The sequence below is a fragment of the Bradyrhizobium lablabi genome, from assembly GCF_018131005.1.
GTDB classification, from domain to species: domain Bacteria; phylum Pseudomonadota; class Alphaproteobacteria; order Rhizobiales; family Xanthobacteraceae; genus Bradyrhizobium; species Bradyrhizobium lablabi_D.
The window spans coordinates 165786-276408 of the sequence record NZ_JAFCJK010000007.1; the positions used below are offsets into that span (position 1 = coordinate 165786).

Annotated in this window: 119 protein-coding genes and 2 pseudogenes (1 of these 121 running past the window's edge); 45 read left to right on the forward strand and 76 right to left on the reverse strand. The window is 62.7% G+C overall.

Features of this window, described 5'->3' with window-relative positions:
• The 3 genes from JQ553_RS22230 to JQ553_RS22235 form a co-directional block, all read left to right on the forward strand.
• Positions 1 to 41 carry the end of a hypothetical protein gene (locus tag JQ553_RS22230; RefSeq protein WP_212502150.1) on the forward strand. Its footprint begins 175 nt before the window's first position, so only the last 41 of its 216 coding nucleotides appear in the window; its start codon lies beyond the left edge, outside the window; the stop codon is at positions 39 to 41.
• A gap of 190 nt (positions 42 to 231) precedes the next feature.
• Positions 232 to 354 (forward strand): hypothetical protein, encoded by a 123-nt coding sequence (locus JQ553_RS34955; protein ID WP_283817279.1) that lies wholly within the window; start codon positions 232 to 234, stop codon positions 352 to 354.
• Between the two features lie 329 nt (positions 355 to 683).
• A complete protein-coding gene (locus JQ553_RS22235; RefSeq protein WP_212502151.1) occupies positions 684 to 929 on the forward strand; it encodes a hypothetical protein in 246 nt (81 codons plus the stop codon).
• A 69-nt stretch (positions 930 to 998) separates the two neighbouring features.
• Here JQ553_RS22235 and JQ553_RS22240 read toward each other — a convergent pair whose 3' ends face one another.
• From JQ553_RS22240 to JQ553_RS22255, 4 genes are read right to left on the reverse strand one after another with little or no spacing between them, the layout of a single operon-like run.
• Positions 999 to 1376, reverse strand: coding sequence for a DUF1515 domain-containing protein (locus JQ553_RS22240; protein WP_212502152.1), 378 nt, complete (start codon positions 1374 to 1376; stop codon positions 999 to 1001).
• Positions 1373 to 1528 carry a hypothetical protein gene (locus JQ553_RS22245; protein WP_212502153.1) on the reverse strand — a complete coding sequence of 52 codons (156 nt, stop codon included), beginning with the start codon at positions 1526 to 1528 and terminating at the stop codon, positions 1373 to 1375. The genes JQ553_RS22240 and JQ553_RS22245 overlap by 4 nt, the downstream gene beginning before the upstream one ends.
• Positions 1488 to 1973: a protease IV gene (locus JQ553_RS22250; protein WP_212502154.1), complete on the reverse strand. Its 486-nt coding sequence runs from the start codon at positions 1971 to 1973 to the stop codon at positions 1488 to 1490. Before JQ553_RS22250 ends, JQ553_RS22245 begins: the two co-directional genes overlap by 41 nt.
• Complete coding sequence (locus JQ553_RS22255; RefSeq protein ID WP_212502155.1) at positions 1970 to 3190, reverse strand: peptidoglycan-binding protein; 1221 nt, start codon at positions 3188 to 3190, stop codon at positions 1970 to 1972. Before JQ553_RS22255 ends, JQ553_RS22250 begins: the two co-directional genes overlap by 4 nt.
• Positions 3191 to 3388: 198 nt before the next feature.
• On the opposite strand from JQ553_RS22255, the gene JQ553_RS34590 reads away from it, so the two are divergent.
• Together JQ553_RS34590 and JQ553_RS34595 are read left to right on the forward strand one after the other, a co-directional pair.
• Positions 3389 to 3856 carry a hypothetical protein gene (locus JQ553_RS34590; RefSeq protein WP_249144509.1) on the forward strand — a complete coding sequence of 156 codons (468 nt, stop codon included), beginning with the start codon at positions 3389 to 3391 and terminating at the stop codon, positions 3854 to 3856.
• A gap of 160 nt (positions 3857 to 4016) precedes the next feature.
• Entirely contained in the window at positions 4017 to 4277 is a 261-nt protein-coding gene (locus JQ553_RS34595; protein WP_249144510.1) for a hypothetical protein, read from the forward strand.
• Between the two features lie 126 nt (positions 4278 to 4403).
• Here JQ553_RS34595 and JQ553_RS22265 read toward each other — a convergent pair whose 3' ends face one another.
• The 5 genes from JQ553_RS22265 to JQ553_RS22285 form a co-directional block, all read right to left on the reverse strand.
• Positions 4404 to 5072: a hypothetical protein gene (locus JQ553_RS22265; RefSeq protein ID WP_212502156.1), complete on the reverse strand. Its 669-nt coding sequence runs from the start codon at positions 5070 to 5072 to the stop codon at positions 4404 to 4406.
• 426 nt (positions 5073 to 5498) lie between these two features.
• A complete protein-coding gene (locus JQ553_RS22270; RefSeq protein ID WP_212502157.1) occupies positions 5499 to 7703 on the reverse strand; it encodes an SGNH/GDSL hydrolase family protein in 2205 nt (734 codons plus the stop codon).
• A gap of 53 nt (positions 7704 to 7756) precedes the next feature.
• Entirely contained in the window at positions 7757 to 9238 is a 1482-nt protein-coding gene (locus tag JQ553_RS22275) for a hypothetical protein (RefSeq protein WP_212502158.1), read from the reverse strand.
• Positions 9231 to 9671, reverse strand: a complete 441-nt coding sequence (locus JQ553_RS22280; RefSeq protein WP_312015185.1) for a DUF6950 family protein — start codon at positions 9669 to 9671, stop codon at positions 9231 to 9233. Before JQ553_RS22280 ends, JQ553_RS22275 begins: the two co-directional genes overlap by 8 nt.
• On the reverse strand, positions 9653 to 10261 hold the full coding sequence (locus JQ553_RS22285; RefSeq protein WP_212502159.1) for a hypothetical protein: 609 nt from the start codon (positions 10259 to 10261) through the stop codon (positions 9653 to 9655). Before JQ553_RS22285 ends, JQ553_RS22280 begins: the two co-directional genes overlap by 19 nt.
• Positions 10262 to 10452: 191 nt before the next feature.
• Between JQ553_RS22285 and JQ553_RS22290 the strand changes: the two genes are divergently transcribed.
• On the forward strand, positions 10453 to 11703 hold the full coding sequence (locus JQ553_RS22290; RefSeq protein WP_212502160.1) for a hypothetical protein: 1251 nt from the start codon (positions 10453 to 10455) through the stop codon (positions 11701 to 11703).
• A gap of 121 nt (positions 11704 to 11824) precedes the next feature.
• Here JQ553_RS22290 and JQ553_RS22295 read toward each other — a convergent pair whose 3' ends face one another.
• The 11 genes from JQ553_RS22295 to JQ553_RS22345 all read right to left on the reverse strand — a co-directional run bounded on the left by JQ553_RS22295 (position 11825) and on the right by JQ553_RS22345 (position 20651).
• Positions 11825 to 12553, reverse strand: coding sequence for a hypothetical protein (locus JQ553_RS22295; protein ID WP_212502161.1), 729 nt, complete (start codon positions 12551 to 12553; stop codon positions 11825 to 11827).
• Positions 12553 to 14574, reverse strand: a complete 2022-nt coding sequence (locus JQ553_RS34600) for a hypothetical protein (protein ID WP_249144511.1) — start codon at positions 14572 to 14574, stop codon at positions 12553 to 12555. The genes JQ553_RS22295 and JQ553_RS34600 overlap by 1 nt, the downstream gene beginning before the upstream one ends.
• A 106-nt stretch (positions 14575 to 14680) precedes the next feature.
• A complete protein-coding gene (locus JQ553_RS22305) occupies positions 14681 to 15154 on the reverse strand; it encodes a gene transfer agent family protein (protein WP_212502162.1) in 474 nt (157 codons plus the stop codon).
• 3 nt (positions 15155 to 15157) lie between these two features.
• Positions 15158 to 15550, reverse strand: a complete 393-nt coding sequence (locus JQ553_RS22310) for an HK97-gp10 family putative phage morphogenesis protein (RefSeq protein ID WP_212502163.1) — start codon at positions 15548 to 15550, stop codon at positions 15158 to 15160.
• A 20-nt stretch (positions 15551 to 15570) separates the two neighbouring features.
• Complete coding sequence (locus JQ553_RS22315; RefSeq protein ID WP_212502164.1) at positions 15571 to 15993, reverse strand: phage tail tube protein; 423 nt, start codon at positions 15991 to 15993, stop codon at positions 15571 to 15573.
• Between the two features lie 270 nt (positions 15994 to 16263).
• Positions 16264 to 17226, reverse strand: a complete 963-nt coding sequence (locus JQ553_RS22320) for an ABC transporter substrate-binding protein (protein WP_212502165.1) — start codon at positions 17224 to 17226, stop codon at positions 16264 to 16266.
• Positions 17227 to 17378: 152 nt separating this feature from the next.
• Positions 17379 to 17774 (reverse strand): DUF3168 domain-containing protein, encoded by a 396-nt coding sequence (locus JQ553_RS22325; RefSeq protein ID WP_212502166.1) that lies wholly within the window; start codon positions 17772 to 17774, stop codon positions 17379 to 17381.
• Positions 17771 to 18133, reverse strand: coding sequence for a head-tail adaptor protein (locus JQ553_RS22330; protein ID WP_212502167.1), 363 nt, complete (start codon positions 18131 to 18133; stop codon positions 17771 to 17773). The genes JQ553_RS22325 and JQ553_RS22330 overlap by 4 nt, the downstream gene beginning before the upstream one ends.
• Positions 18134 to 18158: 25 nt before the next feature.
• Entirely contained in the window at positions 18159 to 18722 is a 564-nt protein-coding gene (locus JQ553_RS22335; protein WP_212502168.1) for a head-tail connector protein, read from the reverse strand.
• A gap of 64 nt (positions 18723 to 18786) precedes the next feature.
• Positions 18787 to 19236 (reverse strand): hypothetical protein, encoded by a 450-nt coding sequence (locus tag JQ553_RS22340; RefSeq protein WP_212502169.1) that lies wholly within the window; start codon positions 19234 to 19236, stop codon positions 18787 to 18789.
• 104 nt (positions 19237 to 19340) lie between these two features.
• The gene (locus tag JQ553_RS22345; RefSeq protein ID WP_212502170.1) at positions 19341 to 20651 is read right to left on the reverse strand and encodes a phage major capsid protein; all 1311 of its coding nucleotides are present in this window, start codon (positions 20649 to 20651) and stop codon (positions 19341 to 19343) included.
• A gap of 1631 nt (positions 20652 to 22282) precedes the next feature.
• On the opposite strand from JQ553_RS22345, the gene JQ553_RS22350 reads away from it, so the two are divergent.
• Positions 22283 to 22483: a hypothetical protein gene (locus JQ553_RS22350; protein WP_212502423.1), complete on the forward strand. Its 201-nt coding sequence runs from the start codon at positions 22283 to 22285 to the stop codon at positions 22481 to 22483.
• A gap of 36 nt (positions 22484 to 22519) precedes the next feature.
• On the opposite strand, the gene JQ553_RS22355 is transcribed toward JQ553_RS22350, so the two are convergent.
• The 3 genes from JQ553_RS22355 to JQ553_RS22365 are packed head-to-tail and all read right to left on the reverse strand — an operon-like array spanning position 22520 to position 26479.
• The gene (locus tag JQ553_RS22355) at positions 22520 to 23392 is read right to left on the reverse strand and encodes a S49 family peptidase (RefSeq protein ID WP_249144513.1); all 873 of its coding nucleotides are present in this window, start codon (positions 23390 to 23392) and stop codon (positions 22520 to 22522) included.
• Positions 23379 to 24722: a phage portal protein gene (locus JQ553_RS22360; protein ID WP_212502171.1), complete on the reverse strand. Its 1344-nt coding sequence runs from the start codon at positions 24720 to 24722 to the stop codon at positions 23379 to 23381. The genes JQ553_RS22355 and JQ553_RS22360 overlap by 14 nt, the downstream gene beginning before the upstream one ends.
• Complete coding sequence (locus JQ553_RS22365) at positions 24722 to 26479, reverse strand: terminase TerL endonuclease subunit (protein ID WP_212502172.1); 1758 nt, start codon at positions 26477 to 26479, stop codon at positions 24722 to 24724. The genes JQ553_RS22360 and JQ553_RS22365 overlap by 1 nt, the downstream gene beginning before the upstream one ends.
• A 272-nt stretch (positions 26480 to 26751) precedes the next feature.
• Here JQ553_RS22365 and JQ553_RS22370 point away from each other — a divergent pair, with 272 nt between their 5' ends.
• Complete coding sequence (locus JQ553_RS22370; protein ID WP_212502173.1) at positions 26752 to 27015, forward strand: hypothetical protein; 264 nt, start codon at positions 26752 to 26754, stop codon at positions 27013 to 27015.
• Between the two features lie 58 nt (positions 27016 to 27073).
• On the opposite strand, the gene JQ553_RS22375 is transcribed toward JQ553_RS22370, so the two are convergent.
• The gene (locus JQ553_RS22375; protein ID WP_212502174.1) at positions 27074 to 27688 is read right to left on the reverse strand and encodes a hypothetical protein; all 615 of its coding nucleotides are present in this window, start codon (positions 27686 to 27688) and stop codon (positions 27074 to 27076) included.
• 487 nt (positions 27689 to 28175) lie between these two features.
• On the opposite strand from JQ553_RS22375, the gene JQ553_RS22380 reads away from it, so the two are divergent.
• On the forward strand, positions 28176 to 30728 hold the full coding sequence (locus tag JQ553_RS22380; protein ID WP_212502175.1) for an arylsulfatase: 2553 nt from the start codon (positions 28176 to 28178) through the stop codon (positions 30726 to 30728).
• Positions 30729 to 30984: 256 nt separating this feature from the next.
• Here the strand turns inward: JQ553_RS22380 and JQ553_RS22385 are convergent, their stop codons facing one another.
• The 16 genes from JQ553_RS22385 to JQ553_RS22460 form a co-directional block, all read right to left on the reverse strand.
• Positions 30985 to 31482 (reverse strand): hypothetical protein, encoded by a 498-nt coding sequence (locus JQ553_RS22385; protein WP_212502176.1) that lies wholly within the window; start codon positions 31480 to 31482, stop codon positions 30985 to 30987.
• A gap of 99 nt (positions 31483 to 31581) precedes the next feature.
• Positions 31582 to 31869 (reverse strand): HNH endonuclease, encoded by a 288-nt coding sequence (locus tag JQ553_RS22390; protein ID WP_212502177.1) that lies wholly within the window; start codon positions 31867 to 31869, stop codon positions 31582 to 31584.
• Positions 31870 to 31999: 130 nt separating this feature from the next.
• Positions 32000 to 32599, reverse strand: coding sequence for a transcription termination/antitermination protein NusG (locus tag JQ553_RS22395; RefSeq protein WP_212502178.1), 600 nt, complete (start codon positions 32597 to 32599; stop codon positions 32000 to 32002).
• Positions 32596 to 33138 carry a hypothetical protein gene (locus tag JQ553_RS22400; protein WP_212502179.1) on the reverse strand — a complete coding sequence of 181 codons (543 nt, stop codon included), beginning with the start codon at positions 33136 to 33138 and terminating at the stop codon, positions 32596 to 32598. Before JQ553_RS22400 ends, JQ553_RS22395 begins: the two co-directional genes overlap by 4 nt.
• Positions 33099 to 33866: a helix-turn-helix domain-containing protein gene (locus tag JQ553_RS22405; protein ID WP_212502180.1), complete on the reverse strand. Its 768-nt coding sequence runs from the start codon at positions 33864 to 33866 to the stop codon at positions 33099 to 33101. The genes JQ553_RS22400 and JQ553_RS22405 overlap by 40 nt, the downstream gene beginning before the upstream one ends.
• Positions 33867 to 33923: 57 nt before the next feature.
• Positions 33924 to 34220 (reverse strand): hypothetical protein, encoded by a 297-nt coding sequence (locus tag JQ553_RS22410; RefSeq protein ID WP_212502181.1) that lies wholly within the window; start codon positions 34218 to 34220, stop codon positions 33924 to 33926.
• Positions 34207 to 34356, reverse strand: coding sequence for a hypothetical protein (locus tag JQ553_RS22415; protein ID WP_212502182.1), 150 nt, complete (start codon positions 34354 to 34356; stop codon positions 34207 to 34209). The genes JQ553_RS22410 and JQ553_RS22415 overlap by 14 nt, the downstream gene beginning before the upstream one ends.
• A 74-nt stretch (positions 34357 to 34430) precedes the next feature.
• Positions 34431 to 34616 carry a hypothetical protein gene (locus tag JQ553_RS22420; protein ID WP_212502183.1) on the reverse strand — a complete coding sequence of 62 codons (186 nt, stop codon included), beginning with the start codon at positions 34614 to 34616 and terminating at the stop codon, positions 34431 to 34433.
• Positions 34613 to 34987, reverse strand: coding sequence for a hypothetical protein (locus JQ553_RS22425; protein ID WP_212502184.1), 375 nt, complete (start codon positions 34985 to 34987; stop codon positions 34613 to 34615). Before JQ553_RS22425 ends, JQ553_RS22420 begins: the two co-directional genes overlap by 4 nt.
• Entirely contained in the window at positions 34984 to 35175 is a 192-nt protein-coding gene (locus tag JQ553_RS22430; RefSeq protein ID WP_212502185.1) for a hypothetical protein, read from the reverse strand. Before JQ553_RS22430 ends, JQ553_RS22425 begins: the two co-directional genes overlap by 4 nt.
• Positions 35172 to 37112 carry a hypothetical protein gene (locus JQ553_RS22435; RefSeq protein WP_212502186.1) on the reverse strand — a complete coding sequence of 647 codons (1941 nt, stop codon included), beginning with the start codon at positions 37110 to 37112 and terminating at the stop codon, positions 35172 to 35174. Before JQ553_RS22435 ends, JQ553_RS22430 begins: the two co-directional genes overlap by 4 nt.
• Entirely contained in the window at positions 37105 to 37596 is a 492-nt protein-coding gene (locus JQ553_RS22440; RefSeq protein WP_212502187.1) for an HNH endonuclease, read from the reverse strand. The genes JQ553_RS22435 and JQ553_RS22440 overlap by 8 nt, the downstream gene beginning before the upstream one ends.
• On the reverse strand, positions 37596 to 37838 hold the full coding sequence (locus JQ553_RS22445; RefSeq protein WP_212502188.1) for a hypothetical protein: 243 nt from the start codon (positions 37836 to 37838) through the stop codon (positions 37596 to 37598). The genes JQ553_RS22440 and JQ553_RS22445 overlap by 1 nt, the downstream gene beginning before the upstream one ends.
• Positions 37835 to 37999, reverse strand: coding sequence for a hypothetical protein (locus JQ553_RS22450; RefSeq protein WP_212502189.1), 165 nt, complete (start codon positions 37997 to 37999; stop codon positions 37835 to 37837). The genes JQ553_RS22445 and JQ553_RS22450 overlap by 4 nt, the downstream gene beginning before the upstream one ends.
• Before the next feature lie 12 nt (positions 38000 to 38011).
• Entirely contained in the window at positions 38012 to 38413 is a 402-nt protein-coding gene (locus JQ553_RS22455) for a hypothetical protein (protein ID WP_212502190.1), read from the reverse strand.
• Between the two features lie 19 nt (positions 38414 to 38432).
• Complete coding sequence (locus JQ553_RS22460) at positions 38433 to 38627, reverse strand: hypothetical protein (protein WP_212502191.1); 195 nt, start codon at positions 38625 to 38627, stop codon at positions 38433 to 38435.
• Positions 38628 to 38726: 99 nt separating this feature from the next.
• Between JQ553_RS22460 and JQ553_RS22465 the strand changes: the two genes are divergently transcribed.
• Positions 38727 to 39044: a helix-turn-helix domain-containing protein gene (locus JQ553_RS22465; RefSeq protein ID WP_212502192.1), complete on the forward strand. Its 318-nt coding sequence runs from the start codon at positions 38727 to 38729 to the stop codon at positions 39042 to 39044.
• Here the strand turns inward: JQ553_RS22465 and JQ553_RS22470 are convergent.
• Positions 39008 to 39586: a hypothetical protein gene (locus JQ553_RS22470; protein ID WP_212502193.1), complete on the reverse strand. Its 579-nt coding sequence runs from the start codon at positions 39584 to 39586 to the stop codon at positions 39008 to 39010. The genes JQ553_RS22465 and JQ553_RS22470 overlap by 37 nt on opposite strands.
• 473 nt (positions 39587 to 40059) lie before the next feature.
• Between JQ553_RS22470 and JQ553_RS22475 the strand changes: the two genes are divergently transcribed.
• Entirely contained in the window at positions 40060 to 41157 is a 1098-nt protein-coding gene (locus tag JQ553_RS22475) for a site-specific integrase (RefSeq protein WP_312015186.1), read from the forward strand.
• Between the two features lie 180 nt (positions 41158 to 41337).
• Positions 41338 to 41763, forward strand: a complete 426-nt coding sequence (locus JQ553_RS22480) for a hypothetical protein (RefSeq protein ID WP_212502195.1) — start codon at positions 41338 to 41340, stop codon at positions 41761 to 41763.
• Between the two features lie 966 nt (positions 41764 to 42729).
• Here the strand turns inward: JQ553_RS22480 and JQ553_RS22485 are convergent.
• The 11 genes from JQ553_RS22485 to JQ553_RS22535 form a co-directional block, all read right to left on the reverse strand.
• Positions 42730 to 43896, reverse strand: a complete 1167-nt coding sequence (locus tag JQ553_RS22485; RefSeq protein WP_212502196.1) for a hypothetical protein — start codon at positions 43894 to 43896, stop codon at positions 42730 to 42732.
• Entirely contained in the window at positions 43893 to 44921 is a 1029-nt protein-coding gene (locus tag JQ553_RS22490; RefSeq protein ID WP_212502197.1) for a methyltransferase, read from the reverse strand. Before JQ553_RS22490 ends, JQ553_RS22485 begins: the two co-directional genes overlap by 4 nt.
• A complete protein-coding gene (locus JQ553_RS22495; protein ID WP_212502198.1) occupies positions 44912 to 46441 on the reverse strand; it encodes a GMC oxidoreductase in 1530 nt (509 codons plus the stop codon). The genes JQ553_RS22490 and JQ553_RS22495 overlap by 10 nt, the downstream gene beginning before the upstream one ends.
• Before the next feature lie 1041 nt (positions 46442 to 47482).
• On the reverse strand, positions 47483 to 47749 hold the full coding sequence (locus tag JQ553_RS22500; RefSeq protein ID WP_212502199.1) for a hypothetical protein: 267 nt from the start codon (positions 47747 to 47749) through the stop codon (positions 47483 to 47485).
• A 1404-nt stretch (positions 47750 to 49153) separates the two neighbouring features.
• Positions 49154 to 50641, reverse strand: a complete 1488-nt coding sequence (gene gatB, locus JQ553_RS22505; RefSeq protein ID WP_212502200.1) for an Asp-tRNA(Asn)/Glu-tRNA(Gln) amidotransferase subunit GatB — start codon at positions 50639 to 50641, stop codon at positions 49154 to 49156.
• Positions 50642 to 50751: 110 nt separating this feature from the next.
• A complete protein-coding gene (locus JQ553_RS22510; protein ID WP_249144514.1) occupies positions 50752 to 50922 on the reverse strand; it encodes a hypothetical protein in 171 nt (56 codons plus the stop codon).
• Between the two features lie 16 nt (positions 50923 to 50938).
• Complete coding sequence (locus tag JQ553_RS22515; protein ID WP_212502201.1) at positions 50939 to 51223, reverse strand: hypothetical protein; 285 nt, start codon at positions 51221 to 51223, stop codon at positions 50939 to 50941.
• 3 nt (positions 51224 to 51226) lie between these two features.
• Positions 51227 to 52702: an Asp-tRNA(Asn)/Glu-tRNA(Gln) amidotransferase subunit GatA gene (gene gatA, locus JQ553_RS22520; protein WP_212502202.1), complete on the reverse strand. Its 1476-nt coding sequence runs from the start codon at positions 52700 to 52702 to the stop codon at positions 51227 to 51229.
• A complete protein-coding gene (locus tag JQ553_RS22525) occupies positions 52699 to 52911 on the reverse strand; it encodes a hypothetical protein (protein WP_212502203.1) in 213 nt (70 codons plus the stop codon). Before JQ553_RS22525 ends, gatA begins: the two co-directional genes overlap by 4 nt.
• A 23-nt stretch (positions 52912 to 52934) precedes the next feature.
• A complete protein-coding gene (gene gatC, locus JQ553_RS22530; RefSeq protein ID WP_212502204.1) occupies positions 52935 to 53222 on the reverse strand; it encodes an Asp-tRNA(Asn)/Glu-tRNA(Gln) amidotransferase subunit GatC in 288 nt (95 codons plus the stop codon).
• Positions 53223 to 53344: 122 nt separating this feature from the next.
• Positions 53345 to 54421 carry a nitronate monooxygenase family protein gene (locus JQ553_RS22535; protein ID WP_212502205.1) on the reverse strand — a complete coding sequence of 359 codons (1077 nt, stop codon included), beginning with the start codon at positions 54419 to 54421 and terminating at the stop codon, positions 53345 to 53347.
• A gap of 217 nt (positions 54422 to 54638) precedes the next feature.
• Here JQ553_RS22535 and JQ553_RS22540 point away from each other — a divergent pair, with 217 nt between their 5' ends.
• Positions 54639 to 55529, forward strand: coding sequence for a LysR family transcriptional regulator (locus JQ553_RS22540; protein ID WP_212502406.1), 891 nt, complete (start codon positions 54639 to 54641; stop codon positions 55527 to 55529).
• Positions 55530 to 55538: 9 nt separating this feature from the next.
• Here the strand turns inward: JQ553_RS22540 and JQ553_RS22545 are convergent, their stop codons facing one another.
• Positions 55539 to 57704, reverse strand: a complete 2166-nt coding sequence (locus JQ553_RS22545; protein ID WP_212502206.1) for a DNA/RNA non-specific endonuclease — start codon at positions 57702 to 57704, stop codon at positions 55539 to 55541.
• A gap of 515 nt (positions 57705 to 58219) precedes the next feature.
• Here JQ553_RS22545 and JQ553_RS22550 point away from each other — a divergent pair.
• From JQ553_RS22550 to JQ553_RS22560, 3 genes are all read left to right on the forward strand, one after another.
• On the forward strand, positions 58220 to 59155 hold the full coding sequence (locus tag JQ553_RS22550) for a cyclase family protein (RefSeq protein ID WP_212502207.1): 936 nt from the start codon (positions 58220 to 58222) through the stop codon (positions 59153 to 59155).
• 92 nt (positions 59156 to 59247) lie between these two features.
• Positions 59248 to 59730: a Holliday junction resolvase RuvX gene (gene ruvX / locus JQ553_RS22555; RefSeq protein ID WP_212502208.1), complete on the forward strand. Its 483-nt coding sequence runs from the start codon at positions 59248 to 59250 to the stop codon at positions 59728 to 59730.
• 2 nt (positions 59731 to 59732) lie between these two features.
• On the forward strand, positions 59733 to 60656 hold the full coding sequence (locus JQ553_RS22560) for an AEC family transporter (RefSeq protein ID WP_212502209.1): 924 nt from the start codon (positions 59733 to 59735) through the stop codon (positions 60654 to 60656).
• Between the two features lie 93 nt (positions 60657 to 60749).
• On the opposite strand, the gene JQ553_RS22565 is transcribed toward JQ553_RS22560, so the two are convergent.
• The 3 genes and pseudogenes from JQ553_RS22565 to JQ553_RS22575 form a co-directional block, all read right to left on the reverse strand.
• Complete coding sequence (locus JQ553_RS22565) at positions 60750 to 61523, reverse strand: CPBP family intramembrane glutamic endopeptidase (protein WP_212502210.1); 774 nt, start codon at positions 61521 to 61523, stop codon at positions 60750 to 60752.
• A gap of 10 nt (positions 61524 to 61533) precedes the next feature.
• A complete protein-coding gene (locus JQ553_RS22570; protein WP_212502211.1) occupies positions 61534 to 63177 on the reverse strand; it encodes an acyl-CoA dehydrogenase family protein in 1644 nt (547 codons plus the stop codon).
• A gap of 23 nt (positions 63178 to 63200) precedes the next feature.
• A pseudogene (locus JQ553_RS22575) lies at positions 63201 to 63320 on the reverse strand (M15 family metallopeptidase); the annotation flags it as partial.
• 252 nt (positions 63321 to 63572) lie between these two features.
• Here JQ553_RS22575 and JQ553_RS22580 point away from each other — a divergent pair.
• From JQ553_RS22580 to plsY, 3 genes are read left to right on the forward strand one after another with little or no spacing between them, the layout of a single operon-like run.
• A complete protein-coding gene (locus JQ553_RS22580; protein WP_212502212.1) occupies positions 63573 to 64526 on the forward strand; it encodes an aspartate carbamoyltransferase catalytic subunit in 954 nt (317 codons plus the stop codon).
• A gap of 4 nt (positions 64527 to 64530) precedes the next feature.
• Positions 64531 to 65832, forward strand: coding sequence for a dihydroorotase (locus JQ553_RS22585; RefSeq protein ID WP_212502213.1), 1302 nt, complete (start codon positions 64531 to 64533; stop codon positions 65830 to 65832).
• Between the two features lie 29 nt (positions 65833 to 65861).
• Positions 65862 to 66458, forward strand: a complete 597-nt coding sequence (gene plsY, locus JQ553_RS22590; RefSeq protein ID WP_212502214.1) for a glycerol-3-phosphate 1-O-acyltransferase PlsY — start codon at positions 65862 to 65864, stop codon at positions 66456 to 66458.
• A 9-nt stretch (positions 66459 to 66467) separates the two neighbouring features.
• Here the strand turns inward: plsY and JQ553_RS22595 are convergent, their stop codons facing one another.
• Positions 66468 to 67709 carry an amidase gene (locus tag JQ553_RS22595; RefSeq protein WP_212502215.1) on the reverse strand — a complete coding sequence of 414 codons (1242 nt, stop codon included), beginning with the start codon at positions 67707 to 67709 and terminating at the stop codon, positions 66468 to 66470.
• A 575-nt stretch (positions 67710 to 68284) separates the two neighbouring features.
• On the opposite strand from JQ553_RS22595, the gene JQ553_RS22600 reads away from it, so the two are divergent.
• A complete protein-coding gene (locus JQ553_RS22600) occupies positions 68285 to 68734 on the forward strand; it encodes a hypothetical protein (RefSeq protein WP_212502216.1) in 450 nt (149 codons plus the stop codon).
• Positions 68735 to 68964: 230 nt separating this feature from the next.
• The gene (locus JQ553_RS22605) at positions 68965 to 69351 is read left to right on the forward strand and encodes a DUF4440 domain-containing protein (RefSeq protein ID WP_249144515.1); all 387 of its coding nucleotides are present in this window, start codon (positions 68965 to 68967) and stop codon (positions 69349 to 69351) included.
• Between the two features lie 136 nt (positions 69352 to 69487).
• Here the strand turns inward: JQ553_RS22605 and JQ553_RS22610 are convergent, their stop codons facing one another.
• The gene (locus tag JQ553_RS22610) at positions 69488 to 69916 is read right to left on the reverse strand and encodes a universal stress protein (protein ID WP_212502218.1); all 429 of its coding nucleotides are present in this window, start codon (positions 69914 to 69916) and stop codon (positions 69488 to 69490) included.
• Between the two features lie 671 nt (positions 69917 to 70587).
• Here JQ553_RS22610 and JQ553_RS22615 point away from each other — a divergent pair.
• Positions 70588 to 71409 carry a phosphotransferase gene (locus JQ553_RS22615; RefSeq protein WP_212502219.1) on the forward strand — a complete coding sequence of 274 codons (822 nt, stop codon included), beginning with the start codon at positions 70588 to 70590 and terminating at the stop codon, positions 71407 to 71409.
• Between the two features lie 265 nt (positions 71410 to 71674).
• On the opposite strand, the gene JQ553_RS22620 is transcribed toward JQ553_RS22615, so the two are convergent.
• Positions 71675 to 72037 (reverse strand): ABC transporter substrate binding protein, encoded by a 363-nt coding sequence (locus JQ553_RS22620; RefSeq protein WP_212502220.1) that lies wholly within the window; start codon positions 72035 to 72037, stop codon positions 71675 to 71677.
• Between the two features lie 558 nt (positions 72038 to 72595).
• Between JQ553_RS22620 and JQ553_RS22625 the strand changes: the two genes are divergently transcribed.
• On the forward strand, positions 72596 to 73831 hold the full coding sequence (locus JQ553_RS22625; RefSeq protein WP_212502221.1) for a peptidoglycan-binding protein: 1236 nt from the start codon (positions 72596 to 72598) through the stop codon (positions 73829 to 73831).
• A 39-nt stretch (positions 73832 to 73870) separates the two neighbouring features.
• On the opposite strand, the gene JQ553_RS35335 is transcribed toward JQ553_RS22625, so the two are convergent.
• A complete protein-coding gene (locus JQ553_RS35335; RefSeq protein WP_409363086.1) occupies positions 73871 to 74140 on the reverse strand; it encodes a transposase in 270 nt (89 codons plus the stop codon).
• A gap of 32 nt (positions 74141 to 74172) precedes the next feature.
• Between JQ553_RS35335 and JQ553_RS22635 the strand changes: the two genes are divergently transcribed.
• Positions 74173 to 74436 (forward strand): hypothetical protein, encoded by a 264-nt coding sequence (locus JQ553_RS22635; protein ID WP_212502222.1) that lies wholly within the window; start codon positions 74173 to 74175, stop codon positions 74434 to 74436.
• A gap of 73 nt (positions 74437 to 74509) precedes the next feature.
• Positions 74510 to 75625: a DNA-processing protein DprA gene (gene dprA, locus JQ553_RS22640; protein ID WP_212502223.1), complete on the forward strand. Its 1116-nt coding sequence runs from the start codon at positions 74510 to 74512 to the stop codon at positions 75623 to 75625.
• Here dprA and JQ553_RS22645 read toward each other — a convergent pair whose 3' ends face one another.
• Positions 75626 to 76027, reverse strand: a complete 402-nt coding sequence (locus JQ553_RS22645; RefSeq protein ID WP_212502224.1) for a helix-turn-helix domain-containing protein — start codon at positions 76025 to 76027, stop codon at positions 75626 to 75628. It abuts the gene before it with no gap.
• Between the two features lie 118 nt (positions 76028 to 76145).
• On the opposite strand from JQ553_RS22645, the gene JQ553_RS22650 reads away from it, so the two are divergent.
• A complete protein-coding gene (locus tag JQ553_RS22650) occupies positions 76146 to 76754 on the forward strand; it encodes an FMN-dependent NADH-azoreductase (RefSeq protein WP_212502225.1) in 609 nt (202 codons plus the stop codon).
• 56 nt (positions 76755 to 76810) lie between these two features.
• On the opposite strand, the gene JQ553_RS22655 is transcribed toward JQ553_RS22650, so the two are convergent.
• Positions 76811 to 76969: a hypothetical protein gene (locus tag JQ553_RS22655; RefSeq protein WP_212502226.1), complete on the reverse strand. Its 159-nt coding sequence runs from the start codon at positions 76967 to 76969 to the stop codon at positions 76811 to 76813.
• A gap of 273 nt (positions 76970 to 77242) precedes the next feature.
• Positions 77243 to 77455 carry a hypothetical protein gene (locus JQ553_RS22660; RefSeq protein WP_212502227.1) on the reverse strand — a complete coding sequence of 71 codons (213 nt, stop codon included), beginning with the start codon at positions 77453 to 77455 and terminating at the stop codon, positions 77243 to 77245.
• A gap of 359 nt (positions 77456 to 77814) precedes the next feature.
• Here JQ553_RS22660 and JQ553_RS22665 point away from each other — a divergent pair.
• Positions 77815 to 78084: pseudogene (locus JQ553_RS22665) on the forward strand (DUF2200 family protein); the annotation flags it as partial.
• Between the two features lie 193 nt (positions 78085 to 78277).
• On the opposite strand, the gene JQ553_RS22670 reads toward JQ553_RS22665, so the two are convergent.
• Positions 78278 to 79774, reverse strand: a complete 1497-nt coding sequence (locus tag JQ553_RS22670; RefSeq protein ID WP_249144516.1) for an outer membrane protein — start codon at positions 79772 to 79774, stop codon at positions 78278 to 78280.
• A gap of 362 nt (positions 79775 to 80136) precedes the next feature.
• Here JQ553_RS22670 and JQ553_RS22675 point away from each other — a divergent pair, with 362 nt between their 5' ends.
• The 6 genes from JQ553_RS22675 to JQ553_RS22700 all read left to right on the forward strand — a co-directional run bounded on the left by JQ553_RS22675 (position 80137) and on the right by JQ553_RS22700 (position 83787).
• On the forward strand, positions 80137 to 80586 hold the full coding sequence (locus tag JQ553_RS22675; RefSeq protein WP_212502228.1) for an ester cyclase: 450 nt from the start codon (positions 80137 to 80139) through the stop codon (positions 80584 to 80586).
• Between the two features lie 202 nt (positions 80587 to 80788).
• The gene (gene ada, locus JQ553_RS22680; RefSeq protein WP_212502409.1) at positions 80789 to 81901 is read left to right on the forward strand and encodes a bifunctional DNA-binding transcriptional regulator/O6-methylguanine-DNA methyltransferase Ada; all 1113 of its coding nucleotides are present in this window, start codon (positions 80789 to 80791) and stop codon (positions 81899 to 81901) included.
• 11 nt (positions 81902 to 81912) lie between these two features.
• Positions 81913 to 82158, forward strand: a complete 246-nt coding sequence (locus tag JQ553_RS22685; RefSeq protein ID WP_212502229.1) for a hypothetical protein — start codon at positions 81913 to 81915, stop codon at positions 82156 to 82158.
• A 162-nt stretch (positions 82159 to 82320) separates the two neighbouring features.
• The gene (locus JQ553_RS22690; RefSeq protein ID WP_212502230.1) at positions 82321 to 82854 is read left to right on the forward strand and encodes a methylated-DNA--[protein]-cysteine S-methyltransferase; all 534 of its coding nucleotides are present in this window, start codon (positions 82321 to 82323) and stop codon (positions 82852 to 82854) included.
• A gap of 70 nt (positions 82855 to 82924) precedes the next feature.
• Positions 82925 to 83416 carry a hypothetical protein gene (locus tag JQ553_RS22695; RefSeq protein WP_212502231.1) on the forward strand — a complete coding sequence of 164 codons (492 nt, stop codon included), beginning with the start codon at positions 82925 to 82927 and terminating at the stop codon, positions 83414 to 83416.
• A gap of 74 nt (positions 83417 to 83490) precedes the next feature.
• A complete protein-coding gene (locus JQ553_RS22700) occupies positions 83491 to 83787 on the forward strand; it encodes a nuclear transport factor 2 family protein (protein WP_212502232.1) in 297 nt (98 codons plus the stop codon).
• 143 nt (positions 83788 to 83930) lie between these two features.
• Here JQ553_RS22700 and JQ553_RS22705 read toward each other — a convergent pair whose 3' ends face one another.
• Positions 83931 to 84704 carry a glucose 1-dehydrogenase gene (locus tag JQ553_RS22705; protein WP_212502233.1) on the reverse strand — a complete coding sequence of 258 codons (774 nt, stop codon included), beginning with the start codon at positions 84702 to 84704 and terminating at the stop codon, positions 83931 to 83933.
• 109 nt (positions 84705 to 84813) lie between these two features.
• Here JQ553_RS22705 and JQ553_RS22710 point away from each other — a divergent pair, with 109 nt between their 5' ends.
• From JQ553_RS22710 to JQ553_RS22720, 3 genes are all read left to right on the forward strand, one after another.
• Positions 84814 to 85290, forward strand: a complete 477-nt coding sequence (locus JQ553_RS22710) for a helix-turn-helix domain-containing protein (RefSeq protein WP_212502234.1) — start codon at positions 84814 to 84816, stop codon at positions 85288 to 85290.
• Between the two features lie 628 nt (positions 85291 to 85918).
• Entirely contained in the window at positions 85919 to 87067 is a 1149-nt protein-coding gene (gene rnd, locus JQ553_RS22715; protein ID WP_212502235.1) for a ribonuclease D, read from the forward strand.
• A gap of 300 nt (positions 87068 to 87367) precedes the next feature.
• Positions 87368 to 87571 carry a cold-shock protein gene (locus JQ553_RS22720; protein WP_212502236.1) on the forward strand — a complete coding sequence of 68 codons (204 nt, stop codon included), beginning with the start codon at positions 87368 to 87370 and terminating at the stop codon, positions 87569 to 87571.
• A 93-nt stretch (positions 87572 to 87664) separates the two neighbouring features.
• On the opposite strand, the gene purN is transcribed toward JQ553_RS22720, so the two are convergent.
• Together purN and purM are read right to left on the reverse strand one after the other, a co-directional pair.
• Entirely contained in the window at positions 87665 to 88318 is a 654-nt protein-coding gene (gene purN, locus JQ553_RS22725; protein ID WP_212502237.1) for a phosphoribosylglycinamide formyltransferase, read from the reverse strand.
• Positions 88315 to 89388: a phosphoribosylformylglycinamidine cyclo-ligase gene (purM, locus tag JQ553_RS22730; protein ID WP_212502238.1), complete on the reverse strand. Its 1074-nt coding sequence runs from the start codon at positions 89386 to 89388 to the stop codon at positions 88315 to 88317. Before purM ends, purN begins: the two co-directional genes overlap by 4 nt.
• A gap of 161 nt (positions 89389 to 89549) precedes the next feature.
• On the opposite strand from purM, the gene JQ553_RS22735 reads away from it, so the two are divergent.
• The 4 genes from JQ553_RS22735 to ppx all read left to right on the forward strand — a co-directional run bounded on the left by JQ553_RS22735 (position 89550) and on the right by ppx (position 94635).
• Positions 89550 to 90092, forward strand: coding sequence for a CDP-alcohol phosphatidyltransferase family protein (locus tag JQ553_RS22735; RefSeq protein ID WP_212502239.1), 543 nt, complete (start codon positions 89550 to 89552; stop codon positions 90090 to 90092).
• A gap of 18 nt (positions 90093 to 90110) precedes the next feature.
• On the forward strand, positions 90111 to 90806 hold the full coding sequence (locus JQ553_RS22740; protein WP_212502240.1) for a DnaA/Hda family protein: 696 nt from the start codon (positions 90111 to 90113) through the stop codon (positions 90804 to 90806).
• A gap of 112 nt (positions 90807 to 90918) precedes the next feature.
• Positions 90919 to 93120: an RNA degradosome polyphosphate kinase gene (locus JQ553_RS22745; RefSeq protein WP_212502241.1), complete on the forward strand. Its 2202-nt coding sequence runs from the start codon at positions 90919 to 90921 to the stop codon at positions 93118 to 93120.
• 12 nt (positions 93121 to 93132) lie between these two features.
• On the forward strand, positions 93133 to 94635 hold the full coding sequence (ppx, locus tag JQ553_RS22750; protein WP_212502242.1) for an exopolyphosphatase: 1503 nt from the start codon (positions 93133 to 93135) through the stop codon (positions 94633 to 94635).
• A 143-nt stretch (positions 94636 to 94778) separates the two neighbouring features.
• Here the strand turns inward: ppx and JQ553_RS22755 are convergent, their stop codons facing one another.
• From JQ553_RS22755 to ndk, 6 genes are all read right to left on the reverse strand, one after another.
• Positions 94779 to 96173, reverse strand: coding sequence for a hypothetical protein (locus JQ553_RS22755; protein WP_212502243.1), 1395 nt, complete (start codon positions 96171 to 96173; stop codon positions 94779 to 94781).
• Entirely contained in the window at positions 96170 to 96886 is a 717-nt protein-coding gene (locus tag JQ553_RS22760) for a hypothetical protein (protein ID WP_212502244.1), read from the reverse strand. The genes JQ553_RS22755 and JQ553_RS22760 overlap by 4 nt, the downstream gene beginning before the upstream one ends.
• A gap of 4 nt (positions 96887 to 96890) precedes the next feature.
• The gene (locus JQ553_RS22765; RefSeq protein WP_212502245.1) at positions 96891 to 97910 is read right to left on the reverse strand and encodes a catalase; all 1020 of its coding nucleotides are present in this window, start codon (positions 97908 to 97910) and stop codon (positions 96891 to 96893) included.
• 51 nt (positions 97911 to 97961) lie between these two features.
• Positions 97962 to 100697: an adenylate/guanylate cyclase domain-containing protein gene (locus JQ553_RS22770; RefSeq protein ID WP_212502246.1), complete on the reverse strand. Its 2736-nt coding sequence runs from the start codon at positions 100695 to 100697 to the stop codon at positions 97962 to 97964.
• Positions 100698 to 101043: 346 nt separating this feature from the next.
• Complete coding sequence (locus JQ553_RS22775; RefSeq protein WP_212502247.1) at positions 101044 to 101883, reverse strand: TerC family protein; 840 nt, start codon at positions 101881 to 101883, stop codon at positions 101044 to 101046.
• Positions 101884 to 101948: 65 nt separating this feature from the next.
• On the reverse strand, positions 101949 to 102371 hold the full coding sequence (ndk, locus tag JQ553_RS22780; protein ID WP_212502248.1) for a nucleoside-diphosphate kinase: 423 nt from the start codon (positions 102369 to 102371) through the stop codon (positions 101949 to 101951).
• A gap of 340 nt (positions 102372 to 102711) precedes the next feature.
• On the opposite strand from ndk, the gene JQ553_RS22785 reads away from it, so the two are divergent.
• From JQ553_RS22785 to JQ553_RS22795, 3 genes are all read left to right on the forward strand, one after another.
• Positions 102712 to 102975, forward strand: a complete 264-nt coding sequence (locus tag JQ553_RS22785) for a sulfur globule protein precursor (protein ID WP_212502249.1) — start codon at positions 102712 to 102714, stop codon at positions 102973 to 102975.
• Positions 102976 to 103180: 205 nt separating this feature from the next.
• Complete coding sequence (locus JQ553_RS22790; RefSeq protein WP_212502250.1) at positions 103181 to 103357, forward strand: hypothetical protein; 177 nt, start codon at positions 103181 to 103183, stop codon at positions 103355 to 103357.
• 96 nt (positions 103358 to 103453) lie between these two features.
• Positions 103454 to 105316, forward strand: coding sequence for an ABC-F family ATP-binding cassette domain-containing protein (locus JQ553_RS22795; RefSeq protein ID WP_212502251.1), 1863 nt, complete (start codon positions 103454 to 103456; stop codon positions 105314 to 105316).
• Between the two features lies 1 nt (position 105317).
• On the opposite strand, the gene JQ553_RS22800 is transcribed toward JQ553_RS22795, so the two are convergent.
• The 3 genes from JQ553_RS22800 to JQ553_RS22810 form a co-directional block, all read right to left on the reverse strand.
• A complete protein-coding gene (locus tag JQ553_RS22800; RefSeq protein WP_249144517.1) occupies positions 105318 to 105881 on the reverse strand; it encodes a hypothetical protein in 564 nt (187 codons plus the stop codon).
• 103 nt (positions 105882 to 105984) lie between these two features.
• Positions 105985 to 106437 carry a DNA polymerase III subunit chi gene (locus JQ553_RS22805; protein ID WP_212502252.1) on the reverse strand — a complete coding sequence of 151 codons (453 nt, stop codon included), beginning with the start codon at positions 106435 to 106437 and terminating at the stop codon, positions 105985 to 105987.
• A 16-nt stretch (positions 106438 to 106453) separates the two neighbouring features.
• A complete protein-coding gene (locus tag JQ553_RS22810; RefSeq protein WP_212502253.1) occupies positions 106454 to 107953 on the reverse strand; it encodes a leucyl aminopeptidase in 1500 nt (499 codons plus the stop codon).
• Positions 107954 to 108309: 356 nt separating this feature from the next.
• On the opposite strand from JQ553_RS22810, the gene lptF reads away from it, so the two are divergent.
• Together lptF and lptG are read left to right on the forward strand one after the other, a co-directional pair.
• A complete protein-coding gene (gene lptF, locus JQ553_RS22815; protein WP_212502254.1) occupies positions 108310 to 109476 on the forward strand; it encodes an LPS export ABC transporter permease LptF in 1167 nt (388 codons plus the stop codon).
• Entirely contained in the window at positions 109473 to 110570 is a 1098-nt protein-coding gene (gene lptG, locus JQ553_RS22820; RefSeq protein WP_212502255.1) for an LPS export ABC transporter permease LptG, read from the forward strand. The genes lptF and lptG overlap by 4 nt, the downstream gene beginning before the upstream one ends.
• Positions 110571 to 110623: the final 53 nt, after the last annotated feature.

Here is a 110623-nt window from a genome sequence, read left to right on the forward strand (position 1 = left end):
ACGAAGAGCGTGAGCGCATTTTGATGGAGTTGAAAAAGTAGACCCCCTTAGTTGGCGGCCTCACCGCGGCCCTTCAGCCGGTCCTGTCGTCTTCGGCACGACGAGCCTATGGCCAGAAGAACCAACACCCGCCCGAAGAAACAGAAAGGCTAGAGGCCCCTCCGTATCTCCGTGAACGGAGCGCTTGATCTGGGTCAAGGCCACCGGACCTTACAGGATCACCGTTGCGGCATGACCACAAGCCGCCACAACTGGATCGCCATCGCGAGCTATATCTCGATCGCCCTAACCCTGCTGGCGCTCGTCGTGCTTTTCACGGCTTGGACAGAGCCGCCGCTGGCACTGTCAGGTTAACTGGCACAAACTGCACTGGCGCCCGGAACGCCCTAAACCTAGGTTAGGTCGTGTACCGGGAGTTGCATGATGGGGAACGACCTACTCTATACCGCGTCGATCATCGTGCTCGGGCTTAGCTCCATGGCAATAACAGCTATCGCCGTCTTCCTGTAGAGGGGCCGCTCAGTCCGGCGGCTTCAGCGCCTGTGCGGCAGAGTCGTTGGCTTTTCAAACCAGTCACCCGCTTGCACCCTGGACCTTGGCCATTATCAACTCGGCGCAGCACCGGCGCTAGGAACGATTGTCTCTCAAGAACGTCGACCTTTGCGGTCCATGGAGAACCCCAGATGATCGGCGAAGGCGAGCCGCTGCAACAGAGCGATGGGCCACGCAAACTCGACGAGGCCAAGGAGGCCGTTCACGTGGCTACGGAGACGGTCAAGGCCGCGGCGCAGAACGTGGCTGACGCCATCGAGGCAGGCAGGCAACCCGGCGCGCCTCTTGATCGCCTGGTTCGCTGGACGCGCGAGGCGCCCCTGCACGCGATCACTGTTGCGTTCCTGATCGGTGTTGTGATCGGTCGCCGTCGCTAAGTGTTGATAACGCTCAAGCTAAGCATGCGCCAGGAGCACCCCCACTCGTAGCGCCTCACGGTCATTGCGCTAGCGCTTGAGATGGATGTCGACCAGGTTGGTCACGATCCAGACGACGCCACCGCTCAAGGCCATACCGATCACGTAAACCCACTTGCCGGCCCAACGCGCGCCGGCGGCGCGTTCCTTGACGCGATCGAACGCCTCGACGGAGGGTTTCATCTCGGCAATGTCTTTCATCGCCGAGGCGAGCTGCGCGCTCATGACCTGGAGCTCATTGCGAAGTGTTTCGACCTTTTGATGGAGATCGCGGCGGCCCTGCGTCGCCAACGCCTCTTGCGACTGCCAGGTCGACACCATGGTTTTGACTGATGACTCGAGACCGCCGATCTTGCCGGCCATTTGCAGCAAGGCGGCGTTGATGCTGCCGATTTCGTCACCGCTCATTGCGCGCCCTGATAGCTCTCGCGGACAGCCTCGTACCAGGCACGGCCGCCGTTGATGCGGCGGTTCGCCTCGCGCAGGGCATCGCGCGTCTCGGCAAGCCTGGCCTTGGGATCATCGTCCCTTGCGAGCGGAGGCGCGCCAACCGGCTGCATGAGATTGTCCGGCGCCGGCGGCAACTCCCGTTGCACGGCGATCGGCTCCGGCTTGAGCGCGCAACCCGCGCAGATCATCGTCAGTGATAGCGCAAGCAGCCTGAAACCGTTTCTTGAGATCCTCGACATAGTCCGCAGTCCCCTGTTTGTCCTCGGCGGATTGTTTTTCGATCGCGGCGACCTTGAGCCGCGCATCGGCGAGCGCACGGCGCGCAGCATCCTGGTCGACTTCCAAAGCGTCGATCCGCGCCTGCAGGTTCTTCGCCCGCCAGGCGCTATCGGCCGCGCGATAGCCGGCGTTGTAGAGCTCGAGGCCGCCGGCCAGGCCGGCGCCGCCGATGACGATCGCGAGCGCGCCGGCGAACAGCGCGCCGGCGGCAAACGGCGAGAGAGTGATGCCGGCGAGGCCCGCCAGGCGAACGACGATCGCAACGATCCAGCTCATGCGTGTTTCCCCGCGCGATAGTCGGCCACGCGCCGCTGCTCGAGCTCATGCGCAACGAACCAGACGAGCACGCCGGCGCCGGCGACGACGACGAGCGCGGCGACGGCGATCGCGATCGCCTCGATCGCCGCCGGCGTCAGCCCGAGGCCGCCGACCGCGTCCTTTGCCGCCGAGAGCTGCGTCGCGCGGTCCGTGAACCAGGCGAGCACGCCGGCGCCGCCGAGGCCGGTCGAGCCGCCGAACAGGTTGCCGGCCCAGCGCTTGGCGCGATCGGTCAGCGCGATCGTCTGCGATCCGCCGGCGCGCAGGTCGTCGACGGTCGCGTATGCCCGTGCCTCCGCCACCTGGCGCGGCGCGGCCTTGCCGAGCTCGGTCAAGAGCTGGTCGTCGATCGCGGTCGTCAACGGCAGACCGTGCTCGTTCCGAAACGCCAAGATCGCCGCCTCGGTCCGGCCGCCGGCCGTCGGCTCGCCGTCGACCTGGCCGACCTCGAAGTAGCCGAGCTCGCGCAGCCGCGCCTGGACGTGCGCGACGACGTCGGGATCATCAGGCGCCGGCGTTGTCGGGAGCTTCGCATGCTCGTGCGGATGCGAGGCCGCCAGGCCATGCTCGAACAGCGCCGCCTCGTCGTCGCGGCGCACCCGAAGGCCTTTGCTGTTTGGCCAAAGCCGCTTCATCGACCGGATCAGGCCGGGAATCCTGGCGAGCTCCCCGGCGGCGACCGCGGCCTTGATCTGGCGCATTTCCGCGTAGCGTGGCGCCGACGAGTTGAAGCCGCCGGCGCCACGGTTGAAGACGATCGACAAGAGGACGCCGACGCAATCCGGCGCCAGCTCGCGCGCGCCGGGGCAGGCACGAAACAGCATGCCGAGGTAGCGCGGCACATCATGGTTCGCGAACACATCGAGCGCCGCATCCCAGGGAACGTCGACGACGTCGCGCAGGCCGCGCGCCAGCGGGGCCGCCGCCGCGCCGGTGACGCCGGCGCATTTCGCCAGCGCCTTGACCATCGCATCCGGGATCTTGCCGGACCAGTCGGCCAGGATCTGCGCCCGCGACTGCTGGCCGAAATCGTAACCGATGCCGCCGGTCACGCCGGACTGCTCGCCCGGCCATTCCGGATGGCGGTAATGCTTGACGTAAAACGCTTCGCTCGTGACCTCCGAGGCCACGATCAGGTCGAAAGTCGCGCGCGAAATCCCATGCAGCTCGAGCATGCCGCTGGCTCCTAAGTTGAGTGTTTGTCAGGGTTTGTGATGGGCCCAATGGCTGCCGAGCCGTGTGTCAGGCCGGCCAACGCCTATTCAACCGACGATTGCCACGGAACCCAAGCCCCACCCCCGGAAGCCGCTAAAACCTTGCCCGGGAGGGTTGTGGCGGGTAAGGTACACACCGGCTGGGAATTGGAATGCGGAATGCCTAATCCTAATCGCTTGATGGACTTCGACGTCGATCTTACGCCGGCATCAACCTTTGACTTGTCGCTGGCCTGCGCAAAGGACATCACTCGCAGCCTTCTCCGCATGGCGCTAAAGAATGTGAAGCGGACGGACAACGTTGTTGATGCCGAGTACAATTCAGGAGCGTGGGACCGATTGCTCAACGAGCGCACATGGCTCCGCAGTCCTTCCCTTGACGCATTTCTGACCGGCCAGAACACCACCATGCGGCTTGCGAAGGTGGATAATCGCTTCGTTCGGGTTTCGGCCAAGGATTATTATCGGTACCGCAATCAATCGTTCTCGGAATTGATAACGCAGCATGCCGGTGATGCTACATCCCTTCTCGAGCTAGCCGCAGGGGCCGGACACAACCTATTTTCACTGAGTCTCAACTCGCGCTGGACACGGCTTCGCGGCCTCGACATTTCAGCCACGCCTTGAAGCAGGCCGAAAGATTGCGGCCCATTCCGATTTAAGTGATCGGATCAGCTTTGACCGAATTGACCTCACGGATCCCGCAGATCCCCATTTTTCTGAACTCGAAGGAGCTACCGTCCTCACGCACTTCTGCATCGAGCAGATACCCTATGCGGTAGATCAAGTGATCGAGAACATCATCAGATCGCGACCGGCGCGGGTCATTCACATTGAGCCCGCTATTGACATGCTAAGGCTTTCGGACCCGCGGGATCTTGCCAGCCTGGTTTACCTCAAATCAGTCGACTACCAGACACGGCTTTTCAAGCTGCTGGAGGAGTTAGACCGATCCGGTCGAATCGACATCTTCGCCCGCGAACGCATGAAGTATGCCCCATCATTGCACAATGATGGCCGCCTCTACGGCTGGAAGCCTCGACAATGATGATTGTATCAGGCTTCGCCTGTTGACCTCGGCCGCGACGATCAATTCGAACGAGGCCTGCGAGATTCCATGCAGGTTGATCATTTGCCTTGCCCCATGTGTGAAACGGAAAGGGAAGCGCGCCGATCAATCGATCAGCTTGCCCGCGTCGAGCTCGGTGAAAACCCGCTTCAGCCAGCTCCGGACATAGCCGCGCATCACGGCCGACCTGCCCTCATCCAGGGCGAAATCGGTGAATGAGGCGCCGGCGCCGTCGACGAGCTCGGCGGCGCGATCATTCAGCTTGCCGACATTGATGACCGGCATGGCCTTCGCGTCGGCCGGCAACCCGAGGAAATCGGCATCGGTCACGCGATTGATGACGAGCACATGCCGCGCGCCCTCCACCAGGCGACCGACCGCGCGGATCTCGTCAAACGAGGCCTGCGTCGAGCCGATCACGTGCAGGATCGAAATGCGCAGCTTGCCTGCCTTGACGTTGTCGAGGAAACCGATCTCGCCGAGGAGCTCGAGCGTCGGCGTCAGCTGGCCGGCGCGGACGTCCAGGACCGTGACCTGGTCCGCCTTGAGCGTATCGAAGACCCGCATCTGGCCGTCCGACCTGGTCAGGTCGACGATCTCGGCGAACTGCGGAAAGAACCGCTTGAGGATGCCGACTGGCGCCTCGGTGTCGAAGGCGCGCGCATCCTGCACCTGGCCGGGACGATCGCGTAAGTAATCGAGCAGCGCACGCGACAAAAAGGTCTTGCCGACGCCGCCCTTGTCGGCGCCGACGATGATGACATGCGGAATCATGGTGGTTTGCCTTCTGGAAAGGCCCGGTCGCGACGTGCTCCGGGCAAACGTCAGGGGCGAGCTGCAGCCCTGGACGGCCTCCGCTCAGCCCCGCATCACGAGGTTTTGTGTTTCTTCCGCTCTTCGTAGCGAATAGCCGGAATCGCTCGATACGAGCGCTGGTAGACGTCTTCAGCCGAAAGGTGTAGGAGGACCCGCTGCCGCCGGGGCGGCGACGTGTCGGATTTGCCGCTCGGCACGGTTGAACAGGCGGCAGATCAGGACGCGCGATATGGCCCCCCCAGACCCCGACGAGGGCACCCCGGAATGGCACGCTCGCCAGCCGACGGATGATGAGGCGATGGAGGGCACGGCGCGATGGCTGATTGTAACTACAGGCCTGGCCGCGCTAGCCTTAACGCTAGTACTGCACGGACAATTTTTCGGCTAATTCGGTCGGAAGCGCCATTCCAGTATCTGCACGTTGGTGCGTCCCGGAACGTAGGGATGGCCGCGAAACTGAAGGAAAGCCGCTTTTGTGAACTCTGACGGGTACTGCCGCTGGTATGACCCCCAAGATCCATCGATCGCGGTAATGAACAAATCGCGCAACTTCGCGTGGCCTCCGTCGTTTGGATGAACGCCATCCGATGGACAATCGACCGCTGCGTTTATCCCGCCGTAGATCTCGACCGGAACGACGTTCAAGCCGAGTTTCTGGCAGATCGCTATATTGGAGATGATCAGGCTATTGAAGCGTTCGTTACGTCCGAAGCTGACGCCTTGGGCGGTGTTTCCCGCGTCGGTAAACTCGTGAAGATTTCCGACAGCCACCAGCGGGTTGGTGTGATCGACCGTACCGCTCAATCCAGCGACAAAGCTGATGCGCACGACATTATTCGCTCCCGTGGCCGACGAAACGGCGATGCGGATTGTGTGTTTTCCGATAGCAAGATCGGAAAACACCAACGCGAACGGCCCGAAATCAAGTCCGATAGACAGGTTTTCGCTGCCGAACGGAAGAGCACTGAAACTTCCGATGTTCCTTTTATCGATGCTGACGTCGAACTGGCCGGGCTGAACTCGATTCCACCAACCGACCAAGACGACATGAGTGCCTGTAACAACGGCCTCAAGTACGGAGCCGTTTGTTGAGGAAAACACGCCATGAGCGTCGATTGAAGGTCCAATGGACGACCAACTGCCGGCGAGAACAGTCATCGCATCGCCGCGAATTTTGTTGCTGTCTTGCTTGGTCGCAAGTTGAAGAAGCAAGGCAAGGTGTCCGCCGCCGGTATTTGCTTCCCGATTCGCGCTCTCGGAAGAATTTTCGATCTTATCATTGGTACCGAGAAACACGGTGTATACGCTTCCGGAACCAGGCGTCACCGCAAAGCACTCATCGGCCTGATCGGCGACGGCATTACCGGAACGGCCGACGTTGTTGATCGACCAGCCGTAGTGCGCAGCCAGCAACGGCGCGAACCCTTTTGCGGGGCTGATCGTGCCGTTGAAATCGCTTGCACCACTCCCAGCAGTGATGCTGTCCCCGATAGTCGTGATTGTGTATGTATCTAGAATGATACTGCCGCCCCGCATGTCCATCGTGACAGTTGGATCCATCGTCGGCATGGATGTGACGCGATACTGCTGTGACGGCTTACCCGTAACTGACCCGCCGCCATTGGCTTTCACAAAATCAATTGCGTCCTGAATTGCGGCGAGGTTGTTAGCGGCGCTGACTCCAGTCACCCCAAACTGTTCGAACTGATGGGAGCCGCTCGGCAGCATTTGCCACCACGAGCTGTCAACTGCATTCTGGAAGTGCCACGATCGCACCGGACCCGGCGCGCCGCCGAGCCGAATATAGGAGGTTCGCTGGCTGTCACCGAGACTTCCCCGGCCATACAGTTGCAACATGCCGACGCCGGCCGGAATGGCTGCCGCCATTGCCTGCGCGCGCGTGTCGTACTGATGCGCTTGGTTGCCGAGCGCCGCTGCGTCAGCAGCCGCCGCGGTCGCAGAGCCTTGCGCCGCCGCCTCCGCCGCGAGTGCAGCAGCCAGGATGCTATCTGCATCGACCTGCGCCGAAACCAGGAGCTGGTAGTGATCAACCGACCACGCCATCAGGACCTGCGACCCACTAACCAGCGCGGTTGCGCTGAGGTCGAGGCCGAACGCGTTCTTGATCGGCATTGCACCGCCGCCGTTGACGGCGAGCGTGACCGCGCCCGTATTGTTCGCCGCCGGCGTCAGCAGGTAGAGCTTGCGCGCCGGCTGGCTCGGTGTCTCAGGCGCGACTGCCGTGATCGCGTTCCCGGTGCCGCCAGTCACCGTCAACGGCACGACGCTGGTCGGAAGATCCCCGACGCGGGTCCATGCGCCAGAACCTGACGTTCCGGCCTTCACATAGAGGCCATTTTTGGACGGAAGCAAGTCGGCGTAGACCAACGCGGCCGTGTTGGCAGGATGAGCCAGATCGTTGTTGATCGCGGCAACATCGGGATAGGCCAACCCCGGATTCCCGCCGCTTGTCAGCGCCTCGAGCATCGCACCCCAGGCGCGAATATCCGACTTCTGGGGCCGATGCGGCCCGCTCGCCGGAACGGATGGAATCTCATTGTCGCGCCAGACCTCTGCCGCTGTCAGCATGGTTTGTCCTTGTGATGATGTGCGTTGGAAAGGAAAAATGGGGGAACAAGGCGCTATTGCAGCGCCGTCAGCTTCGCCGGATCGACCAGGATCCAATTGAATGTCACGCGGCCGCCGAGCAGATCGACCCGCGCCTTGTCCTGGATTTCGATCACGCAGGTGCGTCCCGCCAGGCGCTTCGCGTAGGACGGAAACTGGACCTTGACCCAGCGGCGGCCGAGATAGCGCATGCCGTAACGCGTCGTCACGAGTGTGCCCGATGCTTCCGGATTGAGGCGCAACAGCGCGCGCCTGGCCAATATCAGCGCCTGGCCGGGGTCCTGCACCCAGGTCAGGTCAAGCGGCTTTGCCCGCACGATACCGGCGCGCGAAATTGCGTCTTCGTCGCGCACGGAATCGATCTGGTCGGAGACGTAGGCGGCCAGCGGATTGGTAAAACTGACGTCGAGCTGGCTGACCTGCTCCTCGTCGGGCACGCCGAACCGAACGCTGCAGCCGAGAATGTGTGCCGGCGCGATCGGCGGCTCGGTCGGCTCGCGATAGACGCCGACCGTCAGCCCCAATGTGCCGTCCCCCGCCTCGGCCAACCAGCCGTCGCAGGTCGACAGGATCTTGCCGATGACACTCTCGGGCGAGTTGTCGAACTGATACCAGCCGGCCGAAGCATAGCGAAGCCGTCCACCAACGTCCTGGCTGCAGAGGTTAGCCTCGGCCATCCATTGCTCGACCACCGCCGAGGGGAAGAGGATGTCACGGTCCTCGCCCATGCCGCCATCTGCAAGCGTCAGATAGTCCATCAGCTGCAGCACCGGGTTGGGCGACGCCTTCCATGTGAGCGGATTGCCTGCCGACTGGGTCCCGTCACGCGGGTCGAACACGGGCGCGCATTTCGCGACGACCGATGGCAGTGGCAGGCCTTGCCGGAAACGCTTGGTGAAGGTCTCAGGGTCTGGCGCTTGCGCGCAATACATCGCGAGGCAGGCGATGCCTCGGCCCGCATAAGCCGACGTCCATGTGCCGCTGGTATTGACCGCATTGAGCATGTCGGAGGAATTCTGCGAATCCAGACCGTAGAAGATCTGGATTTGAACGCCGCGGAACTGGTCCGCACCGACCGTGGCAACAGTCGTAACCGCGCCATGGGTCGGCGCCGGCGAAACCGCCACCGGCTGGTCGTGCAGATAAATCTGCAGGACCTCCTCGATCCGCCCGCTGTGAAACGCCAGCATATCCTGCGAGTCGGCGCCGGCGGCCAGGAACAGGACATAGCATCCGGCCAGGCGATTGATCCAATAGCCGCGAACGCGCGGCGGGATCGCCTGCTTGATCGGAACGGCGCCGTTCTCCGCCTTCGGCACCTCCGGATTATTCAGCGCATGTTGCAAGCCGATCGCCGCGCCCAGGATCGCGGCGCCGCCGATCACGGTAATGCCTGATACGCCGAGATAGGTGGCTTCGGCGAACGCCGCCACGCCCTCGCCCTCGCCCGTCGCGACGATCGCAGTCACGATGAGCTCGCCCACCACGTCAGGCATGCCCAGCACTCCAGGCGCGCAGAACCTTCAGGTCAGCCATCACCAATCCCGAATCCGAAGTCACCACCGTACGCAAGGCCGTCGACAGATAGATCGCGCCGGTCGGGCCGACGACAGCCCTCCCCTTGCGCACGGTCAGCGGAGCGAGCACCAGGCAGACATCGCCCGGTAGTGGCTCGGCGGTTTCGGCAAGACCGATTGCAGCGAAACGAGTCGCGCAGGACCGGACGAGGCCCCCCTCGCGCCTGATGGCGCTGCGGTACTGCCGGAAGGTCGCATAGGTGCCGCGTCGGTCCGCCATTGGATCGGGCCATCCGAGCCGCACCAGCCAATCGGCCATCAGTGTGCAGCAATCCAGCGTCCCAAAGGCAAACCGCCGCGCCGCTACATCGTCGAGGTAGTCGGCGAGTGCGGTCAGGAGAAGATCGGCCACTGCTTGTTGAACCCGTGGGCGTATTGCTTGGTGAGGCTGCAGAACAGATCGCCCGGAAAGCGCCTCTGTTGATCCTGGTCGGAGAAGTAGGACAGAGACGGCCGCCGGCGGCCGGTGAAGCGCGAACCGCAGGAGAGCGAGACGGTGCGAACGATCTGCTGCGTGGCGTCTGAGGGCTGCTGCGCCAGTTCGAGGTAATCGGCCACGTAGAACGCGCACCAATGGACCTGGCCGAGCAGCGACCAATCCGTGGCCATCAGAGCGAAACCAACGGTCGCCCTCCTGCCTTTCACCCGCTCCACGTCGTCATCTGATACCAGCGACAGGATGTCGGCATCGGTGCCGCTCAGCGCGAATTCGACGCGCTCGGCCGACCCGTTGAGCAGCTGGTTGATCGTCGGGATGTCGCGAAGCGCGCCAAATCCGGCATAGACCGCGCCCTCGGGATCGAGGACGTTGATACCAGGCGCAATGTTGCCAAAGCCAAGCCAGAGCCGAACCGGCGGAACAGTATCGAGCCGGAAGAATATCCCGATGCTGGTGATGCCGGATTCCAGGACCGACAGCTCGGTATTATTGAAGGAGAACATGATCTAGGTGTGCACTCTTAAATCCGCGATGTCCGCTTAGCCCCCCAAAAGCGGCGCAGAAGCAGGACGTTCCATGAGGTCCGAGAAGGGCCATGTGTGGACGTGCCGTCGCGCCGTCCGGGCAGCTATGTGCCTTATTTCACAGTCTTGGGCGATGCGCAGTGCTAGTCTCGTCTACGAGGACCGGCAGAATGCTTGTGGAGGATCAAGCCATGCAAAGCAAAAGCGTCGGTGAACACGATCCGGAGGTGGTCTACCGCGATGGCGTTGCATATTTCCGCTACGTTTCTTCTGCGCAAGAAAGTACTTCGATGCCCCGGGATCTCATCCGAGACCCACCGGAATGGGTGCAGGCACTTGTTGGCAAGTCTGCCTCGGTCTCGGAGTTTCTGGCGGTTCTGGGCGCTCGGGCGCGAGACGCCCGTACCATGGATCAGCGTAAAGAACTCTTCACGGTATTCGAGCAGTTCGCTCTGTGGCGAGAAGGTCGGGACGCCGCTGACCTCATTCTCGGCCCAGACTTCGCCTACAAACTGACGCTCGACTACGAACCGCATGTCGCCGCGCCCGCCGGGTTAAGGGATCCGGCCATCATTGTTTCGCCCGCCGACGTTAAAGTAATATTTCCGGGCGCCAATCCGGGCGTCTGGCTGAATCCCTGGCAAGATGAATTCGTGTGGCCCGAAAAAGAGCTGCAGTCGCGCCATATCGATCGTCGGATATCCCAAGTGTGGCTTAACAATTGGCGTCCCTTCGTCGAGCTGTTCCTGTTCGACGGCCCCGACCTGCAAGGCCGGATGGCGCGCTTCGCCCGGGTGTGGACTCCGAACGCCGATTTGCCGATCGAACTCGACGAGCAGTCGTTGCGGGGTCAAGCACGCAGCCTGCTCGGCCGCGAGTTCAACACGTCGGGCCGGCGCTTCAGCGCATCCGCGCGGCTCACTCAAGCAGCAGAGCAGTGCTTCGCAAGCGCGGTGGCAGCTTCTGCTTACGGCACGGCGACGTTGACGCGCGCCCCCCAATTCTCTTGGGGCGGCTACGAGAGAACCGCATTGCGCGTTCGATGGGATTACCAAATCGACGACATCGAATACGGAAGCACGGTTGGAACAATCACTGCCGAAAACTCGTTTTGGTGCCCTGGCAAGTTGCGTCCCATCCAATGGGCCGGACTCTCGATCACGACCGATATTCCAGATCCTTGGGCAGGCGGCCTTCATGACCTCCCACCGCCACACCGCTGGAGACAGCTCCTGATTTACTCTGTCGGTCTCAAGTTTGCTAGGCAACTCGAGGGCCTTCTTCTTGACCTTGCCGGTTCACCCCCGAATTCGATGCTCGTCTTGCCCGGCCAATCGACGGCAATTCCTCAGGCACCTCAGCATGACCTCAGAGAGGTCGGGCAGACCACCGACGACGCGACAATCGTGTTCTTTCCTTAGGGCATGATGTAAGCGACGGCACAAGATGATGACGGGCTATGTCCGGTTCGGGTCAAAACCGGCAATACTCTGATTGACCGTAGAATTTCTGCTTAGACCCCAAAAGCCGACGTCTAACGCGCTAGGGCGACTCGATGAAGTCGACGCTGGCCGAGTTGAACGTCCAGGGCGCGACGGTAAGGTCCATTGCATTCGGTGTCGCAAGCCGCATCTTGCAACGCGGCCGGTCGAACTCGAGCTGCGTGTCGTCAACGATTGCTTCGCGAAGCGGCGGATTGAAAGTGATCGTTGCTCCGGTTTCCGACGTCATGTCGACGGTCGCGATCTCATAGAGCCGCCAGTCCATCATCGGATGGTGGATCGAGAACGACTCGCCGCCCATCAACTGGCCTGCAAACTTGATCAGGATCTCGATGGACGTGGCGCGCAGAGGCGCCGCCGCCGCCCTTACGTCGATAATCGGCTGGTAGTATCCGGACCCGTCATCGAAAATCGTATCGTCGCCATGTGGAACGTCGACACCAACCGATTGCAGAAAGCCCGGCGGCCACGGACGGAATGGAGCATCGTTGCGTGGCACGATGACCGGATTGACGCCGCCATTGCAGATCTGCCGCATCGCGCGCCAGAGCAGCGTCGATACGCGCTGACGCTGCCGACCGGCCAACCCTGACCGCGCTTGCCCGGACAGGGATACGTCGGTCATGCGGCAGGTCCAGAATCCACCGCCGTCCGTCCTGTCATACGTTGCAACCGACTGCGCGCTGATGCCGGGCGAGGCAGCCACGCCGGCCAGGTTCCAGCCGTGGCTCTTCTCGCGCAGCAGCGCGCGCGGAAACTCTGACGTCATCAGCCGACCCCCGTGGCGGAAAGCCGCTGCGTCGAGCTCACGGACCTCGCCAGCCCGTCGACCTTGCGATGCGCAGCAACGACGGCCGCCTGCAGGCGTTCGATGGTGCCGGGCGTGACATCCCCCGCGACCATGAAGGTGTTTTGAATGGTGTCGCCGCCCTGAATGCTCCTGGCGAGCGCGTTCGGGATGACCTGCGCGCCCTTCGGCAAGTTGACGAGCTCCGGACCTCGCTCGCCAACCCAGGCGAGACCGCCAGGCGCGGAGTCGGTGCCGTCGGCAAAGCCCGGAATGATACCACCGAGAAGCGAGGCAAACGGAGACAGGCCGCCGGACGACGGCGCGTTGAAGAACGAGGAAAACACCGAGTTGATCCCGGCCTTCTCCAGCGTCTTGACCAGGCTCGACAGCACGTCATTGAGGCTTTTGCCCTCGACGACCGCGTCGGCAAATGCCGTCGATAGCGCGCCGCCCAGGGTTGCGCTGGCGCTGTTGATCTTGGTCAAGGAGTCGCGCGCCGTATCATAGGCCTGCGCCGCCTGCCTGATGCCGTTGGATGCGGCCAGGAACGCCGCCTCATGCTCCCTTGTGAGCGAGATGCCGGCCGCCTCGAGCGCCTGCTGCGCCGACATGCTGGCGCGCAGTTTCTCGTAAGCGTCGATCTGCTGCTGCGTCACCTCGCCATCGTCGCGCATGATCGCCGTCAGCGCCTGAAATTCCGCGCGGAGCTGCTGTCGCGCGGCATTGTTCTGGAACACGGCCGCCGTGTCGGCATTCAATGTCGCAATGTGCTTGTTGATCTGGTCGATCGCGATCTCGAACTGATCTCGGCTGTCGTCCTCCTCCTTCGGCTGCGCCTTCGACGTGTCGCCGCGGACGGCGGTCTGCACGTCGATCGCCTGCTGCATGGCGCGCCGGACATTGTTCGGATTGCGCAGCGCGCCGGCGAGCGCATCATTTGTCGCAAAGCCGGCTTCACCCGGCAGGGTCAGGCCGAGGCTGTGCGGGTCGGAGTTGAGCCCGAGCCGGCCGGAGATCTCGGTCAGCGTTTTCCAAGCCGACGAATTGCCGAGATCGGCGAAGATCTCGGGAATGCGCTTCAAGGCCGCATACAGATCGTTCGCATAGGTGACGGCCTGCGCCAGCACCTGGACGATATCCACCCAGCTCGCCTGATAGTTGACGCCGAGCTGCGCGAGATCGTCCTGGATCGGCTTGAACTTCTCCGCCAGGACCTTCTGCGCCTCGTCCAGCCGGTCTTTCAGCTCGATCGCCTGGCCGATCTGTTCCTGCGAGATGATGTCCTGCTGCCTGATCCTGTCGGCAGTCGCCAGCATCTCCGTCAGGAAACCGGAGTCCTGGCGCAGATTCTCCGCGATCCCCGGCCCGAACGCCTTCTCCGCCAGGTCGAGCGCGGCCAGGCGCTGGCCGCTGTCCAGCGCCTGGTTGATGAGGTCTACGGTCGCTCGCAGCTTGGCCTCGGTATCGGACGCGCCGGCAACAGCGCCAACGCCGCTGTTTCCCTTGAGATTGCCAAAGTCCGACAGCTGCTCGATCCGCCGCGACAGGTCGCTGCCGCCGAGCTTGTCCTTTGAGGCATCATTGAACCGCGACAGCGCATCCGTGACGTCGTCGACGTCGACCTTGAGCTGCTCGGCCGCCTTCGAGACGCGTTGGAAGAAGTCGGTCGAGACATTCGCGCTGGCGGCGCTTTTCGCGAGCTCGTTGAACTCCTCGATCTTCTGCTTGGCGAGCTCGGTCGCGTAGCCCATCACCTGGAACACGGCTGCGACGCCGGTGACCGCGAGCGACAGCGGACCGAGCACGCCGAGCAGCGCGCGATAGCCCAGCACCGCCTGGCCGGCGGCGCCGCCCGAGGCAATAACGGTCGCGTTCATGTCAATGAACTTCTTGACGATAAACTGCGTCGCGTCGGATGTGAGCGATTTCGCGCTTTGGATGTTCTTCTCGAAATCATCCATCGACAGCGAAAGCGGGATGCGGAGTGCAGGCGCGGGCATCAGTGCAGGCTTTGTTCGAGCAATTCGTCGAATTCTTCGTCGGTCGGCGGTTTCAGCCTCTCAGCCTCGCCGCCCTGGACGCGGTTATGGCCATCGATCGCGGCCACTAGCTCCCAGAGAGAGCATTCTTCCGTGACGCGCGGCGGCCAGCCGAGGCCGGCGCCGATGCCGATGATTTCGGAGCGGCGGAGGCGTCCGTCGTCGTGATAGAGCTGCCGGCCGTCTTGTCCGCCGCCGGCTTCGCTTTTCCCACAGGATCGTCGGGCACCCCGACCAGGACCGCCTCGAGCACCGCATAGGCGACGAGCGCGGACGGAGCCAGGCCGTGCGGGTTTTCGTCGACGTGCAGGTTGACGGCGGCGATCGCCTCTTTCGGCGTCATGCCGCCGCCGATCAGGCCGAGCCGGATCGTCTCCCGCAGATCGTTGAGATAGAAATCCTTATTGGCGATCCGCTTGAAAATGACGGCGATCGCCGCCTCGCATTTGGCCTCGAGGTCGAGGATCAAACCGACCTTTGACAGGCAGAATTGATCCTCGCCGTTGGCCCAGATGATCGACCTGGTGCCTGGTGCGCTCATGTCTCAACCCCTGGAAATCGCATCGGCGACAGCGTCCTCGATCTGCTGCCGGACGTCCTCGCGACGCGCGCGATAGGTGGAATAGAACCACGGTTGCGCCGGCTCATGCGCCGTACCGAACTCGCTCGCCAGCGCATAGTCGTATTGCACGCCGGACCCGGCGCGCAGCTCTTTGGTGGTCGCATCGCCGCCGGCGACGACCTCGAGGTCGAGATCATTCCGCTTGCGCCGAACCGTGATGGTCGACTTGAGCTTGCCGGACTTCTCCGGCGCAGCACTGTCAATGTCCTGGCGGAGGCCCTCCGCGATATCCTTGAGATCGCGCACGAGCTGCCTCTTGGTCTTGTAGGACAGGCCGTCGAACCAGCTCTGGACGCCGTCGTCAGGACCAGCCATCGTGAATAATTGCCCGCTGTTTATGACTGCAGGACCGTTTCGCCGTCGCTGTCGAGCGATACGTCGAAAGTAACGCGGCTGCCGCGATTGCCCGTTACGTTGAGCTTGGTGCACTTGAACGGCCCGATCCAACCGCGAGTCCCGAGCTTGATGCGGATATTCCTGGTGGAGGCCGCCTCGAACCACGCATTCCACTTGTCGAAATCCTCGTCCGCGACGACGCCGGCGCCGGCGATCGACGAGGACAGCGAGACGACATCGCGTTCCAGCCACGACGGCGCATCGGGATCGTCGCAATCCGGCACGTTGGTTTCGTTGGTCGCAGCCGTGCGGTTGAAGCTGCGCGAGTTGAGGCCGCACGGCGCCATGAACACTTCCGGCGTCGCGCCGTCGCCGATTTCCACCAGGAACTGAGAAAAACGCAGGGTCGAGGCCTTGCTCATAGCCGCTCCTTCTTTCGAGAGATTGTGGGGGATCAGAAACCGCGCACTATGGCGGGTACGCATAAACCGGCGACGTGCCTCAGGGCGCGTCTGAGGTCATATCCGCCGCATCACGGGATCGCGGCGCGATCGCGAATCTCACCAGAGGGTCTAAAAATTGGGGTCAAAGGGCCGGCGTTACGGACTTTCCTAGCCATGGTCTGGTTTACACCTACTAGCGGACACATTCGGCCTCAGTCGCCATTTCGGCTAGGGGCCAATCGGAGACTATCAGTCGATGGCTTCGGCGCTCACGAGGACTGACGGCGGGATCGTGACGCCAAGCGCTTTGGCGGTCTTCATATTGATGACAAAGTCAAAGCGAGTGGGTCCTTGAAACGGTAACTCGCCAGCGGCGGCACCATTGAATATGCGCTCCACATAGCTTGCCGCCTGCCGGCCCAGTTCGCCGAGACTTGGACCATAGCCAATCATCAGGCCGCGTTCGGCACTTTCTCGGAACCCTCCAATGGTCGGCAATCCGGCTTTTGCGGCGAGCGCAGCGAGCACTTCGCTATCACGGTGCAACTCGGGGAGAGGCACGATAACGAGGGCTTCTGCGCCATGGTCCCGCATCGCTTTAAACGCGTCTGCATACTGGTTCGGGTTCTCTACCCAGATTTCGATTAGTTCCAGCCCAGCCTCGGCAGCAGCCTTGCGCAAGGGTGGAAACCCAGCTTCCACGATTTTGCGATGAGCGGCCATCACCGCTACGCGACGCACTGATGGCAAGGCTTCATGAAGCAAGGCCAGACGTTTGGCCTCGAGCCGCGGCGCAATTAGACAAACCCCGGTAACGTTGCCGCCCGGACGCGCCCAACTCTCGGCAACACCGGCGACCACTGGGTCCGTCCCCATCGGTGCGGCGACAATCGGAATTGTTTTCGTTACTGAGAGAGCAGCGTGGAGCGGCCAATCGGAAGAGGCAACAATGACATCGGGTTTGTCGCCAACCAGCGCCTGCGCCAGCGCCGGCATTTGCCCCTCCGGACCCGCGCGAAAATCAACAATGAGATTGCGGCCTTCGACGAAGCCGCGGGTCGCCAAGTAGGGCAGCATGATGGAAGCGAAAGCGTTACTGCCAGCAGTCCCGGGAAGCGTGAGCAGACCCAAGCGCCAAACCCGTTCCGCGGCCTCTGCGCACGAGGCTGAAAGCACCATAAGCACCGCGCAAATTAACGACGCCAGCCTCATAGCGGAATTCTCCTTTGCGGCTTTGCTCCCATCTTAGCACTCCGTACAAAGACACGGGAATGTCCGCCATGGGTCACAAGCGGTAAAGCTCTGACTAATTGTAAGATTTCCGCCTTCCCGTCAGAAGTCGACATCATCCACGCCGACCCGCCCTAGTCGGTCAGAATATGAAACGTCAGGACGGCATGGCGCGTCTTGCCATCCGGGTCGTCGAGATAGACCGTGCTCTCGAGCAGGCAGGAATTAACGGTGACCTGTCCATCCGAGAGGTCCGCATCGTCGAGCGCTGCCGTGATCTGCGCGCCGAGCTGGTGGATCTCGAGCTTTGAATTCTCGCGCGACCAGCCGTCGAGGGTCAGGAAGATCTCGGCACCCTCGAGACATTCCACCTTTTCGCTGATGATCTGAATGTTTCCGACCGAGACATAGGGAAATTTCGGGTTCGACGGCACCGGGGAAAAGATGCGGTCGCCAGCGACCGTGCCCGCCTGCTTGAGCAGGTTAACCACGCGCGCCTGTAGCAAGGCAGAGGGATCAACGATTGTCATGGCGCCTTGCCGGTCTGCAGCAGGAATTCGAGGTAGCGGTTCTTGCCCTGCTCGACGTCGATCGTCCCGGACAGGATTGCGTAAACGACCTGCTTGTCGGGATCTGCGGCACTCCTGATGTCACGCGCGCGCCAGTCCGGCGTCACCCGGCGGGACATGCTCGAGGCGCGCAGACGCAAGGTGAAGGTAGATTGACCGACCAGGCGCGCCGCCTGGACGCTCTCGCCGGCGAACCTCGGCACGAGCTCCGCCGCCAAGCGGAACTGCTCCACGAACTCGCCCTCGACCGCGCCGGCGCCATCGTCGACGTCCGCACGCTTGTCGAAGGCAAGCCGATAGCGCAGAACACCCGCGGTCATGAGCCTGTTTCCTGCAAGGTTAGTGTCACCAGACCTCGCTCAGCAGCAGCGCCTGTGCGCCCTGCGGCAATTCGACGGCTGGATCGACCACGACGTTTTCGCGGTTCTCATAGAGATGGCCGAGAATGAGCTTGATCGCGGTTTTGACATTCGCCGGGACCTCGTCGGCCCCCTGGCCGACCGTGAAGCGGATGACGATCGGTTCCGGCGCGTCGTGCTTGACGAGCGGCCAGATCGCGCCGATCGGCGGAATGATGCGGACCGACTCGCCCGCGGTCTGGACCACGTATTGAGCGGAAGGCAGCGTCTGCTCGACGCCGGCCGGATCGATGAATTTGATCGAAATTACGCCGTTCTTAGCGACCGGCGCGATTGGCAGGAGGATTCGGCCGCGGCACCAATGCTGCAGCACCCACTCGACGGTCTGCGTCACGAAACGGCGCTGGACGTTATTCTGCGCGGCAAGCGTCGTAGCGGCAATGAAACCCTTGATCGTGTCGTCATCGTCGTCGTGATCGACGCGCAAATGCGCCTTGGCCTCGTCGAGCGTGACAGGATATTCCGTTGCGGCTTCCACGGTTCGCAGCATCGTCAGGCGCTCATCTTATGGGAAAGGAAGACGCCGGCCAGGCGCTGGCCGGCCGGCGCGGATCTCAGCCGACGGCTTCCTTGACGGTCGCCGCGTCGTTGTCGGTTGCGAAGCCATAACGAGCGTCGAACCCGAGCACCGTGCAGCCGATCAGGCTCGCCGCAACGGCCGGCGTCATCGACACCTGGAAAAAGCCGAAGTTGTTGGCGATGTCGAGATCCTCCTGCTTGAGGTTGATCAGGACCTGCTTGTTATCGTCGGCGCCGGTTTTTGTGAGCTGCGTGATCGCCTTGCCGGCGATGTCCTTTGCGCCGGCGCCGGCGGCCGAGGTCGCCTGCTGGATCTTGGCGTCGACGGTCGCCGCGGCGCCGAGCGCGCCGACCATCAGGACGGCCATATAGTTGTGAAACTTGCCCGCATCGATCCAGCCGGTGGTTTGCACGGCGGCCGCCGACTGCGGGTTGATCGAGTCGACAACGCTGACGCGCTGCGACGGCTTGAGATTGGCGTGCATGCTGCACTCCTCTTGCTTTCGAGAAAGGGAAAACGCTGGCTTACCTCGCGCCGGCCGGATCGTTATGCCGGCGCGCCATCGGTGTCGGACGAGCTCGCGCGCGATCAGCGCGCCTCGAGTGCGACGAAATGCGACTTGGTGTTGGCGCCCTTGGCCGGCGCGACCGGCGCCGACAGATAGGGCTGACCGCCGATCCGGAAGATCCAGCGGAAGGCCGCGAGGTTGTAGTCAAAGAACAGATGGATCGACGCCGCGAAATCGATGCCGCCGCCGGCCTTGGTCGCGAGCGCATAGCCGGTGAGATCGACCGCGACCAGGTCGCCGGGATCGCCGAGCGTGGCGCTGTGCTCGTTGAAGATCAGCGGCCGGCCGAGGAACACGCCACCATCCGGCGTGCCGAGGAGCGGCTGATTCAGCGGCAGCCAGGCCGGCACGTTGCCGATCGTCAGCTGGCCGAGCTGCGGCAGCGTGTCGGAGTTGGCAAGCCACATCGGCCGGCCGCCCATGCGCAACAGGCGCGAGTACATTTTCAGGACGTTGGCGACGGTGATCGTGTCGGCCGCCTGCCCGTTTTCCTTGCCGACCGTCACCAGCGACGGAGCATTCATGAAACCGAGCGGCTTGCCCTTGCCGTCGCCGGTCATGACCGCTTCAAACGCTTTCCAGCGGATCGCGTTCGCCGCCTGGTTAAAGATGCGGTTCTGCAGCCGCGGCGCATCGTCGAGCACCTCCTGCGACGCCAGCACGAACGCATAGAGCTCATGCAGCTGGATGATCTCGCCGGTCGCCGCCGCCTTGCTGGCGATCAGCTGGGTGCCCTCGGCGCGCCAGGCCGCCTGGACGCCGGACGCGCCCCAAGGCGTCGTTTCGTCCTTGGCGATCGCGATCGTATTGCCCTGCGTCGGCTCCGGGTTGCAGAAGCCGAGCAGGTTCTGGTCGTCGAACACCAGCGCCCAGATCTGTTCGCGATACTCGGTCGGCACCAGGAAGCCCTCGCCGGCGCCACCCTGGTTCTGCTGGAAACTGGTCGGCGCCGCACCGAGCCGCGGATCGAGGCCGCCGCCCATCGAGGCGTTGCGGACCGCAACCGCAAATTCCGCGACGCTGCGGAAACCGGCGGTCCGCTCCGGATTGACATCGTTGACGACGGTCGCAAGCGCCGGACCGCCGAGCGAGGCCGCACCGAACAACGCGGCGCGGCGGATCTTCTTTTCCTCAGCCGCGACCTGCTGGTCGAGCTCGGCGACCTCTTTCTCGAGACCGTCGACCTTGGCCTCGAGCTGCGCGAGCTGGGTCGACTCGGCCTCGGTCAAGCCGTCTTTGCCGAGCAGCGCGTTCAGCTGCTCGAGCGCGGTTTTGCCGTCCTTTGCCTTGTCGGCGCGGGCCTGGCGCAGCTTCTTGATGTCCACTCGCATGGATCAAAAACTCCTGGTTGGTTGGTGGGATTTTGCCTGGACGGAGAAAGAGCCCGCGTTCCCGCTGTCCAGGCGACGGCGCGGGTCGAGCAACTCAAAAACTGGAACGGGAACGGCTTTCGGCCGAACGCGCCCTACTCGCGATCAACCGCCAGAAATTCGGTTCGACTGTGATGTCCGCCTTCGGGGGTTAATGCGGAAGCGGCCACGATGCTGGCTGATGCCGCCTTTTGACCCAAACCGGTCATCGCGGCCGGTGGCCTGGTTTGATTTTAGCCCTTCAACTTTTGTGCTGGCGCCGCCCTGCTTCCTGATGCACACTGAACCCGTCACCGCCCAGCCCATGGCATCTATCGGTGATGAGACCGCCGGTCGCGCTCCCGCCCCCTTGAACGTGGAGCAGCCCCATGCAACGGCACAGTTCCCAGCAAACCGCCCCCGAAAGAAAGCATCCTGGCGATGAAGCGAAGCGCTTGCGCAAGGAAGCCCGAGGCACCCCGCCTGGCGTTGAGCGGGAACGACTGCTCCGCAGAGCCAGCCAAGCCGAGACGGCTGCTCACATCACTGAGTGGCTATCGTCACGGGGATTGAAGCCGCCGAGGTAAAGCCGCCTCAGTTGGAGGCTGGCGCCCGCACAGCAAGGGATCTCCCAATGAACTATCGCGGCATAGATTTTATGGTGGTCCAGTCGCTCTCACCCAGGGGTTGGAGGTGGTCTGTCAACCTAGGTCACAAGGAGGCAAGCGGCACCCAGCCTGATCGGGAGGGCGCGCTCAGCAAGGCAAAAAGAAGCATCGACGATTTGATCAGGAAGCGAAAGCGCGCCGAAGAACAAGCCTGCGTGCGGCCGTCACCAGACGATTTGACTCGTAGTGTCGGGATGATTCCAAAGCAGCCAAAGCACGATGGCAAAAGTGAATGCCCAAACTAAACCCATCTGAAGATCCCGTCTCAAAGTTTGTGCCCACGACTCTCGTGCTTCAGATCGGGCCAGAGACTTGTTCCGTTGGAGTTGCTCGTGAAGTGTGCTGATCTCTTTGAAGCGCGGCAAAGCGATCAAGCTGGCCCGCCAGGCCTCGAAAGGTTCTCGCGATATTCTTGAGGACAGAAGCGCACTCATTCGAAACGCCGGGCTGAGCAGCGCGACGAAGGTACTCAGTCGCATACTCTTCGCATTTTGCTGCACTCAACATGAACCATCTCCGAAATTGCCATCTTGGTACTATTCGTTGCGGCCGAGGTCGGCGCGCCGCGCTTCGGGAGATGATGGATGAAGAACAGACTGCCGATCAGCATGACGGCAGCCAGGACAACTGCCAGCATACGCTGACCAGCGATGGTTCTTCCATTGCAGCCCCCGTAGCCGCGAGACAGCAACCATCAAACTCCGTTGGTCGATTTGCGTTCCTACCTCGGAAAAAATAGGCAGGCTCGATGCAGCAAAGGAAAAACCCGGTCCAACAGGACCGGGCCCTTCAGGATTCAGTGCCTATGGATGATCAAGCTGTCGTGGCTACTTAGCATCGCCGAATGCCGCAAATGTTCGCTATGGAACTGAATCCCGGGAGTCTGCGTATTAAGATCGCACTTGCAAAACCCTGCGGTTAGGACCCGCATGCAGGAGACATGTCATGAAGCGTCGCCGGTCTGCTCCCCATTCATTTGAAGAAATTCTCGCCGCCGAGATGGCCAAGCTGGAAGCCCAAGTTGCCCAGCTCAAACCTGGTCCCCAAAGGGACGGGCTGCTCAGGAAAATCCGCCAGCTGGAGACTGCTTCTCACATGAACGAGTGGCTCACCTCTCCGGGGCTTCGACCACCAGAACCGGCGTAGAGGACCGGACACGACGTCCTCGCTTCCGGCTGATCCTTATTCGAACGCCAGCGCCGATCGCCGGCGCGAGCTCGGCCGCGTCGAGCGCTGCTGCATCATGCCGCCGATGATCTGGTCGAGCGTCGCGATGCGGTCGGCCATGCCGCGCGTCACCGCCTCGCGCGCGCCGACCATGCGGCCCTGACCGAACTCCTCGCGGACCTTGGTCTGCGTCACGCGCCGGCCGCTCGCGACCGTCTTGATGAAATCGGCACCGGCCTCGTTTGCGCGGCCCTGCAGATAGGCGCGCGCCTCGTCCGACAGGGGCGCAAACGGATGCGCCTCGTTTTTCATCGGCGACTGCTCGGAGCGGACGATCGTCATCTTGACGCCGAGCTGCTCGAGGTACCCGGAAATGTCCTGGTGCATGATCATCGCGCCGATCGAGCCGACGTCCGCAGAGGGCGTCATGACGAGCTCGGTGCCCTGCGATGCGATCCAGTAGGCTGCAGATGCGGCGAGCGTGTTTGCAATCGCGACGACCGGCTTTTTAGCTGCTGCCGCGGCAACCGCGCTTGCAGCCTCGACCGTGCCGGAGACGGTGCCGCCGGGACTGTCGACGTCGAGGATGATGCCGGCGACGTCGGGATCATCAGCTGCGCGCGCGACCTGCGACGCGATGCCCGAGAGGCTCGAGCCGAACCAGCTGCCGCGTGGCGTCAGTCCGCCGGCGATCGAGACAAGCGCGATCTTGCTCGGCGCCGAGCTCGAGGCCGCGGCCGGCGCCGCAGCGATCGCCGCCTGGCGCTGTCCGGCGCGCGCCAGGCAATCGGCGAGCGCGGCGACCTCGAGCGCGACCAGCGCGTCGATCGCCGTGATCTGCGCGAGCACCTGGCGCAGATCCGGCGCCGCGGTTTCAATCTTGATCATCGTTGCCGTCCTCGTTTGGAGAGCTGCCGCTCTGGTCGCCGGCCTCGTCGTCGCCCCGCGCGCCGCCGGCGGAATCCTTTGTCAGCGGATTTTTGTACTCGTCGCCGCCTGGATCGGTCCGCGGCGACATGTTCTCCCAGCGGAGAATATCGTTTGCGGAGAGCCATTCGCCTTGGCGGCCGATGAGATAGGCGCGGTAACGGTTGAGCAAATCGCCGCGCAGCAGGCCGGCGAAATTGAATTCAAAGAACAGCGCGCCGTTTTCATTGTCGAGCAGCAGGTCGCGCTCGATCGCCTGCTCGATCTCGATCGCGAGCGGCGCCAGGCAACCGACAACGAACTCGAGCGACTGCTGCTCGATATTGTTGTTGGTCGCGCGCTTGAGGCGCGAGGCGCGATGCGGCGGATAACTCCATAAGCCAAACACCGCCGTGTCGGCCGCGTCCTCGGTCTCGAGCAGCTGCGCCTCGGAATTCGTCACTTTGATCGGATTATATTTGACGCCATGCGTCAAAAGCCGATCCTTGTGCCGGTTGCGACCAGTGCCGGCCGCGCGCCAGTTCTCCAGGAATTCCTGGCGATCGGCCTTGTCCTTGAACGTGCCGGGATGCTCGATCGTGCCGCCGGACTGGCCATTGTTCGCAAACCAGATATCGCCGTATTCATGCACGGCGATCGCGCGGGCAAACACGTTGCGTGCGCTGTGAAAGATCGGCTCGCCGAGCAGGCCGTCCTCGCGCAGCGGATTGCTCCTGATGTGCCAAAGCTCGTCCTCGCGGTACGTTGTCTGCTTGAGCTGCGCGCCCTGGACGATCGTCGCCGGCGGATTGAACGTGTAATAGAGCCGGCCGTCGAGGCCGCGCTCGACCAGCGCCAGGCGCCGCGGATGCAGCCAATCGAGACCGCCGACAGCGTAGAACTCCGAGGCGCGCGGATCTCCTGGCGGTAGGATCGCGCAATAGGAATTCCGGTAGAAGGACACATTCCAGGCGAGCTCGCCGATCAGCTCGGCCGGCGTCTGTCGATCGTTCGGCCGGCCGGCAATCAGTCTCGTGACGGGATGATCCGGCAGCGCCTGGCGCGCGCCGTTGGCGCCGCGGCGATAGACCGAGGCCGGCAGCGATTTCATCGCCGAGGTCAGGCCATGCCGCACGGCCTGGACGGCGCCGAGCTGGCTTGCGTTGCTGTCATTCACCTCGACGCCGGCGAGCGACATGCGGCCGCCAAAATCCGCCCAGTATTTCGGATCGCTCATGTCGCGCGGCGCACCAGGATCGACCGCGTTGGCGACAGCGCGAAACGCCGAACCGAGCCCGCTCAAAATTCCCATCAGATCACCGTCAGGATATCAGCGCCGGTCACCAACCTGCCGGCCGAGGGATTCCAGCTCATGAGGATCGCGGCCTGGAACAGCGCGATCAGCGGATCGATTTTCGCGCGCCCGGAGACGGCTTTCGTCACCATCACCGAATTGCCGCGCTGTTCGACCTTGGCGTTTCCGAGCACAAACGCCATCAGCAACATGCCGCCGTGCCAGAACGTGCCATCCGACAGCTTGCGCTCGAGGCCGTACATCGCCGGCGCGAGCGCCGGTCCCTGCAGCAACCGGCGCAGCATGCCGTCGGTGACGCCGACGCCGGTCAACGCCTCAATGATCGCTGCCGCATTGTTCGGATCGATGCCGATCGCGTTTTTCTCCGGCAGCAGGCCTGAGGCGATGATCTGCGCGACGATCGCGCCGAGCTCCTCGACGTCCTGCGGCACCGGGCAGATCGAGATCTCCTGCGCGTCGGAAAAATCCAGCAGCTGCTGCGCGATGTCCTTGCGGACCTCGAGCACCTTCGGATTGGCCCAGGCGCGATACCAGGACAGCCATTCGCGCGTCTTGCGATCGCGGCCGATGACGGCCAGGCCGAGCAGGTCGTCAAGGCCGCCGCCGTCGATTCCGATCGTGACGACCTCGGAGCGCTCGAGCAGCGTCTCGAGCGTCAGGGTTTCGTCAACCGCGCCTTCCCAGAAATCGGCGCCGCGCCATCCCTCGTTGTTGATGCCAACGCCAATCTCGATATTGAGATGCTGCGAGGCCCAGACCTTGATTGCGTCGTCGCCTTTCTCGCGCTCGCTTTCCCAATCGGCGCGCAGGCTCGGCAGATGGATCGAGCGGCCGAGGTTCGGCATCACCATCGGCCAGGTCGCCGGGTCCTTCCAGCGCTCCTCGACGCCGGCAGCGCGCTCCTCGCGCGTCAGCGTCGCGATATCCTTCGGGAATTCGTAGAGCACCGGCAGCATTGGCCGAATGATCCGGCCGCGGTACTTCCCGTCGCGCACGTTGCGCGCAAATTTCAATTCCGATTTGAAAATGCCGGCCGGGATGTCGTCGCTTTGCGTCGTCGTCATGACGAGAAGGCCCTCCGGCGTCTTGTCGAGACCGCCGCGGATCTGCCGCAGCACCTTGCCGGCTTTCGCGTCCTTGCCGAGGATGTGGATCTCGTCGAGCAGCACGAAAAACAGACCCATCGCGCCGGTCAGGATGCGCAGATCGAAGGTTTTGACCTGCGCCTCGGCCTTCGTCACCAGGTCCTCGATCATCATCTCATGATCGTGGGTGCGGAAACGCCGCTTGAGATCAGCCGACTCCTCGATCATGCCGACCGCCTGGTCATAGGCGCGCACGGAAATCGCCTGCGTCGGTCCGACAAACAGCGCCTTGCCGCGCGGCCGATGGTTCATCAGCATGGCGACGAGCAGCAGCGCGGCCGAGTTGGTCGTCTTGGAGGAGCCTTTCGGCACCAGCGCCAGGATATCGCGGATATGGCGGACCTGGCCGACCGGGTCCCAGCTGCCGAACGAGGCGCGGACGATGTCGCGGAACCATTGCCCCGACGCCGTCCGCATCTTCGGCTTGCCTGGAACGTCGGGCAGCTGCAGCTCGTCATAAAACGCCTGCGCCATGTCGGCCTCATCGGCAAACAGTGGCAGATTCGGCACCAGCGATTGGCCTTGGCGGATGCGCTCCTCCCAATCGATGCAGGACAGATCCCACACGTGCGAGGTCGCGGGCGCAGCTTCGTCGATCGGCGTGAGCATTGATCTGGGGCTTGTGCTGATAGAAGGCGCGGAGATTGTCGGCTTTCGGGAGCTAAGCCGAACTCTTCTGCTCAGTCAGAGCATTACCGGTTTTGACCCAAAGCTGGCATTCCTTGACACCACCGAAGTCTAAAACCTCATTCAGCCTCACCGCTCCGGCCATGGAAAAAAATCACTTTCCGCTGCGAAGCCTTGAGCCAGATCAAAGGTGATTTTCTGGGCCCTCAGAACCTGCGAGCAGGACCATCCTTTTGCGAGGGACTAGACTGTTCATGGAGACTGCGATCTGGGCTTTTGTGATGGGGGGGCTGGTCGGTCTCATACTTTGGGGGTTCTCGAAATTTGCAATTTCGGCCGCACGTGGAGTGGAACGACGAACCGCCTTGGGCTTGCTCAGCGGAATTGCCATAGGCGCCGGAATTGTTCTCTTCGTTCAAGACTTTCTGATGCCGTTTGACACGCTGGGTACGGGCTTTGTGCTTGCCGTAATCGGCTCGTTAATCCTGCGGGCCCTTGCACAAGGCATCAGCCGTTGATCTCGTCCCGTTTGCTCGTGACCTTGGAGCGGACCTTTATGCGACCGAGCCGCATGCCCTAGTCAGGGATAACCGGCATGCTGGCCACCAGATCAATCATGGGTCGCACGTCCTCCCTCAGGAATCCGCCACGTGGGGAATCCAGATCAACTATTACAAATATGACGAAAGCGATCAGCGTTGCTGTGATGAGGCTAGGCAAGCGAGACCGAAGCGGGTCAAGCCTGTTCGCGTAGCCTGAAAAGCCGCAGGCAGCAGCGCAAATCGCAAAGAGCGCGATCATTATTTCTTCCGGAATTTGGTTTCGCAGTTCTCCAAGACGCTTCGCTTGGTTGTCGATCATCTCGTTAAGCGACTGGATGTAGAGCAGACTGGGCACGATGTTGTCTTTGGTGGAAAGGGTCTTCACCTGCTGCCATAATTTCTCATGGATTTCGGCCGTACGAGCGTAAAACACCACCCGCGCTTTCTCGGTCGTGGTAAGGGCCGCCGTCCTCATCTGGGCATATTCCCGGAGCAACTTCAGTGCCTCTGTCCGGGTGGGCTCTGGCAGCAATTGCGCACGTAAGGCCGTGGTGCCTATTGCGTTGGCCAAAGCGACTGTCGCTTCGCGTCGCGCCTCGAAACGCGTGAGCGCCATCAGAAAGCTAAAACCAACCATCAAGGCGACCATTCCGAGAAGCACTTGCTCCAGCGCGGCGATATGGTTGCTTACGCCTTTACCTTCATTCCGCTTGCCAAGGTGCTATCCGATTTCGTGCGCCAATAAGACAACGCCGACGCCACCAAGAAAAAGGAAGAGAAGGGAGTAGCCGCAAAGTTCCGCCATGACCGCTCAACCCCAAGCCAACAGTTGCTATGTTGCTTTCATCGACGCGGCAACGTCCGTCGTTGCTATTCTATCGCAATCATCAACGCTTGGCACCGGGTGCCACGATGTCGCCTTCTGGTCCTGAACCGAAGTGTCCGTTGACTGCCGCCACGTCGGCTGTCGGGGGTAGACCGGACGAAAAGTCGCGCTGGCCTCGACCGCCGCTGTTGACCCGAAGCCGACGTTTCGGGGCCGTGGGCGGAAGCTTGATCTGGATCAACAGAAGCGCTGCGGCTTTGTGTCCGTGTAAGCGCCCACAAGGTTCTGACTCCTCCAAGAGGAGCTTCCAATGACCCGTACCCGTCAGGATGACGATAGCGCAGAGCCAGAAAGCCGCTTACTAAACCGCCGCAACTTGCTGCTTTGCGGCACCACACTCACCGCCGCTTATTTGCTGTGCGCACTGGGAACAACCAGCCTCGCGCAGCAAACCACCGGCACGCCGGGTTCACCCAGTGCCACGACCACAATAGACGGTAAGTATCTTCCGCCTCCGCCCGCGCCGTTTGGCGGAACGATCAATTTGGATTCCAAAGATTCCAAGCCGTATTGGCCACCAACGGTGGTACCGCCCAAAGGTGCCCCCAACGTCTTGTTGATTATGACCGATGACCAGGGTTACGGCGTGACCAGTACCTTTGGCGGCGTCATCCCAACGCCTGCAATGGACCGCATCGCGAAGGCCGGACTGCGTTACACCCAGTTTCACTCAACTGCACTTTGCTCGCCGACGCGAGCTGCGCTGATCACGGGCCGCAACCATCACTCGGTGGGCTTCGGTGTGATCACCGAAATGTCCACCGGATATCCGGGGTACGATTCCGTCATCGGGCCGGAGAGCGCCACGGTCGGTACGATCCTGAGGCAGAATGGCTACGCGACGTCGTGGTTCGGCAAGAACCACAACACGCCCAGCTATCAATTAAGTTCGGCGGGGCCCTTTGACCAATGGCCGAACGGGATGGGGTTCGATTACTTCTATGGCTTCAATGGGGGCGAGACTGATCAGTGGACGCCGTTCCTCTTCCGCGACAAGACACAAGTCTTCCCGTGGATAGGACACCCCGGCTACAACCTCATCACCGACATGGCCGACGACGCGATCACTTACTTAAAGGGGCTCAATAACGCCGCGCCAGACAAGCCATTCTTCCTCTATTATGTGCCCGGCGGCACCCATGCACCACACCAGCCCACACCAGAGTGGATCAAGAAAATCAGCGACATGCACCTGTTCGATCAGGGCTGGGAAAAGCTGCGCGAGACGATCTTCGCCAACCAGAAACGGCTCGGTGTAATCCCTGCGAATGCCCAGCTCACGCCGTGGCCGGATGGCCAGCCCGAATACGGCGGAGCGAAGCTTCAGAAATGGGACACGCTCAGTCCCGACGAAAAGAAACTCTTCATTCGTCAGGCGGACGTTTTTGCAGCCTACGCGGCCTACACCGACTATGAAATCGGCCGTGTGATTCAGGCTGTGGAAGACATCGGCAAGCTCGACAACACACTTATCATCTATATCAGTGGCGACAACGGCAACAGCGCCGAAGGATCCATCCTCGGCACCCCGACCGATATGGCCGCGATCCAAGGCGTCAACATTCCAGTCGCAGAGCAGTTGAAGTTCTACGACGTTTGGGGTTCGGCCCAGACCACGCCGCACATGGCGGTGGCCTGGACTTGGGCCTTTGATACACCATTCAAATGGACCAAGCAGGTTGCGTCGCACTTCGGCGGCACCCGTCAAGGCATGACCATCTCATGGCCTGGCCACATCAACGACGCTGGCGGTATCCGCACGCAATTTCATCACATCATCGACATCGTGCCGACGATCCTCGAAGCCACCAGCATTCCAGCGCCGGTGATGGTCAACGGCGTTGCTCAGAAGCCGATCGAAGGCGTGAGCATGTCCTACACCTTCGACAAAGCCAACGCCAACGCCCCGTCAACGCGGACGACGCAATATTTCGAGATGGTCGGCAACCGGGCGATCTACCAAGACGGTTGGCTCGCCGCCACCACGCCGCCCGAGCCGCCTTGGGATTTGGGATTGGGGAAATTTCCCAACGTGGTCAACGGCTACAAATGGGAGCTTTACAACATCGCCGAGGACTATTCGGAGAGCACCGACCTCGCCGCCAAGATGCCGGACAGGCTGCGCGACATGAAGGAACTGTTTCTGGTCACGGCGCAGAAATACAACGTGTTCCCGCTGGATAACAGCTTCAGCGCTCGCGCAGCCACGCCGAGACCGAGCGCGACCGCCGGACGGACCGTCTTTACCTACTCGGGTGAATCGTCCGGTCTTCCCTACAGCGATGCTCCCGACATTACGGCCAAATCTTACTCCATCACCGCCGAGGTCGAAATTCCGCAAGGAGGTGCAGAAGGCATGATCAATACCCTCGGCGGCCGCGCTGGAGGCCATGGTCTCTATTTGCTCAAGGGCAAGCCGGTCTTTGTGTACAACTTTTTTAACTTGGAGCGCTTCCGCTGGGAAGGCCAGGCGGCGCTCACGCCCGGGAAGCACACCGTCGTGTTTGATTTTAAGTATGACGGTCCCGGGTTCGGCAAGGGCGGCACCGGCGTGCTGTCGGTGGATGGCAAGGAAGTCGCCAGCAAGACGATCCCGCACACCATCCCGTTCGTCGAGACGATCGACGAGACCTTCGATGTCGGGTTGGATACGCGCACGGGCGTGGACGACAAGGACTACCAGCCGCCGTTCCGTTTCACCGGCAAGATTGACAAGCTAACGGTCAAGCTGGTCCCGCTGAAAGCTGCGGAGGAAAAGCTCCGCCAGCAAAAGGTCCAAGAAACGATAAACAAGGCACAGTAGATCACTCCGCCCTTGGTTGCTTGGCACTTGGCTTTGAACTCGAAATTGCGACGGTCAAGTAAAAGGGATGACTTCCGCTGTTGGCCCAACTCGGACCTCCGGCGATGTTCGCTTGCGTACCGCTATCAAGGGCATAGCAGACATCAGACCCCATTCGCGCGACGACCTCATTTTATGACAACACGTCCCAAGTAACGACCGGAGCGAGACGTAGCGCTTGAGCTGTTCGCGCGAGACGCCGCTCGCTCGATCCCAGTTAATGCTGCGTCGAGGCCTGCTGCCGGCGCATCATGAGCTCGCCGAGCGGCGTGCCCGTGTCAGGCTGATGCGCCGCAGCAAGCGCCGCCGCCTTCTTGCCGAGCTTCTCAGGCTTGGCGGGCTTGTCGACCGGCGCTGGCTTCTGCGGCTGTTGCGTCTGGCCGTAGAGCATGAGGTCGTTGCGCTCGAGATACTTCTGGAATTCCCGGATCGCAGACACGTTGCCGGCGTTGACGCCGTCGAGCAGTTTGACGCCGAGCTGCGCGACCAGCCGATCGCGCGCGACGTCGCGGTATTTGAGCTCTGAAAAATAATGCTTTCGAAGCGTCGGCTGCGTGATGAACAACGCCGCCGCGATCCGCGCATTGCTCCAGCCGAGCGCGACTAAGAGGCTGACGCGATTCCGGTTTTGCTGCGAAGCGACATGCTCCGGCCGACCGCGCCCGCCCCAATTGGCCGGCACCGGATCGCCGAACAGGTCAAAAACTTCAGCCATGATGAAAAAAATCCGCCAATGAGTGAGGGGCCGGTCCGCAGAGCAGGACCTCGCGAAGGAATTGCCCACCCCCCACCCCGAACATTGCTTTGTCAGCACTCAGTCCCAGACGCCGCGCATGTGCAGGCTTGCCTGCTCCTCGCGCTGCTTGTCTCGATCGTGGCAAGCCTTGCAAAGCGTCTGCAGGTTACCGTCATCCCAGAACAGCGCCTCATTGCCACGATGCGGCTTGACGTGATCGCAGACCAGCAGCGCCGTGTTGCCCTCGACCTTGCCGCACGCCTTGCGCTGGCACGTGTAGAGATCGCGCAGAAAGATGCGCAGACGCAGCTCGCGCCAACGCGCCAGCTTGTACCAGGCTTTCCAAGGCGGCGAGGCTTGCGGCATTCAATCAAAGGAAAGGCCGACCATCTTGCGATGGCCGGCCATTGGGTGCGCTTCGCGCGTCGACCTGGAATCAGGTGCTGCGCTTTCGGGCCAGTGCCCGTTCGTCGAACCGTCCTAGTCGCGTGGCGATCTAGACTGCCGGCTCGACCTGCGTCTCGCTAATCTGGACAGAGACGCCGCGCGTGATGGCGTCGATAAACACTTTGAGTCGGCCCTTTGAGTCAAGGCGCTCGATCTTGCCGACAAATTGCGCCATTGGCCCGTCGACGATGCGAACGAGCTCGCCGATCGCAAATTTGCGCCGAGCTCGCGGCACGTTGAGTGCAGCGACGATCAGCCGTAGCTTGCGCATCTCGTCCGCTGACATCGTCGGAATGAACTCGCCGACCTTGAGCAAGTCATCAACGTCGTCGATCGCCCTGATTGCGAGGTACGACTGATCGACCTCAAAATCAGGAACGAACAGCAGGCCTGGGAGAAACGCCCTGGTGACGAGCCTGCCGAGATGTGACTTGCGAACCTCGCCGCCTCGACCGCGATCGATCGTCCTGACAATCGCCGGCGAATAACCGGAGAGATTCATTCGCGCAAATGCCTGCATGACCTTTGCGTCACGGCCCGGCGTGATCCGCCACAGGTACCAACGCGACGGCACGGCAGGTACCGCGATCGGCTCGACATCAACCGGCACATAGCCAACTATCTGCCCCTTGTAGTACCCCATGTTCATTCGCTCTCCCCTGCGACTTGCCACGTTCCATCGCGGCGCGGCGGCCACAGCGCCGGCACGCGGAAACCCTGTTTTGCTTTGCGCAATCTGAAATTCGGATTCGACGACGAGACGCCGTGAACGTTCGGATCGAAAGGCTCGAGGAAAATCCGCTCCGCCTGCGGCGGGGCGCCGAGCCAGAGCTGCAGCCGATCGCGCCAGGCGGCAAACTGCGGCGTCCCCACGTCGACGACTTGCCAGGCCTCGCGATCGATGCCGGCATGCACAGCCAGCGCGACGAGGTCAGGTTGCGGAGGCAGCGACGTCCAGACGCCCTCACCGATCGGCGGCTCGCGGATAACCGGCAGCTTTCGCCGCTCGGCGATCTGCGTCGCCACGGCCAAGCCCTTGAGCTCGTTGCCCTGGACGAACCGCCGAGGTGGAGGCGCAGGCCTCGCGGGCGCGGCGCCAGGCGCCGGGAATTCCTTGAAGCCGCGCGTCCGCACCCAGAGGTGAAAATTCATCGGCCGGCGCTGCTTGAGCTCGCGCAATTTCGCCATGCAGAGCGGCACCGCGTGGCGACACCAGGCGCGCTCGTCCGGCGACAGCAGCCGGAATTCCTCGAGCGCCGGTCCCGTCGCATGACCTCATGGCCGACATAGGCGTCGAAGGTCGGCCCGAACTCCTCCGGCTCGGCTTCCTCGACCTGCTTGCGATCGCCCGGTAATCCCCCGGAGGGGGACTTAGGGGGAAGTTCAGGTTCAGGTTCAGAGATTAGGCCCTCGCACGATTGCGAGGGTCGGCCGAGTCCCAGCCGAGGGTCTGACCCTCGCAAGTTGCCAGGGTCAGCGTCGTCGTCTGACCCTCGCAAATTGCTAGGGTCAGATGGGGTTGAATTTGCTTCTCTTTCGTCTGCGACCGCGCGGCCAGCCGCCCTCGCCTCGATCGCATCGATGTCGGCCTCGAACAGGAGGCGGATCTTGTCGGTGGTGCGCCGGCCGCGGCTGTCGCTATTGCGGTTGCCATACTCGTCGATCCATTGCGGCTGGCGTAAGATCGCGCCGATCTCCTCGAGCCAGGAAAGACGGCGGCGGATTGTGTCAGCCGACATTTCCAGGTCTTCGGCAAGCGAGGGGATTCCGACCCAGCAGAAGCCCTCGCCGTCGACATAGAGCGTCAGGTTTGTCAGCACGGCTTTGGCCGAGACGTTGCGCAGTCGGAGGTTGCGCGCCCAGCTATGCGCCTCGTCGGCAGCGATGCGGCGCGGACGCCGTTTCGCGGTCGTCATGGTTTCACGTCCTAAGTAAGGATTTCGGGAGACGCTGACGCAACAAACACTGAAAATTCACGGCCGCGGCTGCAGCAAGCGCTCGACGATCCTGCCGGCCGACAGCCGCGAAATCGCGCCGAGCGAGATTGCGTCGCCGAGCCGATCGAGCCATTCGCGCCGGAAACGCCGCCGCTTGAGCAACGGCGGATCGACAACGCCGGCGGCGATCGCCGCGCGGTCCGGGATCTCGGATTCCTCGAGCTCGCCGAGCTCGGCGCCTTGCAGCACGAGTTGGCAGATGACGTCTGCCAGGTTGACCGCCTGCGGCCCACCAGCCGCTAGGCAACGCAGGACGGCGTCAGCTCCAGGCATTGATGCCGGGTCTGACCTCGAGACGCGCATCGCACAGCGGCGTCGCGTTGGTTCCGAGCCGCTCTTCGTCGCGCCAGAATTCGATCCAGTAGCGATCGCGTCCGCCTTCCTGCTCATGGCGGCCGACCTTGACCATTTCGCAGCGACTGCATTGCTGTTCGGTTTTGAAGGGAAAGCGGACCTTTTCGCCCCATCTGTGCCGCGTCGCGCTCACCGCTGCGACCGCCGAACGGCCGCCTCGAGGTCGGCACGCATGCCGTCGATCGCCTCCTGCGAGGCAACCTCGAGGACAACGCAACCGAGCCGCGCCGCGCGATGCATCCAGCCGAGCGAATATCCGAACATGAATAGACCGAACGCCAGGACGGCGAGGCCTGCGATCTCGACCTGCGTCATGGTACAGCCTTTCCGAGCAGCGAGCGGCGCTCGATCGGAATGCCGTTAAAGCGCGCAAGGTTCATGCCGGCCTGCATGCCGGCAGAGATCCCACGGTCGACATAGACGACGACGGCATCGGCAAGATGCATCCAGGCATGGCCGGCGTTGATACCGTGCGCGCGCTCGTTGCGGTCGTTGTCGTTGAGGATTCCCGGCTGCGTGTAGAGCAGATGCGATGCCAGCGGCGCCTCGCCGCGCAGCAGCGCGTCACGGATACAGGCGCGTGCATAGGCGACATTGGCGTCGATCTCGCCGGCAAAGGGCGATTCCAGGATGACTCGCCGCATCGCGCGCGGCGAAATGGTGTGGTGCGCCTCGATCTTCGTCATTGCTCCAGTGCCCCCTTGATGCGCGCCTCGTTGTCCTGCAGCCAGCGCAGCGTTGCTGCGGCCGCCTCGAGGCGCTTGGTGTGAAATTCCGCAACCGAGCGGCTCATCTTGGCGCGCGTGCCGCTGCGCCGTTCCCGGAGCTCGGTCTCGACCGCATCGATCTGTTGAGAGAGCGAGACTTTGCTCATGCGCGCGCCTCGAGCTCGACCGACGCCGGCGGCGTCACCAGCTGCGCCAGGAATTCGCGGCCCACGTCCGTCACCTTGACGTCGTTCGCCGTGCAGTGTGCGAAGCCGGCGCCGACCAGATGCCGCACCATGCCGCCGTCGATCGTTTGGCCCGCGTCGATCGCGAGCAGCGCGGCCTGCATGTCGAGCTCGTCCTCGGTCAACGGCAGCCGCGTCTGCAGCTTGTTGTCGACGACCTCGGCGGGCAGCAGATCGCGGCGCGAGAGATCCAGCTCGCGCTGCGCGGCGAACTCGCGCAGAACAGCTTTCGTCACCGGCTCGCGCGACTGCCGGCGCAGGAACGCCGGGATCTCGAGGTCGTCGTCGGGAATGTCGCGTCCAGGTCGGTTCGCCGGCGGCGCGGCTGCATCGGCGCGGCCGTTCGTCGACGACCTGTCGGTCGCGACGTCGACGGCGACGCGCGAAACGACTGTCCCGATCGGCGCCGAGGCAACATCGGCCGAAAGGGCTGGACGTTCGCCGGCTTGAGGTCCGGCGTCCGCAAACTGTGAGGCCGCAGCGCTATGGCTACCCGCTACGGCCTCGTCCGATGACCGGCCATCGGCAGCCCGATCCGCGGGCGGTTCTATACCCGCCGGCGCCGCACCTGGCGCCGAGCTCTCGCCCGCGATCGCTTGGGAATCGTTAGAATCGCCGCCCTCCTCGAGCAGCTGTCGGAGACGCTTGCGCGGCGGTGGCGACGAGCTATCGCTCGCGCCGGCCACGGTCGCGACAACGGCTTGCGGCGTTGCGCTGGCCTGGTTGCCCCAGGCATCCCATCCGGCCGGCAGCGGATGCTCGGCATCGACGCGCGCGAACAGCTCGAGCGCCGGCACGCCGCCGCTCATGGCGGAGATCATACGCCGGTAATGCTCCGGCTTGCGCGAGTGACCGAGCGGCCGCGAGCGCTCGCGATGATTGGAGCCGAACTTTTCGCCGCCGGCCGGCTTCGGCAGGCCACGCCCCCGCTTGAACAGCAAGAGCAGCTCGTCCTGGTCGCGCACCAGGACGGCACCGCCGGCCTCGTCCGGATGCTCGTCATCGTTCTTGGTCCAGACGAACGCGGTCGAATATTCCTCAAAGCCCCACGACAGCGCGACGGCCGAGGCGAGCGGCATCGGCGCGCGGACCTTGAGGCTCTCGCCGGTCCTGGCGTCGGTCGCCTCGACCTCGGCCTCATGCCAGGCGAGCAGATGCGCGCGCGGAATCCACAGAAACAGCCAGGCATCCGGCAGCACCATGTCGCGGATCGGCAGCGCGCAGGTTTCCGACCAGGACATGGTCGGATAATGGTTTTCATAGGAACGGCCTGTGACGCCCTGATTTCGATGCCACGGCGGATCGGCATAGATCACCGGATATTTCCGCCCGGTCGGCTGCAGCGCCGCGGCATCCGACAGCGCCTGCGCCAGATTGCGGCGATGCTCGCGGCCCTTTTCCTCGGCGCCGACCTTTGCGAGATCCATCGCGACGCGGCCGGCGCCGGCGCGCATCTCCTGCTCGTGCCGGCCGAGCGCCGCCTCGAATTCGGCCGCATCCATCGCGGCCAGGCGCTGCGCCTTCGACGACAGCTTGCGGTCGATCCCGGCCTCGGCCAGCGTCGGCCGCTCGTCGGGTTTAGGCTGTTCCTGCTCGGAACTGCCTAAACGCGGCCGGCCGGCGCCAGCTCGGCCGCGATTGAGACCCACGGTTTCCTTTTGCGCCTTGACGAGCTCGCCGAGGCGCCGCTCCGCCCGAAACCGGAGCTGCGCCGCCTGGATCTCCAGATCGAGATTTTTCGCGACCCTGGCGGCCAGCCGCAGCGCCTCGCCCTGGTCGCGGATGGTGAGGACCTCGTCGACCGCGACGGCCTCGGCCAGCGCGCGACAGGCAGCCTCATATCGGACTAGCTCAGTCAAATGGGATCTCCGCCAGTTGAGGCCGCACGCCGAGGCCGGCGACGAGCTCGCGGACGGTGTCCTCGAGTCCTGGCGCCCGGCCGCGCCCGCGGCGGTTGATTGCGTTTTCGGACTTGGTGGCCCAGCGCAGGTTTGCGCGGCGGTTGTCGAGCGTCTGGCCGTTGATGTGGTCGACCACACGCGAGGCGATAAACGCCTCGTCGCGCGGGTCGGCCGCGATCTGAATCTCGCGATGCATGCGCACGGTCGCGCGCGACACATCAACGTTGCGCTTTGCATAGCGCATCCAGTCACCGCGGCCGGCGTGCCAGACGTTCCAAATGTTCTCCGACAGCCACGGGAAATCGATCGCGTCGACCAGCGTCCAGATCGGCTCGCGCGTCGACAGCCAGATCCGCCGCCACGGCGTATCAGAAAGGTCGATGAGGTCGTCGGCCTGGACGATCTCGAGCTGCCTGCGGGCCGCGGCAAACGTGCCGTGCATCACACAGCCTCGATCAGGCCGCCGTCGACGCGGAACGGTCGCGTCTGCGCGTAGCAGAACACGTCGCGGCTTTCCCATTGCGCCGGCGCCGGCATCTTGAGGAACGGCTCGCCGTCGAGCATGACGAGCTCCGGCACCTCGTCATTGCCGACAATCGCAAGCCGCACCGCGCCAATGATCCGGTTGCGCTCGAGGCCGAACAGGACGGCGCGCACCGCGCGGACTTTGCCCTTGCCGCTCATCGCCGCGCCCACCGATAGCCGGCGCCACGATCGCGCTCAGAGCGAAACGGCATCATCGCGACGCCGACCGCGGCGAACGCGCCGACGACCAGGACGCAAGCCATCGTCACGAAAAATTGCAGATCGTCGACATCGATCCCCCCGAGCACGCTTTCCCCCATTGTCGCCCCCGCTCAATCCGCCATGCCGCGCTGCATGGTTTCGATCTGCTTGCGCAGCTCGGCCTCGGCCTTGACCAGCTTTGACAGCTCGAGCTGCTTTTTGAATCCGATCCACCAGGCCGGCCGCGCTTCCCCCATGATCGCCTCGAGGATCTTGTCGCCGACGTCGGACTGCAGCAGCTTGGCCTGGAAGCCCGAGCCGAGGTCGCGATAACCACCGAGACAACGCTCGCAATGGCGGATGTCAGCGCCGGTCCGGATCGCGAGCTCGGCCGCCGTCTGCTGTGGGAAAAGGTCGCGGAAAACTTCCATCGCCGGCGCGATCGTCCGGCCATCTGGCCGGCTTCGCCCGGCCAAATGGCCGGTGCCTTTCTTTGCTTTCCTGGCCGAAACCCGATTAGCTTCCTGCCCCATGTGTAATGTCCCAGTATGCTTAGCGTTGCCGCTTCAGCGGCTTGATCCCCCAGAGCCTCGGGTCGGCGCTCTTTTCGAGCGCCGCGAGCGCATCCAGAAAAATCAGGAAGGTCGGGTAAGGCAGCCGGTTGCGCGTCCGCGCGTTCGTCATTTGCTGCGGCGTCGTTTCGCCGAGCCTGGCTGCCGCGGTAGTCCCGCCGAGCGCGTCGATCACGCCCGCCGCCGTGCGGATCGGACTTTTCAGCTGCGAATCATTCATGAGGCCAAAATGTATACACGATCTGCTTATATTGAAAACGAAAGCAAACCGTTTATGGCCGACCCGGAGCATTTCGGCGACCTTGGCCGCATGTCCAGGGACGTCAAGGCCATCGCCGAGCGCTTGAAACTGACCAGGGAGGCCCTCGGCCTCCACCAGGCCGCCTTTGGCCGCCTGGTCGGGATCGAACCGCAGGCGATCAACAACTACGAAACCGGGTTGCGGCGCATCTCGGTCGACCAAGCGATCAAGATTTGCGCCGCAACGGGCGTCTCGCTGGATTGGATCTATCGCGGCCTGGCGTCAGGCCTGCCGGTCAACCTGGCTACCGCCCTTCAGCAGAAAAGACACCAGGAGCGGCCGAAGCGCTGACACATTTCGCGCAGCGGTGACGCGCATGCCGCCGCCGTCGGCAGCACCAGCACCAACGCGAGCAGGCCGGCCAGCCGAAGGAACTCGGGGAATGTCGGCGCACTGAATTCTAGGACCGGTGGCACCACGAGCAGATTGTGGCTGACGACCCCGAGTAGCGCGAACAGCGCCCCGCTGCGGCGCCCAAGCACCAGCGTCGCCAGCACGACGCCAACAGCCAGAACAAAGCTCGATCCCATTTCCTGGCCGGAGGCATAGGCCGCAAGCGCTGCAAGCAGACCGAATATGCCAGCGCCGGGAACCGTCAGCAGCAAGATTCGCGCTACCGATAGTGGCCGCGACGCTCGCGGCTGCAGCTGGATCGGCGGCGGCTGCACAACCTCCCGTGGCCCAATAATCAGGAAATTTTCGAGCAGGTATCGGGTATCGTGCAGAACGCCGCGCGCCTCCTCGATATTTTCGGGTAGCTGAAACGCCAGTTGTAGTGCCGCCCGGCGCGACGCATCCGTGGCCTGCAGGGCCATGATTTTAGATAGTGCCATTTTCCTTCCCCAAATCTCACATCGATAAGCATTGCGTGTATACATTTTCCAATGTATCCACGATTTGCTAATGCTTGCGCTTCTAGAATCGCCGAACCTATCCGCCGGTTCGCGCTTGCAGCCATTCATTCAAGCAGGCTCAGCGCTGACAATACAACTCTTCGAAACCACGTCAGTTAACCAACGCGGCAGAGGAAAACGGGGACACGAACACGATGAAGTTGACCTCGCTAGCGGACGCTCCCGGTGATTGTGCAAACGCGGCCGACGTCTAAGATGCCCCGTCAAGTCCTTGTCAGCGGACAGGAACGAATCAAGATGGCGCGGGCCATTGAGATCTCCGGAGAGACCGCACGCACGTTGCAGGCCGCGGCCGCGCGGGGCGATATCCCCGGCGCGTCCAAGCCGTGCAAGTGCTGGACCTTCGACGAGGCGAAGTTTCGTGCCTGGATTGCCAATGGAGAGCGGCAGCCGTGTCAAAGCGATCGCGAGGAGACGAGGGGCGAACGGCAACAAACACGTTCCTCCGCGGCAAGATCTATTGGGCGCGGTTTCAAGTCGGCGGCAAAGAGTTCCGCGGAAGCCTATCAACGAGCCATGGCCCAACTGCTCGGAAAAGAGCCCGCGAGTGGCGCGAGCGCGAAATAGGCGCCGCCAAGTTCGGCGAGGACCGCAAGACCTATCAGGACGCCGTTGCCGCCTGGACGCCCCATATCATCACACAGGTCGGCCCATCGACGGCCGAGCGCTATGCCGTCTCGCTGAAGCAGCTCGAGCCCAACCTCCTCCCCCTCTTCATCGACGAGATCGACAAGACCGTGATCGGCGAGATCGTCCGCGACCGCCGCGCGGCCGGTGCGACTACGGCGACCATCCGGCGGGACCTCACGGCGCTTTCCAGCGTGATCGAGTTTGCGATCGATGAAGGCTGGCGCGGCGAGGACGAGAGCAACCCCGCCCTGCGGCGGCTGAAGAAGCTGAAGGAACGGCGCGACCCGATCATCCTACCGCTCGCCGAGGATATTGCGTATGTCATCGCCCGCGCGCCCGGCAACTTCGCCAGGATGATCGAGGCGGCCCGGGATTCCGGTTGCCGGCAGGACGAGCTGGTCAAGTCCGAGCGGCGGCTGCTCGATCGCGAGCGCAGGCAGCTCACGATCCGCCGCAAGGGCAACCAGTTCCGCACCATCCAGCTATCGGATCAGGCCTTCGCCGGCATGGCGTCGATCCCGGCTCACCTGACGGGCAAATGGCTGTTCTGGCATGGCAACGGGGAACCGTACCGGAACGCCTCGGCGCGCTTCAACGAGCTCGTCAAGTCGGCACAAAAGGCGGCACAGGCGGAAGCGCGCGAATTCCGCCCGATGACTTTCCATCACCTGCGCCACTTCTACTCGGTCTGGTATCTGAAAAATGGCGGCAATATCTACACGTTACAGCAGCATTTGAACCACAAGAGCATCACCACCACCGAGCTTTATCTGGAATTCCTGACGCCGGAAGAAGCCGCCCGAGCCAAAGGCGGGCCGTCACAAAACCCGGCACAGCTAGAGCGGTTTGACACCGCATAAATTAGTCAATAACCGAGACTTTCTAATCGCTTAGGTGAGATTTTTCAGGTCTCGCCTTCTCGATTTGCTAAACCGTTATAGGCTTGTAAAGGCCTATCGAGGGTTCGAATCCCTCCGTCTCCGCCATATTCTATGTAAAATCAAATACTTGGATCAGTAAATACGTCCGACGCGCCAACCATGTTTGCCCGCGTCGGGGTCAAGCGGGTGCTGAACCGCGGCAAGTCCAAGCCAGAGCTGGAGCGGGAGACAGAAGCTTTGCGCGGCAAGCCTCTTCGTCTTGACAGGCGGCTGGCCGTTCGGGCTGCTGCTTTTTGCCGGACCATCATGGGCGACATTGCACCCTCCGTCGGGCTGCCATCCGTTTTGTTCGCTGAGGCGGGCAGCCGCGCGGACACAACCCGAAAATGCAGAGATAACAAATACAGCGATAGCTTCCAACAGCGTCTTGAGCCGCTCCAATTCTGCCTATCGAAAGAACGACTTCGTAAAATGGAGTTTCAGGCGACGGGAGGCCTCGTGCCGAGCAGAGCACGACACACGCTAAGCCTGAACAATCCGTCGATTTCGGGAGGTGCCACACCACGAAAGATCAGCCTAAAGTAGCGCCAGTGATTTCCCGGATATTTCGCGACCCCTGCACAGCGTAAGACGTAGAGAATGTTTGCCGCGCGGATAGGAATTGGGGAAATGAGACAGAAGGTCCGAATTTCTGAGAAACGACGATTACTATTGGAACAATTCTCACCTGATCTACTCGAACAACTTGTCGAGTTGGAGTGGTTGAGAGAGCAGGTTAGACAAGCGGAAACGTTGGATCCTCAACAACTCTTGGTTCAATTCAAAGCTTACCGGCAACGGAAAACGACCAAAGCCAAGCGGAGACAGCACTAGTCCTTCCCACCGACGCGGGCGGCGCGCCACCGCGCCGGAATGCGCCAATGCACCCTCGCCGATGCACGCAGTGGTCCGGCCGATCTCCGCCGGGCAGCCCCGCTGATGAGATCGCTGACACGTCGATGGTGCGCTTGTCGTTGGCCGCACCACGGCCCGACTATCCTCCTCGGCCGACATTCGCCGAAGCGTCATCGAGCCATCGCCGCGTCGCCTCATCGCTCCAGCCAGGCACCGCGAAGCGGTTCGGCGATGTCACGCTTTCGCCCGAACGAACAATCGGCGGTTGGCGCGCGCGGTGGTGACGCACCGTCGCGGCGTTCGCAGAAGCGCAAAGGATGATCAACAGGCCCATGGTCAAGGCAGAACGCATAGCATTTGCTCTCAGCGACCGACCGCCAGTTCTCATGTGATGCACCGACCGTGTCGCCCCAATCTGGTAGCGGCTTCACCGTCAAGCAAGAGGAGTTTCCCTCGCAGACAAGCACCCGCGGCGTGCCTGCCGTGCATTCGCGCCAATGGCCCGAGCAGAGACCGAGCTTACCCGCTGCCATAGTTGGTGTTCTTACGGAGGAATAGGCCTGTATCCAGCAACCTGTCCCACGCGCCGCCACGGCATCCCCACCTCCCGCAACGGGATTAGCCACCTGCGTTGCGGCGCGCCCCAAGCCGCGCACCTCAGCCAGTCTCCTCATACTCCAGCAGGACGGCTCCGGCCAAACGGCGCGCACGATTGAGCAGGTTGACACATTCGATCGCCGTTTCGACGTTGCAAGGATTTGGAGCACCATCGCAGAGGTGTCGGACCGCGCGAATGAGGTGAAGCCTCATCGTGTCGTCGGCAAAAGGCCCAACAAAGCGCATAGGGCGGCCGTCGCTGAGAATTGCGACTGCACCTTCACCACGCAAAAGGCCAACGATGGGCTCGTAGAACCCCGCGACCGAGAGTTCTCGTCCGGTACGATCGACTCCCTGCACGCTGACCATGCGGTATCGGACATCATCGCCAGATCGCAACAGCCTTACGGTTTCGTCGGTGTAGGGCGGTACGAGGTGCCGGGGAACTCCGAGCAGCGAGGTGTACAGTTCCACCGCGATACCTTCGCGGCTGACAAGCCGTATCGTGCCACCGCCCTGCCCCTGGAATTTCTGCGGACCTCCCTCATCGATGACGGCAGTGTCCTCGAGCGAGGCACCTACAACATCGTCCTCCGATAGCGACGGTATGAACTGCCTGGCGATCGCCACGAGATGCGGGCCTTCGTATCCAAAAGCCCCGAGCGCATGATCCATGAACCGGCCACTCAACGCATCGCGCAGCCGATGCTTGGTCATCTCGACCAGCAAACGTTTCGGCCGCAGTCCGAGTTCCTCGAATGCGATCCGGCGCACGCGTTCGGTTACTTCGGACGAGAAGTAGTTCTCATTGACGACGATCTGCAAGCTGTTTCTAGCGAGCGTCATCCGCAAGCGCTGGATGTCCGCAAAATCACAGACAGGCTTTTCGATCAGGATCCGTGCGGCCGGATTGACGCGTGCGATGCCATCAATGAGCCGGGCATGACTTGCGGTTGACGCGCAGACATCCCAGAAGGTCGGGCTCAGCTCGGAGGCTTCGTTGAGGCTTCCGACAACGCGATATCCGTCACCGACAGCGGCAGCCCGGCGTTCGGCCTCGTCGTCCAGAACGGCGAGTGTCGCAACGCCGGCGCCGCGCAGGAATTGCTCGTGAATGGCCGCAACCTTGCCGTAGCCGATGCGGACGCATGTGATTCCGTCAAGCGGCCTGACTGCATACCGCGTGTCTTCACGCCGATCAGGCGTAGATACTCGCGATGTGGTCACGAGACGACCGCTTCGATAATGCTGACGAACGTACTGGTTCGGGCGATGCGCGTGAGTTTCAATCCCGCCTTGATCAGCAACGCGCGGTACTCATCGGAAGTGCGCTCGCGCCCGGGGTAGCTGACGAGCATCTCGATATCGAGCAGCTTGCCGTAGAACGGACCATTCCCTGATGGGATCACGGTTTCGATGATGAGCAAGCGGCCCTGTTCGGTCAGGGCTTGGCGGCACTGCCGGAGGATGGCGATCGACCGTTCATCGTCCCAATCGTGAAGGATTTGCTTGAGAAGGTAAGCATCGGCGCCGCAAGGTACACCACTGAAGAAGTCGCCGGCGATCAATTCGCAGCGCCCCTGCAGTCGCGCCTCCTCAATGAGCGGATGCGCCCGCGCGATAACATCGCGCTGGTCGAACAGTATGCCGCTTGCGCCAGGATGAGCCTGCAGTAACGACGCTATCAGGCGACCGGTCCCACCGCCTATGTCGGCTATCCTGCGAAAAGCGCTAAAGTCGTACGCATCGAGGATTGCCGGATTGACAACCTCTGTGAGCCCTTTGAGGGCCGCTTGGAATATCTGCTCGGCGTCGGGATGCTCACGGTAGTACTGGAACGGACCCTTGCCGAATACGTGCTCGAAGGCCGGCGTGCCATTGTGCACGGTGTCGATCAAACGACCCCATGGATCCCAGTGATGCTCTCCTCCGACCATCATCGCCCAAGCTCGCATCGAGCCCGAGACGTCGCTTCGCAACGATTGACCAAGCCTGGTGAGAGCGAACACTCGTGATTTGCCCTCGCGCACAATGCCCAGACCAGCAAGGGCGCGCAGCACCCGATAAAGCGAAGATGCGTGCGTCCTCGTACGTTCGGCGAGGTATTCTATGTCTCTATCGCCGTCGGTAAGCAGGTCGGCGACGCCGAGGCGCGCCGCGACGTGAATGACTTGGGTGACGCGGTAACTCGTGATCAGCGAGAGCATGTCGAGGGCTTCGGCGGGGCGCGGGGAATCAAGAATCACTGCCATTTCTCCAGAATGTGATCACCTACGCGGAGCGCATTAGCGGCAATGGTCAGCGATGGGTTGGTCGAGCCACTTGATGGGAAGAAGCTGCTGTCAACGACATAAAGGTTGTCGAGCTCGTGGGCCTTGCAGTTGATATCGAGCGCCGAGGTGCGCGGATCGGTGCCGAACCGCACCGTGCCACACTGATGGTTGACGCCGCCGACCGAGTTGGACCGGTCGCAGTAAGATGGCGTCTCAATCAGGTACGGAGCACAACCGATGTGTTCGAGCGTATCGGTGAGCTTTGAGATGAGTCGCAGATGGCCACGCATATTGTTTTCGCTGTAACGCATTGTGATGGAGCCATCGGCGGCAAGGGTGAGGCGGTTGTCCGGGTTCGGTAGATCCTCGGACATGACGCACAGGTCGATTCCCCGTTTCAGCAGATCGTCGACGCTGACATCCGGTGGCAAGGTGAGCGGACCGGCCGCGAGCGACTCCGGCGAGGCGCGCCCGAGCAGCTGCACATTGCCCATGGGATATGGAAAGTCGTGTTCGCCGAAGTAGAAGTCGTTGAACGCGAGGGTCTTCTGGAAGATTGTATCGTTTGGAACATGTGATACTGCGACGAAGCAGCTGTTGATGTGACGCATGTAGAAGCGGCCAACCACGCCCGAGCCGTTGGCCAGGCCACCGGGATGATGCGAGTTAGCTGAGCGCAACAGCAAGGCCGCCGAGTTCAATGCGCCGCAGGAGACGACCACGATGTCGGCTTCGTAGCGTTCGCGTTCGTCTCCATGCATCACTTCGACAGCCGTAACCACGCAGCCGGAGGCATCGGTATGAAGACGCACGGCGCGAGCGCCGGTTAATATCGTAACGTTCGGAAACTTCAGGGCGGGGTCGACGCATGCAATTTGCGCATCGGCTTTGGCGTGCAGAAAGCAGGCAAACCCGCCGCACGTGGCGCAAGGGACACAGCGCTCGGGGCCCGCCTGGTGTGTCAGGAGCCCGAGCGGTACATGAAAGGGATGGTAGCCGAGTTCGCGCAAGTCGCTCTCGAGCTGAGCAATGCGCGGGGCATGCTCGATGCGCGGATGAGGATACGGCGCACTAGCCGCGGGCTCGGTGGGGTCAATGCCGCGCTCACCGTGAACGTCGTAGAGCCACTCGGCTCGGGTGTAGTAGGGCTCGAAATCGCTATAGTTGAGCGGCCACGCGGGCGAAATTCCCTCGGCGTGCACCACCTTGTCGAAATCCTGCCGTCGGAAGCGCAGGAGGGCCGAGCCATAGAACTTAGTATTGCCGCCGACACAGTAGTGAGTGGGCGCGCGGTACGTCCGTCCGATCTCGTCGTACCAAATCTCGTTCGAGCGATAGCGGCGCTGACGGATCACCGCCCCGGCCGACCAGTTCTCGGGTTCGCGAGAAATGTATTCGCCACGCTCCAGCATAAGGATACGCTTACCTGACTGCGCGAGTGCCCAGGCGAGCGTGCCGCCGCCGGCACCGGTGCCGACGATGATGATGTCGTATCTCATCCCTCAACTCACGGTCCACAGAGGCACACCGGGGCTGGCAGATACCAAGTCTGCGCACTCGATTTGCAGGTTCTGTTGTTGATTGCCCTGTGATAGCCGCGGTCGCCACCGCGGTTATGTACTGGCGGACAATGAGCCTTCCCTTGGCCCAGCGAGACCATCGGCCGCGTCAATTACAGAATTGTTGCGGCGTTCTAAAATCGGATTGCAACTGAAACGCGAGATAAGAACGTTTCACACCGGGCTCGGCGGGACCCCACGTCGCAAAAATTCAGAAGGCGTTGAACATCCTCGACGGTGCCCATCTCCAGGAAGACCGGTGTGTGCGATTGCAGCCCGGAGCACATCGCACGCGCTCCAAACGACCGTCTGCCGGCGCTTATGCAGCGCGCGGGCCGCATCTCCCCAATCGGGGAACCGCTTACCTTCGGGCCGCGGCGGTTTTCGTCGGGGACAAGACTGGACGGTGCGCTTGCCGCGCCTTCGCATCGTGACTTGGTGTCACGACCGCTAACCGCTGCCGTAGTTGGACGGATCTAGATTTCTGTTCTCTTCCGGAGGAATAGGCTTGTAGCCTGGAAACGAGTACCACCGGGGAGCTATCATCTCCTGGGAGGGATGAACGATTATATGGTGATGCCGCGCATGCGGGCGACGCACCGTTGCGGCCTCGGCGGAAGCGCACAATAGCGTGACCAAAAGGCCCACGATCAAAGCAGGGCGCATCGCAATCGGCTCCAACTCGCCCTTTAGGTGATGCGGTGATGGCCGAGCGCAACCCGTCGCGGCCTCACGACCGGTCAAATCGACGGGACCATGGCGACGACCTGCAAGCTGGCGGCAGTCCAGGCGTTGCCGACGCCTATCCGTTGCTGGTGTCGTGAGAAGCCGAGCGGGGCGCGAGCGCAGTCCCCAACGTCGTTGTCATGCGCCGTCATCGCCGAGGCGGCAACACGAGCCCGCGTCGGAAGCGCCGGCACAAGGGCACCTCTATGCATGCGGAGGCCGCCGGGCGTCCGCGGACTGCCCGATCGCGAAAAGTCAGTTCGTCGCCATCCAGGCACGGGCCTCGCGTTGGGCCATGGCGACATCGATATCCGACATCTGCTCAGCGACCTCCCGACGCATGGCGAGCGCATCGGTTCGGCCCTTCAACGCCGCCAGATTGAACCATTTGTGCGCCGCGACGAGATTGACCACGCCGGAGCGGCCGCTCGCCCAGTACAGGCCGCGCTCGAACAGCACGTCCTGGATCGCGGTCGCCGCAACCGGAATAGCGGCGTCCTGATCGATGAAGCCCTGAAACATGTCGCAACTCCCCTTTTTCTTGTTGGCCGCCCTCCCCCGAGCGCGGCCCCCGTCCACTGTTTAACGCCTTGCTTTCCCCGTGCTGATCGCCACCGCTCGCGCGCCGACCGATCATGCGCTCGCCGTTTACCGGCTTGTTGGCTGATCATGGCGCATCAAGTTTGAAGAGCGGCTTAAGTATCGCGATGAACGGGGTGTAAATTCCGGCGGCATCCCGCGTTTCCAGGAATCGCAAAAATGCCTGTGGCGCAGGCACTTCTCTTAGTTCGTGAACGCCGATTTACCCTGCTGTTTCGGATAAAGATAACCATCGCCGGCAAAGGGCAGCCGCCGTCGACACAGATGCGCCGGGTGCCGTCGGCGGCGGCACCCTGCCACCGATCGTAAAGGGCCAGCCTTCCGTGGCTACGGACGGTTCTTCGAGTGGCTTGTGATGGGATATGGAAAAAGGCGCCGGGGGCGCAGACCGCGCGGACTGCCGGAACGAGGGCGTCGGCGAACACGTCAGGACCAGACTTCACTTGGGCATTCGCGCCGGTGAAATTGCGGAACAGCGGATCCGCACCGAACGAAGAAATCTCTGTTTCTTCTGCCGGACCGGTTTGGGAAGGGCGAACCCGTTCCGAAATACGATCCAGCCGTTTGACCTGATGTCTCGCCGACACCCTCTCTCGTCGACCAGAGCCTTGAGGTGGATTTGCCTGCTGGCAGTCCGACCGATGGCTCTTGTGACGTGCCGGCTTCAAGCTACCGGCGAACCTCTCAAGGCGAGAGGCTTACTTCTTCTTCTTGGCGACCTTGCGGGTCTTCTTCGCAGTCTTCTTCACTGCGCTCTTCGCCTTCTTCGCCTTCTTTGCCTTCTTAGCCATGTTGCCCTCCAGTATGTGAGATGGCTTGCTTTTCGCTGCGTGCACTCGGGAATCGAAATGCACTGCATCCCGAATACACCAACCCGTCGAAAAAAACAGCGTCCCGCTTAAGGAAGTGTTGACGCGGCGATGCTTGGGCGTGCAGCGAGCGTCGGCCGAAAAATCGAAGATGCGTTCGCGCGAGTGATGCAAAAAACGCAACAGTCGTCGACATCGGCATTTGTGAACGTTGCAGGAAACGCCTGTATTGCAGGCATTTCTTGAATTCGCATTTTCATTGCGCAACGCGCGATAGTCATCGTCGCGAGTCGAAGCCGTCGCCGAAAAGCGCGTCGTCACCCAGCCTGAGTCGCAATTTTGGGCGATGAAAAATTTTTCGTGGGTAAGCCCACTTTTGCCTCATCGGCGGTCGCTAAGACCGGATTTCCGGACGAATCCTCGTTTCGGCGATTCGGCCGTGACGGGCGTCACATGGCCGCGTGTGAGGCAAAATGGCACGCCGCGCTCGCGCGTGCGGCTCCGCCTCGCCGTTCGCTCAGATGCCGAGCTTGGACTTGAGCAGGTCGTTCACGGCCTGCGGGTTCGCCTTGCCGCCCGACGACTTCATCACCTGACCGACGAACCAGCCCACCAGTTGCGGCTTCGCCTTGGCTTGCGCAACCTTGTCCGGATTTGCCGTGATGATGTCGTCCACCACCTTTTCGATCGCGCCGAGATCGGTGACCTGCTTCATGCCGCGCTCCTCGACGAGCGCGCGCGGATCACCGCCTTCCTGCCAGACGATCTCGAACAAGTCCTTGGCGATCTTGCCGGAAATCGTTCCCTCGCCGATCAGATCGACGATCGCTGCGAGCTGCGCGGCCGACACCGGCGACGCGGCGATGTCACGGTTTTCCTTGTTCAGTCGTCCGAACAGCTCGTTGATCACCCAGTTGGCGGCGAGTTTGCCGTCGCGCGCCTTGTCGGCGAGGCCGCCGAGCACCGTCTCGTAGAAGTCGGCGCTCTCGCGCTCAGCCACAAGCACGCCTGCATCATAGGGCGACAGGCCGAAGCCCGCAATAAACCGGGACTTCTTCTGATCCGGCAGTTCCGGCAGATGCGCCTTGAGATCGTCGACGAAGCCTTGGCCGAATTCGAGCGGCAGCAGGTCGGGATCGGGGAAGTAACGGTAGTCGTGCGCCTCTTCCTTTGAGCGCATCGAGCGCGTCTCGCCCTTGTTCGGGTCGAACAGGCGGGTCTCCTGGTCGATGGTGCCGCCATCCTCGATGATGTCGATCTGCCGACGCGCCTCATACTCGATCGCCTGGCCGATGAAGTTGACCGAGTTCATGTTCTTGATTTCGCATCGGGTGCCAAGCGCGGTCTCGCCAAAGCGGCGCACCGAGACGTTGACGTCCGCGCGCAGATTGCCCTTCTCCATGTCGCCGTCGCAGGTGCCGAGATAGCGCAGGATCGAGCGAAGCTTGGTCACATAGGCCTTGGCCTGCTCGGCGTCGCGGATGTCGGGCTTGGAGACGATCTCCATCAGTGCGACGCCGGAGCGATTGAGATCGACATAGGACATCGTCGGCGACTGGTCGTGCAGCAATTTGCCGGCGTCCTGTTCCAGGTGCAGCCGCTCGATCCCGACCGCCACGCTGCGTCCGCCGTCGAGTTCGACCAGCACTTCGCCCTCGCCCACGATCGGCGACTTGTACTGGCTGATCTGGTAGCCTTGCGGCAGGTCCGGATAGAAATAGTTCTTGCGGTCGAACACCGAGCGCAGGTTGATCTTCGCGTTCAGGCCAAGCCCGGTGCGCACCGCCTGGCGGACGCACTCCTCGTTGATCACGGGCAGCATGCCCGGCATCGCCGCATCGACCAGCGAGACATGGCAATTTGGCTCACCGCCGAACGCCGTCGATGCGCCCGAGAACAGCTTTGCATTCGAGGTGACCTGGGCATGGATCTCCATGCCGATCACGACTTCCCAGTCGCCGGTCGCGCCTTTGATCAGTCTATGGGGTGCGGCAGGTGCATTCATGGCTCTGGTTTTCCGGACAAATTGATATCTGGGATGGTTTGGGCTTCGCGCAACCGACCGCTCCAGTCAAGCGGGCTTCGAGGGTACGGGGCGTCCATGACGCGGGCGGATTACAGGCCGTGGCGGAACGACTGGTAGGCCTTGCTGGTGCGCAGCGCATCGGCGCCGCCCGAGATCAACTGATCGACCTGCTCCGGCGGCAACGCGAACCGCGTCGGGATGGCGTTGAGTATGCCGGCGCGGTCGGATCCCAGCCGGTCGAACTCGAGCCATTGCGGCACCGGCGCGGTTGCGCCTTCACGGCGTCAGGAGAGCGGAGACGATCCGCTCCCATTCGGCATCGAGCGAATCCTTGGCCACTGGCTGGCGGGCTTGACGGTACCAGTAGCCCGCGTTGCCGAGGTCGCCTTCGACGCGATGCAGATAGGCGTGCACCCGGGCGGAGTTGGCGTCACCCTCATCCTGCACGATCCTGTGCGCCCGGTCCCAATCGCCCTTGGCGGCCCACCACAGCGCCGCGAGCGGCGGCGACAGCGTCGGCGCGGGCGCTGCGTCAGCGAGGCTCTGGCGGAAATCCGCCATCGCTCACCACCATTTCGCCGGCGTGAAGCGGCCGGCGGCCTGCTCGATCACCTCGCCGAGGGAGAACAAGGTCTCCTCGTCGAACGGACGCCCGATCAGTTGCAGACCGAGCGGCAGGTCCTGCACATCCTTGCCCGCGGGAACGGCAATGCCGGGCAGGCCCGCCATGTTCACGGTTACCGTGAAGATGTCGTTGAGATACATCTCGACCGGATCGGCGCCGCCCTTCTCGCCAACGCCAAACGCCGCCGACGGCGTGGCCGGTGTCAGGATCGCGTTCACCCCTTTGGCGAAGCAGTCCTCGAAGTCCTTCTTGATCAGCGTCCGCACTTTCTGCGCGCGCAGGTAATAGGCATCATAGTAGCCGGCCGACAGCACATAGGTGCCGATCATCACGCGGCGGCGCACCTCGTCGCCAAAGCCTTCGGCGCGGGTGTTCTCGTACATCTCTCCGATCGAGCGGCCCGGCATGCGCAATCCGTAGCGCACGCCGTCGTAGCGCGCGAGGTTGGACGAAGCCTCCGCCGGCGCCACGATATAATAAGCCGGCAGTGCGTATTTGGTGTGCGGCAGCGAGATCTCGACGAGCTCGGCGCCGGCCGCCTTCAGCCATGCCGCCCCCTCGCTCCAGAGTTTCTCGATCTCCGCCGGCATGCCGTCGAGTCGATACTCCTTGGGGATGCCGATCCTCATGCCCTTCACGGATTTGCCGATCGCAGCCTCGTAGTCGGGCACGCCGATCTCGGCCGACGTCGTGTCCTTGGGATCATGGCCGGCCATCGAGCGCATCAGGATTGCCGCGTCACGCACGCTGCGCGCGATCGGGCCGGCCTGATCGAGCGAGGACGCGAACGCCACGATACCCCAGCGCGAGCAGCGGCCATAGGTGGGCTTGACGCCGACGGTCGCGGTGAAGGCGGCCGGCTGACGGATCGAGCCGCCGGTGTCGGTCGCGGTCGCGCCCATGCACAAGAGCGCCGCCACCGCCGACGCCGAACCACCCGACGAACCGCCCGGCACCAGATCGGTGTTGGAGCCTTCGCGCCGCCAAGGATTGATCACCGGGCCAAAGCAGGATGTCTCGTTCGACGAGCCCATCGCAAATTCGTCGTTGTTGAGCTTGCCAAGCAGCACAGCGCCGTCACGCCAGAGCTGCGAGGTCACGGTCGACTCGTAGGGCGGGATGAAATTGCCGAGGATCTTCGAGCATGCCGTCGTGCGGATGTCGCGGGTCGCGAACAGATCCTTGATGCCGAGCGGTATGCCGGCGAGCGGGCCGCCCTCGCCCTTTGCAATCTTCGCGTCCGCGGCCTTCGCCATCTCGCGCGCACGGTCCGGCGTCTCCAGCACGTACGCGTTGAGCACACGCGCGGCTTCGATCGCGGTGAGATGCGCATCGGTCAATTCGAGCGCAGTGAAGGACTTGTTCGCGAGGCCGGCCTTGGCCTCGGCGATGGTCATCGATGTCAAATCAGTCATTTATTGATCGGGCTGCAGAAGAACGGAGACAGGGTCTTGTCGTTGGCGGGATCATCCTGCCTGGCAAAGGCCTTGTCGGCGGCCTCAAGCTGGTCGAGGACGGCATCGATCGCCTTGTTTGGATCGGCGGTCTTGCCCTGCCGCTCCATCGCGTCGAGATAGTTCATGTAGGCCTGATAGGCCTTTTCGTCGTCGCAAAGCAGGCACATCGAATTGTCGTCCCTTAAGCGAGTTATTCAACCACCTTGGGCACCAGGAAGAAATGGTTTTGCGCGTCGGGCGCATTCCTGACGATATCGTCGGCGATGTCGCCATCTTTGACCACATCGGCGCGCTTCTTCATCTCCATCGGCGTCACCGAGGTCATAGGCTCGACGCCGTCGATCTTCACTTCCGACAACTGCTCGACAAAGGCCAAAATCGCGTTCAGTTCGCCCTGGAGATGGGGAACTTCGGCGTCACTGACTGCAATTCGCGCCAGATGCGCGATGCGGCGAACGGTCGTGGCGTCAACGGACATTATATAGGGCCTCAGGCTGGAACTGCAGCCCGCCGTATAGCAGAGGCCGGTTTTGCGCCGCAACCGCGGCGGCCAGCCGCCGGAGGAGTCTTACCTCTCGTTAGGGGGGACTGCGAAACAGCTCAGCCCGCCATCCGGCTCATTCGTGCCAGCGCGGCGCCCGCCAGCGCCCGGGTCAGCTCGGCGGCGGGCATTTCACGCCCCATTCTGATCGCCTGGCCGGCCCACAGATTGGTGAAATCGACCCTGCCCTGCTTCTCGGCGGCCGCCTTCAACGGTGCGAGGGCGGTCGCGGCGTGGGGGAACGCCGGCGCGTCGTGCGAGATCGGACCGACCTCGCGCATGACGCGGTTGGCGACGCCGCGCGCGGGCCGGCCAGTCATGACATTGGTGATGACGGTCGACTCGTCTCCCGCTTGTGCCAACGCAGTACGCTGCGGCGCGCTCAGTTTGGACTCCGGGCAGCGCAGATAGGCCGAGCCGATCTGCACGCCGGATGCACCCAGCGCGAACGCGGCTGCGATCCCTCGTCCATCGGCAATGCCGCCGGCTGCGATGACAGGCACCTTCGCCGCATCGACCACCTGCGGCACCAATGCGAACGTGCCGGGCTGCTCGGCGATATTGTCGGTCAGGAACATGCCGCGATGGCCGCCCGCCTCGGCGCCCTGCGCGATGATGACGTCGGCACCGTTCTCCTCGAGCCAGATCGCCTCCTTCACAGTGGTGGCGGACGACACCACGAGGCAGCCCGCCGCCTTCACGCGCTGGACCAATTTCGGCTCCGGCAGACCGAAATGGAAACTGACCACCTCGGGCTTCAGCTCCTCGACCACTTCGCAGAACGCGGCGTCGAACGGCGCACGGTTCGCGGCGTTGACGGGCGCGTTGGGGTCGAGCCCATGCTCGCGATAATACGGCGCAAGCCGCTGCCGCCACGCCGCCTCGCGCGCCAGATCGGTCTCGACCGCCTTGTGGGAGAAGAAATTCAGGTTGACCGGAGCGGCAACGCGCTGGCGAACGATGTTGACCTGCTCACGCGCCTTGTCCGCCGACAGCAGCGCGCATGGCAGAGAGCCGAGCCCGCCGCCCTCAGCCACGGCAATCGCCAGCTCCGCGTCCATTGCACCCGCCATCGGCGCCAGCACAATCGGGAACTCGGTCTTGAAGAGATCGATTATTCGGCGGTCCGGCCACATGATTTGCCTCGCGGATTATCAGACGACAGAAGGAAGCCAGATTGTGTCCATCGGCGCCAGCAGGATCGGGTGCCGCATGCCCAGAAGCGCCGTCAATTCAGTGCTGATCGGCATACGTTTGCTCCCTCTACTGGACAGCAAGTCTAAGCCGGCTTAGCATTCTCGGAAAATGAATACTAAAGAACGCTGCTATCTCCGAAATGAAACGGGCTATGAGATGGAGTTGACCGATCTCCTCACTTTCTCAACTGTCGCAAGGCTCGGGGGCATTACCCGTGCCGCTGACGAGCTCAACACCGTTCAGTCGAATGTCACCCAGCGGATCAAGGCTCTCGAAGCCGAGATCGGCACAGCGCTTTTCGAGCGCCACAGTCGCGGCATGACGCTGACCGGCGCCGGCCGCAGGCTCTTGCCTTACGCGCAACGCATGGCGGCGCTGTCACGAGAAGCGGTGCTCGCGGCGCGCGACGACGGAGAGCCGAAAGGACCGTTGTCGATCGGCTCAATGGAGACGACGGCCGCGGTGCGCCTGCCAATGCTGCTCGCCGAATTTCACCGCCGCTTCCCCGCGGTGCGCCTGACGCTGAGTACGGCGACGACCGCCGACCTCGTCGCCGCCGTGCTCGATGGCTCGCTCGACGGCGCGTTCGTTGCCGGGCCGATCGAACACGCCGAACTCATCTCGACCGTCGCCTTCCGCGAAGAACTGGTGCTGGTCTCCGCGCAGCGCTGGAAGACCCTCGCCGCGTTGCGCGCCGGCACGTCGGAATCCGGGCCGACCGCGCTCGTCTTCCGCACCGGCTGCACTTATCGGCAGCGCCTTGAACAGGTCTTCGCCGAGTTCGGCTGGCCGTCGGCGGCTCGTTTCGAACTCGGAACGCTCGACGGCATGATCGGCTGCGTCGCCGCCGACATGGGCGTGACGATGCTGCCGCGCGCCGTCGTCGAGCGCGACTACGTCAGGGGTGACGTCAACATCCACAAGCTCAGCCCGCAGCATACGCGGGTCGAGACGCTGTTCATCCAGCGCCGCACCGCGCATCAGTATAGCGCGCTGCAGGGCTTTGTGGCCTGCCTCGACGGCGACGATCGCGTGGTCGCGGCGTGAGGAAACGCGTCAGATCCGGATGTCGTCGAACGACTCGATCCGGCGCGGCCCGATTGCGGTCGCCTCATGGGTGTCGGCGGCATCGAGATTGCCGAAATCGAGCTTCGTCAGTTTCGTCAGGTCCGCGATCGAGACCTGGAAGACCTTGACGTCGGCCTCCGACAGCCTCTCCAGCATATCCGCCTCGTGAATGCGGTCGATGTCCATGATCAGGTCGCGCTGGCTCATGAGGAATGCCGCGGCCTTCAGGCCGTCATCACCCTTGGTGATCAGAATCTTCCAAAAATATTTGGGAATCTGGACGCCGCCGAAGGTCGGATCCTTGTGCGGCCTTCCGGACGGGTTGGGTAGATCGGAGCCGTCGGCGTCGGGCCCATCGAACACCGGCCCGTTCATTACGATGCCCTTCTGCTCGTCCTTCAGCAGCACGTCGCGCGTATAGTCCTCGAGCCCGGCCCACAATTGCTTGCCCTGGTTGAAGGAGAAGAACTGCGGCGTGGCGTTGGTGAAGTGGAAGGAATCGTCGCCGTGCTCCTTGGCCTCCGCGACAGTGTCGCCCCAGGTGGCATCGAGGCGGCGAACCAGATGACCGCGGTCGAACGGATTGGCGCTACGGTCCGCCTCGAACGTCGATTGCTTCTTGTAGAACTCGTCGCCCACCTGGAGGCCCTCATCGAGGCGCGTGTCCTTGAACCAGCGGTCACCCTCGCGCTTGCCGACATCCTGCTGCTTGCCACCGTCGATATTGACGCAACTGAAGAACGCGAGCTTGCGTTCCTTGTTCATCACCACGCTGTAGTTGAAGTATTTCAACTCGGACTGTCCGGAACGGCCTGTCAGCGTCGCCACCTTCGATTTGAGCGCAGCCGGCAGCTTCGGCAGCGGGACCGACAGCTTGCCGGCGCCGATGAAGTTGGGCTTGTAGCCGGGACGCGAGCCCAATGTCGTCTGGTCGATGTGCACCGCCTCGATCACCATACCGGTCGCGGCGCCCACGCGCGGCCCCGCGGGCGTGACGGGAGGCACCGGAGCGGCGGCCGCCGGCGCAGCCGGGACAACGATGACCTGCCGCTTGATCACCGGAAGCGGGACACGAATGGGTACGACCAGCGAGGTGGCGTCGCCGGATTGTTCAAGCCACGCATTGTTGCCGTACAGCACCGGCTCGAGCGCAGCCGACGCCTTTTCTATCGCAACCACAGGCGCAGGGGGCGCGACTTGATCCAGCACTGGCCGGATCACCTGGTTCGAGCCAACCGCCACCTTGAGGTCTGCGACGATCGCGCTGACGCGCGCGCCCTCGTTGGCGATCCAGTCGATCAGCGACTCGTCCATCGAGGCGTCCCAGACCTTGCCATCCTTGGTCAGGATCCGGTTTTGCGAGTCCTTCTTCGGGACGCCGCTGTGATGCAGCGCGATCACCTGCCAGAACCGGTTGAAGGCCGGCGAGCCCGAGGAGCCGGCGGTGGTGTCGGTCAGGTACCACACGAAATCGCCGGCATATTTGAGCAGCTTGTTCTCGCGCACGCAGACCTGCTTGGTTTGGCCGCCTGGATGCTGAATGATGGTGAGATACTCGCCGGGATCGCCCTTGCCGGGCTCGCCGCTCAGCGGCAACCATCCCCACTCGACGAGGTCGCGCCCCCCCGATTGCGACGTCGGCGCGACCGCCACGATCGAGTAATCCAGCCGGTCATTGGTGTAGAAGAATTTCTCGGGCTGAAAGCCGAACCGGACGGGCGTGCGCTCTGCTCCGGCAATATCAAGCTCGTAGTCGAAATCGGCGATCGAGTTGGTGGCGTCGGCGGGATTGCCGAACACGTGATGATTGGTCATCAACAGGCCGGGGCCGATCATGAAGCCTGACGCATAGCCGATCAGGTTGGCGCGCGCATCCTTGAGCTGAATGCGGCAGATCGAGTGCGAGGCCTGCGTCCCTTTGGCCAGGTAGTTGATGCTGTCGAGGTCGTTGCCCTGGATGATCCGCTCGAGCCCGATCTGGACCAGCTGCGGATCGTCGGTCTGCTCCAGCAGTTGACGCTGGCGCAGTTGCTTCTTCTGAACCGACATCTTGATCGGGCCATCACCCAGCTTGCGATTGAGCTCCCGCGGCGAAAAATCCGCCTGCTTGAAGCGCTGCTCCGACTTGGCGATGAGGTTCGGTTTGATCAGCATCATTTCCTCCCGGTCAAAGACAAACCAATCCATGCTCCAGGAAACCCGGATCGGGCCGACCCGTGGGGAGCATGAAATTCGAAGGGCCGGCTGTCGCACAGTTGCGTAGGTGTTTCACAATCGAACCGTCCTGACTGTTATCAGGATCACAGCTTGAAAATAAAGGTTGTGGCATGTCGCCATGCAACGTGTCGACGAGGCGCTGTTTTTGTGAAAGCTGCGCGACGGTTCGATTGAAATATTGTGGCAGCCTTGGAAATCAGCGTGAGCGCGCGCGACGCCTCGGCGCGATAGCCTGCCGGTGCACCACGCCCTTCGCCCTAACGGAAGCTTCCAGCCTGCACGCGCTTCCGCCGGGCGGAATTCTGTTTTCATGGTTCGACAAGGCGCGCAGCGATCGATCCGGCGTCCTGGATTGTCGCGTATTCCAGATTTCTTTGGAGCGGTATGCGCGACTGCGGTAGGATGACGTACTGTCTACCCACAACCATAACGTCAATCTGGGAGGAACGGCGATGCGCAACGCATTCGTATTCTGCTGCTCTGTTGCCTTATTGGGGATGTCAGCAACGGCCAGCGCGCAGGACTGGACGAAATCGAAATGGGGACCGAACGACGAGATCGGGTCTGCCAACTACATGACGCCGGAGCTGGTCGTCAAAGCGGCATCGCTGGTCAAGACCGGCAAGACCTATCCGCTTGGCATTCCCGTCGACACCAAGACCCCGGCCTATCCGCCACGCACGTTCAAGATCACCATCGTGCAGCCGGGACAGGCCGGCAGCGCCGGCCTCGGCCCGAACAAGGCGACCTACAATGACGACATCCTCGACACCTGGGTTGGTATCGGCAGCCAGCTCGACGGTCTCGGGCATCTCGGCGTCGAGCACGTCTATTACAACGGCAACAAGCTTGCCGACTTCGCCGATCCAACCGGGCTAAAGAAGCTCGGCATCGAGAAGGTCCCGCCGATGGTGACCCGCGGCGTGCTGCTCGACATGGCGGCCTATTACAACACCGATGTGGTCAAGGAAGGCACGGCCTTCAACGTCAAGGAGATCGAGGAGGCCGCCAAGAAGCAAGGCGTCGAAATCCGCCAGGGCGATGTCGTGATCTTCCACACCGGCTGGCTCAGCCTGATCGGCAAGGACGACAAGCGCTACTCGGCCGGCGAACCCGGGCTCGGCGTCGAAGGGGCGAAATACCTGACCGGCAAGGGCGTCGTCGCGGTCGGCGCCGACACCTGGGGGCTCGAGGTGCTGCCGTTCGAGTCAAAGAACGTGTTCGAGGTACACCAGATCCTGCTCGCGATGAACGGGACCTATATCCTGGAGAACATGGACACCGCCGAACTCGCCAAGGACAAGGGTTATGAGTTCCTGTTCGTGCTCGGACAGCCGCGCTGGAGAGGCGGCGTGCAGAGCATGATCAATCCCGTCGCGATCCGATAACTGGATACTTGGTTGACGCTGCACCTCGCCCCGTTCGGGAGAGGTGCAGCAAGTGTTTTGCCTGCGCATAGCCCTCGTGTTATGCGCAACCCATGCCCGCTCCCGTCCTTCCCCTGATCGACGCTGCATCGCACTGGCCCGACCGGGGCGCCCTGATCGGCCTCGATCTCGGCACCAAGACCATCGGCGTCGCGGTCTCCGATCCCGATCGGCGGCTCGCGACCGGCGTCGAGACGATCCAGCGCAAGGCCTTCAAGGCGGACGCGGCGAAGTTGCTCGCGATCGCGACCACGCGGAACGCGGTCGGTTTCGTGCTCGGCCTGCCGATCAACATGGACGGCAGCGAGGGTCCGCGCGCGCAATCGACCCGCGCCTTCGCGCGCAACTTCTCAGGCCTCACCCCGCTTGCGATCGCGCTGTGGGACGAGCGGCTGTCGACGGCCGCCGTCGAGCGCGAATTGATCGGCATGGATGTCAGCCGTAGCAGGCGCGCCGAGGTGATCGACGAGCACGCAGCAATCTTCATCCTGCAGGGGGCGCTCGACCGCCTCACGAAGCTGCGTGAGGACCGCTGACCATGGCGGTGGTGGTGGCGGCGCTAATGCCGGTGTTCCTGTTGATCGTGCTGGGCTTCGTTCTGAAGCGCACGCTGATGCAGCTCGATACGCATTGGCATGGGCTGGAACAGCTCACCTACTACGTGCTGTTCCCGGTCCTGCTGGTGCAGACGCTGGTGAAGGCCGACCTGACGAACGTGCCTATCGCGGGCGTCGGCGGCGCGCTGCTGCTCGCGTCGCTCGTGATGTCGCTGCTCTGTCTCGCGCTACGTGCGCCGCTCGCCCGCGCCGGCATCGATGGCCCGGCTTTCACCTCGATCTTCCAGGGCGCGACCCGCTGGCAGACCTATGTCGCGCTGTCGGTGTCAAGTAATCTGTTTGGCAGCGTCGGGCTTGCGCTCGCTTCCGTCGCGATGGTGGCAATCATTCCGCTGGTGAACGTCTTTAGTGTTGCCGTGCTGGCGCGCTACGCCACGTCCGAGAAGCGATCGACGCGGGCGATCATCATGACGGTCGTGAGGAACCCGCTGATCTGGGCCTGCGTGATCGGGCTCGCCATCAACCTGACGCACATCCCACTGCCGCAGATCTGGCATCAGGTCGCCGATGCGCTGGGCGGCTCGTCGCTGGCGATCGGCCTGCTCGTGACCGGCGCCGGCTTGCAACTGAAAGGCATATTCCGCCCGAGCCTCGCCGCCACCGTCGCACTGGTCCTGAAGCTGGTCCTGATGCCTGCGCTTGTGGTCGCGCTTGCCTTGTGGTTCGGCCTCACCGGCTCCAGCCTCGCCATCGTCACGGCATGCGCGGCGGTGCCGACGTCGCCGTCAGCCTATGTGCTGGCGCGTCAGATGGGGGGCGACGCCCCGCTGCTCGCCCAGATCATCACGCTGCAGACGGTCCTGGCCGCGATCACGATGCCGATCGCAATCGCTGCGGTGGCGTGAGCGGCCCGGCCACCCGCCGTCATTGCGATCCATCTCACGGCAAGTGGCGCAGTGGACTGCTTCGCCCAGGCTCGCAACAGCGCGCGCGGTCACTCACTGTCCCGCCAGCCACCAGGTCTGGATCGTTGCCGCCAGATTGTTCAGCCCGTGCAGCACAATGGTCAGCCAGGTCGAGCCGGTGCGAAACCGCAAGTAGCCGAACAGGAGGCCGATCGACAGCACCTCGCAGAGGAAGAACCAGTCGTATTGCAGGTGCATCACCGCCCATATGATCGAGGACAGCAGGATCGCGCCGTAAGGACCAAGAAACGATTCCGACCATCCGCGAAACAGCCAGCCGCGCGCGAACAGTTCTTCCCAGATCGGCGCGGCGCCGGCGAAGGCCACTACCAGCAGCCACAGCGCGCCTTCCGCCTGTGCCGATTTCAGTACATCGCCCATGAAGCCGGGGGAGACCTCGCGGCCGGCGGCGCGGGACACCACGTCCCAGCCCCCGATCAGGACGGCGAGTGCGATGACGCCGACGATCACGTTTTTCCACGACGTCCAGTGCAGCCCGAGATAATCGGAAAACCGCATCCGGGTCGGGAGGATCGCGATCCACAGCGCCAGCAGCACCATGGGCAGACCTGCGACGACCGAGAGCGAAATGGTCAGGCCGCTCGCGGCCACATGGGTGATGCTCTCGATGGACACCGCCTCGCCATGCCACATCACAAAGAAGATGATGACCCCGACCTGACCGAGGAATGTCGCGCCGAAGATGGCCACGCCCCAAAGCGCCGTGCCCCAGAACTTCCAGACTCGGGGTGGGCGCGGCGCGGGATCGATGGCCGCGGGCGGCAGTTCTGGATTGAGTGCGTCCATCAGCAGACCTTCATGGCAGCGCTCGCGCGAGCAGCGCGCGACTGTCGTCGTTGGATAGTTCGACCGCGCCGTACATGCCGGCATGGTTTCCGGCAAGTCGCGTGGCCGCGAACAATTCGGCGCCTCTCGGCGAGACCTGATTGAGCGCCGCAGCCGCGGCGAGCATGGCAAGCTTCTCGACCGCAAGCCGCGCCACCCGCTCGCTGTCGCCACGGCGGAACGATGCCCCGATTGATGCGACGGCCTCGGCCGCGCCGTTCAGGCCCTGCGTTTCCTCCGCAAGCTGACGCAGCACCGCGAGCGCCGCGTCGGCCTCGCGGCCGAGCGCGCGCAACACGTCGAGGCACATCACATTGCCGGAACCTTCCCAGATCGCATTGACCGGCGACTCGCGGTAGTGGCGGGCCAGAATGCCCTCCTCGACATAGCCATTGCCGCCGAGGCACTCCATCGCTTCGTAGAGGAAGCCGGGCGCGCTCTTGCAGACCCAGTATTTGATCGCAGGCGTCAGCAGCCGCATGTAGGCGGACTCGCCGGCATCGACGCCTGCGCGGTCGAAGGCGCGGCAGAGCCGCATCACCAGCGCCACCGAGGCCTCGACATGCAGCGCCATGTCCGCGAGCACAGCCTGCATCAGCGGCTGGTCGGCGAGATGCTTCTGGAACACGCTACGATGGCGCGCATGATGCAGTGCATGCGCAAGCCCCGAGCGCATCAGCCCGGCGGAGGCGATCGCACAGTCCTGTCGCGTGAGCTGCACCATCTGGATGATGGTGCGGATGCCCTTGCCCTCCTCGCCGACCCGTTCGGCGTAGGCGCCGTGAAATTCCACCTCCGACGAGGCGTTGGAGCGGTTGCCGAGCTTGTCCTTCAGCCGCTGGAAGTGGATGGCGTTGACCGAGCCGTCGGGCGCAAAGCGCGGCATGAAGAAGCAGGTCAGGCCTTGTTCGGCCTGCGCCAGCACGAGGAATGCGTCACACATCGGCGCCGACATGAACCATTTGTGGCCGACCACCCGGTAGGCGCCGCCGTCACGATCCGCCCGCGTCATGTTCGCGCGCACATCGGTGCCGCCCTGCTTCTCGGTCATGCCCATGCCGAGCGTCATGCCGCGCTTCTCCCACCACGGCGCAAAGCTCGGGTCATAGGCGCGCGTGCCGATCACCGGCATCGTCTTGGCGAGCAGATCCGGCTGTGAGGCGAGCGCCGCGACCGAAGCCCGCGTCATCGTGATCGGGCAGAGATGGCCGGTCTCGACCTGCGCGGCGATGTAGAACCTGGCCGCCCGCACCACTTCGGCCGCGCCGCCGGCCGGCTTGCCGTCCGCGCTCCAGGTCGAATTGTGCACGCCGGCATGCGCAGAGTGCGCCATCAGCTCGTGATAGGCCGGATGAAATTCGACCTCGTCCCGGCGACGACCCTTGGAATCGAACAGCCGCAGCTTCGGCGTGTTCTCGTTGGCGAGGCGGCCGCGCTCCGCCATGACGGCGGAACCCCAATGTGTGCCGAACTCCGACAGTTCGGTGGCTGCCGCCGCCCCGCCATTGGCCGCGACCGCCGCGACCAGCGGGACATCCGATGCGAACAGGTCGACGTTCTCGAACGGCGGCGACTGGTTCAGCACGTCATGTGTGGCAAAGGAAGCCTGCGTCATGGCCTTGTCTCACGGATCGGGGATCAATTGCGGCGCGCAGATATCAGGAAATCATAGGCTTGTCCGCCCGCTCCCGGCAGCGAAAAGTGCCACCATTCCTTCGAATAGTTCACAAATCCCTGCCGCGACATTGCCGCCATCAGGGTGGTCGGATCGATGTCCCGCAGGAACACGAAGCCGGCCGGCAGGCCCTGCGCATGGGCAGACGTAACGGACACCACGACGGTGAATGGGATGACGACAGCTTTCACAGGTTGTTCGCTCCATCGTCACGGCCCGGCTACGCTCCAGCCGTGACGGCGGGAAAGCCGGCTGCATCTTACCTGGGGGATAACCCGGATGGCCCCTATTCGCGCTTGCCCCTCGGCTCTTCCGCGCCTATAGCTCTCGCTTTAATGACCCCATCGTTAAAATCCACTTTCGTCCTCGGCCACCGGCATCTGCTGGGTATTGAGGGCCTTTCCGCCGACGACATCACCGGCCTGCTCGACCTCTCCGAGGAGTATGTCGAGCTCAACCGCCAGGTCGACAAGAAGCGCGCCTCGCTGCGCGGCCGCACCCAGGTCAACCTGTTCTTCGAGGCTTCGACGCGGACCCAGTCCTCGTTCGAGATCGCCGGAAAACGGCTGGGCGCCGACGTCATGAACATGTCGGTGTCATCGATGTCGACCCGCAAGGGCGAGACACTGATGGACACCGCGGTGACGTTGAACGCGATGCACCCCGACATCCTCGTGGTGCGGCACCACGCCTCCGGCGCAGTCGAGCTGCTCGCGCGCAAGGTTGACGGTTCCGTCATCAATGCCGGCGACGGCGCCCACGAGCATCCGACCCAGGCGCTGCTGGACGCGCTGACCATCCGCCGCAACAAGGGCCGGCTCGAAGGGCTCGTGATCGCAATCTGCGGTGACGTGCTGCATTCGCGCGTGGCGCGCTCCAACATTCTCCTGCTCAACACCATGGGCGCCCGCGTCCGCGTCGTGGCGCCCTCCACGCTTCTGCCGCGCGGCATCGAGCGGATGGGCGTCGAGGTCGCGCGCGACATGCGCGAAGGGCTGAACGGCGCCGACATCGTGATGATGCTGCGGCTGCAGCGCGAGCGAATGAACGGCTCCTTCGTGCCATCGTCAGGCGAGTATTTCCATTATTTTGGCCTCGACCAGAAAAAGCTCGCTTACGCAAAGCCCGATGCGCTGGTGATGCATCCCGGCCCGATGAACCGCGGCGTCGAGATCGACACCTTCGTCGCCGACGGCGCGCAGTCGCTGATCCGCGAACAGGTGGAAATGGGAGTGGCGGTGCGCATGGCGGTGCTGGAGGCACTTGCCCGCAACCTGCCCAACGCGTGACGCCATGCTGACCGACCGCAGACCGATCCTGCTCGCCAACGCCCGCGTCATCGACCCGTCGCGCGATTTCGACGGCCCCGGCGACGTGCTGATCGCCGATGGCATGATACGCGACGCCAGGCGCGGAATCGGCGCCGCCGGCGTCCCCGAAGGTACCGACATCGTCAATTGCGCCGGCAGGATCGTCGCCCCTGGCCTGATCGACATGCGCGCTTTCGTGGGCGAGCCCGGCGCGAGCCACCGCGAGACCTTTGCTTCCGCAAGTCAGGCCGCTGCCGCCGGCGGCATCACCACCATCATCTGCCAGCCCGATACCTCGCCGGTCATCGACAATTCGGCCACCGTGGACTTCGTGCTGCGCCGCGCGCGCGACACCGCGATCGTCAACATCCATCCGATGGCGGCCCTGACAAAGGGCCTGCAGGGCCGGGAGATGACCGAGATCGGCCTGTTGAAGGCGGCCGGCGCGGTTGCCTTCACCGATGGCGACAGGAGCGTCACCAACGCGCAGGTGATGCGCCGTGCCCTCACCTACGCCCGCGATTTCGACGCGCTGATCGTGCACCACACCGAGGACCCGCATTTGGTCGGCGAAGGCGTGATGAACGAGGGCGAGTTTGCCACGCGGCTTGGGCTTGCCGGCATTCCCACCGCCGCCGAGTCGATCATGCTCGAGCGCGACATGCGGCTCGCGGCGCTGACCGGCGGCCGCTACCACGCAGCCTCCCTGACCTCGACGGAGTCGCTGGAAATTCTCAAGCGCGCGCGCGATGACGGCATCGACGTATCGGCCTCGGTCTCAATCAACCATGTGACGTTGAATGAGAACGACATCGGCCCCTACCGCACCTTCCTGAAGCTGTCGCCGCCGCTGCGCACCGAGAGCGACCGCCAGGCGCTGGTGGCCGCGCTCGCCTCCGGGCTGATCGACGTCGTGATGAGCGACCACAATCCGCAGGACGTCGAGGTCAAGCGGCTGCCGTTCGCGGAAGCGGCGAGCGGCGCGGTCGGCCTACAGACCATGCTGCCGGCGGCGTTGCGGCTGATCCACAATGGTGAACTGGAGTTCAGGACGCTGATCCGCGCGATGTCGACCCGGCCGGCGGAACTTTTGGGGTTACCCGGCGGAACGCTGCGCGCCGGCGCCCCGGCCGACGTCATCGTGATCGACGCCGATACGCCGTGGGTGCTTGATCGCGACGATCTCAAATCGCTGTGCAAGAACACGCCGTTCGACGACGCCCGCTTCTCTGGCCGTGTGGTGCGGACTATTGTCGGCGGACGGACGGTTTACGAACATGTCTAATCCGCGGCAATCTTGCGGGGACCGCAGCAATGTCGGATGACGTCTTCCTCGTTGTCGCGTTCCTGATCGGCTACCTGCTCGGCTCGATCCCGTTTGGCCTTGTGCTGACCAGGTTTGCCGGCACGCAGGATCTGCGCTCGATCGGATCAGGCAACATCGGGGCCACCAATGTGCTGCGCACCGGGCGCAAGGGCCTCGCGGCGGCGACGCTGATCGGCGACATGCTCAAGGGCACCGTCGCGGTCGTGATCGCGGGGTACCTTGACGGCCCGAACGCGGCGATGCTGGCCGCGCTCGGCGCCTTCCTCGGCCACCTGTTCCCGATCTGGCTGAAATTCAGGGGCGGCAAGGGCGTGGCGACCTATATCGGCGTGCTGCTTGGCCTGTTCTGGCCGGCAGCGCTGATCTTTGCCGTGATCTGGCTCGCCACCGCCTACACCACCCGCTACTCGTCACTGGCGGCGCTGGTCGCGGCCTTTGTGACGCCGCTGTTCCTGTGGTGGTTCGGCCACGCCGCGCTTGCCTCGCTGTTTGCGGTGCTGACGCTCATGCTGTTCTACATGCACCGCGAGAACATCAAGCGCCTGCAGGACGGCACCGAGGGCAAAATCGGCGAGAAGAGGTAGCGTCTGACGCTACGGCCGCTTCAACGCGTCCTCGATAAAGCCTGCTGCCGTCAGCGCCTGCGCATCGCCGCCGAACCGCGCGATGACGGTCACGCCAACGGGCAATCCGCCCTCGGCGATGTGCGCCGGCACGTTGACGCAGGGAACGCCCATCAACGTCCAGAGCCGGTTGTAGCGGGGATCGCCGGTTGACGATAAGCCCTTTGGCGCAGCGCCGGCTGCCGAGAGCGTCAGCAGCACGTCGACCTCGTCGAAGACTGCGCCAAGAGCCTGCCGCGCGCGCGCCGCAACATCGATCGCCGCGTCATAGTCGAAGGGCGTGAAGCCCTTGCTCTCGTCGAGGCGGCCGCGCAGCAGCGGTGGCATCGCGTCGTAGTTCTGCCGGTACTCCCAGGCGAACGACTGGTGCGCCTCGAACTCCTGCACGATGGGATGGATCCGCCACGCCTCCGCGACGATCTCCGGCATCGCGAGCTCGCGCACCGACGAGCCCGCCTGCTTAGCGGCGCGCGCCGCCGTCTGCAGCGCCGCCGCCCCCGAGGCATCCGGCGCGCCGGCAAAGCCTTGCGTCACCACGCCGATGCGTGGCGCCGCGACGCCCGCCGGCACCGCAAGCTCCGGCCGATTGGTTATCGCCGCGAGCCCGCGCGCGACGTCGCGTACCTTGGCGCCGAACAACCCGACGGTGTCCAGTGTCCAGGAAAAGCATTTCACGCCGACGGTCGGCAACAGCCGATAGCTTGGCTTGATCGCGGCGACACCGCAGAACGAGGCCGGCCGGATCACCGAGCCGCCGGTCTGCGTCCCCAGCGCCAGCGGGATCATCCCCGCCGCGACCGCAGCAGCCGAGCCCGAGGACGACCCGCCGGGGGTATGGGCGTGGTTGCGCGGATTGAGCGTCGCGGTCGGATCGTTCGCCGCGAACGCCGTCGTCGTGGTCTTTCCGATGATGGTCGCGCCCGCCTGCCTCAGCGCCATCACGACCGGCGCATCGCCACGCGGGCGATGTCCGCGATAGATCTGTGAACCCATCTCGGTCGGGAAATCGGCGGTGTCGATGATGTCCTTGACGCCAACCGCGACGCCCCGCAGCGGACCGGCGCCTTGCGCGCGGGCGTTCTCGTCATGGCAGACGAAGGCGCCGATGGTCTTGTCATGCGCCCGGATCGCCTCGAGCGACTGGCCGACGGCAGCCTCAGTGGTGAGCGTCCCCCGATCAACAGACTCCTGCAACTCAACGAGCGAGATCATCGGCTGAATACCTCCGGTTTCCATCGCGGTTTGTACGAAGCCTGGCGTGATCGGGCAAGCCGGCGCCGGAACGAGTTGGTCGCAGCCTCCGTTGAGGCGCCGCCAGCTCTCGTCGGCATGAGTTCATCGGCCAAGAATGTCGTGCACCTGGATGCGCTCACCTCCGAGCCATATCCGTCCCGCTTTCCGTGGCGGAGCCCTCCACCAATATTTCTTAGCAATTCAATCTCAGGCCCGTCGGTCGCGGTGCATGGATACAGGTCAATCCGTGGCCAAACGACTGCGGCCGGTTAGGGTATGTATTCATAAAGGCCTGGATGTCAGCTCCCGACAACCTCAAGCGGAAAATCCTACAATCACGTCATCTCAAGCCGATCAATTCGGCCGTTACCGACGAGGCTCGTGGCAGGCGCGGCCGCTGCAGATGTCCGCTATGGACCAAAGCGCGTCTTGATCTAAATCAAGCACCGATTCAACCTTTCGTCGAAAGGTCCTATAAGTTCGCACAAGGACTGTGTCTTGAGCGGACCGGGACTTCACTAACCCTAGCGAACCCTGAACAAAGGACAGATGCCATGACAAAGTGGGTCACTGTTGAAGCAATCGGGATCGAGAACCGCATGACGGGCGACGATCCGGGCGACGATCTCGAGATTTACGGGCATCTTGGAGCATGGGTGATTTTCATCAATCCGGCGGGCCACGAACAGCATAGAATTCAGCATTTACTAATGGACCGCATGAATCCATCGATGCGACAAAGCATCACGGAACACGCAACGCTTCACATCGGGAAGACGACACCCCCTATGGACGTCAGACCCAATGAGTTTCTCTGGATCGGCGGACACCTGAAGGAGCAAGATGACACCAGTGCAAACGATAGCTTGGGCGACAACCATCTTAAGTTCAGGTATGATATTCTTGAGGGCCATGTAAACGAAGAAAAAAGAGTGATGTTCACTGAAAGTGGTCAAGTCGTCGAGGCTATTTTTCGTATCAGATTTGTGCCGCCGCCTGCGTAATGGCTAACGTTCTGCCGTCCGCATCTTTGAATATTCGAAAGACCATCCCAACCGGCAGCACGCCTTCGGGTTAAGCGACGGCGAAACGGTGAAGGGCGCGGATGCGCTGGCCCAAGTCGAACTTCTGGTGAGGTCCGCTATCGCGCCGCAGCGGACTTCAAAGCGGATCAAGACAAATGGAGCTCATTGTCATGCGCAGAGTTGCTTTTGCGATTGCAGGAGTCGTTGGAATGAGCCTGCCGGCGTTTGCGCAGAAAGCAGAGATTGAGGCGGCGAACGCAAAGTGGATCGAATGTTTCAACAAGGGCGATTTCGCTGGCCTTGGATCGCTCTACACCGCTGATGCGACCGCATTTCCGCCCGGCTCCGCGATGGTGCGTGGCGATGCCGCCATTGGGGCAATGTTCAAAAGATTTGCCGAAGAAGTCGGTGATCCGAAGCTGATGACGCTTGACGTCAAGCCGCTTGGTCCCTCCGCGGCACGGGAGATCGGGACCTTTAGCATGAAGACCAAAGGCCCGAACCCAAAGGATGTGACCGGCAAATATCTTGTGGTTTGGGAGAAAGTCGGAAATGACTGGAAGCTGGCGGCCGACATCTGGAACGACGGTCAGTGAGCGTCGGCTCCGGCGAACCGCTGGAGCCGCAGGCCCTCATGCTCAAGCGTCTTGGCGTTTTCACACAGCCAAGACCCAAAGCGGACTTATCTCAATCTCTCGGCGCGTCTATTGACCCATCGAGCGGTCTGCGCATTCACTGACAGACCAGTACGGGGGTTTTCGCGTGCGTCAGCACCTTGTTTGTCACACTGCCGATGAGAAGCATGGAAAGCCCGCTGCGTCCATGCGATGACATAACAATGAGATCGCAGCCTTTGTCCTCGGCTGCCGCGATGATGGCTTGATGGGGTTGCCCGTGCTCCACTTGAATCGTCTCGCAGGAAACACCAGCCTCCTTGGCCGCTTTTGCCGCGCTATCCAACGTGGTCGCGGCCTGTTCCTTGCGCAGCTCAGCATATGTTGCGAGTGCTTCAAGGAGCCGGCCTGTCACTTCTGAAAGCGGTTCCACAACGAAGATTACAGATACCTTGGCTCCCACGAATTTCGCCAGCGCCAACCCCTGCGCCAACCCATGCTCCGCTAGCTTCGACCCATCTGTCGGAATGAGAATATGCCGGTACATGCTTCACCTCCTGTCTGGACGTATCGCTGTCTTCCGAATGTAAGCTGAACCCCGCGTTTCGGATACTTCTTGAGCTATATCAATCTATCGGCCCATCGCGACCCAGATGGCCCGCAAGTGACTTTCACACTGAGCGGGGGTCATGGACCTCCAGCTCGACGGCTTTAGCATCCAAAACGTGATTGAGGGCTGGTTCTGCACGCGCACCTTATCGCCCGGAGCGCCGAGGGCCACCTAGCCCTCGATCCGCAAGACGTCGAGATCGAGCTTCAGCCCTGCTGTGGAGCGTGCAGTATCCGTTACCTTCGAGCCGGGTAAACCCAACCCTCAGGACGATTGAAGTCGGCTTATGGCCCAACTCGCGCAATGTCCACATCTAGCCGCGATTGGGCTCCAAGCGGCGATCATCAAGGTCGCATACCTATAAAACCCGGCGACGTCATGTGAGGTGACTACGTCCGCTTTGCTCCTATAGCGACCAAGTTTGCGCAGCGGGGCAATATGTCGCGAAAGGCCAGAACCGGACTTGTCTCAAACCTCGCGTCGCTTCGCGATTCTGGCAAACGCTGCGGCCGGGGACAAGCCACGATCATGGCTGGCAGCCAAGATCGCGGGAGCGTTCTCTTTTGGCCGCCGCTGGTGTTTGGTCGCGACCGGCGGGAGGACGGGCGATGCGGGGATCCCTCGGGGAGAAGATCAACCAGGGCGGCACGGCGGACATTCACGCCTGGGCGCCAGGTCAGGTCGTAAAACTGTTCAAGGACGGTTTCCCGCCGCGGCTCGGCCAGCAAGAGGCGCGGATGACCCAGGCGGTCTTCGCCGCCGGCGTGCCAGCGCCGGAGGTGTTCGGCGAGGTGACGCTCGACGGACGCTTCGGCATCGTGCTCGGCCGCCTCGACGGACCGACACTGCTGCACGTCACGCGCAGCGGCGCCGTGACGTTCGCTCAGGCGGGTGCGATCCTTGCGTCCCTCGGCTTGTCCGTTCACAGGATGTCGCCGCCGCCGGAGGCCTTCCATCTGCGCGGCTGGATGGACACCGCCTTCAGGCTCTCGGGCGACATCGTGCCCAAGCACATCGCCTCCGGCATCCTCGCGCTGATCGACCGCCTGCAGCAGCCGGGGGACGGGCTGTGCCATGGCGACATCCATCCTGAAAACGTGATCATGACGGCTGAGGGTCCGCGGCTGATCGACTGGACCTTTTCGATCCGCGCGCCTGCGGCCTTCGATCATGGACACTTTCACATCAACCTGACTGAGCTCGCCCTCGACGTCACCGACAATCCGCAGCGGCCGCTTGCGGTCTATGCGGCCGCGCAATCCGAATACGCGCGGCAGTCCGGCAAGCCGGTAGCAGCGCTGAGGCAAGCGATGGAGACCTGGCTGCCGGTCGCGATCGTCCGCTACTTCCTGCTCATGGGCGGGCCGACAAGCGAGCGATGGCGGCGGATGATGCAGCGCGCCGAAGCGGCCCTGCGCCCGAAGGACTGAATCCTTGACCACGCGCGTGGCCGTCGATGCGGCTGCTCAGTGTCGGCTTCCGGGTCATTCGCAGGCATTCGCGACAGCCACAAGCACGTCCGCTAGAGTTGATCCGCTACGCGGCTGTACGCGGGGTGCGCCCGGTTCTTCACCTTGATCTGCGATGTCCGCTTGAATTCAAGCAGCGGCGTGGTGCAGACATTGCACGACGTCCGGGTAGGGCCAGAGGCGACAACCGCGGAGGCGCGGCGCTTCGTCGAAGACCGTCCCTGCTTCAATCGATGACCTCGTTCGCCGACACCAAAAGTGCATGCGGCACGATCAGCCCCAGCGCCCTCGCGGTCTGAAGGTTGACGACGAGATTTATGTTGTCTGATTGCTCGACGGGAATATCGGCCGGACTCGCTCCCTTAAAAATCTTGTCGACGGGTATCGCGGCATACCGCCAAGTTTTCTTGCTGTCCGGACCATACGACAAAAAACCACCAGCCCGAGCGAAGTCGGTAAAACCGGAAATCGCAGGAATTTGTTGCTCTGTCGTCATCCGTGCGAATTCCGCAAGATGGACAAAAAATTTCGGCGACGGGAACAGGATGAGCGCCTCGACCCGTGCGGCGAACATGGTACGCCCGATCATGTGATGACGACAAGGGCGAAGCGTCAATTAGGCACCCTGCGAGCATCTACGTTGCCTAGCGCCATCGCGCTGCACGGGGAGGCGCGCATCTGGCGCTTGGTCCGCTCGGGGCCGCATTCTCCGACAGGTCGGGCTGACAGAACACTGATCTTCAAACCGCAAACGAGTCACCGGCCTAATACCGCCAACGTCCGCAACGGGCCAAACGGTGGCATCAGTCAGGATGATGGCTATGTCCGCTTTAGCCCTCGATGGCGGAGATCACGGACGTCAAATCGAATGTCCGGGAGCGGCCATTTCCGGACTCATGCGTTGCAGCGAAGATGCGGCCGATTCGATCACTTCGCCGGCGACCATCCCGGGGCCTCGTCCCGGGGTCTTTGCTTCAGGAAGATGTCCTGCGCCGCTTCAGTCTCTCAATCCATTCCGTGCCATGAAGCCGTCGAAGCTGAGTTCGGCGAACTGGTACCATTCGGTAGCGTTCGGCGCTACGCTCGGATTAGAATGTCCTATTCCCGGATGACGCAGTCGATTATGAAAGGCACGAGGTAGACTCCCATGGCCCTTCAATCAAAACTGTTTCGCGGCGATGCTAAACTCGAGGCGGCCCTCGTTTCGGATTCCGCTCACATCGTCCAAGGTGCGATCGGTTCGCACGTCAGCAAGATTCAGCAGGCGTTGAATGAACTAGATGGGGCTGGCCTCAACCCGGACGAAAATTATGGTCCGGCCACCGCGAGCGCGGTACTCGCCTACAAGCAGAAGCGGAACATTATCAACCGCAGCTATCAGACACGCGCCGACAACATTGTCGGCAAGATGACGATGGCCGCGCTCGACGCGGAAATGCGCGAGAAAGAGCGCAAAACTGAGCCGGGGCCGGACACGGACGCGATTACAGCCACCCTGAAAAAAGATCATCCCGCATCCTTTGCGGTCACTCAGCGTGTCGCGGCCCCGACATTTACGATACCTAAAGCCGTCCGTCCCCCAGTCATATTCAGCCCAAACAAGCAGTTTCGATTCAATGAGTTTAAGCCCGAGGCCGACTTTCACGACTTGCTATTCGAAGTGAAGAAAGGCGGACGAGTCTTTTGGATCGGCGCCGCAGTCCCCAAGAGGATTACCGACTTCAGTCGCGCCCAAATGTACTTCACCCCCTCCACCGTCAAGCCCGGACCCAACGGGGTACCCATCGTCCTTGCCGACGACAAGGACTATCAGGCATTCACGGGGGGGTGGGCGACTCGGATGCGGAATTTCATCCCGATGATGGGAGTTCAGGCAGCCGCCGCCGAGAAGCCAGTGACGTTGCTCATCACGTTCATGAAAGCGACGGCGTTCAGCGCTCTCAACGATGATAATGTGTTCAAGGACAGACCGGTGCAGACCCTGAATGTAGTGATGAACGCGATCAAGCGACACGTCGGTGCCGCCCCCTTCTCATCCGTGATCGATAAACTGGGCGTCAGTTCCTTCAGCTCGGGGGTCACACCGATGAAGCTCTGCATAGGGGCACTTGCGCCGTCAGGTCTCGTCAAAGAGGTATTCAATTTTGACGGGCCATTTCTTGCCGCCCATCGCAAGGAGCTGACTCATGTTCCGAAAGGCGTTGTGTCCAGGATCTTCACCCAGCATCAGCTTTCTCCACCACCGCCCGGATGGGTCAATCTTCTCCCGGATCACTTCCGGTTCGTCACGGAGACTTTCGGCCAATTGCAGCCAGAAAACATTATGCACCAGCGCATTGGAAAGATGATGTACCATCAAGCGCTCGCGAATAGCATCGTCTAGCTGTGCACTACCGGGCGGCCCGTGAGGTCCACCCGCGGTTCAATGCGAGCGCGGCATCCGATTCACCGGCCTTCCATTCGAGACGCCGCGCTTGTCCTCGCGCCATGAGGGCTCCGGCGCGCACCGGAGGAGATGCGCACCGGCGATGTGGTGGTGAATTCCGAACTCGTCACGGCGCGGTCGGGAAAAGTATTCCTTAGCCATGTGAGCGCACGCGCCATCGAGGCTGTATGCCTCCTGATGGTTGATTCCCTTGATCTCGAAACGCTCATGCAGAATATCCCATGATGCCGCTCCGTCGGCATGCACAACCGTTTCCTTCGCGATGCGAGCGCGAATGAATGAAGCAGCTTGCTTTCCGAATTGAAACTGTTGGGACCGAGCTTGCCACTGCGCTCCCGGACTATGACAACAACCTTACGCTTGCCGCTTTGGTTCCTGATCAATCGACGATCACGGCGATGTGTTTTGACATTGGCGGGCCCGATTTACCGGGCGGAAACGGCCGATCATCGAGCCTCCTTGCCCTTGTCAGCGATCTCGAGAGCGGCGCTGGCGCGGGTAGTCTACCTTTCCTCCGCCTTGGGCATGACCGGCGAGAATGAGCATCCCTTCGCTAGCAACTCCGCGTTCGACCCGGTTGATCACAGTCTCCGGTTGAGCGAAGCTGCAACCGCAATGCACGACCATACGGCCAGCGCGCCAAAACTCTCCGACACCGAGCGGCTCAACCGTCTCAGGCTGATCCGCTCCGACAATGTCGGGCCACGCACATTCGCTTCCCTGCTCCGCCATTTCGGCAACGCGGCAACCGCGCTCGAACGGCTGCCCGATCTTATCCGCCGCGGCGGCGCGTCGGGATCGAGGCGCATCTGCAGCGAACCGGACGCAGCGGCGGAGCTTGCCGCATGCGCCCGGATCGGCATCCGTCTCGTCGCGCCTGACGAGGCGCACTACCCGCCCCGCCTTGCCAGCATCGACGACGCCCCGCCGCTGCTCGCCGTCCGTGGCTTGCTCGATGCGCTCGCGCGGCCAATGATCGCGATCGTCGGCTCGCGCAATGCCTCCGGCGCCGGGCTGAAGTTCGCGAGCCAGCTCGCGCGCGATCTCGGCGAGGCCGGCTTTGTCGTGATCTCCGGTCTTGCCCGCGGCATCGATCAGGCCGCGCATCGCGCCACGCTTGCGAGCGGCACGATTGCCGTGCTCGCCGGCGGTCACGACAAGATCTATCCGCCCGAGCATGTGGACCTGCTCGCCGCGCTGCTCGATCAGGGCGCGGCGATCTCGGAAATGCCGCTCGGCCACGTGCCGCGGGCGCGCGATTTCCCTCGCCGCAACCGGCTGATCTCCGGTGCCTCGCTCGCCGTGGTCGTGGTGGAGGCCGCGCATCGTTCGGGATCGCTGATCACGGCGCGGATGGCAGCCGAACAGGGCCGCGAGGTGTTCGCGGTGCCGGGCTCGCCGATCGATCCACGCGCCGCCGGCGCCAACGACCTGATCAAGCAAGGCGCGACGCTGGTCACCGACGCGGCCGACATCATCGATGCGGTTCAGCCGATCATGGAGCGGCCGGTCAGGTTCGGCGTGCGCGAGGACGACGAGCCGCTGGACTTTGCTACCGACGCCGGCGACCGCGCCCGCATCGTCAATTTGCTCGGCCCGAGCCCGATCAGTATGGACGATCTGATCAGGATGGCTGATGTGTCGGCTTCAGTGGTGCGCGCGGTGCTGCTCGAGCTGGAGCTCGCCGGCAGGCTCGAGCGTCACGGCGGCGGTCTGATGTCGCTGGTCTGATCAGTCGGCGTTGCGCACGTCAAAATCCCTCCGCGCGCCCTCGATCTCCGGCAGATGCTCAAACGCCCATTGGCCGAGCGCCCTCACCGGCTCGGCCAGTCCGCGGCCGAGATCTGTCAGTTCGTAGTCGACCCGCGGCGGGATGGTTGGGAATACCGTGCGTGTCACGAGGCCGTCGCGCTCCAGTCCGCGCAAGGTGAGCGTCAGCATCCGCTGCGAGATGCCGGCGATCGTGCGCTTCAATTCGTTGAAGCGCCGCGGCCCGTCGATCAGCATCATGATCACGAACACACTCCATTTGTCGCCGACCCGCGCCAGCACGGAGGCGACGGCGCGGCAATCGCTGTGATCGGTCCCGGGTTGGGGCGGCAGGGCAGGCACACGAATGTTCGCTGGTCTCATGGTTGTGATCGGGTTTCACGGTTGTGATCGGGTTTCAAGAATGTGCGTTCTTGCGAACCATTAGGACGGTGACTCATATAGCGCCAGTTACAAACCTATACCAAAGGTGACATCTCCCATGAAACTCCTGCATCTTGATTCCTCGGTCCTCGGCGCTAACTCCGTTAGCCGCCAGGTTTCGGCCGCTGTCGTCGACCGGCTGCGCCAGACCGATCCCGGTCTGACCGTCAGTTACCGTGATCTGACGCAGACCCCGCTCGCTCACCTATCCGGCTCCCACATCGCCGCGGGACAGGGCGCCACTCCGGAGCCGTCGCTGCGTGACGACATTGCCACAGGACAGGCCGTTCTTGAGGAGTTTCTGGCTGCCAACATCGTCGTGCTCGGCGCGCCCATGTATAATTTCACGATCCCTTCCCAGCTCAAGGCCTGGATCGACCGCATCGTGGTCGCGGGCAAGACCTTCAAGTACGGCGCGCAGGGCGCCGAGGGATTGGCCGGCGACAAGCGCGTCATCGTCACGATCTCGCGCGGCGGCTTTTACGGCGCGGACACGCCGATGGCGGCAGCCGAGCATCTCGAGACCTATCTGCGCTCTGTGTTTGGCTTCATCGGCGTAAAGAACCTGGAGTTCATCGCCGCCGATGGATTGCTGATCGGTCCAGACCATCGCCAAAAGGCGGTCACTGGAGCTTTGCAGGCAGCCAGCAGCCTGAACGCTGCCTGACGATTAACGACGCCTGCCGTCGCCCGCGCCGGCAGGCCAATTCCCATCAAGGGATTTTAGTACCAGACGCCCTGAACGCCGAGGATGACGGCGACGAGGGAGATCAGAAGACCGATCCCCGAGAACAACGCGATCGAAACGAGTTGCGAGCTATCCGATTTCTCGGACGCGGACGAAACGGGGACTGATGTCGGGATGCGGGCTGCTTTCGGCATGGCTGCACTCCAAATGAACCAGTGAAAAATTCGCGGCGCATGGAGGTGTCTTTGCAACCGCGACGAAGGTTCAATGCATGTCGCGCGTTTCCGAAAAGCGTCATCAAAGCGATCAGATAATCAGCGCGCGTCACGCCGACTGGAAACAATTCGAAACAAATGCTTCCGCGTCGGCATCATGGGCGCCAAGCAAGGACGCTCATGACCATTGCCCACGCGCCCGCTCGTCGTAAGCGAACGAAGCGATTGTAAAGGGAGCAATCACTCTCGCGTTTAGCGCTTCGCCTCGCCAGGAAAGATCAGTGACCGATCCTCAATCTCCTGGTTTGGGAGCTTATTTGCGTTAGCGGTGGTGTGGAGCTCGTGCAACGACGGCATAGCGGCCGTTCCGTCAGACAGCTTGGATGTCGGCGTATGCGACCAGAGTACGGTGGTTGCGGCGAGCAGGACGACAACTGCAATTGCAAAAATCATCGGATGCTTCACGAGAAACCTCCTGTTCGATTTCGATAGGCCAGCTTTGCAGTACTCTTGATTAGGTCGAACCACGACGCGCGAACGTGAACCACCTCACATCTCACTCAGTCGTGTTTTCCGCAAAATTCTGGACTATCGTCTTCCGAGCGCACGGCCTGCCGCAAGCAGGTGTGAAGCCCCGCGCCACGACGGATACGGGCAAGTATGTTGGGCGCGCTCTCGCGCCTTTTCCGTCGTGTTCTGATGCGAAGCAATTCGACTGCCTTCGGTACCGGCGCAGCCTTGGCACCTTCGGCGGCCTTATAGAGTTAGGTGGTGCAGAATTTCGTCTGCGACGCCCAGAAGCGGGCTGCCGATGAACACAGCGAAGGCGAAACGCGGAGGTTGATCAGATAATCTATTGGTTGACTGGCTACGGTCAGAAGGAGTTGGACGCAGCTGGAAAAACAAGCCGACTTTGAGACGTTCTTTGCAATGGCTCCTAAGATCAATCCTTCGCGGGCCCCGATCACGGGCGTGATTTGTGGTGTCCGAGTGGAGGATATCAAGGAGCGAACTATGCTGGAATTCGCTGCCTGGATAAACTAATCGACGAGTCAGCTCGTGGAAAAGCAATGGACCAAATTCTGCGAAGGTAATGATCTTGAGCGACCGAGCCTCCGTCAACTCGGCTCGGCGTAGCCGCCAATGTCAGCTTGTAGCCCCGAGCCGCCTTTCGGCGATATCCGCTGTTCCGCCGCTCTCAGGGGATAAGCCGACATCCGGCGAACGGTCAAAGACGACGCGAGTGACCTCGTCTGTTTTTACACGGCCAAGACCCTGGCCGATCTCCTACCTCTCGGGGAATAGCAGGGACAATTCGGCTCGCAATTGCCAATTGGGCGTGCCGGTTGGACGAACGACGTTGTAATAGCCGGATATGTATGCGCTCACCGGCTGGTCGCCGAGCCTGAAGATTCGACCAATGCCGCCACCGATCGGTACCGTCCACTGCTGCCCTGGAGCGGCGAGCCAGTTCGACGTGATTACCGGCGAACTTGTCAGGAACCAGCCGTGCGCCATGTTGTAGTTGACAAACGGCTGCGCGAGAAATTCGTTCACGTTCTGGCGCAACGGATTGCCGCCAACCGACCACTGATTGTTGACCAACACGCCGATCACCCAATGTCCCGGCGTTGTCAGGAAGACGGCCGTGGGACCGACCAGCACCCTTCCCTGTCCAAGAATAGGATCGGTCGCAGACGGGACCGTGAAGACGGGACCGAGGCCCCAGATCAGAGCGCCTGGATGGGTGGGGGTGAAAAAGAACTGCTGAGTGATGTCGCCAATTCCATTCGTGTTGCTGTTAAAGAGCGGGCTAGGCTGACTGATCACGGGCATGATGGTGCGCGAGATTAGGTTCCAGTCCGCATTGAGGCGCAGCGGCACGACCGGCTGAATGTTGAGTACTTCCTGGGTCCGGTTGAACGGCCCGGTGTTGAAATTCGTGTTGCTTTGGAACGGAACGCTGACGAGATCGGCGATAGGGTTCTGCGATTTTTTGGCCAGATCTTCGTCTTCGGAGGGGTCGGCTGAATGGCCGGTTCTTGTGGGCGCGGCCGTATCGGCAAGGCCGCTCTCGAACTTGTAGTTCGCACCGAGCTTGACCATTTGAAGATCGCGGTTCAGCTGGATTGGTGGGGCCGTGGCGGAAGTCCAGTTTCCGAGGAAAATCTGATCGTATTCGAGTTTCAGGGTCCAGTGCGGTTTGAAGCCGTACTCGACGCCCACTCCAGCCAGCCAGCCAGAACTGGTGTTGGACCCCTGCCAGGTGACGCCGGGAAAGTTCAACGACGCATTGCTCTGCACCCAGCCACCGCCAAACTTGCCGTAGACAAGCCAATTATCCTCTACGAGGCCGACCCGGCCTGCAATCGTTCCAATCCAGTTCTGGCTCACGGAGCCGAGCGTAGGAGTAGGAAGCGCGGGATGACCAAATGTCGCCCCATCGAACTCACCCTCCACGCCAAATAGAAGATGGCCCGCCTGGAAATTGTAGCCGGCTTGAACACCACCGATGAATTCGGTGAGGCCGCCATAGAAATTATTGCCTGGAATGTTCAGGCTGCCGTTGGTCCACGCGCCACCGAGATTTGCGCCGAGATAAAATCCGGACCAGTTGTACGGCGGCAAAGGGGGCGGCGGAGCTTTCACCGGCATATCTGCAGCACGCGCCGTAACACTCGCGCAGATTGCACATAGGGCAGCGCTTGCAAGGAACGACTTCATGACGCCCCAGGTAGGGTAACGATGATGCCAAATCTTCCAAATGCCGGGATATTCAACCATGAGGCGTGGCTTTTGGGTGTAACTTGGTAGGCACACCTGCAAGGAATCCGATGGATGCCTGACCCGAATTCTTGCTGCGCCGCCGGCCGCTGATGCCTGAACCTGGACGATCAGCGACGCATGCCTTCCGCTGACGGGGGCAGACCGATCGCCGCCATGAAGATAAGCCGACATCGGGCGAACGGACAAAGACGACGCTCATGATCCCAAAGCCGACATGGAGCAGTGTTTCACCGACCGCAACAGATTTGGAATTCGACGATAAGAAGCGGAGTTTGGCCGACCAGATTCAGACGTAGATCCTCTCCCTGTCGCTGGCGACGCCAGCGATCTTCTACCAATCTGACCAAGGAGCCATATGAATGAGCAAGGAAGAAGATAATAAAGCGGTTGTCGGCCGCTGGTTCACGGAGTTTTGGGGCAAGACCGTCAACCTCGGCGTTATCGACGAGATCGCCGCGCCGGACATGCTATTGAAATATTCGCTGCACGAGCCCCGCCGCGGACGCGACGACATTCGGGCGTTCATGACGGATTTCCGGGCTGCATTCCCCAATCTCAATTTCTGGGGAACGGCCGATCTCATCGCCGAGGGTGACTATGTGGTCGGTCAGTGGGAAGGCGGCGGCACGCACACGGGGCCCGCTTTCAAAGACTTCCTGATCGGCGATCTGCCGGCCGCTACCGGACGCAAGATGCACTTCACCGGCACCACCGTGCTGAAGGTGGTCGACGGCAAGATCGTCGAGGAGGTCGGCCTCGACGATGGTGTCACCGCGCTGACTCAACTTGGGTTACTGAAGGCCGCGTAATCGGCAAGATCGAGCACTGCCGGCACAGTGGAGCGAGGCCCGCACCGATTTGCGGGCCTCATTTGTGTGATCAGCTTGGAAGGGCATTGAATCCCGGCTTTGCTTTGGGCCCGTCGTGCCGTCCGGATTTGAAAGCAAGGATCGGAGTGTATTCTCGGAAAGCGGGTGGCAGTGTTGGCCGTCCTGTGACGTCATGCAATCGATGGACGCGAATCTCAAAAAGACCGGGAAGACGACACAGCTCCCCGTTGCGGCAGACCCGCGATGGGCGCGGGTTCTTGCACGAGACAGGACGGCCGATGGCGAATTCTGGTATTCGGTTGCGACGACCGGAGTCTACTGCCGGCCTTCGTGTCCTTCGCGCACCGCGAACCCTAAGAATGTTCAGTTGCATGACACTCTGGAGAGCGCCAAGGCGACCGGCTTTCGGCCGTGCCTGCGCTGCAATCCGGACGGGCTATCGATCGAGGCAGAGAACGCCGCACTCGTTGTCAAAGCATGCCGTCTTATCGAAGAGAGGCAAGAAGAGCCGTCGCTCGAAGAGTTGGCTGATGCGGTTTGCTTGAGCCCCAGCTACTTCCACCGCACGTTCAAAGCGGCGACCGGCCTGACGCCCAAAGACTATGCCGTTGCCTATCGCGCCCACAAGGTTCGCGAAGGTCTCGTCTCGGGAAACAGCGTCACGGAGGCGATCTATGACGCTGGGTTCAATTCAAGCGGCCGGTTCTACGAAAAATCCACTTGCATGCTCGGCATGACACCATCGCAATACCGCGCAGGTGGCGCGAACGAGGAGATCAAGTTTGCGGTGGGCCAGACGTTCTTGGGTGCCATTCTTGTTGCGTCCAGCACGAAGGGCGTTGCCGCGATCCTTTTGGGCGATGATGCGGAGGCGCTGCTCCGCGATCTGCAGGACCGCTTCCCAAAAGCCTGCCTGATCGGTGCCGATCAGGAATATGAGGCTATGGTCGCGCGCGTTGTCGGCTTCGTGGAAGCACCGAAACTCGGCCTCGATCTGCCGCTCGATGTCCGAGGCACCGCCTTTCAACAGCGTGTTTGGCAGGCGCTCCAGGAAATACCCGTCGGTGCGACTGTCACCTATGCTGATCTCGCGCAACGCATAGGTTCCTCCAAGTCAGTGCGCGCGGTCGCCGGCGCTTGCGCCGCAAACAAGCTCGCTGTCGCAATTCCCTGCCACCGCGTGATTCGCACCGATGGTTCGGTTTCGGGCTACGCGTGGGGAGTTGAGCGAAAGCGCGCCCTGCTCGACCGGGAGGCGTCGCAGGAAGTCCACGTGCCCGCCCGAAACTTCTGAGATCCGGCCCGATGGATCCTCGCACCACACCGAACGGCAGGCTCGATAAACGTGTGCGTGTCGAGGCGACGTCCGATGCGAGCCCGGCCCTGATGCAGTCCGATACCGCCAAGGTCACAGTGATGCGTCATTTGCGCAAACTCGTCGCGGACGGGTTCGCCGAATGGCAAACGCTGGACGACGGGACCATCCACCTGCGGCTAATTACGGGCGAGACGTATCTCCTTGAACAGGCCACGATCACGCGCATCGCGTGATTGGTGAGACGTATCTCTCCTCCTCTTTCGCCAAGCCGTGCGCTCGGCTTTTTGCTTCGTCAGCGGCCTGAAACCCTTCTCGATTTGAAAGCAAGCATCGGAGTTTGGCGTAGAGCGCTTTTGCGTACGTTCAGTCACGAGAACAGATGAAGGAGACGATCCATGAATCTCGCGACATACGCTGACCTTTCGGCTGACCCGACCACCACCCCCTCCGACGTTCTCTTCTACGCGACCGGCGGCTGCGCGTTCGGCACGGTTCTGATCGCCCGCAGTGTCAAGGGTGTTTGCGCGATCCTCCTCGGTGAGGACGCCCGCGCACTGGAAGATGATCTTGCGAGACGCTTCCCGCACTCCACGTTCGTTCCGAACGAGGCGATGATTCGTGACGCCCTGGCGAAAGTGACGCGCTATGCCGACAAGCCCTCCGAAGGACTCGATCTCACGCTCGATATGCGCGGCACTCCCGTCCAGCGCCGCGTGTGGAACGCGATTCGTTCAATCCCGCTCGGCAAGACAAAGAGCTATATGGAGGTGGCTCGCCTGATCAACTCCGCCTATCCCCAGGTCACCGCCCGCATCGTCGCGAATGCCTGCGCTGCCAATCCGCTCGCGCTCGTCATCCCATGTCATCGCGTCATTCGCGGCGACGGCGAACTTGCCGGTGGTTGCCAAGGTCTCGAGCGCGAGCGCTGATTTCTCGAGAAACAAGCCAGCGCATGAAGCGCGTGGACGAATGGCCTCGTCGCGAAAAGGCAGGACGTTAATGAAACTCGCCAAGATAACAGATGAGACAATCGGGCTCGTCGTGACCCTTCCCAATGGACCGCATATCGTCGACATCGCCAAAAGTGTGGGCGTCTTTGCGCCGCACGACCCCCTGTCGAACGGCATCTTGAACGGAACGTTCAAGGATGGCGGCGACTGGCCATCGATCGTCAAGCACTGGGCGCGATTGCAGTGGTCACTCAATCGGCTTGCTCTCGTCGCCGAAACCTGCCCGGATCACCCCTGCCTCGTCCTTCAATCTCTTGCCGATCGGAATTTGAAGGGTGAGCCTTCCAATTCGATTGTGGCGATCGAGATCACGGACATGCAGCCGCGCGAACAACGGGATCCGACTGGCCGGCGTGCCATGGAACAGCAATTCGTGGCGCCGCTTCAGGATGCGACCGAAGCGGACTCGGCTGCCGCGCCAGAGACAGCTCAAATCATCGGCTTCGTGCGTCCCAACAGTGACGAGTTCTCGAAACGGTGACGCATCGTTTTCGCGTTTGAAAGCAAGCACCGGATCGGGACGCGGGATCAGTTCGAAAGCATGAAAACACAGAGGTGATCGCCTCGATCAGTGCGGAAGAGCTCAGCTACAGCCACTCTAACGCCAAGATTGACACCAAGGCGTCTCTCCTCAACGGCATTGCCACCGCAAATTACAAATGGACCTCGCTCGAATACAAGGACCCCACGATCCGCGTCGTAGGCCCGGCGGCCATCGTGCGCTTCAACTTTGTCGGCGAGCAGGAATTTACCGACGGCAAGAAAACCCCGCAGAACCTGCACATCCTGATGAACTGGCAGAAGCAGGGCAACGACTGGAAGCTCCTGTCACGGGCGGCGACCAAGCTCTGAGCGCGGCGCAGCATTGGGTCGAGACCTCTCCGAGCAGGGGTTGCGAATCGAGAGGCCCAGCGCACATTCACAGGACGGCGAGGTACATCACTCTCGCCGGGATCGGCACGCATAACGAGGCCAGTCGCTCAACCTTGACGTGCTCAACCGCGATAGATCGGTGCACCCGCAGGTGAGGCTGTCGCGCCGCCATCGACGAACAGTTCCTGCCCCTGCACATGCGCCGCATCATCTGAGGCCAGAAACAATACCGTTTTCGAGATGTGATCCGGCTCGCCCATCCGCCCGAGCGGCGTGGTCTTCGCGATGCGTGCTTCGAACGCCTTCTCGGCTTCGGGCGTGGCGGTCGCAGCGCCCCAGATCGGCGTGCGAGCCGCGCCCGGCGCCACCACATTGACGCGGATCCCCCGCGGCGACAGTTCTGATGCCATCACTCGCGCCATCGCGCGCACGCCGGCCTTGCTCGCCGCGTAGGCCGAGTAACCTGGATTGCCGAGCACCGAGATCACCGAACCGTTGAGGATGATGGAGGCGCCATCGTTGAGATACGGCGCAACCGCCTGCACGGTGAAGAACACGCCGGTCAGATTGGTCCGGATCACGGACTCAAATGCCGCGAGCGTGGTGCCGCCGACCGGCGTGTGACCGGGAATACCGGCATTGGCGAACACGATGTCGTACTTGCCGAACTTCTCTGCGCCCTGCTTCACCGCAGCTTCAAGCGCCGCAACGTCGGTGGCATCGGCCACCACGGCGAACGCATTCGGTCCGAGTTCCTTCGCCGCAGCTGCGAGCGTCTCCTTGTTGCGTCCGGTGATGACGACCTTGGCGCCCTCGGCCACGAACAGTTTCGCGGTCGCCAGCCCGATGCCGCTGTTGCCGCCGGTGATCAACGCCGTCTTGTTTGCCAATCTCATGCCCACCTCCATTCGGTTGCATTATTAAACTATGTTGCCTGATTATGGTATCTGGTTTAATATTGCAACTACACAAGATCGTGATCGCGTGCCTGTTCGGGAGAATATTGTGGTGAAACGAACCAGCCTTGCGGGCAATGAATGCCCGATCGCGCGCGCGCTCGATGTTTTCGGCGACTGGTGGTCGCTCCTGATCATCCGTGATGCGCTGATCGGCCGGCGCCGCTTCGGTGAATTCCAGGCCAGTCTTGGGCTGGCGAAAAACATCCTTGCCACCCGGCTCCGCTCCCTCGTCGAGCGCGGCATCCTGAAGATGGTCCCCGCCTCCGATGGCAGCGCCTACCAGGAATACGTGCCGACGCCGAAGGGCCACGGCATCTTCCCGATCCTCGTCGCGCTCCGGCAGTGGAGCGAAGAGTTCGACGAGGACCCGGACGAGATTGCGACCACCCTGGTCGACCGCGAAAAGGGCAAGCCGGTGAAGAAGCTCGCGCTCTACTCGCAGGATGGGCGGATGTTGAGCGCGGTGGATACTGCGTTGAAGTTCCGGCCGACAGCGAAACGCACGCGGCGCGCGTCAGCGTAACTGCGCCTTGCCCATCGTCATCGAATGACGATCACTGATTTGCCCGACAGGGCAAGACCTCACGCGCAAAACATTCCGCTTCGCGTTTCACCCAAATCAGTCGTTTAATCCGCCCGTCTCACCCGATCGAGGGGCGCTTCGCGATCGTCACGGGTGTTGGGTTGAGATGCGGTGGACGCCGCGCGTGTGACTGACGAGCGCATGCGATGCGGACGGCGAAATCGTGTGGTCCTGACGCCCCAGTGGCTGGTGTTAAGTCCGCGGGAGGCCAGCGCCTCTTGCCGACGACGGTGGCAACAAAGCCCGGTCTCGCCGAGGAGATCACGTATAAGCCGTAAACCATCGCGCAGGGAAAGCCGGGTTGTTTCCGGTTACACCTGTGGTCCTACCCCCGTGCTTTTTGTTGCACGGGACCCATGGGTGCGATCGGCACCCGGCTTTCCCTGCGCCCTCATTTCTTCATGGGGGTGGAAAGTGACGCAAACCTCGGGCGCATCTGCGCCGCGAGACCGCGCAGGCGCGCAAAAAACTCAATTCTGGGCCGTGTGCAACGCCAAATTCGCAGCAAGACCCTTGACATAGCAGCCCTTTCGGCCGAACGCGTGTTCTTAAGCGCTATGGACTGTTCATGGACCTGATTACCACCACCTCCGAACTTGCGGCAGCCTGTTCCCGCCTCGCTCAGCACAAGGTCATCACTGTTGATACCGAGTTCCTGCGGGAGACGACCTATTACCCGTTGCTCTGCGTCATTCAGATGGCAAGCGCGGACGAAGCCGTCGTGATCGATGCGCTGGCGGATGGCATCGACCTGAAGCCGTTCTTCGAATTGATGTCTGATGAAGCCGTGCTGAAAGTGTTCCACGCCGCACGGCAGGACATCGAGATCGTCTGGCACCTCTCCAACACCATTCCGCACCCGATCTTCGACACACAGGTCGCCGCCATGGTGCTCGGCTATGGCGACAGTATCGCCTACGACCAGCTGGTCGACCGCGTCACCGGCCATCGGCCGGACAAGACCCACCGCTTCACCGACTGGTCGCGCCGGCCGCTGAGCGAAGAACAACTCCACTACGCCGTCTCCGACGTTACCCATCTGCGCGACGTCTTCATCGCACTCGACGCAGACCTGAAGAAGCGCGCCCGCAGCGACTGGGTCAGCGAAGAGATGGAGGTCCTGACCTCGCCGAAGACCTACGATTTCCATCCCGAGCGCGCCTGGGAGCGGCTCAAGACCCGCGTGCGCAAACCGCGGGAGCTTGCCGTGCTGATCGAGGTCGCGGCCTGGCGCGAGCAGGAAGCTCAAAGCCGCGACGTGCCGCGCTCACGCGTGCTGAAGGACGACACGGTCGGCGATATCGCGACCCATGCGCCGACTTCGCTGGAGAAACTCGCCAATCTCCGTTCGCTGCCGAAGGGCTTCGACCGCTCCAAATGGGGCACCGACATCGTCGCCGCCGTGCAGCGCGGGCTCGCGCGCGATCAAGCGACACTGCCGAAGCTCGAAAAGCCGCGCAACAATTCCAACGGTGCCGCGATCGTCGAGCTGTTGAAGGTCCTGCTGCGGATGACGTCGGAGCGTCACGCGGTCGCAAGCAAGGTGATCGCAACCGTCGACGATCTCGAGCAGATCGCGGCCGATGATCACGCCGATGTCGGCGCCCTGCACGGCTGGCGGCGCGAATTGTTCGGCGAGGCGGCGCTCAAGCTGAAGCGCGGCGAGCTCGCGCTCGCGATCGACAAGGGCCGCGTGGTGCGGGTCGATCGCAGCTAAGCTGCCGCTCCTCTCGGCCAATGGCCGAGCCGCGCCACGTTGTTGTCGGTCTGCCACAGGCTGTTGCCATGCTGCACCGGATTGCGGAAGCCGGCCAAAAGCTTGCTAACGCGCGACTTTCGTGGTGCAATCGGTGCACAATCGGATTGCGGCCGTTTGACTGTGCGTTTCGCGACGTTGAAAACCAAGACTTCGACCTTGACGGCTCGGACATCGACCAAACTACCCGAAGCCCGTTTGTGGCGTGGCACGCGGAAACCGCGGCCGCGTCTTTTTTGTATCTAAACTGGGAGAGAGGCGATGCCGAAGGGTACCGTCAAGTGGTTCAACCCGACCAAGGGTTACGGGTTCATCAAGCCGGCCGTCGGAGAGAAGGACGTCTTCGTTCACATCTCGGCCGTCGAGCGTGCTGGGCTCACCACACTCAACGAGAACCAAACCATCGAGTACGAGTTGGTGGAGAACCGCGGCAAGGCGTCGGCGGAAAATCTCAAGGTTCATTGAAGGCCGGCGCTGTCAGCGCAGGCCAACTTGATACCTCCCCCGGCTGCATCACCCCGGGGGGATTTTTTGTTGCGAGCCGCGCCTGCTGGCATCCTATGCCGTGGTCGGCGCGACCAGAGTGCTGTCGGAAGCATCGCTTCCCAGCGTCCTGCAGCGATTCCCTTCGAGCTTGAGCCGGCCGCTCGCCAACAGCCGCAGCGCTTCCGGATAGATGCGGTGCTCGATCTTGATGACACGCGCGGCCAGCGTCTCCGGCGTGTCGTCATCGGCCACGGTGACCGCGCCCTGCATCACGATCGGGCCGGCATCGGTTTCCGGGATCACGAAATGCACCGTCGCGCCGGACAGCTTCACACCAGCCCGCAGCGCCTGGCCGTGCGGATCGAGCCCGGGGAAGGAAGGCAGCAGCGAGGGATGGATGTTGAGCATCCGACCGTACCAGCGCTGCACGAATTCCGCCGTGAACAGTCGCATGAAGCCGCCGAGGCAGATCAGTTCGACGTCGTTGTCGTCGAGCGCCTGCTGCAACACCGCCTCGAAGCCCGCGCGATCCTTTCCGAACGGCTTGCTCTCGATGACGACGGTCGGGATGCCGCTTGCGGCCGCCCTCTCAAGCCCGCCGGCGTCGGCGCGGTTGGAGATCACGACGACGATCTCGGCCGAGAAATCCGGCGTCCTTGCGGCCTCGATCAGCGCGGCCATGTTGGAGCCGCGGCCGGAGATCAGAATGGCGACCCGGCGCTTCATCGCGAGAGGTCGAGATGGCCGTTATAGACCACGCGATGGCCGGTCTTGGCCTCGATCACCTCGCCGAGCGTCGCCACGGTCTCTCCGCTTGCGGTGAAGACCTCGGTCACCTGGTCGACGGCGTCCGGCTTCACGATCGCGATCATGCCGATGCCGCAGTTGAAGGTGCGCAGCAGTTCGAGTTCAGCGATGCCGCCCTGCTCCGCCAGCCACTTGAACACCGGCAACACCGGCAGCCGCGCGAGATCGATGCCGACGCCGAGATGCCTCGGCAGCACGCGCGGAATGTTGTCGGTGAAGCCGCCGCCCGTGATGTGGGCGAACCCCTTGACCGCGCCTGTCTCGCGGATCGCATTCAGGCAGGACTTCACATAGAGCCGCGTTGGCGTCAGCAATGCCGCGCCGAGCGTCATGACCGGCGAGAACGGCGCCGGCGCACTGAAAGCAAAACCCGAACGCTCGACGATCTTGCGCACCAGCGAGTAACCGTTGGAGTGCACGCCCGAGGAAGCGAGACCGATCACGGCATCGCCCGGCGCGATATCGGCGCTCGGCAACAGCGTGCCGCGCTCGGCGGCGCCGACCGCAAAGCCGCCGAGGTCGTAGTCGCCTTCCTTGTAGAGGCCCGGCATCTCCGCAGTCTCGCCGCCGATCAGCGCGCAGCCGGATTCGCGGCAGCCTTCGGCGATGCCGGCGACGATCGCGGCGGTGGCCTCGGGATCGAGCTTGCCGCACGCGAAGTAGTCGAGGAAGAACAGCGGTTCCGCGCCCTGCACGACGATGTCGTTGACCGACATCGCCACGAGATCGATGCCGATGCCGCCATGAATGCCGGTCTCGATCGCGATCTTGAGTTTAGTGCCGACACCGTCGGTCGCCGCCACCAGAACCGGATCCTTGAAGCCCGCGGCCTTGAGGTCGAACAACCCGCCGAAGCCGCCGATCTCGGCATCGGCGCCGGGGCGCGCGGTGGCCCGCACCATCGGCCTAATGATGTCAACCAGTCGATTCCCGGCGTCGATGTCGACCCCCGAATCCGCGTAGGTGAGCCCGTTTTTGCACTCGGTCATGGCCAATTCCAGTTGATCGAACCGCTGGTTACGAGGAATTCCCGCCTCGCGCAATGGCTCGCGGGCCGCGCTTCGCTATACTATGTAGATAACACCCGGCCAGACGCTGAAACGAGCCGGATCATGAGTAAAATCAGGCCGGTAGCCGGGAAGCGACCGAGTTGAGCATTCCGAACATCATCACCCTAGGCCGCATCATCCTGGTGCCGATCATCATCTGGGCGATTGTGTCCAGTCAGATGGAGATCGCCTTCGCGATCTTCGTGGTCGCTGGCGTCAGCGATGCGGTCGACGGCTTCCTTGCCAAGCGTTTCAACATGACGAGCGAGCTTGGCGCCCTGCTCGATCCCCTGGCCGACAAGGCGCTCCTGGTCTCGATCTATGTGGCGCTCGGGATCTGGGGGGCGATGCCGCGCTGGCTCGTCATCCTGGTGGTGTCGCGCGACATCATGATCGTTTCCGCCGTAATTGTGTCCTGGCTGTTCGACAAGCCCGTCGAAATGAAGCCTCTGATGGTATCGAAGCTCAATACGGTGGCGCAGGTCGCGTTTGCGGCGCTGGTCCTCGCCTCGCTCGGCTTCGGCTTCGAGCCGCGTCCGTATGACCTGATCCTGATGGGCTTGGTGACGGTCTTTACTTTGGTTTCCGTCTCCCTCTATCTCGTCGAGTGGTTGCGACACATGAGCACACTCGAAGTTCGATGAACCCAATCGGAGACTTGCGTGGCAGGGATCGTTCAACCTCGTCAGCTGACGTTAGCGCTGTCGCACGAGGAGAGATTGACCCGCGACGACTTCCTCGAAGGACCGGCCAACGAGGCCGCGCTGTCGCTGATCGATCGCTGGCCCGACTGGCCGAACCGGATCATGTTGCTGATCGGACCGGAGGGATCGGGCAAGAGCCATCTCGGCGTGATCTGGGCCGAGCAATCCGGCGCGCGCTCGACCTCGGCGCACGTCCTGACACTTGAGGCCGTGCCCGGCACGCTTGCGACCGGCGCGCTGGTGGTTGAGGACCTGAGACCGTCGGGATTCGACGAGCGCGCGATGTTCCATCTGATGAACCTCGCGCGCCAGGACGAAGCCTTTGTGTTGATGACGGCGCGCATCCCGCCATCTGCCTTCGACATCGAATTGCGCGACCTGCGCTCGCGGTTGCGCGCGGTACCGACGGTGACGCTGTTGCCGCCCGACGACATGGTTTTTCGCGGCCTGATTCTCAAATTCTGCGCCGACCGCCAAATGACCGTGGACGAATCCGTGGTGACCTACCTGACCAACCGGATCGAGCGCTCCTATGCTGCGGTCCGGCAGGCGGTGGAATTGCTTGATATGGAGGCGCTACGGCTCGGCCGACCGGTCACGAGGGCGCTTGCGGCGGAGCTTTTGCGTGATGCCTCATCCGACCCTGCGGCTTGACGGCGCGGATTGCGGGACCATCAATGTCATCGAAACGTCATTCCGATATCACATGGTTTGTGCGCCCTCGCAAAATGCCCGATACCGTACGCTCCGATTGGATCAAAACTTGATGGACTCCACGCAAACCATTGAAACCAAAGAGAAAGAAGCGGATGCTTCGGACCTGCCGGCGATTGCGACCAGTCCCGAGCGGTTCATCAATCGCGAGCTTTCCTGGCTCCATTTCAATCGCCGGGTGCTCGAGGAATCCGTCAATCCCGGCCATCCTGCGCTGGAGCGCGTTCGGTTCCTGTCGATCTCCGCCAATAACCTTGACGAGTTCTTTATGGTCCGCGTCGCCGGTATCAAGGCGCAGGTCCGCGAAGGCATTCCGGAGCGGAGCCCCGATGGGCTGTTGCCGGTCGAACAACTCATCATGATCAACAAGATGGTGTCGCAGCTCGCCTCCGACCAGCAAGCGATCTGGAGCGACCTGCGCACCATGCTGTCAGAGGTCGGCATCCAGCTTGTCGATGGGCGGGACGTCACCAAGGCCGAGCGGAACTGGATCGAGGACCACTTCCTCCACAATATTTTCCCATTGCTGACGCCGCTGGCGATTGATCCGGCACACCCCTTCCCGTTCATCCCGAACCTCGGCTTCACCGTCGCGTTGCAATTGGCGCGGGTGTCTGACGGCAAGCCGATGAATGCGCTGATCCGCATGCCCGGCAAGATCGACCGCTTCATCCGCTTCCCTGCGAAAGACGGCGGGCCGGTGCGCCTGATCACGCTAGAACAGGCGACCGGCCTGTTCATCGGCCGCTTGTTCCCGGGCTACACCGTCAAAGGCCAGGGCGCGTTTCGGATCATCCGCGACTCCGAACTCGAAATCGAGGAAGAGGCTGAGGACCTGGTCCGCCTGTTCGAGACCGCGCTGAAGCGCCGCCGCCGCGGATCGGTGATCCGGCTCGAACTGGAAGCCAAGATGCCGGAAGAGCTGCGCAGCTTCGTGCAGCACGCCCTATCCGCCGCCGACGACGAGGTGTTCCTGGTCGACGGCGTGCTCGCCATGAACGAGCTGTCGCAACTCACCCGGCTCGATCGTCCCGATCTCGAATTTCTGCCCTATGTGCCGCGCCATCCCGAGCGCGTCCGCGATCACGGTGGCGACATCTTTGCCGCCATCCGGCAGAAAGACCTCATCGTCCATCATCCCTACGAGTCCTTCGACGTCGTCGTGCAGTTCCTGCAACAGGCGGCGCGCGATCCCGATGTGGTCGCGATCAAGCAGACGCTCTATCGCACTTCGAACAACTCGCCGATCGTCCGCGCGCTGGCGGAGGCCGCCGAAGCTGGCAAGTCGGTCACCGCGCTGATCGAATTGAAGGCGCGTTTCGATGAGGAAGCAAATATCCGCTGGGCGCGCGACCTCGAACGCGCCGGTGTTCAGGTCGTCTATGGCTTCATCGAACTGAAGACTCACGCCAAGCTCTCGATGGTCGTGCGCCGCGAAGGCGGCAACCTCACGACCTATGTGCACACCGGCACCGGCAACTATCACCCGGTGACCGCGCGCATCTACACCGACCTCTCCTACTTTACGTCGGATCCGATCATCGGGCGCGACGTCGCCCGCGTGTTCAACTACATCACCGGTTATGCCGAGCCGAGCGACATCGAGAAGATGGCGGTGTCGCCACTGACATTGCGCAAGCGCATCATCGAGCACATCCATGGCGAGATCGCCCATGTCCGTCATGGCCGGCCCGGCGCGATCTGGATGAAGATGAACGCTCTCGTCGACCCGGACATCATCGACGCGCTATATGAGGCCTCGCAGGCGGGCGTCTCGATCGAGCTCGTGGTGCGCGGCATCTGCTGCCTGCGTCCCGGCCTGCCCGGATTGTCAGAGAACATCCGCGTCAAGTCGGTGATCGGACGCTTCCTGGAACACGGCCGAATCTACTGCTTCGGCATGGGGCAAGGCCTACCGAGCACAAAGGCTGCTGTGTATATCTCGTCCGCCGACATGATGCCGAGGAACCTCGACCGTCGTGTTGAAGTCCTCTGTCCGCTGCAAAATCCGACGGTGCATCAGCAGGTTCTCGAACAGATCATGGTCGCGAACCTGAAGGATACCGAGCAGAGCTGGCAATTGTTGCCGGATGGATCGTCAACGCGTATGAAGGCTGCGAAAGGCGAGGAGCCGTTCAACCTGCACAACTACTTCATGACCAATCCGAGCCTTTCCGGCCGTGGTAAGTCGCTCAAGGAATCTTCGCCGCGCCGGCTCACCCGTCGTACCGAGCGCCAGCAGCCGTCATCATAAGGGGGGCCCACGGTGAAGCGGCCGCGGAAGCGCGCTTCCAGCGTCGCTGTCATCGATATCGGCTCGAACTCGGTTCGTCTCGTCGTCTACGAGGCGATGTCGCGTAGCCTTGTCACCATCTTCAACGAGAAGGCGCTCTGCGGGCTCGGCCGCGAGGTGCAGAGCACTGGCCTGCTCGCGACCGACGCTGTCAACAGGGCGCTGACCGCGCTCCGCCGCTTTCGCGCGTTGTGCCGGATCCAGCGCGTCGGCCGCGTCCACGCGATCGCGACCGCTGCCTGTCGCGATGCCAAGAACGGTCCCGATTTCATTGCCCAGGCCGAACGCATCTGCGGCGCCAAGATCGAGATTCTGTCAGGGCCGAGCGAGGCAAGGCTGTCCGCGCTCGGCGTCGTCTCCGGTATTCACGATCCGAACGGCATCGTTGGCGATCTCGGTGGCGGCTCGCTCGAGCTGATCGACGTAAGGGGCAATCGCGTACGCAGTGGCGTGACGCTGCCGCTGGGCACCCTCGCGCTGCAAGATCTTGCGGACAAATCGCTCAAACGCGCCGAACGGATCGTCAAGACCGAGCTGTCGGACCTCACGCAGCTCAAGGCCGGCCGCGGCCGCTCCTTCTATGCCGTTGGCGGCACATGGCGCGCGCTGGCGCGTATCCACATCATCCAGAGCGGCTATCCGCTCAAGGTGATGCACGGCTATTCGATTCCGGCCGCCGATGCCCTCGACTTCGCGCAGCGCCTGCGCCGGCTCGCCGCTGCCAACATGCTCGCCAATATCGAGGCGGTCGCCGACGCGCGGCGGCCGCTGCTGACCTATGCGGCGCTCGTGCTCGAATACATCATCCGCGTCGCGCAGCCGAAGACCATCGTGTTCTCGACCTTCGGCGTGCGAGAGGGCCTGTTGTACGAAATGCTGCCGCAGGCCGAGCGCGCCAAGGACGGACTGCTCTGCGCAGCGCAGGACCTCAACGAGCTGTTGTCACGCTCCGCCCGCCACGCGAGGGAGCTGACCGCTTGGACCGACCGACTGGTCCGCGTCGTGAAGCTGCGGGAGACCGAGGAGGACCGCCGGTTGCGCCACGTCGCTTGTCTCTTGTCCGACATTGGCTGGCGGGTGCATCCCGACCATCGCGGCGAGGAAACGCTCAGCCTCATCATGAATGGCAATTTCGGCTCGATCACGCACCAGGGGCGCGCTTTCGTTGCGCTGTCAGTGTTCTATCGCTACGCCGGCCTCAGCGAGGAGAACGAACCACCGCAGCAGATCCGAGAGCTGGTGCCGCCCGCGCTGGACGAACGCGCGCGTGTGCTCGGCGCCGCTTTCCGTGTCGCCCACCTGATCACCGCGGCCCGCACCGGCGTGCTGCCCGCGACTCACTTTCGCACACAGGGTCGCAATCTGATGCTGGTGTTTGAGCACCGGATGGTCGATCTCGTCGCCGACCGCGTCGGCAGCCGATTCAAGCAGCTGGCGCGGCTGGTCGGGCGTTCCGGCTCGATCGTGCGGCGCTAAAGCATGATCCGGAGCGGTTTTCCCTCGCGACAAACGCGGAGCGTTTGCGCGGAGATCATGCGCAAAAAACAAGCTAAAGCGCGATGATGATTCATCCTGATCTCATCGCGCTTTAAGGTAGGACGAACGGATTGAACTTCAGTTCATAACGCCCCTAGAAAGCGGATCGCCGAAAGGCTCGGCAAGAACGTATAGGCGCCGCCCCTTGTGTGGACGAACCGAGGTAATCCCCGCAGCCGGATCGTGGCGCCGGATTTGAGCGGCAAGTCAAACCAACTGGTCTCAGTGTCGTTGGCCCCGACGATCGGATCGTTGGACCCGGTAACCCGCGGATCCTGCAGGCCGAGGTTCAGCCAGTCGCAGGACATGGCCTCGAACTGAGCGCCGAGGCTGGCCCCGATGAAGTTGCCGAGCAGTCCCCGTTCGATTTTGGCCCGATCGGGCTTCTCCGGATCATATGCCGGTCCGTAGGGCATGCCGCGCCGAACCAGGCGGCGGCTATTGTTCGCCACCCGCTGCACGATCTGTCCGCCCCTCGGGTTGCAGCGCCGGATATGGGCTCCATAGGGACAGCGGGAGTCGTCCGCGTAGTCAAACTTCGTCCGGTCCACCCCAGGATCAGGCGCATCCGCGGACAGTGCCAGCGGCGTGCCGTCGCGCCACCGGCCGCACAAATTGGCAGCGACGAGCTCACGCAAGGCCGCGCGACGTGAGGAAGCGATCTTTGCTTCAGCGCCGCGCGGCAGCAACTCATCGACTTGCGGGTTGGCGAGCAAATCCGTCGCGGTCCGGTCGAGATATTCCTCGAAGCCCACCACATCCTGTTCCAGCACGCGAAAGGCGTTGAAGGTACCGTTGAGTCCCAGCGCATCGGGCTGAGGAACGCGCCACTTCAAACCCTCGAAATTGGTCGAATATCCCAGCAACACCGTGCCGAGCGGGGCCATGGGTTGTCCGTCGTCATAGCGTTGCGGGTCATGAACCTCCGCAAACCTCGGTTGCGTGATGTTGTCGCGATACCCGAAGTGAACCTGGTCGTCCGGGAAGCAGCAGCCCTCGCGTGTGCCGAGCAGCCTCAGCGCGTTTCCGTCGGCGAGCGCGCGACGCTGAACCTGGTCCAGTTGCGCGACCTCGTCGGCGTAGATGGTCGCGATGAGGTGGATCCGCCTGGGGTCATCGAAGGGAGACGGCCATTTTTCCGGTGCGCTCTTCCCGACGTCGCCGAGCTTCAAGGCGCGGGCGCTCATGCCCTGGATGAATTCGTTCGGAAACGTTTTAAGTGAAGAACCCGGCGTGCCGAGGGCCTGCAGTCCCTCGTAGGTCAGGCCAATGTTGAAACAGGAGTCCGGCTTGGCGTCCCCCCAACTCCCTCTCGTGATCTGCGGAATGCCCTCGTCGCGTCCCGATGTGGAGGCGGCGAGCCAGCGGCGGGCTGCGATGCGGTCGGCGATCTCGAGCATGAGGTGCCGCACGCGAAGCTTGCGATAGCCGCGCAAGATGTTGCCCTGCACATCCGCGGCGTCGAACTCGGCGCTCACCAGCCTATCCCCAGTTGCTTGCGGATCTGGGCCGCCGAATATCCGGGATAGGCCCGGTAGCCGCTGCCGAGCGAAACATTCGGGTTGGCGTGAAGCTGGAGGGTCAGCCTCCGTGGAAGCAGGTCCAGATCGTCGTCGCCGGAGGCGGCCTTGTCGCCTTTCAAGGCTTCCTGGTCTCTCAGAACACCCGTGGCCGTGTCCGGCACCTGATACAGGTCGCGCGCGTGCACCCATTCGATGAACGCCTCGGCATTATGCTCACAGGGAATCACGTCTTCTCCTCCTTCGACAAGCTCCACCACGGCGTTGAACACGCTGCCGATCGTCGCGATGAAGTCACGAATGTAGTTGGTGAAATCGCCGTCGTAGACAGAGAACATGCAAATGTTGTCGCCGACGATTACGAAGCGCGCGAAGTGCACCGTGCCGACGTTGTTCAATCCGGCATAGATCTGATCCTTGTTTGCCGCGATCGCCCCCGCTGCTTTCGCGCGGCCGACCGCCGACTTGTCCTTGAGCGGCATGATCAGGTTCATCATGCACTGGAGATTGTCCCCAGGCTGGGCCGATGGATGGGGACCACCGGGCAGAGGCTTGACTGGCGTCCACCACGCCCAAAAAGGCACCAGGATCCGCGCCGCCAGGAACTTGAACAGGCGCCTCTCGGGCAACCCGATCACAAAACGATCAAACCAATCTTTGTCACTCGGCATCCATTCAACTCCCATTGAAAGGACACGGAATGCCGTTACGCCTTTGACACGAGACTTCATAGACGTTCCGGCGGGCACGAAGGATCGGATCCTCGGAGACTTCGATGCCGGGCACCAGACGGCACGGATTGAAACTGATGCGTTCGGCGGCAGCGACCTGATCGGCGGCGACGTTCTTGAGCGTCAGTGTGCCCATGACGACCCGGACCCGCTTGGCAGGCCAGGGCTGGGTGGGATCGTCGAGCGCGTCGCCCGCTTCGCCGATCGTCATCATCAGCATGAACCGGGCCGGCCACCGCCCCAGGCGCTCTTCAAGTTCCTGCCGCAGGTAGTTATCGACAGCCGTCGCGGTGGCTTTGGTGTTGCAAACGCCCGCGACCGGCTGCCAGGAAAAGCGAACGGGGCGGCGAACCCCGTCGGGCGCGGTCACAATGAAGGTGTGGACGGCATGGTAGGCGGCGCGGGCGTAACTCACCGGCGCGCCTATGGTGTCGGTCTGAACGACAGCTAGCTGGGCAAAGCGGTGCCGATCGGCGAAACTCTTCGCGCCCGCATCCGGGCTCTCCTTCTGCCCCGGGGGCGGGTTGCGGCGAGGAATCTTGAGTTGCAGCATATCGAGAATCTTCTGCCACGGAGATTCCCGTCGAACCGGTTTTGGCTTTGCGGTCCGCGCGAACTCGAAAAACTGGTCGACGGTCGGCACGAAGAATTCGGGTAGCGTCATCGCGATCAGGTCGGTTGCCGACCCGTCCGACAGGTGGAAGCGCGTCGCCATTCCCCGGACATCGGACCAGCCATCATGCTGCACCGGACTCCCCGATCCGTTCGAGAATCTCACCGACGCGCGGACGCACGGTCTTTGGAAGTGCTCCGCTTTGCAATAGCTGCGCGCCGCTTCCGACGGCTGGAAATAGCCGTCCACGCCCACGCCGATCGTGTGAATCGGCCTGGTTCCCCGCTTATGATCTGTTGAAAGGGATTCGACGGCGTCGACGAGCCTCTCGGCCACGGATGAATCGTCCATGTCCTTCTCCATTCCGGACGGACCGCGATCTTGGGACCGTGCCCGTCTCGCTCAGTTGGTGCCCATGCCTTGTAGAGTGTCGATGATGTATCTGCGTGCCTCCGCGAGGTCGAACCGGGACCCGCGGGCGGCAGCCAACTCGAAATTACTTTCACCCAACCTGCCCTTTGCTTTCTCGACAGCGTTCCGAGCCGCTTTATCGAGCTTCAGCGGCGAAACCCTGAGCGCCCCGGCCAGCACCGCGAGTTGCTCAAGGGCCTCGAGCTGGGCCAGCGGTAAAATGAGGGAACGGATCGTGAGCCAGTTGTAGAAAGCTGCACCGTGGCTCGGAAGATCGATGAGCGTGCGCAAATGAATGGCCAGTGCTTCGGCCGGCGTCGCCTGCGCAGCCTGCAGATCGGCGATCAGCAGTTTGACCCGACGGGCCCCCAGATGGTTGCCTGCCATCCTCGCCCACTCGACTGATGTCTGGTATTCGTCGATCGCCCGGTTCGGATCCTGGGCTACTCCGCCGCGTGCATAATGAATGTACCCCATTAATGTGGGCTGCATGGTCTTCTGCCCCGTCTGGGCGGCTTCTTCGACCAATTCCCTGGCGCCATCCAGATCTCCCATCCGCGCCTTGACGAAGGCGGCCATGCAAAGGGACATCACCTCGCACGGAATGTTTCCCGCGCTTCGCGCCTGCTTCACCGCCGTCGCGTGATGTTCGATGCACGCAGCCAGGTCCCCGGACCATTGCGCCATTTGGCCGGCGACATGGGGAAGCCAGCCCTGGCTCGTCCGGGAGCCGGCGGCCTCAGCCCGAAGCCCCCGTTCTATGAAGGCCGCGGCCTTCTGTTGATCGCCTTCGTCGTGGAAGGCGTGGCCGGCGGCCCCGGCAAGGAAAATAGGGGCCTGTTCGAGTTCTTGAGCGCCCGGCCTTGCCATGATCCGCTCGTACCAATTGCCCGTCTCCGCTCCTCGATGTGAGTAGTTGAACAGGAACAGAGGAGCTGCCAGGTCGGCCGCCAGTTTCAAATCCCGCGTAATGGCGCGCTCGAAGGCCGTGCGGAGATTGGACAGCTCGTCGTAAATCGCGTTCGCCGCCTTGGCTTCGTTGACGCCAGCCAGCTGCTGGCCGAGCTGCTGGCATCGAGCCGCATAGACTTCGCTATGTCGGGCTTCGACGATCTGCAGCAAGCTGGTCTGGTCGAGCATTTCGCGTGCGAAGGCCTGGACCGTTTGCAGCATCCTCAGCAGGTGACGGCCGCCGAAGTCCCGGGACAGGAGCGAGGTTTCGACCAGTTGGTCGATCCCGCTGAGCACTTCGGATTCGTCGGCTATGTCCCCGGCGCAGACAGCGAGAGCCTGTTCTTCGCGAAAGGAGCCGGAGAATACCGATAGCCGCTGCAGAACCCGGCGGCTGTTCGGATCGAGAAGGTCGTATGACCATTCCAGCGCCTGCCGAAGCGTTTGATGGCGGCCGGTCCGGCGCCGAAACACGCTGGACTGAAGATCAAGCGGTTTTGTCACCCCGCTTTCAATGCTCCCCAGCGTATGCCTGCGCAGCTGAGCGGCCGCAATCTCGATCGCAAGCGGTATGCAATCGAGATTGGTGCAAATTCTCTCGATGACGGCGAGTTCGTCCGATGTTGGTTGAAATCTTCGATTGATCAGTCGCGCCCGTTCCACGAACAGACGAACGGCAGCCGAGTCCTCATGCGAACTGGAATCCAGCGACGAGACCTCGTAGACGGCCTCCCCCTCGACACCAATCGTGCGCCGGCTGGTATTGATCAGAAAGAGGTCGCCGCAGGTCAAACCGAGTTCGGTGACCGCATCCGCAACGGGATCGAGCACGTGCTCGCAGTTGTCCATCAGCAGGATCGCCCGGGCGCGGTGCAGACGTTCCAGCACCTGGAGTCGTGGCTCGGCGCCGGGCACCGGCAGAATCAGCAAGGCCTCGGCGATCGACGGCCAAACCTCGCTGTCGCGTTCTAGTGCCGAGAGATCAACGATCCACGCGCCATCGGAGAAAGTGTCTTCCAGAGATCGGGCAAATTCGATCGCCAGCCGCGTTTTGCCGATTCCACCGGGACCAACGAGGGTCAGCAATCTCGACTCCAGCGCCATTTGGGCAAGTTCGTCCAGCTCCCGCTCGCGGCCGAGAAACGAGCTGAGATTTGCCGGCAGATTGCCTCTGGCCGTTTCCCGCTTTCCTCCGATCGGGGGAAACGTATTCGGCAGGTCCGGCGCGCTGACCTGGTGGACGCGGATCGGGTCGATGCCCTTGAAATGGTGCTCGCCAAGGTCGGACAATCGGAATTGTGCGCTCCGGAGGTCCGTCGCCACGCGCTGAACCGTGACGTCCGAGAGCAGAATTTGATCGGCATTGGCGGCGTCCTGCAGCCGCGTTGCCGTCGGCAAGGCGGGGCCGAAGAAGTCGTGGTCCCCCCGCGGGCGCGTCGGCCCCGTGTGGATGCCAAATCGTATCTGAAGCCGTCCGGTGGGCCCCCAGGCAATGCGCCGCATCTCGCGCTGCGCCTCGATCGCAGCCATTACGGCGTCAACCGGCCGTTCGAAAATCGCCAGCACGCCATCGCCGGTGCTTCTGAAGGGGTTGCCGAAATGGCGGCGGATGGCCGTGTGAAGGATCTGGTCGTGCAGATCCATGGCAGCCATCATGTCGTTGGGATGGCGGCGGAGCAGCGCCGTGCTGCCCACAATATCGGTTGTGAGAATAGTGCTTTCCCGGCTGCCCGCCGATGGCGCCGACGATGCGGTCATGGACGGATAATCAGCCAAGAGAGTTCGCACCGCTCCTTCCCCGTGCTCAAATTCGGGGCTCCCGACATACGCCAAGTCGAAGAATCGAGTTCGAAAGGCAACTGGCCCGCTCGCCGTGGAACTCACACGGCCGCGATCTCAAGGCATTACGGCCGCCATCGAATGGAAAAATTCTACGCTGGATCGTATCTTTCCGCAATGTCCCGACAACGTGCAGTTGAGGCCGCCGCTTCCAGTCCGAGCGGCCCGGCCAGTTCTGAATCTCCGCTGCAAAGCTGGATCGGCGCGAGTAGCCTGACCCGGAAGGTGCGTTGCCGCGCTTGAATTCTATTTCTGAACCGCGTCGGGCGCCGGCCGCAGGAAATCAGGCGGCTTCGGCCGCGTGCTTGGCCTTCCGCAGCGAACGGCGGCGCCAGATCGATCCCGCGATCAGCACCACGATGATGCCGAGCGCCGCGAGCAGGATTTCGCTGCCGCTGCCACCATTGGCGAAATGCGGCCCGATGCCGACCAAGGCCAGCCACGAATCAAGCTTGGCGCCGAACGATCCGGCAAACAGCGCCTCGAGCCTCGGATGCACAGCCGGATCGGTCGCGATGACGTCGCCCGCGATCCAGCCGAGCAGCGCGGCACCGGCCCAGACCAGGATCGGCAGCTTGTTGAGCAGCGCCATGATCAGGGCCGCGCCCGCAACGATCAGTGGGACGCTGATCGCAAGTCCGAGCACGAGGAGCGGCACGCTGCCATTGGCGGCGGCCGCTACTGCGATCACGTTGTCGAGGCTCATCACGATGTCGGCGACGACGACGATCTGCACCGCCGCCCACAGATGCGCGGCCGCATCCACGCTGTCCTCGTCATCCTGCTCCGGCACCAGCAGCTTGGCTGCGATCACGATCAGCGCGAGGCCGCCGACAAGCTTCAGGTAGGGCAGCTCCATCAGGCTCGCGACGATGCCGGTGAAGATGACGCGCAGCAGCACCGCAGCCGCGGCGCCGAAGATCATGCCCCACAGCCGCTGGCGCGGCGCAAGCCCGCGGCAGGCCAGCGCAATCACCAGCGCGTTGTCGCCCGACAGCAGGACGTTGATCCAAATGATCTTGCCGACGGCGACCCAGAAGGCTGGCGTCGCCATCTCCGCCTTGAATTGGGTAAAGAACGCGCCGATGTTCGCGGGATCAAAGATCTGCCACAGCCAATCCACAGCGCGTCCTTTTCAGCCTCGCGGCCGCCCCTTGCGACGGGTCGCCCGCCGCTCTCCTTGGTCAATTAACCGACGATTTCGTTTCCGGAGAAGAACTGCGCGATTTCGACCACCGCGGTCTCCGGCGCGTCCGAGCCGTGGACCGAGTTCTCGCCGATCGACTTCGCATAGAGCTTGCGGATGGTGCCTTCGGCAGCTTTCGAGGGATCGGTCGCGCCCATCACGTCGCGATATTTGAGGATGGCGCCCTCGCCTTCCAGCACCTGGACCACGACCGGACCCGAGGTCATGAAGTCGACCAGCTCGCCGAAGAACGGGCGCGCCTTGTGAACGGCGTAGAAGGTCTCGGCCTGACCGCGGGTCATGCGAATGCGCCTCTGCGCCACGATCCGCAGCCCGGACTTCTCGATCACCGCGTTGACCGCGCCCGTCAGATTGCGCTCGGTCGCGTCGGGCTTGATGATCGAGAAAGTGCGTTCAATCGCCATGATTTCGTCCTTGCAGGGGCTGGTTGGGAGTTGCCGGGGCTTATATCGGCGCGATGGTAGGACGGCAAGCGACCCGGTGACGCGCTCGCCTTAAGTTTTGGCGCGATTTCGCAACCAAAGTCGAGGTCCGCAACGGCATACCGTCCCGGCCCCTTCCAGCTCCGATTACGACAATTTCACCAATGTGAACCCATTCTGTCATCGCCGTCCCGCTGGCGTTCAGCTCCCGGAGCGTACGGTGACGCTCGATCGGACGGCCTGCGGATCTGGGCCGCGGACGTCTCGAAAAAGATGCCACCGCCGGCCCAGTCACGGGCGCCCAAAACTTGAGGAGACAATCATGTTCCGCAAACTCTCGCTTGCTGCACTTGCCGCGATTTCGCTGGGCGCGGCCGCGCTTGCCCCGACTTCCGCCTCAGCCTGGGGCGCCTGGCATAACGGTTGGCACGGTGGATGGCATGGCGGCTGGCGCGGCCCGCGCGTCGTCGTCGGCGGCCCGGCGTACTATGGAGGCTACGGATACGGCTATGGCGGCTGCTACGTGCGGCGTCTGGTCCCGACCCCCTGGGGTCCGCGCTGGCGCCTGATCAACCGCTGCTACTGAGCCGGCGACCCTCCCCTGACTGCACCGCCCCGGCCATCGCGCCGGGGCTTTTTTCGCATCCGCCGGAACCGATCGTGGACTCGAGATTCGCTACCTCAGAGCGAGCGTTTCGGTCTCGCGATCGGAAACCAAATTCGGGTTTGCGACTTGATCTGGCACGGATTTATTCGAGCAATGCGAGGTGGAACTCGCCGAAAGATGTGCCATGACGACCCATATCAACAGCGATCTCGATCAGATCGATCACAAGACCTGCCGCACCATCTGCGATGCCGTTGGCGAACGGCTGCAGCAGAGCCTGCGCCCCGAGCGGGAGTTGTCCTCTCCCTTGCAGCAACTCATGGAAGAACTGCGGCGGCGTGAGAACGGCTACGCCAAATAGGCCGATAGGCGGTCGAGGACGCGTTTTTTGGAAAGCCAGGCAGATTTTTACCGATCGACGGGTTGCGTTTGGCAGCGGGCCCGGTGACAACGCTGCATGCTCTCCATCACCGATATCTCCGTCCGGATCGCCGGACGGCTGCTGATTGACCACAGTTCCGTGCAGATCGTACCCGGCGCGCGCGTCGGATTTGTCGGCCGCAACGGCGTCGGCAAGTCGACGCTGTTCCATGCTATCCGTGGCGATGTCCCGACCGAGAGCGGCAGCATCACGGTCCCGCCACGCTGGCGAATCGGCAGTCTCGCGCAAGAGGCTCCCGACGGGCCCGAGAGCCTGATCAACATGGTGCTGAAGGCCGATCTCGAACGCGAGGCGCTGCTGCGCGAGGCCGAGACCGCGCAGGATCCGCACCGGATCGCAGAAATACAGACCCGGCTGGTCGACATCGACGCCCATTCCGCGCCAGCGCGCGCCGCGGCGATCCTGAGCGGCCTCGGATTCTCGACCGCCGACCAGGCACGGCCCTGCGCGGAATTTTCCGGCGGCTGGCGGATGCGCGTGGCGCTCGCGGCTACGCTGTTCTCCGCGCCGGACCTGCTGCTGCTGGACGAGCCGACCAACTACCTCGATCTTGAAGGCACGCTGTGGCTCGAGGATCATCTCGCCAACTATCCGCGCACGGTGATCGTCATCAGCCACGACCGCGACCTGCTCGATACTTCGGTCGATCAGATCCTGCATCTCGATCGCGGCCAGCTGACGCTCTACAAGGGCACATATTCCTCGTTCGAGGAGCAGCGTGCCGCACGCGAGTTGCTCGATGCCAAACACGCCAAGCGCCAGGCCGACGAACGCAAGCGCCTGCAGGCCTTTGTCGACCGCTTCAAGGCCAAGGCCTCGAAGGCGCGGCAAGCGCAATCGCGCGTGAAGATGCTGGAGCGAATGAAGCCGGTCACGGCGCTGGTGACCCAGGACGTCCGCGAGATATCGTTCCCGACACCCGAGAAAACGCTGTCGCCGCCGATCATCGCGGTCGACGGCGTCTCGGTCGGCTACGATGCGAGCAAGCCGGTGCTCAATCGCGTGACGCTGCGCATCGACACCGACGATCGGATCGCGCTGCTCGGCGCCAATGGCAACGGCAAGTCGACGCTGGTCAAGCTGCTTGCGGGGAAGTTGCCACCGTTTTCAGGAGCGATCACCCGCGCGGACAAATTGTCGGTCGGCTACTTCGCCCAACATCAGGTCGATGAACTCAATCTCGACGCATCGCCCTATGATCACGTCCGCAAGCTGATGCCGGACTCGCCCGAGAGCAAGGTGCGCGGCCGGGTCGGCGCGATCGGCTTCTCCGGCAAGGCCGGGGACACGCTTGTGAAGAGCCTGTCCGGCGGGGAAAAGGCGCGCCTCCTGCTCGGGCTCGCGACCTTCTTCGGACCCAACATGATCATCCTGGACGAGCCGACCAACCATCTCGACATCGACAGCCGCGCGGCGCTCGCGGAGGCCATCAACGATTTCCCGGGTGCCGTCATCATGGTCTCGCACGACCGCTATCTGATCGAAGCGTGCGCCGAGCGGCTGTGGGTCGTCGCCAACCAGGCCGTGACGGCCTACGACGGCGACCTCGACGACTACAGGCGGATGATTCTGTCGGCAAATGACGGCCGGCCCGCCCCCCGCGAACGCTCCAGGGAAGCGGCACGGCCCGAACACGGCAGAACCGAGAAGCGCATGCCGCCGAAGCAGCGGATCGCTCAGGCCGAAGCCGAGATCGAGCGCATCACCGGCATCATCGCCAAGATCGACACCGCACTTGCGCTACCCGACATTTTCACGCGCGATCCGAAGCAGGCCACGCAACTCACCAAGGCGCGTGCCGGAGCTGAAAGCGCGCTGCGGCGCGCCGAGGAGGAGTGGCTGGAAGCCAGCGCCGGATATGACGAGGCGGCGAACTGAACTAGCCCTGTGAGGCCGCCTGCTTCTTCTTCGGCTTTGCAGGCTTCGGCTCCGGCGCGGGATCCGCACCACGCTCGACTGACGTCAGCCGCCCGGCGGTGAAGGTGTAGACGCCAGCGCGAGGCCCGCGTGAATAGGTGACGACGGCGACGCGTTCACCACGCGGACCGTTGGAGAGGTTCACACTGTCGGGGGCGCCGATGCCCCGCACGACGTCGCATTCGGTATGGCCCAGCGCGACCGTGCCGCCGGTCGCCGGTGGCGGAGGTGCGCCGGCCGCGCCGTTGGCGAACGCGTTGGCATCGGCTGCGCCCTGCGGTGGCGCCATCCCCGGACAGCCACCGTCGGCACTGACGAGATCGTCATTGGTGATCGGTTTATCCGGCGTCAACGGCGGCGTCTCGATCGAGACGTTGCGGATGAACAGACGGCCGGACCGCGAGAACCAGTTCGCGTCGCGCGACATCAGATCCGACGCGCCCGAACAGGCGGCAATGCTCGGCGCAAGCACAAGCAGGGCCAGCAGCGGCTTCGGATTGAATGTTCCGTCTCGCACGATCGACAAGGCTCCCCGGCTCTACCCCTAAACGCTTGTCCCAACACCACTTTGCGGCATGACCGTGACTTGCCGCAAGAAACCTAAGATTATCATTAATTAGTTGATACCGCTATTGGCGCCGCTGCCAGCGGCCGCGTTCATCGGCCTGCCAATAGGTGACGTCGAATCCGCGCGTCTTGCAAGCGGTCCAGCTTCCGCGTGCCGCGGCCACCGCGTCGGCATCGTCGCCGTTGAACACCAGAACCACGCGCTCGTAGCTGTCGCAATCGGCCGGCAGCGCCGCACCGTCGATCAGGAAACGAACAGTGGCGCGATTCGGGTTGCCCTCATCGATCGACAGGATGACGGGCTGGTCCTGCGCATCGGCGACCCGCCAGGTTGCGTGCGGCAGGAACGAATCGTCGCTGTAGGTCCACAAGTGCGCGTCGAGCGTCTCGGCTCGCTCCTGCGACGTCGATTGCACGACCACGCGCCAGCCGCGCTCGAGCGACTTCTCGAGCAGCGGCGGCAACACGCTTTCCAGCGTCATGTTCTGCAGATGATAGAACAGGACCTCGGTCATGCTGGCTCCGGCAGCCTCACTTCTTTTCGTAATACTCCGACACGAGGCGATCGAGCAGGCGGACGCCGTAGCCCGAACCCCAGCTCTGATTGATCTCAGTCTTCGGCGCGCCCATTGCGGTGCCCGCGATGTCGAGATGAGCCCAGGGCGTGCCGTCGACGAAGCGCTGCAGAAACTGCGCCGCGGTGATCGAGCCGCCATTGCGCCCACCGGTGTTCTTCATATCGGCGAACTGCGAGTCGATCTGCTTGTCGTATTCCGGGCCGAGCGGCATGCGCCAGACCTTCTCGCCCGTCTCGAGCCCGACCTTGGTCAGGCGCTCGGCGAGTTCGTCATTGTTGGAGAACATCCCGGCATGGTCGGTGCCGAGCGCGACCATGATCGCCCCCGTAAGCGTCGCAAGATCGACCATGAATTTCGGCTTGAACTTCTTGGCGACATACCAGAGCACGTCGGCGAGCACGAGCCGCCCCTCGGCGTCGGTATTGATGATCTCGATGGTCTGGCCGGACATCGAGGTGACGATGTCGCCCGGACGCTGCGCGTTGCCGTCGGGCATGTTTTCCACGAGACCGATCGCGCCGACGGCATTGACGCGCGCCTTGCGCGCCGCAAGCGCATGCATCAGCCCGACCACGCAGGCCGCGCCGCCCATGTCGCCCTTCATGTCCTCCATGCCGCCGGCCGACTTGATGGAGATGCCGCCGGTGTCGAAGCAAACGCCCTTGCCGACGAAAGCGACCGGCGCCTCGCCCTTCTTGCCGCCGTTCCAGCGCATGATCACGGTGCGGCCCGGCCGCGCTGACCCTTGCGAGACGCCGAGCAGCGCGCCCATGCCGAGTTTCGTCATCGCCTTGACGTCGAGCACGTTCACATCGACGCCGATCTTGCGGAGTTGACCGGCGCGACGCGCGAACTCCTCGGGATAAAGTACGTTCGGCGGTTCGTTGACGAGTTCGCGCGCCAGGATCACACCGTCGACGGTGTGCGCGTCAGGCGCAAACGCCTTCCTGGTCGCTGCAACGTCATCCACGGCGATCGAGACATCGGCCCGTGCGGCCCCGTTCTCATCATCCTTTTTCTTGGTCTTGTAGCGGTCGAACCGGTAGGCGCGCAGCCGAATGCCGGTGGCAATCGCGGCCGCCTGATCGGGCGCCATCGCGCCGTCCGGCAACTCGGCAATCACCGTCACGGCATTGCTGCCGGCATTGAGCTTTCCTGCCGCCACACCGCCGAACTTCAGAAAATCCTTCTCCTTGAGTTCGGACGACTTGCCGGCGCCGATCACGATGAGCCGCTCGGCCTTCACTCCCTCAGGCGTCAGGATGTCCAGCGCCGCCCCGCTTTTGCCCTTGAACTGGTTGGCGGCTGCGGCCCGCCTGACGATATCGGCCGCCGTCCCTAGCGCCTTGCGGGTCGCCGCGCCTAGCTTCAACTGGTCGTCGCAGAAAGCGACCAAAATGCCCTGGACAGGCGCGGACAGTGGGACAAAGCCGACCTTGACGGCGTCGGACATAGGAAAATCCTCCAGAATTCAGGGCGTTGCACGGGCCTGAGGTGGCCCCCATTCGGCACTCGGCATGCGGGACGGGACGGGTTGGCGGTCCGGGCGATCCGGGCCGGGCTCGGCGGCACTATGGCCTGTCCGCCGCACCGCTGCCAAGCAGCCCGTGGCCGGAAGGTCACAAGGGGGTGAAAATCAGCCATATTTAAGCGGTGCCTTGGCGCAGCCATTTTGTTGACGGATCAAAGGGATGGTAGTGAGTATGTAAGGCTGGAATGAGCTGCGACTCGATCACAGGGGAACCCGTTTCTGGCGGGAGTGGTCGAAGCCGTGCGTTTGGGCGCGCCAGGGGGGTCGTGCGGTAGCAAATGGGGTCGATCGACAAGTATATTTTCAAAACAACGCTTGCGTCGTTTGCGCTTGTTCTGGTCAGCCTCACCGGCGTGATCTGGATTACGCAGGCGTTGCGCGGCATCGACCTGATGACGAGCCAGGGTCAGACCATTCTGACGTTCCTCGGCATCACCGGACTCGTAATCCCGGCACTGGTCCTGATCATCGCGCCGATCGCGTTGATGATCGCGATTTCGCACACGCTGAACAAGCTCGCGACCGATTCCGAGATCATCGTGATGAATGCGGCGGGCTTCTCGCCCTTCCGGCTGTTCCGGCCGTTCTTCTATGCGACTTGCGTGGTGGCGGCGATGGTCGCCTTCATCGGCGCCTATCTCGCACCCGACGGCATGCGGCGAATCAAGCAATGGGACGCCGAGATCACCGCCGACGTACTGACCAACATCCTGCAGCCGGGCCGCTTCGCCCAGCTCGACCAGAATCTCACGATTCGAATCCGCGAGCGGCTGCCGGGCGGCGTCCTCGGCGGCATCTTCGTCGACGATCGCCGCGATCCGAAGGAGCGGGTCACCATCATCGCCGATCACGGCACCGTGCTGAAGAACGAGAACGGATCGTATCTCGTGCTGGAGGACGGCAATCTCGAGCGATTCGAAATCGGCAAGCGCGATCCCGCGCTGGTCGTGTTCGGCCGCTACGCCTTCGACATGTCGAAATTCTCGCAAGGGCGCGACGTCACACTCGGCATCCGCGAGCGCTATCTCTGGGAGCTGCTGTGGCCCAACGAGGACGATCCGACCTATCACCAGTTGTCGGGGCAATTCCGCGCGGAGTTGCATGACCGCTTCATGGCCCCACTCTATCCGTTCGCGTTCGCAGCGCTCACATTCGCCTTCCTCGGCGCGCCGCGCACCACGCGTCAAAGCCGAAATTTCTCGATCGGTGGTTCTGTGCTCGCGGTGTTCGGCCTGCGCATGGCGGGATTTGCCTGCTCGGTCGTGACCGTCAAGACTCCGGCGGCGGCGATCGTCCAATATCTGATGCTGTTCGCCGGTATTGGCGTCGGAATCTGGATGATCATCGGCGGCGTGGTCGTCGAGCCGCCGGCCGCACTGATCGAGGCCATCAACAAGAACAACGAGCGCATCGCGCGCTTCTTCCGTAGGCCCGTAACCGCATGAGCATGGTCTCGAACACGCTCGGGCGTTATTTCGCCGGCCGCTTCGTGGTCTCGGCGGTGGGCGTGTTCGCGAGCATCTTCGTGCTGCTCGTCCTCGTCGATTACATCGAGATGGTGCGCAAGACATCGGGGCTGGTGTCGGCCTCCGCGATCACCGTAGCGGAGACCTCGCTGTTCCGCGTGCCGCAATTGCTCGAGAAGCTGATGCCGTTCTGCGTGCTCATCGGCGCGATGACCTGTTATCTCGCCCTGTCGCGGCGGCTCGAGCTTGTGGTCGCGCGCGCGGCTGGAATCTCGGCCTGGCAGTTCATCTCGCCTGCGCTTGCCAGTGCGATCCTGCTCGGCATCGCCGCAACCACCGCCTATAACCCGATGTCCGCGAATCTGCGCGAGCTCTCCAAGCGAATGGAGGCCGAACTGTTCGGCTCTGCGCCGGGCGGCGGCATCCAGGATGCCTCGGGCTTTTGGCTGAACCAGGTCAACAGCGAGGGGCAGGCGATCATCAACGCCGCCCGCAGCGAGCAGCAGGGCGTGCGGCTGACCGGCCTGACCGTATTCCGATTCGATACCGAACTGCAGTTCAAGGAACGAATCGAGGCTCGTGAAGCGGGCCTCGAGGAAGGCCGCTGGGTGTTCAAGGGCGTCCGCAGATACACCCTCGACAAGCCCCCGGTGGACCAGGACACCTTCTACCTGAACACCACCCTCACCCCGGCCCAGGTCCGTAACAGCTTTTCCACTCCGGAAACTGTGTCCTTTTGGCAACTACCGGACTACATCCGCTCGTCAGAGAGTTCGGGGTTCGCGACCGCCGGCTACCGGCTGCAGTATCACAAGCTGATTGCACAGCCATTTTTGCTGGCTGCAATGGTGATGTTGGCGGCTTCCGTGAGCCTTCGCTTCTTCCGGATGGGCGGCGTGCAAAAGATGGTTTTGAGTGGCGTGGGTGCAGGCTTTCTGCTCTACGTTCTCTCGAAAGTAACTGAAGATTTGAGCAAGGCTGAGCTGATGCACCCCATCGCTGCGGCGTGGTTGCCCGTCTGCGTGGGCGGCCTCACCGGATTTCTAGCCTTGCTGTACCAGGAGGACGGGTAGTGGCCGTTGTCGCCGCCCGCCAGTCGAGGTCGCCTGCATTCAGGCGGCGCAGT

Bases quoted from the DNA above. Each gene is read 5' to 3' on its own strand.
- JQ553_RS34955 (WP_283817279.1), top strand. From the start codon at position 232: ATGACCACAAGCCGCCACAACTGGATCGCCATCGCGAGCTATATCTCG.
- JQ553_RS22235 (WP_212502151.1), top strand. From the start codon at position 684: ATGATCGGCGAAGGCGAGCCGCTGCAACAGAGCGATGGGCCACGCAAA.
- JQ553_RS22240 (WP_212502152.1), bottom strand. From the start codon at position 1,376: ATGAGCGGTGACGAAATCGGCAGCATCAACGCCGCCTTGCTGCAAATG.
- JQ553_RS22245 (WP_212502153.1), bottom strand. From the start codon at position 1,528: ATGCAGCCGGTTGGCGCGCCTCCGCTCGCAAGGGACGATGATCCCAAG.
- JQ553_RS22250 (WP_212502154.1), bottom strand. From the start codon at position 1,973: ATGAGCTGGATCGTTGCGATCGTCGTTCGCCTGGCGGGCCTCGCCGGC.
- JQ553_RS22255 (WP_212502155.1), bottom strand. From the start codon at position 3,190: ATGCTCGAGCTGCATGGGATTTCGCGCGCGACTTTCGACCTGATCGTG.
- JQ553_RS34590 (WP_249144509.1), top strand. From the start codon at position 3,389: ATGCCTAATCCTAATCGCTTGATGGACTTCGACGTCGATCTTACGCCG.
- JQ553_RS22265 (WP_212502156.1), bottom strand. From the start codon at position 5,072: ATGATTCCGCATGTCATCATCGTCGGCGCCGACAAGGGCGGCGTCGGC.
- JQ553_RS22270 (WP_212502157.1), bottom strand. From the start codon at position 7,703: ATGCTGACAGCGGCAGAGGTCTGGCGCGACAATGAGATTCCATCCGTT.
- JQ553_RS22275 (WP_212502158.1), bottom strand. From the start codon at position 9,238: ATGCCTGACGTGGTGGGCGAGCTCATCGTGACTGCGATCGTCGCGACG.
- JQ553_RS22285 (WP_212502159.1), bottom strand. From the start codon at position 10,261: ATGTTCTCCTTCAATAATACCGAGCTGTCGGTCCTGGAATCCGGCATC.
- JQ553_RS22290 (WP_212502160.1), top strand. From the start codon at position 10,453: ATGCTTGTGGAGGATCAAGCCATGCAAAGCAAAAGCGTCGGTGAACAC.
- JQ553_RS22295 (WP_212502161.1), bottom strand. From the start codon at position 12,553: ATGACGTCAGAGTTTCCGCGCGCGCTGCTGCGCGAGAAGAGCCACGGC.
- JQ553_RS34600 (WP_249144511.1), bottom strand. From the start codon at position 14,574: ATGCCCGCGCCTGCACTCCGCATCCCGCTTTCGCTGTCGATGGATGAT.
- JQ553_RS22305 (WP_212502162.1), bottom strand. From the start codon at position 15,154: ATGAGCGCACCAGGCACCAGGTCGATCATCTGGGCCAACGGCGAGGAT.
- JQ553_RS22310 (WP_212502163.1), bottom strand. From the start codon at position 15,550: ATGGCTGGTCCTGACGACGGCGTCCAGAGCTGGTTCGACGGCCTGTCC.
- JQ553_RS22315 (WP_212502164.1), bottom strand. From the start codon at position 15,993: ATGAGCAAGGCCTCGACCCTGCGTTTTTCTCAGTTCCTGGTGGAAATC.
- JQ553_RS22320 (WP_212502165.1), bottom strand. From the start codon at position 17,226: ATGAGGCTGGCGTCGTTAATTTGCGCGGTGCTTATGGTGCTTTCAGCC.
- JQ553_RS22325 (WP_212502166.1), bottom strand. From the start codon at position 17,774: ATGACAATCGTTGATCCCTCTGCCTTGCTACAGGCGCGCGTGGTTAAC.
- JQ553_RS22330 (WP_212502167.1), bottom strand. From the start codon at position 18,133: ATGACCGCGGGTGTTCTGCGCTATCGGCTTGCCTTCGACAAGCGTGCG.
- JQ553_RS22335 (WP_212502168.1), bottom strand. From the start codon at position 18,722: ATGCTGCGAACCGTGGAAGCCGCAACGGAATATCCTGTCACGCTCGAC.
- JQ553_RS22340 (WP_212502169.1), bottom strand. From the start codon at position 19,236: ATGCACGCCAATCTCAAGCCGTCGCAGCGCGTCAGCGTTGTCGACTCG.
- JQ553_RS22345 (WP_212502170.1), bottom strand. From the start codon at position 20,651: ATGCGAGTGGACATCAAGAAGCTGCGCCAGGCCCGCGCCGACAAGGCA.
- JQ553_RS22350 (WP_212502423.1), top strand. From the start codon at position 22,283: ATGAAGCGTCGCCGGTCTGCTCCCCATTCATTTGAAGAAATTCTCGCC.
- JQ553_RS22355 (WP_249144513.1), bottom strand. From the start codon at position 23,392: ATGATCAAGATTGAAACCGCGGCGCCGGATCTGCGCCAGGTGCTCGCG.
- JQ553_RS22360 (WP_212502171.1), bottom strand. From the start codon at position 24,722: ATGGGAATTTTGAGCGGGCTCGGTTCGGCGTTTCGCGCTGTCGCCAAC.
- JQ553_RS22365 (WP_212502172.1), bottom strand. From the start codon at position 26,479: ATGCTCACGCCGATCGACGAAGCTGCGCCCGCGACCTCGCACGTGTGG.
- JQ553_RS22370 (WP_212502173.1), top strand. From the start codon at position 26,752: ATGGAGACTGCGATCTGGGCTTTTGTGATGGGGGGGCTGGTCGGTCTC.
- JQ553_RS22375 (WP_212502174.1), bottom strand. From the start codon at position 27,688: ATGGTCGCCTTGATGGTTGGTTTTAGCTTTCTGATGGCGCTCACGCGT.
- JQ553_RS22380 (WP_212502175.1), top strand. From the start codon at position 28,176: ATGACCCGTACCCGTCAGGATGACGATAGCGCAGAGCCAGAAAGCCGC.
- JQ553_RS22385 (WP_212502176.1), bottom strand. From the start codon at position 31,482: ATGGCTGAAGTTTTTGACCTGTTCGGCGATCCGGTGCCGGCCAATTGG.
- JQ553_RS22390 (WP_212502177.1), bottom strand. From the start codon at position 31,869: ATGCCGCAAGCCTCGCCGCCTTGGAAAGCCTGGTACAAGCTGGCGCGT.
- JQ553_RS22395 (WP_212502178.1), bottom strand. From the start codon at position 32,599: ATGAACATGGGGTACTACAAGGGGCAGATAGTTGGCTATGTGCCGGTT.
- JQ553_RS22400 (WP_212502179.1), bottom strand. From the start codon at position 33,138: ATGGCGAAATTGCGCGAGCTCAAGCAGCGCCGGCCGATGAATTTTCAC.
- JQ553_RS22405 (WP_212502180.1), bottom strand. From the start codon at position 33,866: ATGACGACCGCGAAACGGCGTCCGCGCCGCATCGCTGCCGACGAGGCG.
- JQ553_RS22410 (WP_212502181.1), bottom strand. From the start codon at position 34,220: ATGCCTGGAGCTGACGCCGTCCTGCGTTGCCTAGCGGCTGGTGGGCCG.
- JQ553_RS22415 (WP_212502182.1), bottom strand. From the start codon at position 34,356: ATGGTCAAGGTCGGCCGCCATGAGCAGGAAGGCGGACGCGATCGCTAC.
- JQ553_RS22420 (WP_212502183.1), bottom strand. From the start codon at position 34,616: ATGACGCAGGTCGAGATCGCAGGCCTCGCCGTCCTGGCGTTCGGTCTA.
- JQ553_RS22425 (WP_212502184.1), bottom strand. From the start codon at position 34,987: ATGACGAAGATCGAGGCGCACCACACCATTTCGCCGCGCGCGATGCGG.
- JQ553_RS22430 (WP_212502185.1), bottom strand. From the start codon at position 35,175: ATGAGCAAAGTCTCGCTCTCTCAACAGATCGATGCGGTCGAGACCGAG.
- JQ553_RS22440 (WP_212502187.1), bottom strand. From the start codon at position 37,596: ATGCACGGCACGTTTGCCGCGGCCCGCAGGCAGCTCGAGATCGTCCAG.
- JQ553_RS22445 (WP_212502188.1), bottom strand. From the start codon at position 37,838: ATGAGCGGCAAGGGCAAAGTCCGCGCGGTGCGCGCCGTCCTGTTCGGC.
- JQ553_RS22450 (WP_212502189.1), bottom strand. From the start codon at position 37,999: ATGGGGGAAAGCGTGCTCGGGGGGATCGATGTCGACGATCTGCAATTT.
- JQ553_RS22455 (WP_212502190.1), bottom strand. From the start codon at position 38,413: ATGGGGCAGGAAGCTAATCGGGTTTCGGCCAGGAAAGCAAAGAAAGGC.
- JQ553_RS22465 (WP_212502192.1), top strand. From the start codon at position 38,727: ATGGCCGACCCGGAGCATTTCGGCGACCTTGGCCGCATGTCCAGGGAC.
- JQ553_RS22470 (WP_212502193.1), bottom strand. From the start codon at position 39,586: ATGGCACTATCTAAAATCATGGCCCTGCAGGCCACGGATGCGTCGCGC.
- JQ553_RS22480 (WP_212502195.1), top strand. From the start codon at position 41,338: ATGTTTGCCCGCGTCGGGGTCAAGCGGGTGCTGAACCGCGGCAAGTCC.
- JQ553_RS22490 (WP_212502197.1), bottom strand. From the start codon at position 44,921: ATGGCAGTGATTCTTGATTCCCCGCGCCCCGCCGAAGCCCTCGACATG.
- JQ553_RS22495 (WP_212502198.1), bottom strand. From the start codon at position 46,441: ATGAGATACGACATCATCATCGTCGGCACCGGTGCCGGCGGCGGCACG.
- JQ553_RS22500 (WP_212502199.1), bottom strand. From the start codon at position 47,749: ATGTTTCAGGGCTTCATCGATCAGGACGCCGCTATTCCGGTTGCGGCG.
- gatB (WP_212502200.1), bottom strand. From the start codon at position 50,641: ATGAATGCACCTGCCGCACCCCATAGACTGATCAAAGGCGCGACCGGC.
- JQ553_RS22515 (WP_212502201.1), bottom strand. From the start codon at position 51,223: ATGGCGGATTTCCGCCAGAGCCTCGCTGACGCAGCGCCCGCGCCGACG.
- gatA (WP_212502202.1), bottom strand. From the start codon at position 52,702: ATGACTGATTTGACATCGATGACCATCGCCGAGGCCAAGGCCGGCCTC.
- JQ553_RS22525 (WP_212502203.1), bottom strand. From the start codon at position 52,911: ATGTGCCTGCTTTGCGACGACGAAAAGGCCTATCAGGCCTACATGAAC.
- gatC (WP_212502204.1), bottom strand. From the start codon at position 53,222: ATGTCCGTTGACGCCACGACCGTTCGCCGCATCGCGCATCTGGCGCGA.
- JQ553_RS22535 (WP_212502205.1), bottom strand. From the start codon at position 54,421: ATGTGGCCGGACCGCCGAATAATCGATCTCTTCAAGACCGAGTTCCCG.
- JQ553_RS22540 (WP_212502406.1), top strand. From the start codon at position 54,639: ATGGAGTTGACCGATCTCCTCACTTTCTCAACTGTCGCAAGGCTCGGG.
- JQ553_RS22545 (WP_212502206.1), bottom strand. From the start codon at position 57,704: ATGCTGATCAAACCGAACCTCATCGCCAAGTCGGAGCAGCGCTTCAAG.
- JQ553_RS22550 (WP_212502207.1), top strand. From the start codon at position 58,220: ATGCGCAACGCATTCGTATTCTGCTGCTCTGTTGCCTTATTGGGGATG.
- ruvX (WP_212502208.1), top strand. From the start codon at position 59,248: ATGCCCGCTCCCGTCCTTCCCCTGATCGACGCTGCATCGCACTGGCCC.
- JQ553_RS22560 (WP_212502209.1), top strand. From the start codon at position 59,733: ATGGCGGTGGTGGTGGCGGCGCTAATGCCGGTGTTCCTGTTGATCGTG.
- JQ553_RS22565 (WP_212502210.1), bottom strand. From the start codon at position 61,523: ATGGACGCACTCAATCCAGAACTGCCGCCCGCGGCCATCGATCCCGCG.
- JQ553_RS22570 (WP_212502211.1), bottom strand. From the start codon at position 63,177: ATGACGCAGGCTTCCTTTGCCACACATGACGTGCTGAACCAGTCGCCG.
- JQ553_RS22580 (WP_212502212.1), top strand. From the start codon at position 63,573: ATGACCCCATCGTTAAAATCCACTTTCGTCCTCGGCCACCGGCATCTG.
- JQ553_RS22585 (WP_212502213.1), top strand. From the start codon at position 64,531: ATGCTGACCGACCGCAGACCGATCCTGCTCGCCAACGCCCGCGTCATC.
- plsY (WP_212502214.1), top strand. From the start codon at position 65,862: ATGTCGGATGACGTCTTCCTCGTTGTCGCGTTCCTGATCGGCTACCTG.
- JQ553_RS22595 (WP_212502215.1), bottom strand. From the start codon at position 67,709: ATGATCTCGCTCGTTGAGTTGCAGGAGTCTGTTGATCGGGGGACGCTC.
- JQ553_RS22600 (WP_212502216.1), top strand. From the start codon at position 68,285: ATGACAAAGTGGGTCACTGTTGAAGCAATCGGGATCGAGAACCGCATG.
- JQ553_RS22605 (WP_249144515.1), top strand. From the start codon at position 68,965: ATGAGCCTGCCGGCGTTTGCGCAGAAAGCAGAGATTGAGGCGGCGAAC.
- JQ553_RS22610 (WP_212502218.1), bottom strand. From the start codon at position 69,916: ATGTACCGGCATATTCTCATTCCGACAGATGGGTCGAAGCTAGCGGAG.
- JQ553_RS22615 (WP_212502219.1), top strand. From the start codon at position 70,588: ATGCGGGGATCCCTCGGGGAGAAGATCAACCAGGGCGGCACGGCGGAC.
- JQ553_RS22620 (WP_212502220.1), bottom strand. From the start codon at position 72,037: ATGATCGGGCGTACCATGTTCGCCGCACGGGTCGAGGCGCTCATCCTG.
- JQ553_RS22625 (WP_212502221.1), top strand. From the start codon at position 72,596: ATGGCCCTTCAATCAAAACTGTTTCGCGGCGATGCTAAACTCGAGGCG.
- JQ553_RS22635 (WP_212502222.1), top strand. From the start codon at position 74,173: ATGAAGCAGCTTGCTTTCCGAATTGAAACTGTTGGGACCGAGCTTGCC.
- dprA (WP_212502223.1), top strand. From the start codon at position 74,510: ATGCACGACCATACGGCCAGCGCGCCAAAACTCTCCGACACCGAGCGG.
- JQ553_RS22645 (WP_212502224.1), bottom strand. From the start codon at position 76,027: ATGAGACCAGCGAACATTCGTGTGCCTGCCCTGCCGCCCCAACCCGGG.
- JQ553_RS22650 (WP_212502225.1), top strand. From the start codon at position 76,146: ATGAAACTCCTGCATCTTGATTCCTCGGTCCTCGGCGCTAACTCCGTT.
- JQ553_RS22655 (WP_212502226.1), bottom strand. From the start codon at position 76,969: ATGCCGAAAGCAGCCCGCATCCCGACATCAGTCCCCGTTTCGTCCGCG.
- JQ553_RS22670 (WP_249144516.1), bottom strand. From the start codon at position 79,774: ATGGTTGAATATCCCGGCATTTGGAAGATTTGGCATCATCGTTACCCT.
- JQ553_RS22675 (WP_212502228.1), top strand. From the start codon at position 80,137: ATGAGCAAGGAAGAAGATAATAAAGCGGTTGTCGGCCGCTGGTTCACG.
- ada (WP_212502409.1), top strand. From the start codon at position 80,789: ATGGACGCGAATCTCAAAAAGACCGGGAAGACGACACAGCTCCCCGTT.
- JQ553_RS22685 (WP_212502229.1), top strand. From the start codon at position 81,913: ATGGATCCTCGCACCACACCGAACGGCAGGCTCGATAAACGTGTGCGT.
- JQ553_RS22690 (WP_212502230.1), top strand. From the start codon at position 82,321: ATGAATCTCGCGACATACGCTGACCTTTCGGCTGACCCGACCACCACC.
- JQ553_RS22695 (WP_212502231.1), top strand. From the start codon at position 82,925: ATGAAACTCGCCAAGATAACAGATGAGACAATCGGGCTCGTCGTGACC.
- JQ553_RS22705 (WP_212502233.1), bottom strand. From the start codon at position 84,704: ATGAGATTGGCAAACAAGACGGCGTTGATCACCGGCGGCAACAGCGGC.
- rnd (WP_212502235.1), top strand. From the start codon at position 85,919: ATGGACCTGATTACCACCACCTCCGAACTTGCGGCAGCCTGTTCCCGC.
- JQ553_RS22720 (WP_212502236.1), top strand. From the start codon at position 87,368: ATGCCGAAGGGTACCGTCAAGTGGTTCAACCCGACCAAGGGTTACGGG.
- purN (WP_212502237.1), bottom strand. From the start codon at position 88,318: ATGAAGCGCCGGGTCGCCATTCTGATCTCCGGCCGCGGCTCCAACATG.
- purM (WP_212502238.1), bottom strand. From the start codon at position 89,388: ATGACCGAGTGCAAAAACGGGCTCACCTACGCGGATTCGGGGGTCGAC.
- JQ553_RS22745 (WP_212502241.1), top strand. From the start codon at position 90,919: ATGGACTCCACGCAAACCATTGAAACCAAAGAGAAAGAAGCGGATGCT.
- JQ553_RS22760 (WP_212502244.1), bottom strand. From the start codon at position 96,886: ATGCCGAGTGACAAAGATTGGTTTGATCGTTTTGTGATCGGGTTGCCC.
- JQ553_RS22765 (WP_212502245.1), bottom strand. From the start codon at position 97,910: ATGGACGATTCATCCGTGGCCGAGAGGCTCGTCGACGCCGTCGAATCC.
- ndk (WP_212502248.1), bottom strand. From the start codon at position 102,371: ATGGCGATTGAACGCACTTTCTCGATCATCAAGCCCGACGCGACCGAG.
- JQ553_RS22785 (WP_212502249.1), top strand. From the start codon at position 102,712: ATGTTCCGCAAACTCTCGCTTGCTGCACTTGCCGCGATTTCGCTGGGC.
- JQ553_RS22790 (WP_212502250.1), top strand. From the start codon at position 103,181: ATGACGACCCATATCAACAGCGATCTCGATCAGATCGATCACAAGACC.
- JQ553_RS22795 (WP_212502251.1), top strand. From the start codon at position 103,454: ATGCTCTCCATCACCGATATCTCCGTCCGGATCGCCGGACGGCTGCTG.
- JQ553_RS22805 (WP_212502252.1), bottom strand. From the start codon at position 106,437: ATGACCGAGGTCCTGTTCTATCATCTGCAGAACATGACGCTGGAAAGC.
- JQ553_RS22810 (WP_212502253.1), bottom strand. From the start codon at position 107,953: ATGTCCGACGCCGTCAAGGTCGGCTTTGTCCCACTGTCCGCGCCTGTC.
- lptF (WP_212502254.1), top strand. From the start codon at position 108,310: ATGGGGTCGATCGACAAGTATATTTTCAAAACAACGCTTGCGTCGTTT.
- lptG (WP_212502255.1), top strand. From the start codon at position 109,473: ATGAGCATGGTCTCGAACACGCTCGGGCGTTATTTCGCCGGCCGCTTC.